Annotated in this window: 78 protein-coding genes and 1 pseudogene (1 of these 79 running past the window's edge); 30 read left to right on the forward strand and 49 right to left on the reverse strand. The window is 68.4% G+C overall.

Going from position 1 to position 83,941, the window contains the following annotated elements; all coding sequences use genetic code 11:
* Positions 1-456 carry the 5' portion of a DUF2889 domain-containing protein gene (locus QZH52_RS26140; RefSeq protein ID WP_286537929.1) on the reverse strand. 105 nt of this gene lie to the left of the window's left edge, so 456 of the gene's 561 nt are visible here — the first part of the coding sequence; it begins with the start codon at positions 454-456; its stop codon lies off the left edge, out of view.
* Positions 457-608: 152 nt separating this feature from the next.
* Here QZH52_RS26140 and QZH52_RS26145 point away from each other — a divergent pair, with 152 nt between their 5' ends.
* The 10 genes from QZH52_RS26145 to QZH52_RS26190 all read left to right on the forward strand — a co-directional run bounded on the left by QZH52_RS26145 (position 609) and on the right by QZH52_RS26190 (position 13,538).
* Positions 609-2,420 carry an acyclic terpene utilization AtuA family protein gene (locus tag QZH52_RS26145; protein WP_301813594.1) on the forward strand — a complete coding sequence of 604 codons (1,812 nt, stop codon included), beginning with the start codon at positions 609-611 and terminating at the stop codon, positions 2,418-2,420.
* Between the two features lie 119 nt (positions 2,421-2,539).
* Positions 2,540-4,702: a thiamine pyrophosphate-dependent enzyme gene (locus QZH52_RS26150; RefSeq protein ID WP_301813595.1), complete on the forward strand. Its 2,163-nt coding sequence runs from the start codon at positions 2,540-2,542 to the stop codon at positions 4,700-4,702.
* Complete coding sequence (locus tag QZH52_RS26155; protein WP_301813596.1) at positions 4,699-6,264, forward strand: indolepyruvate oxidoreductase subunit beta family protein; 1,566 nt, start codon at positions 4,699-4,701, stop codon at positions 6,262-6,264. The genes QZH52_RS26150 and QZH52_RS26155 overlap by 4 nt, the downstream gene beginning before the upstream one ends.
* Positions 6,265-6,306: 42 nt before the next feature.
* Positions 6,307-7,488 (forward strand): ABC transporter substrate-binding protein, encoded by a 1,182-nt coding sequence (locus QZH52_RS26160; RefSeq protein WP_301813597.1) that lies wholly within the window; start codon positions 6,307-6,309, stop codon positions 7,486-7,488.
* A gap of 31 nt (positions 7,489-7,519) precedes the next feature.
* Entirely contained in the window at positions 7,520-8,698 is a 1,179-nt protein-coding gene (locus tag QZH52_RS26165) for an alpha-hydroxy acid oxidase (RefSeq protein ID WP_301813598.1), read from the forward strand.
* On the forward strand, positions 8,691-9,563 hold the full coding sequence (locus QZH52_RS26170) for a branched-chain amino acid ABC transporter permease (RefSeq protein ID WP_301813600.1): 873 nt from the start codon (positions 8,691-8,693) through the stop codon (positions 9,561-9,563). The genes QZH52_RS26165 and QZH52_RS26170 overlap by 8 nt, the downstream gene beginning before the upstream one ends.
* On the forward strand, positions 9,560-10,492 hold the full coding sequence (locus QZH52_RS26175; protein WP_301813601.1) for a branched-chain amino acid ABC transporter permease: 933 nt from the start codon (positions 9,560-9,562) through the stop codon (positions 10,490-10,492). Before QZH52_RS26170 ends, QZH52_RS26175 begins: the two co-directional genes overlap by 4 nt.
* 311 nt (positions 10,493-10,803) lie before the next feature.
* Positions 10,804-11,574: an ABC transporter ATP-binding protein gene (locus QZH52_RS26180; protein ID WP_286537915.1), complete on the forward strand. Its 771-nt coding sequence runs from the start codon at positions 10,804-10,806 to the stop codon at positions 11,572-11,574.
* Complete coding sequence (locus QZH52_RS26185) at positions 11,571-12,290, forward strand: ABC transporter ATP-binding protein (protein ID WP_301813602.1); 720 nt, start codon at positions 11,571-11,573, stop codon at positions 12,288-12,290. The genes QZH52_RS26180 and QZH52_RS26185 overlap by 4 nt, the downstream gene beginning before the upstream one ends.
* 144 nt (positions 12,291-12,434) lie before the next feature.
* The gene (locus QZH52_RS26190) at positions 12,435-13,538 is read left to right on the forward strand and encodes an enolase C-terminal domain-like protein (protein ID WP_301813603.1); all 1,104 of its coding nucleotides are present in this window, start codon (positions 12,435-12,437) and stop codon (positions 13,536-13,538) included.
* On the opposite strand, the gene QZH52_RS26195 is transcribed toward QZH52_RS26190, so the two are convergent.
* From QZH52_RS26195 to iaaH, 6 genes are read right to left on the reverse strand one after another with little or no spacing between them, the layout of a single operon-like run.
* Positions 13,525-14,421: a LysR family transcriptional regulator gene (locus QZH52_RS26195; protein WP_301813605.1), complete on the reverse strand. Its 897-nt coding sequence runs from the start codon at positions 14,419-14,421 to the stop codon at positions 13,525-13,527. The two genes, QZH52_RS26190 and QZH52_RS26195, sit on opposite strands and share 14 nt — an antisense overlap.
* A gap of 37 nt (positions 14,422-14,458) precedes the next feature.
* Positions 14,459-15,151, reverse strand: coding sequence for an ABC transporter ATP-binding protein (locus QZH52_RS26200; protein ID WP_301813606.1), 693 nt, complete (start codon positions 15,149-15,151; stop codon positions 14,459-14,461).
* A complete protein-coding gene (locus QZH52_RS26205) occupies positions 15,148-16,947 on the reverse strand; it encodes a branched-chain amino acid ABC transporter ATP-binding protein/permease (RefSeq protein ID WP_301813607.1) in 1,800 nt (599 codons plus the stop codon). Before QZH52_RS26205 ends, QZH52_RS26200 begins: the two co-directional genes overlap by 4 nt.
* The gene (locus tag QZH52_RS26210; protein WP_301813609.1) at positions 16,925-17,779 is read right to left on the reverse strand and encodes a branched-chain amino acid ABC transporter permease; all 855 of its coding nucleotides are present in this window, start codon (positions 17,777-17,779) and stop codon (positions 16,925-16,927) included. The genes QZH52_RS26205 and QZH52_RS26210 overlap by 23 nt, the downstream gene beginning before the upstream one ends.
* Before the next feature lie 7 nt (positions 17,780-17,786).
* Positions 17,787-18,935 carry a substrate-binding domain-containing protein gene (locus QZH52_RS26215; RefSeq protein ID WP_301813610.1) on the reverse strand — a complete coding sequence of 383 codons (1,149 nt, stop codon included), beginning with the start codon at positions 18,933-18,935 and terminating at the stop codon, positions 17,787-17,789.
* A gap of 43 nt (positions 18,936-18,978) precedes the next feature.
* The gene (iaaH, locus tag QZH52_RS26220) at positions 18,979-20,385 is read right to left on the reverse strand and encodes an indoleacetamide hydrolase (RefSeq protein ID WP_301813612.1); all 1,407 of its coding nucleotides are present in this window, start codon (positions 20,383-20,385) and stop codon (positions 18,979-18,981) included.
* A 206-nt stretch (positions 20,386-20,591) separates the two neighbouring features.
* Between iaaH and QZH52_RS26225 the strand changes: the two genes are divergently transcribed.
* Positions 20,592-21,338 carry a helix-turn-helix transcriptional regulator gene (locus QZH52_RS26225; RefSeq protein WP_301813615.1) on the forward strand — a complete coding sequence of 249 codons (747 nt, stop codon included), beginning with the start codon at positions 20,592-20,594 and terminating at the stop codon, positions 21,336-21,338.
* Positions 21,339-21,355: 17 nt separating this feature from the next.
* On the opposite strand, the gene QZH52_RS26230 is transcribed toward QZH52_RS26225, so the two are convergent.
* On the reverse strand, positions 21,356-21,658 hold the full coding sequence (locus QZH52_RS26230) for a hypothetical protein (RefSeq protein ID WP_301813617.1): 303 nt from the start codon (positions 21,656-21,658) through the stop codon (positions 21,356-21,358).
* 222 nt (positions 21,659-21,880) lie between these two features.
* On the opposite strand from QZH52_RS26230, the gene QZH52_RS26235 reads away from it, so the two are divergent.
* Complete coding sequence (locus tag QZH52_RS26235) at positions 21,881-23,416, forward strand: alpha/beta hydrolase family protein (RefSeq protein ID WP_301813619.1); 1,536 nt, start codon at positions 21,881-21,883, stop codon at positions 23,414-23,416.
* 38 nt (positions 23,417-23,454) lie between these two features.
* On the opposite strand, the gene QZH52_RS26240 is transcribed toward QZH52_RS26235, so the two are convergent.
* Positions 23,455-24,339: a LysR family transcriptional regulator gene (locus QZH52_RS26240; protein WP_301813620.1), complete on the reverse strand. Its 885-nt coding sequence runs from the start codon at positions 24,337-24,339 to the stop codon at positions 23,455-23,457.
* A 143-nt stretch (positions 24,340-24,482) separates the two neighbouring features.
* Between QZH52_RS26240 and QZH52_RS26245 the strand changes: the two genes are divergently transcribed.
* The 4 genes from QZH52_RS26245 to QZH52_RS26260 all read left to right on the forward strand — a co-directional run bounded on the left by QZH52_RS26245 (position 24,483) and on the right by QZH52_RS26260 (position 29,551).
* Positions 24,483-25,460: a tripartite tricarboxylate transporter substrate binding protein gene (locus QZH52_RS26245; RefSeq protein ID WP_286527026.1), complete on the forward strand. Its 978-nt coding sequence runs from the start codon at positions 24,483-24,485 to the stop codon at positions 25,458-25,460.
* Positions 25,461-25,467: 7 nt separating this feature from the next.
* Positions 25,468-26,643, forward strand: coding sequence for a M20 aminoacylase family protein (locus tag QZH52_RS26250; RefSeq protein WP_301813622.1), 1,176 nt, complete (start codon positions 25,468-25,470; stop codon positions 26,641-26,643).
* 253 nt (positions 26,644-26,896) lie between these two features.
* Positions 26,897-27,766: a hypothetical protein gene (locus tag QZH52_RS26255; RefSeq protein WP_301813624.1), complete on the forward strand. Its 870-nt coding sequence runs from the start codon at positions 26,897-26,899 to the stop codon at positions 27,764-27,766.
* 108 nt (positions 27,767-27,874) lie between these two features.
* Positions 27,875-29,551 (forward strand): electron transfer flavoprotein-ubiquinone oxidoreductase, encoded by a 1,677-nt coding sequence (locus QZH52_RS26260; protein WP_301813625.1) that lies wholly within the window; start codon positions 27,875-27,877, stop codon positions 29,549-29,551.
* 147 nt (positions 29,552-29,698) lie between these two features.
* Here QZH52_RS26260 and QZH52_RS26265 read toward each other — a convergent pair whose 3' ends face one another.
* The 25 genes from QZH52_RS26265 to fliE form a co-directional block, all read right to left on the reverse strand.
* On the reverse strand, positions 29,699-30,802 hold the full coding sequence (locus tag QZH52_RS26265; protein ID WP_301813626.1) for a porin: 1,104 nt from the start codon (positions 30,800-30,802) through the stop codon (positions 29,699-29,701).
* An 80-nt stretch (positions 30,803-30,882) separates the two neighbouring features.
* Complete coding sequence (locus tag QZH52_RS26270; RefSeq protein WP_301813627.1) at positions 30,883-31,617, reverse strand: RNA polymerase sigma factor FliA; 735 nt, start codon at positions 31,615-31,617, stop codon at positions 30,883-30,885.
* Between the two features lie 41 nt (positions 31,618-31,658).
* Positions 31,659-32,540 (reverse strand): P-loop NTPase family protein, encoded by an 882-nt coding sequence (locus QZH52_RS26275; protein ID WP_301813628.1) that lies wholly within the window; start codon positions 32,538-32,540, stop codon positions 31,659-31,661.
* A 10-nt stretch (positions 32,541-32,550) separates the two neighbouring features.
* Entirely contained in the window at positions 32,551-35,061 is a 2,511-nt protein-coding gene (flhF, locus tag QZH52_RS26280; RefSeq protein WP_301813629.1) for a flagellar biosynthesis GTPase FlhF, read from the reverse strand.
* A gap of 2 nt (positions 35,062-35,063) precedes the next feature.
* Entirely contained in the window at positions 35,064-37,160 is a 2,097-nt protein-coding gene (gene flhA, locus QZH52_RS26285) for a flagellar biosynthesis protein FlhA (RefSeq protein WP_301813630.1), read from the reverse strand.
* The gene (gene flhB / locus QZH52_RS26290) at positions 37,157-38,296 is read right to left on the reverse strand and encodes a flagellar biosynthesis protein FlhB (RefSeq protein WP_301813631.1); all 1,140 of its coding nucleotides are present in this window, start codon (positions 38,294-38,296) and stop codon (positions 37,157-37,159) included. The genes flhA and flhB overlap by 4 nt, the downstream gene beginning before the upstream one ends.
* 119 nt (positions 38,297-38,415) lie before the next feature.
* Positions 38,416-39,057: a protein phosphatase CheZ gene (gene cheZ / locus QZH52_RS26295; RefSeq protein WP_301813632.1), complete on the reverse strand. Its 642-nt coding sequence runs from the start codon at positions 39,055-39,057 to the stop codon at positions 38,416-38,418.
* A gap of 4 nt (positions 39,058-39,061) precedes the next feature.
* The gene (cheY, locus tag QZH52_RS26300; protein ID WP_286371658.1) at positions 39,062-39,451 is read right to left on the reverse strand and encodes a chemotaxis response regulator CheY; all 390 of its coding nucleotides are present in this window, start codon (positions 39,449-39,451) and stop codon (positions 39,062-39,064) included.
* A 30-nt stretch (positions 39,452-39,481) separates the two neighbouring features.
* Positions 39,482-40,567, reverse strand: coding sequence for a protein-glutamate methylesterase/protein-glutamine glutaminase (locus QZH52_RS26305; protein WP_436411633.1), 1,086 nt, complete (start codon positions 40,565-40,567; stop codon positions 39,482-39,484).
* Positions 40,564-41,223 carry a chemoreceptor glutamine deamidase CheD gene (cheD, locus tag QZH52_RS26310; protein WP_301813634.1) on the reverse strand — a complete coding sequence of 220 codons (660 nt, stop codon included), beginning with the start codon at positions 41,221-41,223 and terminating at the stop codon, positions 40,564-40,566. The genes QZH52_RS26305 and cheD overlap by 4 nt, the downstream gene beginning before the upstream one ends.
* Positions 41,220-42,089 carry a CheR family methyltransferase gene (locus tag QZH52_RS26315; RefSeq protein ID WP_301813636.1) on the reverse strand — a complete coding sequence of 290 codons (870 nt, stop codon included), beginning with the start codon at positions 42,087-42,089 and terminating at the stop codon, positions 41,220-41,222. Before QZH52_RS26315 ends, cheD begins: the two co-directional genes overlap by 4 nt.
* A 62-nt stretch (positions 42,090-42,151) precedes the next feature.
* Positions 42,152-43,492, reverse strand: a complete 1,341-nt coding sequence (locus QZH52_RS26320; RefSeq protein WP_301813638.1) for an EAL and HDOD domain-containing protein — start codon at positions 43,490-43,492, stop codon at positions 42,152-42,154.
* Between the two features lie 75 nt (positions 43,493-43,567).
* A complete protein-coding gene (cheA, locus tag QZH52_RS26325) occupies positions 43,568-45,604 on the reverse strand; it encodes a chemotaxis protein CheA (protein ID WP_301813640.1) in 2,037 nt (678 codons plus the stop codon).
* 52 nt (positions 45,605-45,656) lie between these two features.
* Positions 45,657-46,601, reverse strand: coding sequence for a flagellar motor protein MotB (gene motB, locus QZH52_RS26330; protein WP_301813642.1), 945 nt, complete (start codon positions 46,599-46,601; stop codon positions 45,657-45,659).
* Positions 46,602-46,618: 17 nt separating this feature from the next.
* A complete protein-coding gene (gene motA / locus QZH52_RS26335; RefSeq protein ID WP_286503669.1) occupies positions 46,619-47,479 on the reverse strand; it encodes a flagellar motor stator protein MotA in 861 nt (286 codons plus the stop codon).
* Positions 47,480-47,545: 66 nt separating this feature from the next.
* Positions 47,546-48,154: a flagellar transcriptional regulator FlhC gene (flhC, locus tag QZH52_RS26340; RefSeq protein ID WP_301813643.1), complete on the reverse strand. Its 609-nt coding sequence runs from the start codon at positions 48,152-48,154 to the stop codon at positions 47,546-47,548.
* Positions 48,151-48,498, reverse strand: coding sequence for a flagellar transcriptional regulator FlhD (gene flhD / locus QZH52_RS26345; RefSeq protein ID WP_286504516.1), 348 nt, complete (start codon positions 48,496-48,498; stop codon positions 48,151-48,153). Before flhD ends, flhC begins: the two co-directional genes overlap by 4 nt.
* Positions 48,499-48,822: 324 nt before the next feature.
* Positions 48,823-49,116 carry an EscU/YscU/HrcU family type III secretion system export apparatus switch protein gene (locus tag QZH52_RS26350; protein WP_301813644.1) on the reverse strand — a complete coding sequence of 98 codons (294 nt, stop codon included), beginning with the start codon at positions 49,114-49,116 and terminating at the stop codon, positions 48,823-48,825.
* Positions 49,113-50,408, reverse strand: a complete 1,296-nt coding sequence (fliK, locus tag QZH52_RS26355) for a flagellar hook-length control protein FliK (RefSeq protein WP_301813645.1) — start codon at positions 50,406-50,408, stop codon at positions 49,113-49,115. The genes QZH52_RS26350 and fliK overlap by 4 nt, the downstream gene beginning before the upstream one ends.
* An 18-nt stretch (positions 50,409-50,426) precedes the next feature.
* Positions 50,427-50,759 (reverse strand): flagellar protein FliT, encoded by a 333-nt coding sequence (locus QZH52_RS26360; protein WP_301813646.1) that lies wholly within the window; start codon positions 50,757-50,759, stop codon positions 50,427-50,429.
* Positions 50,760-50,788: 29 nt separating this feature from the next.
* Positions 50,789-51,211 carry a flagellar export chaperone FliS gene (fliS, locus tag QZH52_RS26365; RefSeq protein ID WP_301813647.1) on the reverse strand — a complete coding sequence of 141 codons (423 nt, stop codon included), beginning with the start codon at positions 51,209-51,211 and terminating at the stop codon, positions 50,789-50,791.
* 23 nt (positions 51,212-51,234) lie between these two features.
* Positions 51,235-52,686 carry a flagellar filament capping protein FliD gene (fliD, locus tag QZH52_RS26370; protein WP_301813648.1) on the reverse strand — a complete coding sequence of 484 codons (1,452 nt, stop codon included), beginning with the start codon at positions 52,684-52,686 and terminating at the stop codon, positions 51,235-51,237.
* Between the two features lie 43 nt (positions 52,687-52,729).
* Positions 52,730-53,071, reverse strand: a complete 342-nt coding sequence (locus QZH52_RS26375; RefSeq protein WP_301813649.1) for a flagellar protein FlaG — start codon at positions 53,069-53,071, stop codon at positions 52,730-52,732.
* A gap of 150 nt (positions 53,072-53,221) precedes the next feature.
* A complete protein-coding gene (locus tag QZH52_RS26380; protein ID WP_301813650.1) occupies positions 53,222-54,874 on the reverse strand; it encodes a FliC/FljB family flagellin in 1,653 nt (550 codons plus the stop codon).
* Positions 54,875-55,156: 282 nt separating this feature from the next.
* Positions 55,157-55,474, reverse strand: a complete 318-nt coding sequence (gene fliE / locus QZH52_RS26385; RefSeq protein ID WP_286537857.1) for a flagellar hook-basal body complex protein FliE — start codon at positions 55,472-55,474, stop codon at positions 55,157-55,159.
* Here fliE and QZH52_RS26390 point away from each other — a divergent pair.
* From QZH52_RS26390 to fliR, 14 genes are all read left to right on the forward strand, one after another.
* Positions 55,458-55,757, forward strand: coding sequence for a hypothetical protein (locus tag QZH52_RS26390; RefSeq protein WP_301813651.1), 300 nt, complete (start codon positions 55,458-55,460; stop codon positions 55,755-55,757). The genes fliE and QZH52_RS26390 overlap by 17 nt on opposite strands.
* Positions 55,754-57,493, forward strand: a complete 1,740-nt coding sequence (gene fliF, locus QZH52_RS26395) for a flagellar basal-body MS-ring/collar protein FliF (protein ID WP_301813652.1) — start codon at positions 55,754-55,756, stop codon at positions 57,491-57,493. The genes QZH52_RS26390 and fliF overlap by 4 nt, the downstream gene beginning before the upstream one ends.
* Positions 57,483-58,481, forward strand: coding sequence for a flagellar motor switch protein FliG (fliG, locus tag QZH52_RS26400; protein WP_286526989.1), 999 nt, complete (start codon positions 57,483-57,485; stop codon positions 58,479-58,481). Before fliF ends, fliG begins: the two co-directional genes overlap by 11 nt.
* Positions 58,468-59,286: a flagellar assembly protein FliH gene (gene fliH / locus QZH52_RS26405; protein WP_301813653.1), complete on the forward strand. Its 819-nt coding sequence runs from the start codon at positions 58,468-58,470 to the stop codon at positions 59,284-59,286. Before fliG ends, fliH begins: the two co-directional genes overlap by 14 nt.
* 152 nt (positions 59,287-59,438) lie before the next feature.
* Positions 59,439-60,869, forward strand: coding sequence for a flagellar protein export ATPase FliI (fliI, locus tag QZH52_RS26410; RefSeq protein ID WP_286526987.1), 1,431 nt, complete (start codon positions 59,439-59,441; stop codon positions 60,867-60,869).
* Positions 60,870-60,881: 12 nt separating this feature from the next.
* Positions 60,882-61,337: a flagellar export protein FliJ gene (fliJ, locus tag QZH52_RS26415; protein ID WP_301813654.1), complete on the forward strand. Its 456-nt coding sequence runs from the start codon at positions 60,882-60,884 to the stop codon at positions 61,335-61,337.
* A gap of 20 nt (positions 61,338-61,357) precedes the next feature.
* Positions 61,358-62,725 (forward strand): flagellar hook-length control protein FliK, encoded by a 1,368-nt coding sequence (locus QZH52_RS26420; protein ID WP_301813655.1) that lies wholly within the window; start codon positions 61,358-61,360, stop codon positions 62,723-62,725.
* A gap of 225 nt (positions 62,726-62,950) precedes the next feature.
* Positions 62,951-63,433 (forward strand): flagellar basal body-associated FliL family protein, encoded by a 483-nt coding sequence (locus tag QZH52_RS26425; protein WP_301813656.1) that lies wholly within the window; start codon positions 62,951-62,953, stop codon positions 63,431-63,433.
* A gap of 21 nt (positions 63,434-63,454) precedes the next feature.
* A complete protein-coding gene (gene fliM / locus QZH52_RS26430; protein ID WP_301813657.1) occupies positions 63,455-64,456 on the forward strand; it encodes a flagellar motor switch protein FliM in 1,002 nt (333 codons plus the stop codon).
* Positions 64,449-64,883: a flagellar motor switch protein FliN gene (gene fliN / locus QZH52_RS26435; RefSeq protein WP_286537849.1), complete on the forward strand. Its 435-nt coding sequence runs from the start codon at positions 64,449-64,451 to the stop codon at positions 64,881-64,883. The genes fliM and fliN overlap by 8 nt, the downstream gene beginning before the upstream one ends.
* Complete coding sequence (gene fliO / locus QZH52_RS26440) at positions 64,880-65,293, forward strand: flagellar biosynthetic protein FliO (protein WP_301813658.1); 414 nt, start codon at positions 64,880-64,882, stop codon at positions 65,291-65,293. Before fliN ends, fliO begins: the two co-directional genes overlap by 4 nt.
* Positions 65,287-66,045 carry a flagellar type III secretion system pore protein FliP gene (gene fliP / locus QZH52_RS26445; RefSeq protein WP_495574035.1) on the forward strand — a complete coding sequence of 253 codons (759 nt, stop codon included), beginning with the start codon at positions 65,287-65,289 and terminating at the stop codon, positions 66,043-66,045. Before fliO ends, fliP begins: the two co-directional genes overlap by 7 nt.
* Positions 66,046-66,054: 9 nt before the next feature.
* On the forward strand, positions 66,055-66,324 hold the full coding sequence (gene fliQ, locus QZH52_RS26450) for a flagellar biosynthesis protein FliQ (RefSeq protein WP_301813659.1): 270 nt from the start codon (positions 66,055-66,057) through the stop codon (positions 66,322-66,324).
* Between the two features lie 67 nt (positions 66,325-66,391).
* Positions 66,392-67,186 carry a flagellar biosynthetic protein FliR gene (gene fliR / locus QZH52_RS26455; RefSeq protein WP_301813660.1) on the forward strand — a complete coding sequence of 265 codons (795 nt, stop codon included), beginning with the start codon at positions 66,392-66,394 and terminating at the stop codon, positions 67,184-67,186.
* 49 nt (positions 67,187-67,235) lie between these two features.
* Here fliR and QZH52_RS26460 read toward each other — a convergent pair whose 3' ends face one another.
* The 15 genes and pseudogenes from QZH52_RS26460 to QZH52_RS26530 form a co-directional block, all read right to left on the reverse strand.
* Complete coding sequence (locus QZH52_RS26460) at positions 67,236-68,018, reverse strand: FkbM family methyltransferase (protein WP_301813661.1); 783 nt, start codon at positions 68,016-68,018, stop codon at positions 67,236-67,238.
* Complete coding sequence (locus QZH52_RS26465) at positions 68,015-68,935, reverse strand: phytanoyl-CoA dioxygenase family protein (RefSeq protein ID WP_301813662.1); 921 nt, start codon at positions 68,933-68,935, stop codon at positions 68,015-68,017. Before QZH52_RS26465 ends, QZH52_RS26460 begins: the two co-directional genes overlap by 4 nt.
* The gene (locus QZH52_RS26470; RefSeq protein WP_301813663.1) at positions 68,932-69,684 is read right to left on the reverse strand and encodes a phytanoyl-CoA dioxygenase family protein; all 753 of its coding nucleotides are present in this window, start codon (positions 69,682-69,684) and stop codon (positions 68,932-68,934) included. The genes QZH52_RS26465 and QZH52_RS26470 overlap by 4 nt, the downstream gene beginning before the upstream one ends.
* Positions 69,685-69,696: 12 nt before the next feature.
* The gene (locus QZH52_RS26475; RefSeq protein WP_301813664.1) at positions 69,697-70,647 is read right to left on the reverse strand and encodes a glycoside hydrolase family protein; all 951 of its coding nucleotides are present in this window, start codon (positions 70,645-70,647) and stop codon (positions 69,697-69,699) included.
* A gap of 8 nt (positions 70,648-70,655) precedes the next feature.
* Positions 70,656-71,315, reverse strand: a complete 660-nt coding sequence (locus QZH52_RS26480; RefSeq protein WP_301813665.1) for an acetyltransferase — start codon at positions 71,313-71,315, stop codon at positions 70,656-70,658.
* Positions 71,300-71,947 carry a class I SAM-dependent methyltransferase gene (locus tag QZH52_RS26485; protein WP_301813666.1) on the reverse strand — a complete coding sequence of 216 codons (648 nt, stop codon included), beginning with the start codon at positions 71,945-71,947 and terminating at the stop codon, positions 71,300-71,302. The genes QZH52_RS26480 and QZH52_RS26485 overlap by 16 nt, the downstream gene beginning before the upstream one ends.
* Positions 71,944-72,627, reverse strand: a complete 684-nt coding sequence (locus QZH52_RS26490; RefSeq protein ID WP_301813667.1) for a WbqC family protein — start codon at positions 72,625-72,627, stop codon at positions 71,944-71,946. The genes QZH52_RS26485 and QZH52_RS26490 overlap by 4 nt, the downstream gene beginning before the upstream one ends.
* Before the next feature lie 61 nt (positions 72,628-72,688).
* Complete coding sequence (locus QZH52_RS26495; RefSeq protein ID WP_301813668.1) at positions 72,689-73,852, reverse strand: DegT/DnrJ/EryC1/StrS family aminotransferase; 1,164 nt, start codon at positions 73,850-73,852, stop codon at positions 72,689-72,691.
* Positions 73,849-76,332: a tetratricopeptide repeat protein gene (locus tag QZH52_RS26500; protein ID WP_301813669.1), complete on the reverse strand. Its 2,484-nt coding sequence runs from the start codon at positions 76,330-76,332 to the stop codon at positions 73,849-73,851. Before QZH52_RS26500 ends, QZH52_RS26495 begins: the two co-directional genes overlap by 4 nt.
* A 229-nt stretch (positions 76,333-76,561) precedes the next feature.
* Positions 76,562-77,632, reverse strand: a complete 1,071-nt coding sequence (locus QZH52_RS26505) for a TAXI family TRAP transporter solute-binding subunit (RefSeq protein WP_301813670.1) — start codon at positions 77,630-77,632, stop codon at positions 76,562-76,564.
* 64 nt (positions 77,633-77,696) lie between these two features.
* Entirely contained in the window at positions 77,697-78,551 is an 855-nt protein-coding gene (locus QZH52_RS26510; RefSeq protein WP_301813671.1) for a hypothetical protein, read from the reverse strand.
* 144 nt (positions 78,552-78,695) lie between these two features.
* Positions 78,696-79,907: a flagellar hook-associated protein FlgL gene (flgL, locus tag QZH52_RS26515; protein ID WP_301813672.1), complete on the reverse strand. Its 1,212-nt coding sequence runs from the start codon at positions 79,905-79,907 to the stop codon at positions 78,696-78,698.
* A 33-nt stretch (positions 79,908-79,940) separates the two neighbouring features.
* The gene (gene flgK, locus QZH52_RS26520; RefSeq protein WP_301813673.1) at positions 79,941-81,905 is read right to left on the reverse strand and encodes a flagellar hook-associated protein FlgK; all 1,965 of its coding nucleotides are present in this window, start codon (positions 81,903-81,905) and stop codon (positions 79,941-79,943) included.
* Positions 81,906-81,988: 83 nt separating this feature from the next.
* Positions 81,989-83,596 carry a methyl-accepting chemotaxis protein gene (locus tag QZH52_RS26525; RefSeq protein ID WP_301813674.1) on the reverse strand — a complete coding sequence of 536 codons (1,608 nt, stop codon included), beginning with the start codon at positions 83,594-83,596 and terminating at the stop codon, positions 81,989-81,991.
* 39 nt (positions 83,597-83,635) lie between these two features.
* Positions 83,636-83,941 (reverse strand): annotated as a pseudogene (locus QZH52_RS26530) (methyl-accepting chemotaxis protein); the annotation flags it as partial.

Consider the following 83,941-nt stretch of genomic DNA (forward strand, 5'->3'; position numbering starts at 1 on the left):
GGGCTTCTGGGTCTGCGAGACCGCGAGGTCGGCGCCCGCCAGCGTCTGCAGCACGCCGGTGGCCATGGTCCGCAGCAGCTCCGACATGTGGGTGCAGCCGCGCACGCCGCCGAACAGCCGCACGGCGGCGCGGTTGAAGCCAGGCCCCACACGCAATCCGACCAGCGCCGCATAGTCGGGCGCGATCCTGCCGCAGACCTCGTCGAACGGCGCCGCGTCGGTGGCGGCCACCGCATCGACGATCAACGCGGTGGCATCGACCGTGAGCCGCAACCACATCGAATGGATCGGCGCCCCGCCGCGCCGCTCGCCGCCCGGAAAGCGGAAGTCGTGGGCGCGCACGTCCTCGAGGTGGCCATCGACATCCCAGAGGCCATCGGCACGGCGATGGCCGCGGATGGTGATGGTGCGGGCGTGCACCTCGGTGCGTTCGGCGGAAGAAGGCGGCAATGGCATGGCAGGAGCGTCGATGATGCCATCGACGGGTAGCGCCCGTCTTGCGCCCAATGGCTGCGCCTCGTCAGCGAGTTGGCGCAAGCCTCGGGCGGAGCGGCTGGCTAAGCTCCTGCTCCAGCGACACCCCGTCGACACCGAGGAGCGAGACCACCATGACCACCCCCCCGACCCCGCAGAAAACCGTCCGCATCGGAGGCGCCTCCGGCTTCTGGGGCGACAGCATGGTGGCGGCGCCGCAGCTCGTGAAGCTCGGCCGGCTCGACTATCTGGTGTTCGACTTCCTGGCCGAGACCACGATGTCGATCCTGGCCTCGGCCCGGGCCAAGAAACCCGAACTCGGCTATGCCACCGACTTCGTCGACATCGCGATGAAATCCGTGTTGGCCGAGGTCAAGCGCCAGGGCATCAAGGTGGTGAGCAATGCCGGCGGCATCAACCCCCACGGCTGCGCCGCCGCGCTGCAGGCGCTGGCCGATGCCGAAGGCGTGGCGCTGCGCATCGCGGTGGTCGAGGGCGACGACGTCAGCACGCAGATGCCGCAGCTGCGCGAGGCCGGCACCCGCGACATGTTCACCGGCGAGGCACTGCCCGAGAAGGTGCTGAGCGCCAACGCCTACCTGGGCGCGCTGCCGATCGCGGCTGCGCTGGCGGCTGGCGCCGACGTCGTCATCACCGGGCGCTGCGTCGACAGCGCGGTCACGCTCGGGCCGCTGATGCATGAATTCGGCTGGCAGCCCGGCGACCACGACCTGCTGGCCTCGGGCAGCCTCGCGGGCCACATCATCGAGTGCGGCTGCCAGGCCACCGGCGGGCTGCACACCGACTGGGAAGACATCCCGGACTGGGCCCACATGGGCTACCCGATCGTCGAATGCCATGCCGACGGCAGTTTCGTCGTCACCAAGCCCGAGGGCACCGGCGGCAAGGTGATCCGCGCCAACGTGGCCGAGCAGCTGCTCTACGAGATCGGCGACCCCGGGGCCTACCTGCTGCCCGACGTCAGCTGCGATTTCCGCGAGGTCGTGATCGAACAGCTCGGCGCCGACCGCGTGCGGGTGGGCCCCGCACGCGGACGCGCGCCCTCCCCCAGCTACAAGGTCTCGGCCACGCAGCTCGACGGCTTCCGGTGCGCCGGCAGCATGGTCTTCGTCGGCATCGACGCCGAGAAGAAGGCGGTACGCACCGCCGAGGCGATCATCGAGCGCACCGGCGAGATCCTGCAGCAGATGGGCCTGCCACCCTTCACCTCGACCTACATCGAGGTGATCGGCTCCGAATGGCTGTACGGCCCGCACGCGCGCACGCGGCAAGTGCGCGAGGTCACGATGCGGGTGGTCGCCAATCATCCGCAGAAGGCGGCGCTGGCGATGTTCGCGCGCGAGATCGCGCCGTCGGGCACCTCGTGGGCGCCGGGCACCACCAGCCCCGGCGGCGGACGGCCGGCGGTGTCGCCGCTGATCAAGCCCTTCGCGTTCACGCTGGCCAAGGCCGCGGTGCCGGTGGCCTTCGTGCTCGGAGGCGAACGGCATGCGGTGGAGATTCCCGCCGATGTCGACGGCGCGGCGGCCTCGCCGGCCACCGAGCCGCCGCCCTTCGAGGAGGACGGCGGCGAGCAGGTCGAGGTTCGCCTCATCGAGCTCGCCTGGGCCCGCAGCGGCGACAAGGGCAACCTGTCGAACATCGGCCTGATCGCGCGCCGGCCGGAGTGGCTGCCGCTGCTGTGGTCGCGTGTCACGCCGCAGTTCGTCGGGGACTACTTCGCCCACTTGGTGCACGGCAAGGTCGAACGCTTCCATCTGCCCGGCATCGCATCGATGAACCTGCTGCTGCACGATGCGCTCGATGGCGGCGGCCCGTCGTCGATGCGCATGGACCCGCTGGGCAAGGGCATGGCGCAGATGCTTCTGGATGCGACGGTGCAGGTGCCGCGGCGCGTGGCGGAGGCGGCGCGCGCGGCGCGTTGAGCCCGGCGGCCCCATCGAATTCATCTATATGTAACGCAGGCTGCATCGATTGGATAACTAAGACTCCGCTTCTATTCTTCGTCCGCCAGCCAACAAGCCAGCCACGGAGACACGAAGAGATGGAGCGATCATTCGCCGAAGAAGTCAAACGCCTTTCGCTGGGCGCCGACGAGGTATTCCACGGCGAGGGCATCCTCGCCGTCACCAAGGCGCTGCTGCAGTCGGGCGTCAGCTACATCGGCGGGTACCAGGGCGCGCCGGTCTCGCACCTGATCGACGTGCTGGGCGATGCCCGCGGCCTGCTCGACGAGCTGGGCATCTACTTCGAGAACAGCGCCTCCGAGGCCGGCGCGGCCGCGATGCTTGGCGCCTCGATCAACTACCCGGTGCGCGGTGCCGTGACCTGGAAGTCCACCGTCGGCACCAACGTGGCCTCCGACGCGCTGTCGAACCTGGCCTCGGCCGGTGTCAAGGGCGGCGCGCTGGTGATCCTCGGCGAGGACTACGGCGAAGGCTCCAGCATCATCCAGGAGCGCACCCACGCCTTCGCGATGAAGTCGCAGATGTGGCTGATGGACCCACGGCCCAACCTGACCTCGATCGTCGACGCGGTGGAGCGCAGCTTCGAGCTGTCGGAGGCCAGCCAGACGCCCGTGATGCTGCAGTTGCGCATCCGTGCCTGCCACGTGCACGGCAGCTTCGTGTGCAAGGACAACCGCGCGCCTGCGGTGTCGACCCGCGACCTCATCGAGCGGCCCGTGTTCGACTTCGGCACCATCAACCTGCCCCCCTCGATCTACGCCCAGGAGCGCATGAAGATCGAATCGCGCTGGCCGGCGGCGCTGGACTTCATCCGCCGCGAGGGCCTCAACGAGCGCTTCGACGGCGACTGCAGCGACATCGGCCTGGTGCTGCCCGGCGGCCTCTACAACGGCACCTTGCGGGCGCTGCAGCAGCTGGGCCTGGCCGACGCCTTCGGCAACAGCCGCATCCCGCTGCAGGTCCTCAACGTGGTGTACCCGCTGGTGCCCGACGAGCTGGTGGATTTCTGCGCCGGCAAGCGCGCGGTGCTGCTGATCGAGGAAGGCCAGCCCAACTACATCGAGGATGCGCTGCACGCGATCCTGCGGCGCGCCGGCAGCGACACCACGCTGCACGGCAAGGACATCTTCCCGATGGCCGGCGAATACACCGGTGAAGTGCTGGTGCGCGCGCTGGCCGAGTTCGTGCGGCGCTCGGCGCCCGAGGCGCTCGCGGCCGAGGGCGTGGCGCGGGTCGGCGAGGCCGCGGCGCCGCTGGCGACACTCAAGCCGCAGGCGATCGAAGCCCTCGGCATGCCGGTCCCGAACCGGCCGCCGGGCTTCTGCATCGGCTGCCCCGAGCGGCCGGTGTTCGCGGCCATCAAGCTGATCCAGAAGGACCTGGGCGCGATCCACGTCAGCGCCGACATCGGCTGCCACACCTTCGGCACCTTGCCGCCCTTCAACGTGGGCAGCACGGTGCTCGGCTACGGCCTCGGGCTCGCGAGCTCCTCGGGGGTCGGGCCGCTGATGGGCAACCGGGTCGTCAGCATCATGGGCGACGGCGGCTTCTGGCACAACGGCTTCACCAGCGGCATCGTGAACGCGGTCTACAACGCGCAGGATTCGGTGCTGGTGATCCTCAAGAACGGCTACACCTCGGCCACCGGCACGCAGGCGATCCCGTCGTCGCCGACCCAGCCGGCGGCCAAGCCGCTGACGCTGGACATCGAGGCCGCGCTCAAGGGCGTCGGCGTGGGCTGGGTGCGCAAGGTGCCCAGCTACAACGTCGGCCGCATGCGCGAGACGCTCAACGAGGCCATGACGACCGCCGAGGGCGGGCTCAAGGTCATCATCGCCGACGGCGAATGCCAGCTCGAGCGCCAGCGCCGCATCAAGCCGGTCAATGCCGCGAAGCTCAAGCGCGGCGAGCGCGTGGTGCGCACCCGCTTCGGCATCGACGACGATGTCTGCACCGGCGACCACTCGTGCATCCGCTTGTCGGGCTGCCCGTCGCTGACAGTCAAGCCGAACCCGAGCCCGCTGCGCACCGACCCGGTGGCGACGGTCAACCAGGGCTGCGTCGGCTGCGGCCTGTGCGGCGAGAACGCCCATGCCGCGATCCTTTGCCCGTCCTTCTACAAGGCCGAGATCGTGCAGAACGCCGGCACCTGGGAGCGGCTGCTGCACCGGCTGCGCAATGGCGTGATCGGGATGATGGCCGGCAAGGCGCGCAACGACTTCGAGGCGGTGGCGGCATGAGCGATTCGACCTTCCCTGGCGCCGGCCAGGGCCCGCGCATCGTCACCGTGCTGGTGGCCGCGATGGGCGGCGAAGGCGGCGGGGTGCTGGCCGACTGGCTGATCTCGGCCGCGGCCGCGCAGGACTTCCCGGTGCAGAGCACCTCGGTGCCGGGCGTGGCGCAGCGCACCGGCGCGACCAACTACTACATCGAGATCTATCCGGTGGCGCGCGCGGAGCTCGGCGGCGCGCAGCCGGTGTTCTCGCTGACGCCGAACCCGGGCGACGTCGACATCGTCGCGGCCTCCGAACTGGTGGAAGCGGGGCGCGTGCTGCAAGGCGGCTTCGTGCATCCGCGCCGCACCACGCTGGTGGCCTCGCTGCACCGCGAGTACGCGGTGTCCGAGAAGACCGCGATGGGCGACGGCCGCTACGAAGGCCAGCGGGTGGTCGAGGCGGCGCAGCAACTCGCCCTGCGTGCCTTCCTGTTCGACATGCGCTCGCTGGCCTGGAAGCACGGCACGGTGATCAACACCGTGATGTTCGGCGCCATGGCCGCAAGCGGCGCGCTGCCCTTCTCGCGCGAAGCCTGCGAGCAGGCGATCCGCGCATCGGGCAAGGCGGTCGAGGCCAGCCTGAAGGGCTTCGCGGCCGGCTTCGAGCATGTGGCGGGCCGCGGTGCGGCCACCGCCGCTGCGCAGGACGCCGAAGCCAGGGCGTCGGCCGATGCCCGTGTGCGGGCGCTGCCCGAGCCGCTGCGCGCGATCGTCGGCAGCGGACTGCGGCAGGTGGCCGACTACCAGGACGCCCGCTACGCCGACCTCTACCTGTCGCGCGTCGAGGCGCTGCGCGACATCGAACGGGCCACCGGGGGCGACTTCCCGGTGACGCGCGAGACCGCGCGCTACCTCGCGCTCTGGATGAGCTACGAGGACGTGATCCGCGTCGCCGATCTGAAGACCCGCAGCGACCGCCTGCAGCGCGTGCGCCAGGAAGTCGGCGCCAAGGCCGGCGAGCCGCTGCGGCTGACCGAATACCTCAAGCCGGGGCTCGACGAGATCTGCTCGGTGCTGCCGACGCCGGCCGCGCACTGGCTGCGACGCCGTCTGGGCCACAAGGCGAACAAGCTCAATGTAGGCCTGCACATGCGCACCGACACCGTGCTCGGCTTCGCCATGCTGTGCGGGCTGCGCGCGCTGCGGCCGCTGCGCCGCCGCACCTCGCGCTACGCAGCCGAGCAGGCCATGATCGAGCGCTGGCTCGATGCCGTCCGCCGCGCACTCGCGATCAGCCCGCGCATGGGCTACGAGCTCGCGCTGTGCGGCAACCTCGTGAAGGGCTACGGCGAGACCAGCGAACGCGGCCACCGCAACCTGGCGGGCCTGCTCGACGACATCCAGCCGGCGCTCGCGCACGCGCCGCAGGACCCTTCGCTCGACGACGCGGCAGCGCGCGTGCGCTCGGCGCGCGCGGCAGCCCTGGACGACCCCGAAGGCCGCACGCTGGCACGCGCGCTGGGGCTCGCGCCGCCGGAGCCGAAGTCCCATCCGATCCGCATCGTCCGACGCAAGCCGGCCGGCTGAACGCCCCCCGTTTTCCCTCAAGCAAGAACCACAGGAGACAAGATGAAACTCGAAGCCCAACGCACCGCCCGTTTCCGCATCGGCCGCCGCGCCGCCACCGCTTGGCTGGCCGGCACCGCGCTGCTGTCCTTCGGGGGCGGCGCGCTGGCCGCCGACCCGATCAAGATCGGCGCGGTGGTCTCGGCCACCGGCCCGGCCTCGTTCCTGGGCGATCCGCAGCAGAAGACGCTCGAGATGTACGTGAAGAAGATCAACGACGGCGGCGGCGTGCTCGGCCGCAAGCTCGAACTGGTGCTCTACGACGATGCCAGCGACGCCAACAAGGCCAACGCCTTCACGCGCCGCCTGATCATGCAGGACGAGGTCGACGTCATCCTCGGCGCATCGACCACCGGCTCCACGATGGCGATGGCGCCGCAGGCCGAGGCGGCCAAGGTGCCGCTGGTCTCGCTGGCCGCCGCCTCGGTGATCGTCGAGCCGGTCAAACCCTACGTGTTCAAGATGCCGCACTCCGACCGCATGGCGGCGCAGAAGGTGCTCGCCGAGATGAAGACGCGCGGCTTCACGCAGTTCGCGCTGCTGTCGGACACCGGCGGCTTCGGCAAGTCGGGCCGCACCGAGACCCTCAAGCTGGCCGAGGCCATGGGCATGAAGGCGGTCGAGGACCAGACCTACGGCGAGAAAGACACCGACATCACGCCGCAGCTGACGAAGATCAAGTCCTCGCCGGCACAGGCGATCCTGGTCTTCGGCACCGGCCAGGCGCCGGCGATCGTGGCGCGCAACTACCAGCAGCTGGCGATGAAGCAGCCGCTCTACACCACCCACGGGCAGGCCTCGACCGAGTTCATCCGGATCGCCGGCAAGTCCTCGGAGGGCATCCGCATGCCTTCGCCCGCGCTGCTGATCGCGTCCGCGCTGCCGGCCGCCGATCCGCAGAAGAAGGTCAGCGTCGACTACGCCAAGGAGTTCGAGACCCAGGCCAAGATGGACGTGTCGACTTTCGGCGGCTATGCGCATGACGCGCTGTTCATGGTGGTGGACGCGGTCAAGCGCGCCGGCGGCACCGACAAGCAGAAGCTGCGCGACGCCATCGAGGCGACCAGCGGCTTCGTCGGTGTGAGCGGCATCTACAAGATGTCGCCGACCGACCACATGGGCCTGGACGTGTCGGCCTTCCGGATGGTGGAAGTCCAGGGAGGCGCGTTCAAGGAAGTTCGTTGAGCCGGCGGCCGCCCCGGCCCCGGAGCAACGCATGAACTTGAACACCCACGACCACCGGCGCCACGCCGCCCGGCGCCTGCCGCGCTTCGTCTTCGACTATGTCGATGGCGGCGCGGAAGACGAACGCTGCCTGCGCCGCAACGGCGACGACCTGGCCGCGCTGCACCTGCTGCCCCAGGTGCTGCGCGACACGCGCAACGCAGACACCTCGGTCAAGGCCTTCGGCCAGCGCTGGACCATGCCGGCGGGCATCGCGCCGATCGGCTTCTCCGGCCTGGTACGGCCGCACGGCGACCTGCTGCTGGCGCGTGCGGCGGCGGCCGAAGGCGTTCCCTTCGTGCTGTCGACCGCCTCCAACGACCGACTCGAAGCGGTGCGCGCGGCCGGGCTCGAACGCAACCCGCAGGCCCAGCAGTGGCTGCAGCTCTACGTGATGTCCGATCGCTCGATCGCCGAGCAGCTGGTGCGGCGCGCCCGCAGCGCCGGCTTCGGCGCGCTGGTGCTGACGGTCGACGTGGCGGTCAGCGGGATGCGCGAACGCGACGTGCGCAACGGCTTCAAGCTGCCGTTCCGGTTCACGCCTTCGACCCTGCTCGACCTGGCGCGCCATCCGGCCTGGTCGCTGTCGATGGCACGGCAGGGCCGCTCTCCCTCCTTCGTGAACCTGAGCGAATCGGAAGGCGGCGGCCAATCGGCGCAGCTGCAGGCCGCGCTGCTGTCGCGCGCGATGGACCGCACGCTGGCCTGGGAACAGCTGGACTGGCTGCGCCGTCTGTGGGACGGTCCACTGCTGCTCAAGGGCGTGCTCCATCCGGCCGATGCCGAGCGCGCGGCGCGCAGCGGCATCGACGGCATCGTGGTGTCGAACCACGGCGGCCGGCAGCTCGACGCGGGGCCCTCCACCATCTCGGTGCTGCCGCGCATCGTCGATGCCGTGGCAGGCCGCATGCCGGTGTTCGTCGACAGCGGCTTCCGCCGCGGCAGCGACGTCGTCAAGGCGCTGGCCTGCGGCGCCACCGCGGCCTTGGTCGGACGGGCCGCGGTCTGGGGCATGGCCAGCGGCGCCGAGGCCGGCTGCCGCAGCGTGCTCGCGACCCTGCGCGACGAGGTCGCGCGCACCCAGATCCTGATCGGCGCCGACAGCACCGCCGACGTCTGCGCCGACCACCTGGCGGCGCGTTCCATCCTTCCGGGAGGCAGCCTTGTCTGACTTCATGCAGTTCGTCTTCTCGGGGCTGACCACCGGCGCGATCTACGCGCTGGCGGCCCTGGGCTTCTCGCTGATCTACAACGCGAGCGGCGTGATCAACTTCGCCCAGGGCGACTTCCTGATGCTGGGCGGCATGGTCACGGCCGCACTGCTGGCCCACCAGATGCCGTACGGCCTGGCGATGGTCGGCGGCGTGGCCGCCACGGTCATCGTCGGCCTGCTGCTGTACCGGCTGGCGATCCGGCCGGCCGGCGAAGCCAGCGTGGTGTCGCTGATCATCATCACGATCGGCGCCTCGATCTTCATCCAGGGCGTGGTGCAGATCGTGCTCGGCAAGAACCAGCAGACGCTGCCGCCCTTCAGCGGCGACCGCGCGCTGCAGATCATGGGCGCCTACGTGCTGCCGCAGAGCCTGTGGGTGCTGGGCACGGCCGCCGTGCTGGTGGCGCTGTGCTTCGGCTTCTTCCGCTTCACGATGGTCGGCAAGGCGATGCTGGCGGTGGCGGCCAACGCGCTGGCGGCGCGCGCGGTCGGCATTCCGACGGCACGGGTTCTGCAGCTGTCCTTCGGCCTGTCGGCGCTGCTCGGCGCGGTGGCCGGCGTGGTGGCGGCACCGGTCACCACCACGGTCTACGACATCGGCCTGATGCTCGGCATGAAGGGCTTCGTCGCGGCCACGCTCGGCGGCCTCGGCAGCGGACTCGGCGCGGTGGTCGGCGGCCTGATCGTCGGCCTGCTAGAGGCGCTGGTGGCCGGCTACATCTCGTCGGCCTACAAGGACGCCGTGCCCTTCGTGATGATCGTCGTGATCCTGCTGGTCATGCCGCACGGGCTGTTCGGCGCCAAGACTTCGGACCGCGTATGAAGGCCCTGTTCCGCCCTTCCCTGCTGGCGCTGGCCCTGGTGCTGGCGCTGCTCCCTTTCGCCTTGCCGAACAACTACGTGGTCGACATCGCGGTGCGCATCGCGCTGGCCGCGATCGCGGCCATCGGGCTCAACCTGCTGATGGGCTTCGCCGGCCAGATCAGCATCGGCCACGCGGCCTTCGTCGCCATCGGCGCCTATGTCAGCGGCATCGTCACCGCGCGCTTCGGCTGGCCGCCGCTGGCCGCCATCGGTGGCGCCGCGGTCGGCGCCGCCGTGGTGGCCTGGCTGATCGCCAAGCCCATCCTGCGCCTGAAGGGTCACTCGCTGACCATGGCCACGCTGGGCCTGGGCGTGATCGTCAACATCGTGCTGATCAACGAGGTCGACTGGACCGGCGGGCCCGACGGCATGCCGGTGCCGCCGCTGGAGGTGGCCGGCTTCGCCTTCGCCAAGGTGCGGCACTGGTATGCGCTGGCGGCGGTGCTGCTGTGGCTGTCGGTGCTGCTGTCGCTCAACCTGTACCAATCGCCGGCCGGCCGCGCGCTGCGCGGGCTCAACGGCTCCGAGGTCGCGGCCCGCGTGATGGGTGTGGACGTGGCGCGCTTCAAGGTCCGGGCCTTCGTCGCCTCGGCCGTGTTCGCGGCGGCCTCGGGCAGCCTGACGGCGCACTACCTCGGCTTCATCAGTCCCTCGATCGCGGCCTTCACGCATTCGGTGGAACTGGCCACGATGGTGGTGCTCGGCGGCATGGCCTCGACCTTCGGCGCCGTGCTGGGCGCTGCGCTGATGACCGCGCTGCCCCAATTGCTGGGCGGTTTGCACGGTTATGAGATGGTGTTCTTCGGATTGGTGTTGATGCTGACGATGATCTTCCTGCCGAAGGGGCTGGTGCCTTCGATCGCGCTCAAGTTGAGAAGGAAGGGCTGAGATGAAGCTTCTTCGATGCGAGGTGGGGCGGGCTCACGCCGACGGCGTACTCTGCTCCGCGAATGTCCCCCGCCCTTCGGGCTCCTCCTTTATTTCACTGCGCAGAGCACACCATCGGCGTGAGCCGTCACGGCGGTGGTTCATCTCCGGCCAGCGCCACACGGCGTTTCCCGTGCCGAGGGCACCGGGTGGCCCCCGCAGCGAAGTAAAGGAGGAGGCGAAGCCGGGGGACATGAGCGGAGGGGGCCACCCGGTGCCCTCGGCACGCGCCCCGAACATGACCCCGCACCCGCACCCGAACAAGAGCTGACATGCTAGAAGTCAAGAACCTCTCCAAGTCCTTCGGCGGCGTGCACGCGATGCAGGACGTGAGCTTCACGGTGCGCGGCGGCTCGGTGCACTCCGTGATCGGCCCCAACGGCGCCGGCAAGACCACGCTGTTCAATCTGATCAGCGGCGTCTACGAACCCACGCGCGGCGAGATCCTGCTCGACGGCGAAAGCGTCGGCGGCCGTGCGCCCGACGCCTTGGCGCGCCGCGGCATGAGCCGGACCTTCCAGAACCTGCAGGTCTGCATGAACATGACGGCCTGCGAGAACGTCATGCTCGGCGCCCACCTGCACAGCCGCAGTTCGCTGCTGGGCGGCATGCTGGGCGCCACCCGCCGCGCCGACGCGGCGCTGCGCGAGGAGGCGCTGCGGCTGATCGACTATGTCGGCGTCGGACACCATGCGCATGCCCACGCGACCCAGCTCTCATTCGGGCTGCTCAAGCGGCTCGAGATCGCACGGGCGCTCGCCAGCAAGCCGCGCATCCTGCTGCTGGACGAGCCCGCGGCCGGTCTCAACGACACCGAGACCCACGAGATCACCGAGCTCATCCGCAGCATCGCGGCCTCGGGCATCACGGTGCTGCTGGTGGAACACGACATGAAGCTGGTGATGAACATCTCCGACCACATCCTGGTGCTCGACTACGGCCGCAAGCTGGCCGAGGGCAGCGCCGCCGAGGTGCGGGCCAATCCACAGGTGATCGCGGCCTACCTGGGCACCGAGGCGGTGGCCGAGGAGGCTTTGGCATGAGCAGCAGCGAAGGCGCCAACGTGCTGGAGGTGCGCGGCCTGGTTGCCGGCTACGGGCGCATCGAGGCCCTGCACGGCATCGACCTGGCCGTCGGCAAGGGCCAGCTGGTGGCGCTGGTCGGCGCCAACGGCGCCGGCAAGACCACGCTGCTGCGCGCGGTCTCGGGCCTCATCAAGGCCAGCGGCAGCGTCCGCCTGTTCGGCCGCGAGATCGTGCGCGACAGCGCGGACGCGCGCGTGCGGGCAGGGCTGTCGCAGGTGCTCGAGGGCCGGCAGGTCTTCGGCCCGATGTCGGTGCAGGACAACCTGCTGCTGGGCGGCTACACCCGCCCCGAGCGCCGCGACGAAAGCCTAGCCGCCATGTACGCGCTGTTCCCGGTGCTGAAGGAAAAGCGCCTGCTGGCCGCCGGTACGCTGTCGGGCGGCCAGCAGCAGATGCTGGCGATCGCCCGTGCGCTGATGAGCGAACCCAAGGTGCTGCTGCTCGACGAGCCGTCGATGGGCCTGGCGCCGCTGCTGGTGCGCGAGATCTTCGCGGTCATCGCGCGGCTCAAGGCCGAGGGCATCCCGATCCTGCTGGTGGAACAGAATGCGCATGCGGCGCTGTCGGTGGCCGACGTCGGCTACGTGCTGGAGACCGGCCGCATCGCGCTCGGCGGGCCGGCCGGCGAGCTGCTGCGGGACGAGCGGATCAAGGCCGCGTATCTGGGACTGTGAGGAGACATATGAAGACCTTGCGGGACAGACCAAGAAACTGCGCAGCAGTTTTTGCTCTGTCCTCGACTTCCTGAGACCTTGCGGGACAGACCAAGAAACTGCGCAGCAGTTTTTGCTCTGTCCTCAACTGACTAGAGGCATGCCATGAACCACCCGACAGACCCCTCGATCCTGATCGCCGCGGTCCACGCCCGCGCCGTCAACGTCCCCCTCGAATACCCGGTCCGCACCAGCGTCGGCGTGATCGCCACCGCGCCGCTGGTGCTGATCGACCTCCACGCCAGCGACGGCAGCATCGGCCGCGCCTACCTCTTCACCTACACGCCGCTGGCGCTCGAAGCCACGCGGCAGATGGTGACGGCGCTCGGCGAGGTCTTGAAGGGCCAGCCGCTAGCGCCCTTCGACCTCGACCGGCTGCTGGCCCAGCGCCTGCGGCTGCTCGGGCGCACCGGCCTCGCGGGAATGGCCTGTGCCGGCCTCGACATGGCCGCCTGGGACGCGCTGGCCGTGGCGCGCGGCCTGCCGCTGGTCGAACTGCTGGGCGGCCGACGCCGGCCGATCGCGGCCTACGACAGCCACAGCCTGGACGGTGTCGAACTGGGCGTGCAGCGCGCCGAGCGCGCCGTGGCGCAGGGCTTCGGCGCCATCAAGACCAAGGTTGGCTACGCCACGCTGGCCGAGGACCTGCGCGTGGTGCGCGCCCTGCGCCAGGCCATCGGCGACGACACCCAGCTGCTGGTCGACTACAACCAGGGCCTGGCCGGGCCCGAGGCGGTGCGCCGCATCCACGCGCTCGAAGGCGAAGGCATCGGCTGGGTCGAAGAACCGACCTTGCAGGAAGACTACGCGGGCCACGCACGCATCCGCGCGCAGGTGCGGCTGCCGATCCAGATGGGCGAGAACTGGTGCGGGCCCGACGAGATGGCCAAGGCGCTCGAGGCCGGCGCCTGCGACCTGGTGATGCCCGACGCGATGAAGATCGGCGGCGTGACCGGCTGGCTGCGCGCGGCGGCGCTGGCACAGGCCCGCGGCCTGCCGATGTCCAGCCACATCTTCCACGAGGTCAGCGTGCACCTGCTGGCGGTCACGCCGACCTGCCACCTGCTCGAACGCATGGACCTGGCGGGCCCGGTGCTGACCGAGCCGCTGGCCTTCGAGAACGGCAGCGCCATCGCGCCGCCCCAGCCGGGCACCGGCATCGCCTGGAACGAGGAGGCGGTGCGCCGCTTCGAGGTCAGAGCTTGCTGAGGGTCTGGACGGTCTCGTCGATCAGCCAGCGGTTCGCGGCGCCGTACTCGTGCCGCACATGCCAGTACGCCTGGACCTGGAAGTCCGGCAGTTCGACCGGCAGGGCCAGCGCCTTCAGGCCGCCCTGCGAGACATAGAGCTCGGCCACCCGCGAGGGCAGCAGCACCAGCAGGTCGCTCTGCGACAGCAGCGGCGGCAGCACCGTGAACTGCGGCACCCGGGCCACGATGTTGCGGTTGACGCCGCGCTGGGCCAGCGCCTCGTCGACCAGAAAGTGGCCGGTGCGCGGCGACGACACCATCACGTGCCGCGCCGCGGCGAACTCCTTCAGGCTCATCGTGTCGTCGATCGTGGGATGGGCGGAGGACATCAGGCACACGTAGTGCTCGCGAAAGAGCAGCGCGCTGCGGATCTGTGGCGACAGCGCGGGGATGTGGCCGATCGCGAGGTCGATTCGTCCGGCTGCGAGGTCTTCGCCGACGGCTTCGGCGATCTGCACGATGTCGATCTCGATGCGCGGCGCCGACTCCTGGAAGCGGCGCAACAGCGGCGGCACGAAGTACAGCACGCCGATGTCGGACATCGCGAGCCGGAAGCGCCGGGTCGACAGCGCCGGGTCGAACAGGCGCTGCTGCTCCAGCGTGCTCTCGACCGTGGCCAGCGCGTCGCGGAAGCGCTCAAACAACTGCTCGGCCAGGCCGGTCGGCACCAGCCCCGCTGCGCCGCGCGAGAACAACCGGTCGGCGTAGACCTCGCGCATCTTGGCCAGGCCGTAGCTGATGGTCGGCTGCGTGACGTCGAGCCGCTCGGCCGCCTGCGTGACGCTGCGGGTCTCGTAGATGGCGACGAAGACGCGAATGAGGTTGAGGTCCAGGTGGGTCATGACTTCTGTGTTCTTTTGCCTGGAACGGCGCGCGGCATCAGACCATCAGGTGGGCCTCCAGCGCCGCGCGACCGAATTCCGATGCCGCCCCTTTCAGCAGGCATTCGCCGTGGTCGATCGCCATCAGGTCGTCGGCCACCGCGAGCAGGAACTCCAGATTCTGCTCGACGATCACGAACCCGGCGCCTTCGGCCTTGCGGGCCCGCAACAGCGCGGCCATGCGCTCGATGTTCTCGGGCTGGACGCCTTCGGTCGGCTCGTCGAGGAGGCTGAGCGCGGCGCGCAGGCCCATGGTGCGCGTGAAGGACAGCAGCTTGCGCTCGCCGCCGCTCAGCGAGCCCGCTCGCTGAGCCATCCGCTCGCCCAGGCGCGGGAAGGCCTGCAGGCAGGCCGCGTAGCGCTGCGGGTCGCGGTCGTCGAGGTGCAGCCACAGGTTCTCCTGCACGCTGAGGTCGCCGAACACGACGTCCTCCTGCGGCGCGTAGGCCATGCCGCGCGCCAGCCGCTGGTGCGGCGCCACCTGCGAAAGGTCATGCCCGCCGAGCGTCAGCGTGCCTTCGCGCAGCGGCAGGAAGCCGGCCAGCGCGCGCATCAGCGTGGTCTTGCCGACGCCATTGCGGCCGAGCACGCCGAGCACCCGGCCGGGGCCCGCGCTGCCGCTCAGGCCCCGCAGCACCATGGTGTCGCCGTAGCCGCACACCAACGCATCGAACCTCAGGACGCCGTTCATTTCCGCGCCCCCGCATAAACCGCCCGCACCGCCGGATCGCCCTGGATCTCGGCCAGCGAGCCCTGGGCCAGCAGCCGGCCCTGGTGCAGCACGTAGACGTCGCCGCCGATCGCGGCCACGGCGCTGATGTCGTGCTCGATCACCAGCGCGGCCGCGCCCAGCCGGTCGATGACGGTCTTGATGGCATCGATCATGTGGTGGGTCTCGGCGGGGGACAGGCCGGCGCAGGGCTCGTCGAGCAGCACCAGGCGGGGTTGCGGCAGCACGGTCATCACGAACTCCAGCGCCTGGCGGTGGCCCTGCGAGAGGCTGCCCGCGCGGGTGGCGAGCTGCTCGCGCAGCGCCGGGAACAGGTCGAGCAGTTCGTCCCGCAGCGGACTGCGCCAGCCCAGCGGCGCCCGCGCCAGCGACATCGCCGGGCCGAGCCGCCCGGCCCACAGCGCCACGTCCAGGTTCTGGCTCACGCTGAGCTCGGAGAACACCGACGGAATCTGCAGCTTGCGCCCGACGTCGCGCCGCGCCACCCGCCAGGCGGCCGCGCCCGAGATGTCGGCGCCGTCGAGCAGGATTCGCCCAGAACGCAGCGGCAGCCGGCCGGTCATGACATTGAAGGCCGAGGTCTTGCCGGCGCCGTTCGGGCCGATCACGCAGCGCAGACCGGGGCCGTCGAGCGCCAGCGCCAGCCCATCGAGGATCCGCACGCCGCCCTGCGCGGCATGGACCTGCTCGAAGGCCAAGCCGATGCGCCCGTCCGGTGCGTGCCGCGCAGGCGCGTCGGTGGCCGGCACGCCAGGCGCCGCGGCGGGCCCGCGCCGCCACAACGGCCGGCCCAGCCCCGCCAGCCCTTCGGGCAGGAAGCGCACCACCCCGATGAAGATCGCACCCACCGCGACCTCCCAATAGGCGAAATGGTCGCGCAGCTCCGACGAGGCATAGCCGATGAACACGGCGCCGAGCAGCGCCCCGAGCGGGCTGGCCTTGCCGCCGACCGCGGCCCAGATCACGAACTCGGTCGACAGCACGAAGCCCATGGTGAGCGGCGTCACGATGCCCTGGTGCAGCGCGAACAGCGCGCCCGCGGCGGCGGCCAGCAGCGCCGAGAAGCCGAAGGCGAAGGCCTTGATGCGGTCGGTCGCATAGCCGAAGAGCTGCAGCCGGTCTTCGTTCTGCGCCACTGCGCTCCACAGCATGCCCAGCGGCCGCCGCAGCACCAGGCCCAGCAAGGCGGTGCTGCCGACCGCGCAGGCGGCGACCACCCAGTAGAAGCTGCTGTAGCGCTCGGTGCCCGGCAGCTCGGGGATGTCGGCCATGCCGTTGAAGCCGCCGGTGACCGCGCTCCATTGCTGCGCCGCCAGGAAGCCCAGCATCGTCATCGCCAGCGTGATGAGCGAGAAGAAGGGGCCGCTGCGGTGGCTGCGCGCGAACACCAGCCGGGCCGTGACATAGGCGACGGCCGCGGGCAGCAGCAGCGCCAGCGGCAGCGCCAAATACCAGAGCGGCTGCTGCTGCGCCGCCTTCAGCGTGCCGCCCGCCAGGTAGGCGCCGAGGCCGAAGAACAGCGCATGCCCGAGCGGCAGGAAGCCCAACCGGCCCCAGCACAGCGCCACGCCCTGGGTCGCGATGCCGTAGATCAGGAACAACGCGATCTGGTAGGCGACGAAGTCGTTGCTGGCGAAGGGCAGCACCACCAGGGCGGCGCCCAGCCACAGCGCTTCGCTGCCCGGCAGGCGCCAGCGTCGGGCCGGCCGGCACAGGGCGGCGCAAGAAGGGTGTTCAACGGCGTCCAAGGAGTCCATTCGGCTTCAGCCAGAGAAAGAGGATCGAAAGGATCAGCACCACCGCGTAGCCGCTGGTCTGGCCGGCAAGGCTGCTGACGACCGCCTGGCTGCCGCCGATCACGCCGACGCCGCCGGCGAAGCCGCCCAGCGTGCCGAGGCCGCCCACCACCAGCACGAAGAAGGCGTCGAGCAGGTAGTCGACTCCTATGCCGGGCTCGATGCGCACCAGCGGCGCCAGCAGCACGCCCGCTGCGCCCGCCAGCACCACGCCGATGACGAAGGTCTGCGAGGCCAGGCGGCGGGTGTCGATGCCCAGCGCCTGGGCCAGCATCGGGTTGCCGGTCATCGCCCGCACGCGCAGGCCCATGACGCTGCGCCGGTACCAGAAGGCCAGCCCGAGCATCAGCAGGACCGCGAAGGCGATCAGCGCCAGCCGGTAGCCGGGGTACTGCACGCCGGCCAGCGTGACCGGGGTCGCCAGGCTGCTCTCGACGTTGCGGTAGCCGCGGCCGTAGATCGCCTCGACCAGCTTGCGCAGCACCATCGCCAGGCCCCAGGTCGCCAGCAGGGTGTCGAAGGGCCGGGCATAGAGCGGGCGGATCAGCCAGCGCTCGACCACCCAGCCCAGCACGCCGCAGACGACGATCGCCAGCGGCATCGCGGTGGCGATCGGCCAGCCCCAGGCCTGCACCGTGACCACCGCGTAGGCGCCCAGCATCACGAACTCGCCGTGCGCCATGTTCATGACGCCGAGCAGGCCGAACACCACCGCCAGGCCCAGCGTCGTGAGCGCCAAGGTCGAGAGTTCGTAGGCCAGGTTCAGCGCATGGAGCAGCCAGCTGGTGTCCATCGCAGAGTCACACCTTGCAGGTCTGGCCCGACGCGATGCGCGGGAAGGTCTTCACGACCCGGAAGCCCTTGTCGTTGACGTCGGCCAGGTAGATGTCCTGCTCGACGTGCCGCGCATGCATCGTGACCGCGCCGCGCGGGCCGTTGTAGCTTGCGCCCTCGCTGGCCGGGTCCATCTTGGCGACCTCGAGCGACTTGGCCTTGGCGGCGATCGCGTTCAGCATCAGGAAGCCCTCGTACACCGATTCGGCCAGGCCGTTGAGGGCCGGCGCCTGGGCACCGAACTGCTTGAAGTAGGCGTCCGAGAAAGCCTTGGCCGCCGGGGTCTGGATGTTGGCGAAATAGCCCGCGCTCGAATAGAGGTTGCGCGCGTTCGCCACACCGATGCCGGCCAGCGTGTTCTCCTCGATCAGCGTGCCGAGGCGGATCGCCTTGTCCGCCAGGCCGAAGCTCGCGAAGGCCTTGTTGAAGCCGACCGAGGCGCCGCCCACCAGCGACACCAGCACCGCGTCGGCGCCGCTGTCGCGGATCCGGGCCAGGCTCGAATCGAAGTTGTCGACCGTGAACGGCAGGTATTCGTCGCCCACCACCTGGGCCCCGGTCTGGGTGATGTAGCCCTTGGCCGCGGCATTGGTGTTGCGGCCCCAGATGTAGTCGTTGCCGATCATGTACCACTTCTTCGGCTTGCGCTCCGAGGCCAGCCACGGGATCACGGGCGCCAGCTGCTGGGCCGGCGTCTCGCCGTTGACGTAGGTGCCCTTGGCGCATTCGCCGCCCTCGTAGACTGGTGTGTAGAAGTACGGCACCTGGCCCTTGAAGAGCCCCACCAGCGCGCCGCGCACCGCACTGTCGTGCATGCCGATCACCACCTGCGCGCCAGAGCCCTTCCAGAGCTTGAGCGCCGCCTGCGAGGCCTCGGCGGGCGGCAGCCCCGCATCGCCGACCAGCAGGTTGATGTTGCGGCCCAGCACCCCGCCCTTCGCATTCAGGGTCTGCACCGCGAGTTCGGCGCAGGCCTTGGCCGAAGGGCCGAACAGGCCCGCGGGTCCGCTCAGCGGCAGCATCACGGCCACGTTCAGTGCCGACTGCGCGCGCACGCCCGCGCTGCCCAGGGCCGCGGCAGCCGCGGCGCCATGAAGAAAGGTACGACGATCCATGAGAACTCCTCTGTTGTGATCGGGGGTGGTGCCTGCCGCGTCTTCAGCGCAGCCAGGGGGCGGAGGGCTCGGTGGGCAGGATGGCCTCGATCGCCGCGGCGACCGCCAGCAGCCGGCGGTCGCTGCCGGCCGGGCCGTCGAGCGCCAGCCCGACCGGCAGGCCCGCCGCCAGCCCCGCCGGCAGCGTGACGCCCGGGATGCCGGCGTTGCTGCCCGGGTCGGTGTTGCGGATGAAGGTCGGGAAGGTCGGGCAGCGCTGGCCGTTGAACAGCACCGTCTCGTCGTCGCCCACCGGCGCCGCGGTCAGGGGCGTGGTCGGCAGCAGCAGGGCCTGCACGCCCGAGGCGGTGAAGGCATCGGCATAGAGCGCCTGCAGTTTCACGCGCGCCAGCAGGGCTTCGCGGTAGGCCGCTTCGGGCACCGCGCCGCCGGCCAGCAGGGGCCGCGCGATGGCGGCGACGTCGGGGCTGCCGATACCGTCGACGAGCTGCTGGAGGTCGATGCCGCGGCCGGCCTCGTGCAAGTAGCGGCCCATGTCGCGCACGAATTCGAACAGCGCGATCGGGAATCCAGCCGCCCCGTTGAGTTCGGACAGCCCCGGCAGCGCCACCTCGACGCATTGCACGCCGGCCGCGCGCAGGCGCTCGACGGCGGCGTCCGCCACGGCCTGCACGCCAGGTTCGAGCGTCTCCCAGAACGGCGAACGCGGCAGGCCCAGCCGCAGCCCCGCGAGCGCCACCGGGCCCAGCGGCGCGCCGCCATCGGCCAGCACGCCGTCGAGCAGCGCGCAATCGGCGACGCTGCGGGCGATCGGGCCGGCGGTGTCGCGGGTGGCGGAGATCGGCGCGATCCCCTGCCCCGGCACCCGCCCCACCGTCGGCCGCAGGCCGACCACGCCGCACAGGGCGGCCGGCACCCGCACCGATCCGCCGGTGTCGGTGCCGATCGCGGCCGGCACCAGGCCGGCGGCCACCACCACGCCCGAGCCGCCGCTGCTGCCACCCGGAATCCGCGACGGGTCCCAGGGATTGCGCGCCGCACCCGTCACGCTGTTGTTGGTCGTGATGCCGAAGGCCAGCTCGTGCATGCTGGTCTTGCCGGCCACCAGCGCACCGGCAGCGCGCAGGCGGCGCACCACTTCGGCGTCGCGGGCCGGATGCAGGCCGTGCAGGGCGCCGGTGCCCGCGCCGCTGGGCAGCCCGACGGCGTCGATGTTGTCCTTGAGCGCCACCGGCACGCCGAGCAGCGGAAGGTCCTCGCCCGCCGCGATGCGGGCATCGGCGGCCCGGGCCTGGGCCCGCAGCGCCTCGGCGTCGAAGGCGACGTAGCCGTTGAGCGCGGCATGGGCTTCGGTGCGGGCGATCAGGGCGTCGGCGACCGCCACGCTGGTGACGGCGCCCGCCTGGAGTTGGCGCCGCAGTTCGGAGACACCGAGTTGTGTGAGCTTCATGGCCTGTTCCTTGGTCGAGTCAGCGAATGCTAGGAAGCGCAGGCGGCGCGCACACCTATCACGATTGATAGGGGCCCTACGGGTCGGCACCGATATACCGGCCGGCGCACGGCGGGCTAGCATCGCCCTCCGCCCCTTTGCACGGTCTTTGCTTTACCCACGCCATGTATCTCGCCACGGCACAGACCCGCGCGCTCGGAGACGTCATGCGTCTGCTGGCCGAGGCCACCGACCCCGACACCCTGCGCGGGGACCTCGCGCTGCCGATGCTCGACCTGCTGCGGGCCGACACCTACGTCTCGATGACCTGGGACAAGGCAGCCCGGCGCTTCGACCGTGCGAAGGCGCTCAACATGTCGCTGGAGAACCTGCGCAGCTGGGACGAGTACTACCGCTTCGTCGATCCGCTCACCTTCCCGATGATGGAGCGCCGCCATCCGACGCTCGCGACCCAGATCCTGTGCCAGAGCGACCTGGCGCGGACCGAGTTCTTCAACGACTTCCTGGCCCGCGACCACATGCACTGGGGCGTCAACGTCTATGTCTTCGCCCATGGCGAATGCACCGGCGACATGCGGATCTGGCGGCGGCGCGAGCGCGGCAACTTCGACAACAACGAGATCGAGGCGCTGCGCCTGGTCGAGCCCGCCTTCGCGGCCGCGCTGGCGCGCTTCCAGTGGGAGGCCGACCCGCTGCTGTCGCCGCAGGCCCGGGAGAGCGTCACCGAACTGCTGCAGCGGCGCTCGGCCCTGAGTCAGCGCGAAGCCGAAGCCGCCGCGCTGGTGCTCTCGGGCTGCCCGGATAAGCTGATCGCCAAGCGCATGGCGGTCGGGCTGCCGACCGTGCGCTTCCATCTGGCCAACGCCTTCCGCAAGCTGCGGGTCGAGAACCGGACCCAGCTCGCGGCCCGGGCCCAGGCGCTGGTCAACGACCCGTTCGTGGCATCGAACTGAGGCTGCAGGCGGGCCGGCTAGCGCTCGCTCTTGCCGGCCTTCGAGGCCCGTCCGTCCCAGGCAAACGAGACGCCGACCAGCAGCGCCACCCAGACCACACCCGAGAACAGCGCGCCGCCCCAGTGCGTGCCACTGCTGCAGTCGAGCTCGAAGTAGCGCCCCAGCGCGCTGTTGCCGTCGGGAATCAGCATCGCCAGCTTGGCGGGCAGGAAGAAGACGAACTGGAGCCAGGCCATCAAGGTCGACAGCACAGACCCGCCGGCCGACCCCATCTCCGTCGCCGCCTCCAGCCGCTTGCACTGGTCAATGAATATCGCCACCTGGAGCCTCTGCGCCGACCATGGCGCCGTCGGATTCTGACCCGGATGCGCCTGTCGCCAACGTGATAGCGGTCGCGGGTAACTCCGCAGGGCCGTGCCGGCGCGCGCCCCTACGCTCCGACCGCCGGTGATGTCGATCGGTCCAGGTCGAAGGCGCGCCGGCGTTTCGTGTCCCCCGTGTTTGCCAACAAATCAACCAAGAAATCCCGGAGACAAATCCCCATGCAACCCAGTCGTGTCCAGTTCCTGGCCTTGGCCACCACCTTGAGCCTCGCGGCTTGCGGCGGGGGCGGCAATTCCGTCCCGTTCATCGCCGCGGCGCCCGCGCCGGCCCCGGCCGCCGCGGCGGCGGCGCCTGCCGCTGCACCCGCGCCCGCGCCCGCGCCCGTGGCGGAAGAAAAGCGCGAGCAGGACAACCGCAACAGCTTCGTGCCCGCGGACCCGAGCGCGACCACCTTCGCTGCGATGGCGGCCGACCCGGCCGACACGGTCGACAACAGCACCACCAGCCGCTGGGCCGGCGTGCTGGGCGGTGCCGCGTACCGGGTCGAAGTGCCCGCCAACTGGAACGGCAAGCTCGTCATGTACGCCCACGGCTACGCCGGCACCGGCAACGCGCTGGGCGTCAACAATCCGTCGATCCGCCGCTACCTGATCCAGAACGGCTACGCCTGGGCCGCATCCAGCTACAGCAAGAACTACTACGACGTGCGGGTCGGCGTCGAGGACACCAACGCGCTGGCGCTCGAGTTCAACAAGATCGCCGCCGCCGCCGGCCGCACGTTGGCAGCGCCCAGCAAGATCTTCATCACGGGCCACTCGATGGGCGGCCACATCACGGCCGCGGCGATCGAGGACGAGGCCTACGCCACCGCCAACCACAAGGTCCGGTACAACGGCGCGGTGCCGATGTGCGGCGTGGTCGGCGACACCGAGCTGTTCGACTACTTCGCCGCGGCGCAGGTCACGGCGCAGGCACTGGCCGGGGTGCCGAAGTATCCGTTCATCAACTGGTCGGACATCTCGGCGCAGGTGACGGGCGCGCTGTTCACGAGCATGGCCACGCCGGTCGCCCTGACGCCGACCGGCGTCAAGTACGCCTCAGTGATCCAGAACCTCACCGGCGGCCCGCGGCCGATATTCAGCCTCGGCCTCGCCTACGGCGGCTCGTTCTCGGCGGTCTGGGGCGTATTCGGCGGCGACGGCACGATCACAGGCATCCTCAACAAGAGCGTGATCGACACCAACCGCTTCACCTACATCGTCGATGGCGACGCAACGACTTCGAGCCAGATCAACGCCTCGGTGCTCAAGCTCACGGCCGTGGCCGATGCCAACCGCCTGCGTACCGACGGCCTGCGCTGGATTCCCAAGGCCAACGGCGAGTTCAAGATCCCGGTCGTGACGCTGCACACGCTGGGCGACCTCTACGTGCCCTTCAGCATGGAGCAGATCTACCAGAAGCGCGTGGCCGCCAAGGGCAACAGCGGCTGGCTGGTGCAGCGCGCCATCCGCGGCGCCACTCACTGCGACTTCACGGTGGCCGAGCAGGTCGCCGCCTTCGACGCCATGATCAAGTGGGAAGGCGGCGGACCCAAGCCCGCAGGCGACGACGTGGTCACGCCGGCGACCGTGGCCGCGACGACCTATGGCTGTGCCTTCACGAACAACACGATCGGCATCGACGACACGACGGTCAGCACCGCCACCCTGCGCAACCTGATCGTCAACAGCCCCGGCGGCGCCTGCCCTCCCTGATCGGCCGAGGCGGCGCGGCGCCCCCGGGGCCGCGCCGTTCAGTCGTGCAGCAGCTCCTGCATGAGCGCGCGCACGATCGCCAGCCCCGGCGCCTCCGTGCGCCGGCGCAGCGTGACCAGGCCAAAGCGCGCGCTGCGCTCCATCGGCGGGTTCATCCTGAGTTCGACCAGGTCGGGCGCCGCCGCACGGATCGCCAGCAGCACCGCATCGGTCCGGCGCGCCACCTCGACCAGGCTGGCGACCTCCTCGCACTGCAAGGTCACGCACTGCGCCGGATGCGCCTCGGGCCCGTAGGTCTCGATCAGGCTGCGCGCCACCTCGTCGCTCAGCGGCGTCGAGGCGATCGGATAGCGCTGCACCGCCTCGAAATCCACGCCGTTGCGCCTGCACGCCAGCGGATGGCCGCGCCGGCACATGAAGACCCCGCGCATCTCGCGCAGCATGCTGATCTCGAGATCGGCACCAGGCGCCAGCGAGCGCGCATCGAGCACCAGCGCGTCGAGCGCGCGGGCGCGCAAGGCCTGCGCCAGCAGCTCGGTGCCGCCGCGCGCCACCACCACCCGCACCTTCGGATGGTGGGTCGCCATGTGCATCAGCAGCGGCGTCATCAGCATGGCGCCCGGCCCCGAGCCCATGCCGACGCGGATCGCGCCGCCCTGCCCTTCGCGCATCTGCCGGCCGCTGTCGCGCAGCTCGCCGGCCTCGGACACCAGCTGGCGGGCTCGCAGCACCACGTCGCGGCCGAAAGGGGTGAGCTCGCTGCGGCGGCCGATCCGGTCGAACAGCGGCATGCCGAGTTCGTCCTCGAGCGCGCGGATGCTGCGGCTGAAGGCCGGCTGCGTGATGCACATCGCCTGCGCCGACTTGCTGAACGAACCGCTCTCGGCCAGCGCGAGCAGGTGCCTGAGCTGGACCAATGTCATCGGGCGGCCCCGCGGGATGCATGCATTGAAGTAATCATTTGGCGGACAACAATGCATTGGATGTTCTCACGCGGCGATCCTACGATGCAAGCGCGTCCCCGCTCCGAGGGACGGCCCCACAGCCCATCGTCATCAGGAACCCCATGAAGACCTTCTTCCAACGTTCTATCGCCGGCCTGCTGCTGCTGGCCGCAGGCGCCGCGTTCTCCCAGAACTACCCGAGCAAGCCGATCAGCCTGATGGTGCCGTACCCCGCGGGCGGCCCTTCGGATGCCGCGGCCCGGATATTCACCGCGCCGCTGGGCAAGGAGCTGGGCCAGCAGGTGATCGTCGACAACCTCGGCGGCGTGTCCGGCGCGCTGGCGGCGCAGAAGGTGCTCGCGGCGCCCGCCGACGGCTACTACCTGTTCCAGGGCTCCCCCAACGAGGTCATCCTCGCACCGCTGGCCAACGCCGCGGTCAAGCTCAAGGCCGAGGACTTCCGCCTGGTCCATCCGGTGACCGACGCCGTGATGGTGGTGGTCGCGCGCAAGGACCTCCCGGCCAACAACATCGACGAGCTGATCGCGCTGGCGCGCAAGAACGCCGACAAGCCGCTGACCTACGGCAGCGTGGGCATCGGCTCGCTCTACCACCTGATCCTCGAGGACGTCCAGAAACGCACCGGCATCCAGCTGATCCATGCGCCGTACAAGGGCAACGCGCCGCTGCTGACCGACATCGGCGGCGGCCAGGTCGACTTCGCGGTGCTGGTCTACAGCGCCGGCATGGGCGCAATGGCCGACCAGGGCCGACTCAAGGTGATCGGCCAGCTCGGCGCCCAGCGCTCGGAGCTCTTGAAGAACGTGCCCACGGTCAGCGAAGGCAAGGAACTGAAGGATTTCGCGTTCCAGATCTGGAGCGGGTTCATGGTGCCGAAGAACACGCCCGAAGACGTGGTGCAGCGCCTGCACAAGGCCATCGGCGCCACCTTGAAGGACCCGGGCGTGCGCGCGCAGCTGGCGGCCCAGACCCAGTTGGCAGCGCCGCCGATGACGCTGGCCGAGGCGGCCAAGTTTTACGAAGCCGAGACCGCGCGCTATCGTGCGATCGCCAAGTCGATCAACCTGCAACCGCAATGAGGCCCCGATGAGCGCACTCCTCGATCACATGCACAGCCAGTCGGATGAATTCATCGGGCTGCGGCGCGACATCCACCACCACCCCGAGCTCGCCTTCGACGAGCACCGCACCTCGGCCCTGGTGGCCGAGAAGCTGCAGGCCTGGGGCTACGAGGTCGAGCGCGGGCTCGGCGGCACCGGCGTCGTCGGCCGGCTGGTGCGCGGTGACGGACGACGACGCCTCGGCCTGCGAGCCGACATGGACGCCCTGCCGATCGACGAGGCCACCGGGCTCGGCTATGCCAGCTGCAATGCCGGCGTGATGCATGCGTGCGGCCACGACGGCCACACCGCGATGCTGCTGGCCGCGGCGCGCCATCTCGCCGAGCGGGGCCGATTCTCGGGCACGCTGAACCTGATCTTCCAGCCGGCCGAGGAAGGCGGCGGCGGCGCGGTCAAGATGATGGAAGACGGCCTGTTCGACAAGTACCCGTGCGACGCCATCTTCGCGATGCACAACATGCCGGGCATGCCGCAGGGCCGTCTGGTGCTGCGCGAGGGCCCGACGATGGCTTCGTCGGACTACGCCACGGTCACCCTCACGGGCGTCGGCGGCCATGGCGCGATGCCGCACCGCGCGGCCGACCCCGTGGTCGCCGCGGCCAGCATCGTGATGGCGCTGCAGACCGTGGTCTCGCGCAACGTCGATCCGCTGCAGATGGCGGTGGTCACGGTCGGCGCGATCCATGCCGGCAAGGCCAACAACGTGATCCCGCAGCAGGCCACACTGGAGATCAGCATCCGCGCGCTCGACCGCGAGGTGCGCGCCACGCTCGAACGGCGCGTGAAGGCACTGATCGCCGCGCAGGCCGAGAGCTTCGGTGTCAGGGCGCAAGTCGATTGGCGGCCGGGCTATTCGGTGCTCGTCAACACGCCCGAAGAGACCGCGTTCGCGCGCGAGGTGGCGCTGGAGCTGGTGGGTGCCGACCAGGTCACGCTGCAGGGCCCGGCGCTGCCGGGCAGCGAGGACTTCGCCTTCATGCTCGAGAAGCTGCCGGGCAGCTACCTGTTCATCGGCAACGGCGATGGCGACAGTGCCGGCGCCTGCATGGTGCACAACCCGGGCTACGACTTCAACGACGACAACGTGGCGATCGGCTCGGCCTACTGGGCGCTGCTGGCCGAGCGCTTCCTGGCGGCCTGACGAAGGCGCCCCGGTACAATCGCGGGCCTTCCAGGTCCGTCCATGCCGAACATCCCGCACGCCCCCAGCCGCATCCATGCACCGCATGGCGCGGCGCTGCGCGCGTGCACGGCTTGCGGCTCGACCGCCCTGCTTTCCCACGCCGTGCGGGGAAAGCGGGAAGAAGCCGCTTCCTGATCTCCCTCGCACGGCTCTGCACTCCATTCGCCGCGAAGCGTTCCGCGGCGTTTCAACCTGCACGCCCGGGAGCACCATGGAACTCACAAAGAAATTCGTCAAGGCCAAGCGCCCCTGCGCTGACGGCTACCGCTGGTTCATCCGCCACGGACACGACAACCGCGACTACCAGCACCTGCTCGACGCGCTGGTCGCCGACGGCCGCGTCGACGACGCCTGCTGGCTGCTGACGCAGTTCGGGCCGACCGACGCGCTGCTCGTACTCGACGGGCTGGAGGCCGACGCGATCGTCTTCGCCGGCTCGCTGCGGGTGCGCGCCGGCATCGACATTGCGGGCGTGCTGCGCGCCGGGCGAATGATCCGCGCAGGTGGCGGCATCCGCGCCGGCGGCGCGATCGTCGCGGGCGAGGACGTCGAGTCGGGCGCCGGCATCTTCGGCGGTGCGACGCTCGATGCCGGGGGCCACGTCAAGGCCGCCTGGGGCGTCGAGGCCGAAGGCGCGATCCGCTGCGGCGGCAACCTGCGCGCGGGCTGGGACCTGCGCGGCGCCGACGCGATCGACGTCGCGGGCAATGCCCAGATCGGGCAGGACCTGATCGCGCAGGGGGCCGTGCGCTGTGGCAAGGGCATCCGCGCCGGCGGCGTCATCGACGCCCGCGACACGGTGCACGCCGGGCACGGCATCGAGGCCGGCGAATCGATCGACTGCGGCCGGCACCTGGAGGCCGGCTGGGGCATCCGCTCGCGCGGCGCGATCCTGGCCGAAGGCGCGATCAAGGCCGGCGAGAGCCTGCATGCGGAGGATGAGATTCGCGCCGGCGCCGGCTACGGGATCTTCGCCGGGCTGGACGTGCGGGTCGATGCGTGGGAGGCAAGCGCCAAGGTGTTCGCCGGGCGCCGGCCCGAGGGATTGATGAGCGGGTGGTGGGAGGGAGCGGCGGCGTAGTCGGCGCACCGCGCTACCGGACATTTCCCACAGCCCAAATCGATGTTCGCATGAACGCCATGGAAAAAGCGCAAGCGGGAGGTCAAGCCATCTCTCTAGACTGCTCCAATGAAAACACCCACGCAGCTGCTGGAATCACACGGGCCTCGCGATTCGATGGACTTCGAGGTCGTCATCGTCGGCGCCGGGCCAGCCGGCCTGGCGACCGCCATCCGTCTCAAGCAGATCGACAGCGACATCTCGGTGGTGGTGCTCGAGAAGGGCTCCGAGCCGGGCGCGCACATCCTCTCGGGTGCTGTCATGGACCCGCGCGCGATCCATGAACTCTGCCCCGACTGGCAGCAGCGCGGCGCGCCGTTGAGGCAGCCGGTCACGCGCGACCAGCTCCTGGTGCTGTCCCGAACCAGCTTCGTCAGTACGCCGCAATGGCTGATGCCACGCAATTTCCAGAATCAAGGCTGCTACGTCATCAGCCTGGGCAGCGTCGTGCGGTGGCTGGCACAGCAGGCCGAAGACCTCGGCGTCGAGGTCTTTTCGGGCTTCGCAGCCTCTGAGCTGCTCTGTGACGATCAGAACCGCGTCGTCGGCGTCGCGACCAACCACGTGGGCATCGGCAAGGACGGCCAGCCGACGGAACAGTTCCAGCTCGGCATGGAACTGCGCGGCAAATACACCGTGTTCGCCGAAGGCGCCCGCGGGCACCTGGGCAAGGAGTTGATCGAGAAGTACCGGCTCGCCGACGGCAAGGATTGCCAGAGCTTCGCCATCGGGCTCAAGGAGCTGTGGGAGGTGGACCCCGCCAAGGCCGAGCCAGGGCTCGTCGTCCATACGGCCGGCTGGCCCATGAATCCCGACACCTTCGGTGGCGGATTCCTCTACCACCTCGAAGACAACAAGCTCACACTGGGCATGGTGGTCGGGCTCGACTATCAGAACCCTTTCATGAGCCCGTTCGACGAGATGCAGCGATGGAAAACGCATCCGGCGATCCGCACGCATCTGCGGGGCGCCAAGCGCATCGGCTACGGCGCCCGCGCGATCAACAACGGCACGCCGCAGGCCCTGCCGAAGACCATCTTCCCCGGCGGCGCGCTGGTCGGCTGCGATGCGGGCTACTTGAACGCCGCCCGCATCAAGGGCAGCCATGCCGCGATCAAATCGGGGATGTTGTGCGCCGACGCGATCGCGGATGCCTTGTCGGCAGGACGCGCCCACGACGAACTCGCCGCTTATCCGGCCGCGTTCGAAGCCAGCTGGCTCGCGGCCGAGTTGAAGCAGGCCCGCAACTTCAAGCTCTGGCACAAGAAGGGCGACCTGGTCGGCAAGCTGATGACGGGCGTCGAGCAATGGTTGCTGCCGAAGATCGGCGTTTCGAGTCCGCCGTGGACGCTGCACAACCGCAGCCCCGATCACGCGAGCCTGCGGCCTGCCGACCAATGCGTCGTCATCGACTATCCCAAGCCAGATGGCGCGATCAGCTTCGACAAGCTGTCGTCGGTGTTCATCAGCAACACCAATCATGAAGAGAACCAGCCCGCGCATCTGCTGATCAAGAATGCGGCCATTCCGGTGTCGGTCAATCTGGCGAAGTTCACAGGCCCGGAGACCCGCTACTGCCCTGCAGGCGTCTACGAATTCACCCGCGACCCGCATGGCGCCGATCAATTCGTGATCAATGCGCAAAACTGCGTGCACTGCAAGACCTGCGACATCAAGGATCCGACCCAGAACATCATCTGGAGCAGCCCTGAGGGCGGCGGCGGCCCAAACTACACGGCAATGTAGCGCCCGATCTGCCCAAGACTTCGCGCGCTGCCGCGTGCTGATGCTCGGCGGCGCCCACAGCTATGCACGCGTTCCGCTCGGCTTCAGGCTGCAGGACCCGATGAATCCTGGCGGCGCATCGCCCTGCCCGGCCGACACCGGCGCCGATCAGAAGCTGTGGCGCAACCCCAGGTCGTACCCGTTCGAACTGCGATCCGGCGCCGTGATCGAGCCGTTGAGGCCGACCGCCGAGCCGCCGCTGTTGCTCAGGTGCGAGTAGGTCGCATAGGCCACCGAACGCTTCGAGAAACTGTAGACATAGCCCAGGGACAGCTTGCGCGCCGCCGGATCGCCGATGGCGTCGGTGCCGTAGCGCGACCAGGCGAACTTGATCTGGTCGATGCCGACCGGCACGATGAAGCCGACCGCATAGCCGGTCGCGGTGACGGGCTGGAAGCTCTCGACCTTGTCGCGGTAGTAGCCGGCCGAGACCTCGACGATCTGGAAGTCGTAGCTGGCGCCGACATTGGTCGATCGGATGTCGCCGTTGGTCGCGGTCTGCTGGTAGTCGGTGCGGGCCGTCGCGACCGCGATCCCGAAGGGGCCCGAGCGCCAGCCCACGCGGCCGCTGAGGCCGGTGCCGTCGTCGGCGGCCGGCGTGTGCTTCTGGTTCTCGCCCATGAAGTACTGCACTTCGCCGAAGAGGCCGCCCAGGCCCGGCGGCAGAAAGTAGCCAAGCATGTTCGAGGCCCGGGTCGAAGTCGGCCCGGCGATCGAGCCGGCCTGCGGCTGGATCGTGCCGACGCCGTTGTTGTCGAAGGGATCGACGTCGGTGCGGTTGCGGTAGTGGGCCGTGAAATCGCGGCCCAGCCGCAGCTCGCCCCAGAGATCGATCAGGCTGACCGTGGAGCGCCGGTTGAAGCTCAAGGCGTCGGCCGAGGTGGCACCGCTCGCCTGGTTGTTGGTGTTGCCCGCGACGCCGGTGCCGGTGTCCAGGCTGACGCCCGATTCGAGCCAGAAGCCCGCGCCCAGGCCGCCGCCCAGATCCTCGATGCCGCGAAAGCCGATGCGCGAGGCGGAGTTGCCGCTGCTGATCAGCTGGGTCTTGGTGGCGATGCTGCCGCTGCCGTAGGCCACCGCCGCGTCGGCCACGCCGAACAGCGTGACGCTGCTGCCCGTGACCGGGCCCTGCACCTGGCTGGCCTGGGCGAAGGCCGCTCCCGAGGCGCACAAGGCACTCCCCGCGATGGCCGCAAGACTGGCTCTCTTCATTGGGCTGCTCCTCTGCGCATTGCGCATCCGCTCCGCCGGCGATGATAGACGAGCGATGCGCACCGGAGGCGATTTCGAGCCTAGAGGATGTCCTTCAGCCGGGCCCGCAGCCGGCTGATCGCCTGGCTGTGCAGCTGGCAGACCCGGCTCTGGCTCACTTCGAGGATGGCGCCGATCTCGCGCAGGTTCAGCTCCTCCTCGTAATACAGGTTGAGCAGCAGCTGGTCGCGCTCGGGCAGCGCCGAGATGGCATCGATCAGCTGGTGGCGGAAGCCGCTCTCCATCAGCTGCTCGAGCGGGTCGTCGCTCGCGCCCTGGCCCTTGCGCGCCTGTTGCGCGTGCAGGTCGAGGAAGGGGTTCTCGGCCTCGCCCTTGGCGAAGTCCTCGACATAGACCAGCTGGCAGCCCTGGATCTCCTGCAGCAGCGACTGGTAGGCCGCGAGATCGATCTTCATCTCCTTCGCGATCTCCCCTTCGGTGGGCGCCCGGCCGAGCCGGTGCTCGAGCGCATGGACCGCCTTCTCGACCGCCCGCGCCGACTGGCGCAGCCCGCGCGAGCCCCAGTCGCTCGCGCGCAGCTCGTCGAGCATGGCGCCGCGGATGCGCTGGCTCACGAAGGTCTCGAACTGCGCGCCCTTGTTGTCCTGGTAGCGGCTCGATGCGTCCAGCAGACCCAGCATGCCGGCCTGGATCAGGTCGTCGAGCTCGACGCTCGCGGGCAGCTTGGCGATCATCTGCAGTGCGATGCGCCGGACCAGCGGCTGGTGCTGCTCCAGCAGGTGAGACTTCTCAATGGTGCCCTGTGCGGTGTACACGTGCGCTCCTTCGTTGCATGTCGGTTGTTCGGTTCGCCGGCTCAGGCGATGGCGGAGCGCGCCGCGGCCAGCGCACGGGCCCGCGCCAGCTCGACCCGCGGCCCGTGCGATGGCGGCGCCACGGCGCGGGCGGGACGGACCGCGGGCGCACGCGTGCGCCAGGGCCAGCCGCCCATGTCGACCGCGACACGGCGGAAGTCGACCGCCGCCGCGCTGGCCGGGAAGGCCTCGACCACGCTCTGGCGCAGCCGCCGGGCGTCCGCCAAGTGCGGGTCGGCGCGCACCCACCCGGCCGCTTCCAGCGACACCGCGAGGTAGCGGCTGCCGGTGCTCGCGAGGTTGGTGGTGATCTGCTGCGCCTCCTCGGGCCCGGCCACGCCGTCGACCAGGAAGCGCAGCTGCTTCAGTCCATGCGCATAGTGCAGGCGCTTGATGCCCGCGTACGCCGAAGTGATCGACGCGGCGTTCGGCTGCAGCACCAGCAGCAGCTCGTCGGCTGCCTGGGCCAGCGCCGACAGCCGGCCTTCGCCGTCGATCCGAGCGGCGATCAGCACCACGCCGCCGCGGCACAGCACGCGCGGATCGATCTCGGCATGCCGGTCGCCGAGCGGCGCCGGCAGCACGCCGACACCGCAGCCGGCCCGGGCGATCGCGCCCTCGCAGGTCAGCCGCCGGTCGGCCACGTCGGCCAGGTCGCCGAGCGGATCGATGGCCCAGGCGGCGCAGATCGCCGCTGCCGTCCCGCCGTGTTCGTCGAGCACCAGCACGTCCCTGCCCTGCTGGACAAGGGCCGCGCCGAGGTTCATGGCGGCCTCCGTGGCGCCGCCGCCCGGGCCCATGGCCGCGACCGCGACGACGCGCGTGGGCGTATGGGCCAGCAGGCGCCGCAATCCGTCGGCCTGATCTGCAACCAGCTTGGTCATGTGCGGCTCCTCAACCTTGCGGCGCCAGCGCCCGGGCCGGCTGCGTCGGCGCGGTGGACTCGGTGCCCAGGGCCTCGAGCAGCATGAGAAGCTTGCCCACGCCGACATACAGCGCGTTGCCGGTCAGCGGCCGGCTCGAGCGCGCCGGGCGGCCCGAGAGCTGGTTCAGCAGCACCCGCGTGCGGTCGGCCCACTCGCCCCTGGCCTGCAGCAGCCGCCACACGGTTGTCCCCACCTGGCCGGCGATCAGCAGCCGCTTCATCATGTCCGGATCGCCCAGTTCGCCCATGCCGCCGATCAGCTGCACGCCCTGGCGCAGCAGGCGGAAGCAGGGATCGGCCTCGGCCGCCCAGCCCTGCCATTGCGCGAGCTGCTGCGCGCTCACCTCGCTGCCGAGGTTCGACAGCAGGTAGCTCTGGGCCAGGATCTTCTGGCCGCGTGCATCGAGGATGCGGGTGACGACGCAGCGCAGCACCGGCAGCCCGCGCCGGTCGATCGTCGCCGAGGCGCCGAGGCGCAACAGCACCTCGGCCTGTGCTTCGCACTGCAGCGCCGGCTTGCCGCGGAAGCTCACGGGACGCGCCGGGCCGAATTCGAGGCCGAGCCGCGCCAGCTTGCCCGGCGCTTCGGTCACGGGGTCGATCACCGCGGTCGAGCCGGGCGCGCGCGCCAGCCAGCGCTGGCCCTGGGCCTGCCACTCGACCATCGACTCGGGCATCGGCAGGCGCGGCAGCACGTGCACCAGCGTGCGGCCGAGCGACTGCTGGCGCAGCCACTGGACCTGGCGCAGCCCCGGCTTGCGCCGCGTCTCCGCGCCCCCGGCCACCGCCGCCGTCGACAGCCACTGGTTGGGCGCCGCCAACGGCAGGCCGCTGCGGTCCGACAGCAGCAGGCTGCCCTGGCACTCGTAGGCGTCGCCGCCCTCGTCGGAGCGCAGGCCGACCTGGCCCGAAAGGGCCAGCACATGCGTCTCGCAGCCGGCCGCGACCTCGCTGCGCGCCTGCACCATCAGGTCCTCCAGCACGGACTTCTGGCCGACCGCCTCGTCACCCGCGTTGCGCCACAGCCGGCGTGCGCCCTCGAAGCCGATCTGGGCACCGGCCAGCGCGCCGGCCGCGGTCGCCAGTTCCTGGGCATCGTGCGCCATGGCGCGGATCAGGTTCTGGTATTGCAGCCGCAGCCGCTCGGCCTCGGCCTGGGCCTGCACGACCTGGGCCGACGGCGTCGCGCCCGCGGCCTCGTCCTGCATGTCGGCCTCGGCCGGCACGAACAGGGGGTTGTGGCGGCGCGGCTGGAACACGCTGTCGACCAGCTGCGCGCGATCCGCCAGCATGAGGTTCTCGGGCACCTTCTGGCCGCTGGAGATGTAGTGCACCGGCAGCCGGTGGCGGATGACGGTGTCGATCAGCGCGCCGGGATGGGTGGCCTCGTCGACCTTGGTGAAGATGCAGCCCGCCAGCTCGTTGCCGCCACCGCCGTTGCGATAGGCATGCACCACCTCGTTGAGGGTGTCGCCGTGGCTGGTGGCGTTGAGCAGCAGCAGCCGCTTGACCGGGCGGTGGCTGTTGCACAGCATCGCGATCTGGTCCGACACCGAGCGGTCGCGCTGGCTCATGCCGACCGTGTCGATCAGCACCATGTGCTTGTCGCGCAGGTCCTGCAGCACCAGGTGCAGATCGGCCGCATCCTTGACCGCGAACACCGGCACGTCGAGGATCTGGCCGTAGATGCGCAACTGCTCGTAGGCGCCGATGCGGTAGCTGTCGGTGGTCACCAGGGCCAGCTTGTCGGCGCCGAAGCGCATCACGCAGCGCGCCGCCAGCTTGGCGGTGGTGGTGGTCTTGCCGACCCCGGTCGGGCCCATGAGCGCATACACGCCGCCTTGCGCGAGCAGGGCGTCCTCGTCCTCGTGCACCGGCACCGCGCGAATCAGTTCGGCACGCGCGAAGGCCATGCCTTCGGCATAGCTCTGGCCGGTCGGGAGCTTCTCGAGCATGGCCTTCGACAGCTTGGCGCTGAAGCCGGCACCGAGCAAGGTGCGCAGCAGGCGGCCGCGCACCGGGTCCTGGCGCTGACGGTCGTTCCAGACCACGCTGGCGAGCTGCTCCTCGAGCATGCCGCGCATCGAATGGAGTTCGTTCATGACCATGTCGGCGGGCGCGGGCGGCGCGGCCGGTGCGGGCGCAGCGGCGAGCGCGCGGGCCACGGGGCCAGCGGACGCCGGCGCGACGGCCGGGGCGGCCACAGGCATTGCCATCGCCGGTACCGCCGGCATCACCGGGGCGACCGGGGCGACCGGCGCTGCCGACAGCGGCGCCCTGACAGGCACGACCGGCGCGGCACTTGCCACCGCCTGCGTCATCTCGCCCTCGACCATGGCGACGATCTCGACGCCCTCGGGTGTCGCGCGATGGTTCAGCACGATGGCTTCGGCACCGAGTGCCTCGCGGACCAGGCGCAGGGCTTCGCGGCTGGTCGCCGCGACGAATTTGCGGGCCGTGGTCCGCACGTCTGTAGACATGTTCAAACTCTTCCTCCGATGGTGGCGGTGATCTTGATGTTGCGAGAGTCAGGGATCTCCGCATGGGAGAGCACCTTGAGTTGCGGCAGGCTGCGGCGCAGGAAGCGCGACAGCAGCACGCGCAATGCGTGTTGGACGACCAGCACCGGCGCCAGGCCCATCTGCTCCTGGCGCACGATGGCGGCCTGCGCCTGGCGCAGCAGGTTGTCGGCCAGGCCGGGCTCGATGCCGCTGCTGCTGGTCATGGCCTGCTGCAGCACGCTGTCGAGCGAGCCGTCGAGCCCGATCACCTGCAGCTCGGCATCGCCCGGGAACAGCTGCTGCGTGATCGCGCGGCCCAGGGCCAGGCGGACCAGCGTCGTGAGTTCGGTCGCGTCCTTGACGGTCGGCGCATGCTCGGCCAGCACGTCGAGGATGGTGCGCATGTCGCGGATCGGCACCTCTTCCTCGAGCAGGTTCTGCAGCACCTTGTGCAGCGTACTCAGCGAGATCAGCTTCGGCACCAGGTCCTCGGTCAGCTTCGGCGCCGTCTTGGCGATCTGGTCGAGCAACTGCTGCACTTCCTGGCGGCCCAGCAGCTCGGCGGCATGGGTCTGGATCAGGTGGTTGAGGTGGGTCGCCATCACGGTGCAGGCATCGACCACCGTGTAGCCGTGGATCTGCGCCTGCTGGCGCAGGTTGCCGTCGATCCACACCGCCGGCAGGCCGAAGGCCGGGTCCTGGGTCGGCGTGCCGGGCAGGCTGCCCGTGACCTGGCCCGGGTTGATCGCCATCCACTGGTTCGGGAAGGCCTCGCCGCGCCCGATCTCCACGCCCTTCAGGCTGATGACATAGGTGTTCGGCTTGATCTCGAGGTTGTCGCGGATGTGGACCACCGGCACCAGGAAGCCGATCTCCTGCGCGATCTTCTTGCGGATGCTCTTGATGCGGCCGAGCAACTCGCCCTGCTGCGACTGGTCGACCAGCGGGATCAGCCGGTAGCCGACCTCCATGCCGAGCGGATCGACCAGCGCGATGTCGTCCCAGCTGGCTTCGGCCGCCTCGGGCGCTGCCGGCAGCGCGGCCTGGGCCACGGCGGCGGCTTTTTCGGCCGCCTGCTTCGGCTTGCGCTTGAGCAGGTTGTGGCCGAGCCAGGCGAGGCCGCCGGCGATCAGCAGGAAGGCCAGGTTCGGCATGCCCGGGATCAGGCCCATCAGGCCGATGATGCCGGCGGTCAGGAACAGCACCTGCGGGTTGGAGAACAGCTGGCCCGTGAGCTGGCTGCCGACGTCCTCGTCGGTGGTCACGCGCGAGACGATCACGCCGGCCGCGGTCGAGATCACCAGCGCCGGGATCTGCGCCACCAGGCCGTCGCCGATCGCCAGCAGCGTGTAGGTCTTGCCGGCGGTCGAGAAGTCGAGCCCGTGCTGCGCCACGCCGACCACCAGGCCGCCGATGATGTTGATGACCATGATCAGGAGGCCGGCCACCGCGTCGCCGCGCACGAACTTGCTGGCACCGTCCATCGAGCCGTAGAAGTCGGCCTCCTGCGCGACTTCGGTGCGGCGCTTGCGGGCGATGTCCTCGCCGATCAGCCCGGCGTTGAGGTCGGCGTCGATCGCCATCTGCTTGCCGGGCATGGCGTCGAGCATGAAGCGCGCGCCGACCTCGGCGATCCGGCCCGCACCCTTGGTGATCACCATGAAGTTGATCAGCACCAGGATGATGAAGACCATCACGCCGACCGCGAAGTTGCCGCCGACCAGGAAGTGGCCGAAGGCCTCGATCACCTTGCCGGCGGCATCGGGGCCGGTGTGGCCGTGCATCAGCACCACGCGGGTGGAGGCCACGTTGAGCGACAGCCGCAGCAGGGTCGAGAACAGCAGCACGGCGGGGAAGGCGGCGAAGTCGAGCGCCTTCATGGTGTACATGCTGACCAGCAGCACCATCACCGACAGCGCGATGTTGAAGGTGAACAGCAGGTCGAGCAGGAAGGCCGGCAGCGGCAGCACCATCATGCTCAGGATCATGATGATGAGAATCGGCCCGGCCAGTCCCTTGAACTGGTTGCCGGAGAAGAACTGCGTCGGCAGACGCATCAGGTTGGTCATCGCGTTCATACGGCCACGGTGTATTGAAGTTCGTCAGGAACGGCGACGTCGATCGGCGTGCGCGGCGCCTCGCCGCCTTCGGATTTCCAGCGCTTGAGCTGATAGACCCACGCCAGCACCTCGGCCACGGCGGTGTAGAGGCCCGAGGGAATCTCGTCGCCCAGGCGGGTGTGCTTGTAGAGCGCCCGCGTGAGCGGCGGCGCCTCGAGGATCGCGACCTTGTTGTCGGCCGCGATCTCGCGGATGCGCTGCGCCACCAGGTCGGTGCCCTTGGCCACCACGCGCGGGGCGCGCATGTCGCCGTCGATGTACTTCAGCGCGACCGCGAAATGGGTCGGGTTGGTGACCACGATGTCCGCCTTCGGCACCTCGGCCATCATCCGGCGCTTGGCGATCGCCTGCTGCTGGCGGCGGATCTGGGCCTTGATGTGCGGGTCGCCTTCGCTTTCCTTGTGCTCCTGGCGCACGTCCTCGCGCGACATGCGCAGCTTCTTGTAGTAGGTCCAGAGCTGCCAGGGCACGTCGACCAGCGCCACCAGCACCAGCGCCGCCGCGATCAGGGCGCAGCTGCGCCCGACCAGCATGATGGTGTGCGGCAGGGCGGTCGACTCGGGCTGGCCGAGCAGCGCCATGACATGCTCGAGGTCGTCCATGATGACCAGGTAGGCGACGCCGCCGATCAGCAGCGACTTGGCGAGGGCCTTGACCAGCTCGGCCAGCGACTGGGTCGAGAACATGCGCGCGATGCCGGCCAGCGGGTCGAGCTTGCCGAAGTTCGGCGAGACCGCCTTGCCCGACAGCAGCCAGCCGCCGAGCATCATCGGCGCCACCACCGCGGCCACCACCATCATCGCGAACAGGGGGGCCATCGCCAGCAGCGTCTGCATCACCATCCAGGCGGTGCGCGCCAGCATCTGCTGGGGCTCGTAGGCGATGCCGCGCTCGAACTGCAGGCCCCGGCGCAAGGCGGCGCTGAGGGTGCCGCCGAGCGACTCGGCGGTGAACCAGAGCCCGCCGATGGCCGTCGACAGCATCACCAGCGTGGTCAGCTCGCGGGAGCGGGCCACATTGCCTTCCTCGCGCGCCTTTTCGAGGCGCCGCTCGGAGGCGGGTTCCGTTTTTTCGAGATCGCTTTCCTCAGCCATTCATGCTCCTGGAGCAGCAGGCGAGGAACGCCTGCACATGACTGATTATTCGATTCGAAGGGCCGGAACAATCGCCCGATCAAGAGCGCAATCGCCCTCCTTCTCGCTCGATCGAGGCCTCAGAAGCCGAGGCTCTCCAGCAGATCGTCGACCTGCGACTGGTCGGCCACCGCATCGGGATTGCCGGGCACGATCTGGGGGCCGTTCTGCAGGCTGTTGGTGACGATCTCCTGCCGCTTCTCGGCCGGCGTGTTGTCGATCAGCACCTGCAGCAGCTGCGTCTCGACATCGTTGACCACTTCCATCATCTTCTTGATGACCTGGCCGGTCAGGTCCTGGAAGTCCTGCGCCATCAGGATCTCCATCAGCTGCGAGTTGATGGCATTGGCCTTCTGCGGCACGTCCTGCAGGAAGCCACGCGTGTCCATCACGAGCTCGCGCGCATGGTCGAGCTCGATCGGGTCGGCGAACCATTCGTCCCAGCGCTTGCTCAGGCCCTTGGCGTCGCTCGCCAGCCCTTCCTGCAGCGGCTGCGCGACATCGATGGCGTTGAGCGCGCGATGGGCCGCCCGCTCGGTGGTCGCGGCGACGTAGGCCAGCCGGTCGCGCGCATCGGGAATGGCCTGGGCCGCCTTGGCGACTTCCTTGTCGAGGCCCAGCTCGCGCAGTCCTTCGCGCAACTGACGCGTCAACTGCCCGATGCGGCCCAGCAACTCTTCAGCGGTGTTCCCTTGTTCGGCGTCGAACGCGTTCTTGCTCATGGCCTTACCCCTTCGCCAGTTTTTCGAAGATCTTGGTGATCTTCTCTTCGAGCGTGGCCGCCGTGAAAGGCTTGACCACATAGCCGTTCGCGCCGGCCTGGGCCGCCGCGACGATGTTTTCCTTCTTGGCTTCGGCCGTGACCATCAGCACCGGCAGCTTGCCCAGCTCGGGATCGGCGCGGATGTTCTGCAGCATGGTCAGTCCGTCCATGTTGGGCATGTTCCAGTCCGACACCACGAAGCCGAAGCTGCCGCCGCGCAGTTTCTCGAGACCGGCGGCGCCGTCCTCAGCCTCGTCGACGTTGAGGAACTCGAGCTCCTTCAACAGGTTGCGCACGATGCGGCGCATGGTCGGGAAGTCATCCACGACCAGGATCTTGATGCTCTTGTCAATCACGTTTCTCTCCACTCAAACAGTTCGTTGTCAAACCCGATTAGTGCGCGCACCGAAGGTGCGCAGGTGCGCCAGCACGCGGCGCGCCATCTCGCCCAGCGGCGCCACCTCGTCGGCCGCGCCGATCGCGATGGCTTCCTTCGGCATGCCGAAGACGACGCAGCTCGCCTCGTCCTGGGCAAAGGTGTGGGCGCCGGCGCGCTTCATGCGCAGCAGCCCCTCGGCGCCGTCCTTGCCCATGCCGGTGAGGATCATTCCGATCGCGTTCTTGCCGGCATGCCTGGCCGCCGAGTCGAACAGCACGTCGATCGAGGGGCGGTGCCGGTTCACCGGCGGCTCCTGGTCGAGGTGCGCCACGTAGTTGGCGCCGCTGCGGCCGAGCGACAGGTGGAAGCCACCCGGCGCGATGTAGGCATAGCCCGGCAGCACCCGCTCGCCGTGCTCGGCTTCCTTGACCGTGATCCGGCACAAGCCGTCGAGCCGCTGGGCGAATGACTTGGTGAAGCCCGAGGGCATGTGCTGCGCGATCAGGATGGCGGGACTGTCCGGCGGCAGCGGGGTCAGCACCTCGCGGATCGCCTCGGTGCCGCCGGTGGAGGCGCCGATGATGATCAGCTTCTCGGTGCTCAGCAACGGGCTGCGCAGCAGTGCCTCGGGCGCGTGCTCGCCCGCCGGCCGGGCCGACGCGGCATGCCGCGACGGCAGCAGCCGCGCACTGGCGGCGGCGCGGATCTTGGCGGCGATCAGCTCGGTGTAGTTGAGCAGGCCGTCGCGCACGCCCAGCCGCGGCTTGGTCACGAAGTCGATCGCGCCCAGTTCGAGCGCGCGCAACGCGATCTCCGAACCGCGCTCGGTCAGCGACGACACCATCACCACCGGCATCGGCCGCAGCCGCATCAGCTTCTCGAGGAATTCGAGGCCGTCCATGCGCGGCATCTCGACATCCAGCGTCAGCACGTCGGGGTTGGTGACCTTGATGAGGTCGCGCCCCACCAGCGGATCGGCGGCCGTTCCCACCACCGTCATGTCCGGCTGGCTGTTGATGATTTCGGTCATCACGCTGCGTATCAACGCCGAGTCGTCGACGCACAGCACCTTGATCTTGTTCGCGCTCACCAGCTTCCTTTGCTTCTGGCCCACGGCGGGCTCTCGCCGGCCGGGCCGTTGGTTTTGCGCAGGTCGAGCGCCGGTCGCGGCAGGGCCATGCGCAGCAGCTCGCCCTCCTCGCGCTGGATCGCCTGCACGTCGTTCTGCCCCCGCAGCTTGCGCACCACCGCCTTGCCGCTCGCCGGCATGAAGCAGACGCGGCGCGCATGCTGGCCGCGCAGGTCCTGGGCCGCGACGCTGATGCGTTCGGACTTCAGGTAGCGCAGCACGAAATCGGCATTGCGGTCGCCGATGTTGAGGGTCGTCATGTTGGCCAGCACCGCGGCGCCGCCGAACACCTTGGCCTGCAGCCGCTCGCGCCGGGCGCCGGAACGGATCAGCTCCCGGATCAGTACGTCCATCGCGTAGGCGCCGTAGCGCATCGACTCGGTGGCGTCGCGGGCGACCGAGTCGCCCTCCTCCGGCAGCATGAAATGGTTCATGCCGGCGACGCCGTTGTCGGTGTCGAGGATGCAGGCCGACACGCACGACCCCAGCACCGTGGTCAGCACCGTGTCGGTGGTGGTCACGAAATACTCGGAAGGCAGCAGCTTGACTGCCATGCTGCCGACGTCGCGGTCGAAATAGTGATGGTTGGCCAGCGACCCCGGCACGACGGCATTCATGGCACCCCAGCCTTGCCCTTCGCGCGCGCCAGTTCGTACACCGTCTGCCCGAGCGGCCTGAAGGTCTGGTTGACCAGCGAGGCGTTCTCCGAATGGCCCGCGAACAGCAGGCCGTTGGTCTTCAGCAGCGGCGCGAAGCGGTCGAGCACCTTCTTCTGCGTCGGCTTGTCGAAATAGATCATCACGTTGCGGCAGAAGATCGCATCCAGCGGCTCCTTGACCGACCAGGACGGGTCGAGCAGGTTGAGGCGCGAGAACTTCACCAGCTGCGCGACCTCGGGGCGGATGCGCACCTTGCCGGCATTCGACCCGGTGCCCTTGTTGAAGAAGCGGCGCAGCCGCTCGGGCGACAGCGCCTTGACCTGGTCTGCGGTGAAGACACCCGCCTGGGCCTTGGCCAGCACCGCGGTGTCGATGTCGGTCGAGATCACCCGGGCCGCGTTGGCCTTGTCGCCCAGCGCCTCGATCAGCGTGATCGCGATCGAATAGGGCTCCTCGCCGGTCGAGGCCGCCGAGCACCAGATCGTGACCGGCTCCCTGGCCTTGCGCACGTGCTCGGCCAGCACCGGAAAGTGGTGCGCCTCGCGGAAGAACGAAGTCAGGTTGGTGGTCAGCGAATTGATGAACGACTGCCACTCGTCGCCGTCCTGGCGCGACTCCAGCAACTCGAGGTAGGAGGAGAACTCCGGCATCCGCAGCTCGCGCAGCCGGCGCGACAGGCGGCTGTAGACCATCTGCCGCTTCTGCTCGCCCAGCGCGATCCCGGCCCGCCGATGGATCATCGCGCGGACCTTCGAGAAATCGCTGTCGGTGAAGAGAAATTCGGTGCTCACGGTGGACCTCGGTGCCTGGGTCTCAATGTACATAGCGAGCCTCTTTTCCAATGGTTCGATCAACGGGACAAATACCTTGCTGCTCGCGCTGCATCTCAGACTGCACCGTCGTGGGCGTCGGCTTCCTGCGACCAGACCATCGCCGCCAGGTGGGCTGCGTTGACCTGGCCCGATCCCACGAACAGGGCCTCCGACAGCCGGGCGGCCTGGGCGGCGTCGGTTTCGCAGGCTTCCGCCAGCGCGAGGAAGGGCGCGTAGACGCCTTCGCGCGCCAGGATCGCCTGCTGCACCGACCCCGCGAGCTGCACCTTGGCGAGAACCTCCGCCATCGGCACGCCGAGCAGCTGGTCAATCAGCGAGAACATGCCGACCACGAAGAGGTTGTCGGCCTCGCCGGGCGGCAGCATCCCCTGGCCCATCAGCTCGACGAAGCGGCCGCGCGTGATGGCCTTCTTGGTCATGAACGGCGCCGCGGCCCGGTTGCTGGTGGCCAGCAGCACGGACAGCCAGCGGAACAGCGGCGCGTAGCCCAGCATCGCCACCGCGTGGCGCAGGGAATGGATCTCGACACCCGCGCCGATGGCGGGCGAATTGATGTGGCGCAGCAGCCGGTAGGTCAGGGCCGCGTCGCGCTTGAGCGCCGATTCGATGCTGCGCACGTTCTCGTTGCGCTGGATCATGTGCATCAGCCGCACGATCATCACCGACTCGGGCTGCAGCGCATCGCCGCCCTCCTTCACCGGCGGGTGCGCGAGCGCGCCGTCGACGAAGATGTCGACCCGCAGGTCGGCGCAGGCCCCGGCCTGCGCCCAGGTGTCGATGCGCGAGGCGACCAGCTGCACTGGCGCCCGGCCCGGCTGCTCCTCGGCGCGCACCCGCGCCACCCGCTCGGGGTCGCCGTCGCCGACGTCGAGGTGCGTGATGATCTCGCGCAGCTCCGGATCGGCCGGCAGGCCGTCGGCATCCTTCAGCATGAAGCCGAAGCCCTGCTCGCGCAGGAAGAGCAGCATCGAGCGTGTGTCGACATCGCTCAGGTCGCCCAGGCCCATGCACAGCACCACGTTCTCCGGCGGCAGCGACTGCAGCTCGGCCAGGAACAGCCCGTCGACCGTGACGTCGAGGAACAGCACCAGCCGCCCGAGCCGCCAGCCCGTGCGCGGCGGATTCAGGTGCCGGGCGATGTTGTCGAGCAGCGCGATGAACTGGCTGGACGCATCGGGCACCGGCGCGGTGCCCGGCGTCGCGAGCCAGGCCATGCGATAGCCCTTGACCCGCTGCTGCGGGTCGAGCTGCAGCGCATGGCGCACGTAGCCGCTCGCCTCGCGCGGCCCGCCGAGCTCGTCCGACGGCTCCTCGCGGGTTTGCGCCGGCGCGCCGGGGACAGCCTTGTCCTTCGCGGCGCTTGCGCCCGTGGTTCGAAAGAAGTCAAAGCGCATGGCAGATGGCTCCGTCTGTGGGTCGGATCAAGCGATCAGCGCGACGCGATGTCCGCGGCATGGCGTATGCAGGGCTCAAGCGGCAACCGCCGCCGGCCTGGCAGCACCCGCCAGCGCCGCGGCGCTGGCCGCCTGTGCGCGCTGGATGCGCGGCATGGCGGCGACGTCGATGATGAAAGCCACGCTGCCGTCGCCCAGGATCGTCGCGGCCGAGATGCCCGGCACCTTGCGGTAGTTGGTCTCGAGGTTCTTCACCACCACCTGGTGCTGGCCCAGCAGTTCGTCGACCAGCAGCGCGAAGCGCGCATCGTCGGCCTGGACGATCACCAGGATGCCCTGGGTCGGGTCGACCTGCGCGCCCGCCACGTCGAAGACCCGGTGCAGCTCGATCAGCGGCAGGTACTCGCCGCGCACCTTGATCACGTGGCCGTCGCTGGTGATCGAATGCAGGTGCTCGGCGAGCGGCTGCAGCGACTCGATCACGTAGCTCAGCGGCAGGATGTAGGCCTCGCTGCCGACCTTGACCGACATGCCGTTCAAGATCGCCAGGGTCAGCGGCAGCACGATGCGGGTGGTGGTGCCGTGGCCGCCGCGCGACTGGATCTCGACGTGGCCGCCCATCTCCTGGATGTTGCGCTTGACCACGTCCATCCCGACGCCGCGGCCCGAGATGTCCGTGACCTGCTCCGCGGTCGAGAAGCCCGGCGCGAAGATGAGCTGCCAGACTTCCTCGTCGGGCATGGTCTCGCTCACCGCCAGGCCCTGCTGCATCGCCTTGGCCAGGATCTTCTCGCGGTTCAGGCCGGCGCCGTCGTCGCTGACCTCGATCACGATGTTGCCGCCATGGTGCTGCGCCGACAGCAGCAGCTGGCCGGTGGCTTCCTTGCCCTTGGCGAGCCGGATGTCGGGCGTCTCGATGCCGTGGTCGAGGCTGTTGCGCACCAGGTGCGTGAGCGGGTCGATGATCCGTTCGATCAGGCCCTTGTCGAGCTCGGTCTCCTTGCCGAAGGTATCGAGCCGAACCTGCTTGCCGAGCTTGGCGCTGACGTCGCGGATCACCCGCGGGAAGCGGCTGAACACATAGTCCATCGGCATCATGCGGATCGACATCACCGACTCCTGCATGTCGCGCGCGTTGCGCTCCAGGTGGCCGAGGCCGCTCAGGAAGCGCTCGTAGACGACCGGGTCGAGCATCGTGGCGGCCTGGGTCAGCATCGACTGCGTGATCACCAGTTCGCCCACCAGGTTGATGAGCTGGTCGACCTTCTCGACATCGACGCGGATCGAGCTCGACTCCTTGGCGGCGGCCGCGGGCGCTGCGGCCGGTGCCGCCGAGGCCGGCCCGGCGGCCTTGGCGGCCGGCTCGGCTGCGGGGGCTGCGGCCGGTGCGGCTGCCGGCGCGGCCGCGGCTTGCGCCTCGGGCATTTCGCGCGAAATGTCGATCTGCGACTCGTCGATCACGAAGCAGCAGACGGCGATGATGTCGTCCGGGTCGCAGGTGGTTTCCAGCATCACCGTGAACTGGTCGTTGCTGCGGGTGCGGGAGCTCAGCGTGCCGAGGTTGGCGAGTTCGCCGGCGAGCAGTTCGCATTCACTGTCCGACAGGCGGGCGAAGCGGATGCGCAGGGCGCCGGTCGATGGGGTCGCGGCGGCAGGCGCGGGCGCGGCGACGGCCACAGCGACCGGCGCCGCAGCGGGTGCGGATGCGGGCGCCGCGGCGCCCTCGCCGTTCTCCCGCGCGAGTTGCTGCAGCACGCCGCAGATGTGCGCGACACGTTCGGCTTCAGGCTCTTTGCCCGCCTGGTAGGCAGTGAGTTGTTCTTGCAAGGCGTCCTTCGTTTCCAAAAAGGCATCGATCATCGGACCGCTCAGGCGCAGCTGGCCATGGCGTGCCCGGTCCAAAAGGGTTTCCAGCACGTGCGTCGTCTCGGTCAGCGCGGTGAAGCCGAAAGTGGCCGCACCGCCCTTGATCGAATGGGCCGCACGAAAGATCGCGTTGAGCTGCTCGCTGTCCGGCGAGTCGACGTCGAGCTCGAGGAGCAGTTGCTCCATCTGCGCCAGAAGCTCGATCGCTTCGACAAAGAAGGCTTGGGAAAACTGGCTGAGGTCCATCTGTGTGTTCCGGTGCCGGCGCTGCAAACACTGGCGTTGGGTCTGTCGTTGGTTACTGCGTCGGGCTGGTGGGCTTGAGGGATGTCGGCTTCATCTCGCTGCTGGCGGCGGAAGTGCCGGCGGCGCCCGGGGCACCGGTCTTCAGCGCGCTGGCGCGCACCGCGGCACCGTCGCCGCTGTTCTCGCGCTCGATGCGTTCCTGGGTCTGGCGATTCAGCAGGATGATGCTGATGCGGCGATTGATCGGATTGCGCGGATCGGCGTTGTCCAGGTGCATGCTGTCGGACAGGCCGACCACGCGCAGCACCTTCGACTCCGACATGCCGCCGGTCACCAGTTCGCGCCGCGAGGCGTTGGCGCGGTCGGCCGACAGCTCCCAGTTGCCGTAGGCCTTGTCTCCATTGGTGTAGACGATGGCATCGGTGTGGCCCGACAAGGTCATCTTGTTCGGCAGTTCGTTGAGCTTCGGTCCGAGCTCGCGCAGGATGGCGCGCATGTGCGGCACCACGCGCGCGCTGGCGAGGTCGAACATCGGGCGGTTGTCGCTGTCGACCAGCTGCAGCCGCAGGCCTTCGGTGGTGATGTCGATCAGGATCTGCGAGCGGAACTGCTTGAAGACCGGGCTGTTCTCGATCAGCGTGTCGAGCTTCTGCTTCATGTCGGCCAGCCGCTGGGCGTCGAGCTCTTCCTCGCTCGGGTCGGCCTTCTTGACCTCGCCCTCGGTCGCCATGACGTCGGCGCCGCCGCCCGGGATCATGCTGCTGCTGAGGCTGCTTTTCTCGCCGCCCGTGAGTGCCACCTTGAGCGGCATGCGAAAGTGCTCGGCGATGCCGGCGCGCTGCTTCGGGGTCGAGATCGCCAGCAGCCACATGACCAGGAAGAAGGCCATCATGGCGGTCATGAAGTCGGCGTAGGCGATCTTCCAGGCGCCGCCGTGGTGGCCGCCCCCATGGGCGGCGACCCGCTTGATGACGACGCGGTGCTTTTCAGCGCTCATGGCTGCGGTCCCGGAACTCAGCGGGCCTTGACTTCCCGAACATGGTCATCCAGTTCGGTGAAGGAAGGACGTTCGGTCGAGAACAGCACCTTGCGGCCGAACTCGACGGCCAACTGGGGTGCATAGCCGTTCAGGCTGGCCAGCAGCGTGACCTTGGCGCACTGGTAGATCTTCATGGCTTCCTCGACCTTCTGGCCGATCAGCGAGGCCAGCGGCGCCACGAAGCCGTAGGCCAGCAGCACGCCCAGGAAGGTGCCAACCAGCGCGTGAGCGATCAGCGCGCCCATCTCGTCGGGCGGCAGGTTGGCCGAGGCCAGCGCATGGACCACGCCCATCACGGCGGCCACGATGCCCAGCGCGGGCAGCGCGTCGGCCACGCCGGCCAGGCTGTGCTGGGGCACCGCGGCCTCATGGCGGATGGTCTCGATTTCGTGGTCCATCAGGGCCTCGATCTCGAACGGGTCGGTGTTGCCGCTGATGACCAGGCGCAGGTAGTCGCAGAGAAACTCCATCAGCTCGTGGTCGGCCATGAGCGCCGGGTAGCGCCCGAAGATCTCGCTCTCGGCCGGATTCTCGACGTCGTTCTCGAGCTTCATCATGCCGTCCTTGCGGGCCTTGGCGAGCAGCTCGTACAGCAGGGCCAGCAGGTCCATGTAGAGCTGCCGGTTGTGCTTGGACGAACGCAGCAGCAGCGGCAGCTCCTTCATCGTCGCCTTGATCGTCTTGCCGTTGTTGCCAGCGATGAAGGCGCCGAGCGCGGAGCCGCCGATCATCAGCAACTCGACCGGCTGGAACAGGACGCCGAAATGCCCGCCCATGAGGGCGTAGCCGCCGAAAACGGCTCCTATGACTACCAGGTATCCAACCAGCACGAGCACGCGCGTCCCCTTTTGCCCGCAGGCATCAAATCAAGAAATTGCCGAATAAGCGAAAAATTGCCGCTTTCAATGAACTCCGTTGGCGCCCAACGCGGAATGCACTGCCAGAATCGGAGCCGCCGCAACTTGAGGCGCCTTGGTCGACTCGTCGACGCGTTTCGAACCGCGCACCTTGCCGGCGCGCGACGGCGGGCGGCACAGCACGCAGACATAGTCATGCTTGTGGTCATGCGCGTGCGCAACGAAATTCCCGCCGCAACGGGTGCAGGCGCTGAGTTGCAGCATGTCGCTGTCGAAAAATCGGACCATCGTGTAGGCACGTGTGAAATCCAGCACGATCTCGCCGCCATGGGCCTCGATCTGCTCCGAATAAAGGCGGTAGGCCTTGATCAGCGCCTGCAGCCGGGGCTCATTGGCTTCGTGCAGCATGAAGCGGTACATGTTGTAGAACATCGACGAATGGATGTTGGCCAGCCAGGTCATGTACCAGTCGGTCGAAAACGGCAGCAGCCCTTTGGGCGGCGAAACGCCCTTGAGTTCCTTGTACAGGCGAATTAGCCGTTCGCGGCTCAATTCGACTTCGGCTTCCAGGAATTGAAGGCGGGCACCGAGTTCGATCAATTCGACCGCCAGCCGGACCTGCCGGACTTCGCCGAGGACGCTTTTCGAGCTCATGCCAGGGCGTCCGTATCGCGCGGCTGGAGCTGCCGGGCGGCCATCAGGATCGACATGTGGGCCTGCTGGAGCGTGGTGTCCTTGCCTTCGCCGAACACCGCGAACATCGGGTGGTCGTCGAGCCTGAAGCTGCAGAGCAGGAAATTGGATGTCGCCAATTTGACAATCTGCGTCAAGGACATGTTGGCCAGCAAATCCGCCAATTCACGGCCGACGCCGAGGCGGTACATTGCCGCGGCGCGATCCTGCTTGGCCAGCTTTTGAGCGAGCAGCATATAGGCCAGGTTAATGTCGCCGATCTCTTTCGAGATGTCGCCATTATTTACGCCGCCATCGATATCCATTTCCACACTCCACTCCATTCAATCAAGTCTGCAGTCTATACACAATTTCTAACAACTTCACCACCCTAAGATCACTCATTCCGAAAAGTGAGACTTATCTGACGTACCGTCGGAATCGGCTTACATACGGTCGGTTTTCCCAATGGAAAGTAGTTCAAACTACTTACGGAAAAATGGGCCGCCGCGTGCAATTGGGTGATTAAAAAGTATTAAAAATTCAATTGAACTACAAAGTACTAATCATTAAAGTTCGCGAATATCCAATGAAGATTCATTGATGCTGAAACAAAACGTATCATTTAGAAAACATCGGCGATGCCATCGTCATGTCTGCGGGGCCCCGGCGATATCCGCCCGGGCTTCGAGTTCGTGGATCCAGGCCATGACTTCGGCCACGGCGCGGTAGAGCTGCGGCGGGATCTGCTGGTCGAGGTCGACCTGCATCAGCAGCTTGACCAAGCCCGCCGAGGCATGGACATAGAGGCCGTTCCGCCGGGCTTCGCGCATGATCGATTCGGCCACTACGCCATAGCCCTTGGCCACGACCACCGGAGCCCCGTTCTTGTCGGCATGCGACAGCGCCACCGCGCTGTGCCGGTCATCCATGGGCGTGCTCACGACGCACCTCCTGCCGGCGCCATCGGCGCCACCTGCAGATCCTGCAAGCGCAGGCCGGCGGCTTCCATCCGCTGCACCAGCGTGCCGCCGTCGGCGCGCAGGGTCGCCACCGTGCCGGCCTCGCTGGCGGCCAGCCGGGCCTGCACGCCAGGGCCCGCCAGGCTCAGCCGGAGGTCGACCTGGCCGAGTCGCGGCAGGCTCATGGCGACCGTGGTCGACCATCGCTGCGGCGGGTCCTCGCCCGATCCTTCGTCCGACGGGTCGGCGGCTTGCTTCTCGACCGTCCAGTTCATCGCCACGCCCGGCCAGGCTTCGCCGCTCCAGCGGAACACCGCCGTGGCGAGCAAGTCGAGTTGCTGATGCACCAGGTTCACGGCCTGGGGGTGAATCACTTCGGCCAGCGGCACCGCGGCCTTGGGAGCGAACGCGGCCGCGTGGTGAGAGGCACCGGCCTCCTCCACGCGCTCGGCCGCAGGTGCATGCGCTGCCGGCACCGAGGCTGCCGCCTCCCCGCGTCCATACGCCGCCTGAAGCCGGGCGGCGTCGGGCGTCGGCGCCGGGCCGGCGTCCGTCGCGGCGCTGTCGGCAGCAACTGCCGTGTCCACGAGTGCGGGGCCGGGCGCTGGCGCGGCGCCGTTGCCGGCAGCCGCGGCGACCACGGGCTGGGCGCTGCGCGGCAAGGCGCCGGCTTCATCCAGCGTCGACTCGGCGACGGCACGCACGACTTCTTCGGCGGTGGGCGCGCCCTCGCCGGACGCGGTGGCCGCGACGGCAGGCGCCGGCTCGGCGGCGCGCTGCGCCGCCAGCGGCGTCGCCCAGCGCGCCTGCGGCTCCTGCATCAGCTGGACCAGCGGACGCGCGCCGGCGGCGAACTCGAGCAGGTGGGATTCGTAGAACAAGCCGCTCTGGGCCACGGTCTGCGCCAGCGCGCCGGCCAGCGTCGGCGCCGAGGGTGCCTGCCGCGAGGGCCATGCGGGTGCGGCGCCACGCACCGGACCGGGATCCGATTCGAGGTCGGCCAGCACCGCACTGATGACGCGCGCCGCCACCGACAGCTCCGCCTCCGGCGCTGGCTGCGCCGAGGCGGCCGGCGGCAGGCTCGAAGGGCCGCCCGGGAGCACCCGGTCGAGCGCCGCCTTCGAAGGCAGGCGAACTTCGTTCTCGACCTTCAGCACCTCCGCCACCGCACCGGGCGCACCGATCCGGGTCTCGGCCTTGATTCCGAGCACGTCCAGACGCGGCGAAGCCTTGACGGCCAGCAGCGCATCGATGAGTCCGGTGAGTCCGCTCATGACCAGTTCCCTCGCGTCTCAGTGCGGCGGCCCGTAGGCCTTGCCCAGGTTGCGCTGCTGATGCAGGTAACCCATGCGGGAGAGCAGTTGTTCGATCTGCGGCTTGACCAGCCCACAGACCTCGTCCTGGTCGACGCGGATGCGCTCGATCAGGCGCAGCGCTTCCTCGAACTGGCTCGGGTCCAGCGTTTCGAGTGGCACCAGCACCTTGAGTCGCTCGACGATCGCGGCGCATTGCTCCTCGAGCGCCGGCAGCCGGCCCCACTCCTTGGAGCGGGCCAGTTCCGCCATGAGCGCAACGCCCGAGGCCAGTTGCCCGTAGCAATGCACGACTTCACTCCTGGTCGCCATGGTGTTCCCTTTTGTTCTTTTGTTGCCGGTCAGGCGTGCGCCGGGCCGGTGTCGATCTCGCGCCATGCCGATGCGATGCTTTCGAGCAGCGTGTCGGCTTCGTCGAGCGCCTGCGTGTCGTTGCGCAGGTTGGCTTGGAGCAGCCGCTGGATGATGTAGCCGTAGAGCGCCGACAGGTTGGCCACCAGGGCCTCGCCTTCGGGGCCCGCGGCCTTGGCGTCGAGTACCGCCCGGAGGCCGTTGTCGACGATGTCGACCGCCTTGGAGATCGCCTGGCCCTTGGGGCCGATGTCGCCGGTCGACATGTGGTGGCGGGCCATGCCGATGGTCGACCTGGCGCCGTCGAACAGCATGCAGATCAGCTGGTGCGGCGAGGCGCTCATGGCGCCGGTTTCGACGCCGACGCGCGCATACGCGCCGGCGCCGGTCCTGAAGGTGTGCGGTGTGTACATCGTCGGCTTTCCGTGAAGGGCGTCTACTTGCCGGTGCTGGCGGTCATCGCATCGAACTGCTGCTTCAGGTAGCTCAAGGTGCTGTTCATGCTGTTGACCAGCACGTCGAGCTGGTTGAATTGCTTGCGGTAGCGATCCACCGTGTCGTCGACCCGGGTCTGCATCGCGTCGTACTGCTTGTCGAGCTGCTTGATCGTTTGCGTGACGCCGTCCGAGGCCACCTTGAGCGAGCCGCCGGTGCTGTTGAGGTCGGTCACCAGGGCGTCGATCTGCTTGCCGTAGCCCGATGTGCTGCCGGTGGCGCTGGCGAAGAGCTTCGACACCCCTTCCAGGTTGCTGCCGAGCGCCTTGTCGAGCTTGGTCGAATCGACCGCCAGCGTGCCGTCCTTCTGGAAGCTGACGCCGATCTCGGTCAGCACCTTGAAGTCGTCGGTGCCGCCGGCCTGTGGCGTCGTGAGCGCCTGGCGGATGCGGGTCTGCAGGTTCCGCAGGGTCGAATCGCCCATCAACGCGGCACCGGTCTTGGTGTCGGCGTCATAGGCGGTCAAGGTGGTCGCCGTGCTCTGCAGGCTGTTGTAGGCCTTGACGAAATCGTTGATCGCGCCGGTCACCGAAGTGGTGTTGGCCTTCATCGACAGGCCGGTGGTGCCGGTGTTCACCAGCGTCAGCGTGCTGCCCTGGATCGCTTCCTTGACCGTGTTGCTGGCGCTGGTGATCGCGATCCCGTTGACCGTGAGCTTGGCGTTCTGCGCCGCCACGGTCTGCTTCAGGTTCTGGGTACCGGCCGGGTCGTTGCCCAGCAGGTTCTGCAAGGCCGCGTCGCCGTCCACCGAGATCCGCATGCTCGAAGCCTCGCCGGTTTGGGTCGACACCAGCACCAGTCGATTGGGCGTGCCGCTGCCGTCGTTGACGATGCTGGCCGTGACACCGGCATCGGCCCCGTTGATCGCGTCGCGGATGCCTGCCAGCGTGTTGTTGCTGGCGTCGATCGTGATCGGCTTGGCGACGCGCGTGGCGTCGGCGGCGAAGGTGGCGCCACTGTACTGGCCGGTCGCCGGGTCCAGCGTGCCGCCGGTGATGGTGCCGAAGTCCATCGTGATCTTGCCGTTGCCGATCGCGGTCGTGGTGCTCGCCTGCCCCGCCGCGATCGCCGACTGCGACTGCGCCAGCTGCGACACCGTGATGCTGTAGTTGCCGGCCGAGCTGGCATCGGTGGACGAGGCGGCCAGGATGCCGCTCACGGTCGGGGTGCCGGTGACCGTCTGGAACAGCGCCGGGTCCGACAGCTTCTTGGCCGCGGACTGCAGCACGCCGAGCGCGCTTTGCACCGTGCCGTAGGCCGACAGCTTGCTGGTGTAGCTCTTCGCCTTCGCCTCGAGGGCCACCAGCGGCTGGCTTTCCGCCGTCTGCAGCTGGGTGAGAAGGGTGGCCAAATCGAGGTTGGAGCCGACGCCCAGGCTGGTGATCGTTGCCATCTTGTTGCTTTCCTGAATTACGTTTGAAGAGAAAGGACCCGGCTCAGGCCTGCTGGCTCACCAGCATCCCGGGCGCCTTGCCCATGACCTTCGCGATGCGAACCACTTCTTCGGTCGGGATCTGGCGGATCACCACGCCGTTGGTCTGGTCGACCACCTTGACGATGACCTTGTCGGTGTCCTTGTCGATTTCGAACTGCAGGCTGACCGAACGCAATTCGAGCGAGGCGTTGACGGCCTGCACCGCGGTCTCGACCTGCGGCGGCGTCGCTTCCTCGACCGGCTCCGCCGCCTCGTCCGCGGCCGCAGCACCCGCGGCGCGGCCGACGAGCAGTTGCGTCCATGGGCTGTCCTTCGCGGGAATCGGGGCAAGCGGGTTCGACATCTTCTCCACCTTGGTTGCGGGGTTCGCTGTGCTCTGCGGCCTTGCCTTCGCGCATGGCCGCAGAGCACAGCGCAGGCCGCGAGGCCTGGCGCCGCCAAGACCTTCCCTTGCGGGAGGGACCTGGCATTCCTTTCGTTATCCGTCAGTTGATCAACGCAGGAGGGACAGCACGCCTTGCGTGGTCTGGTTGGCCTGCGACAGCACCGAGGTACCGGCTTGCTGCAGGATCTGGGCGCGCGTCATGTTCGACACTTCCACCGCGTAGTCCGCGTCTTCGATGCGCGAGCGCGACGACGACAGGTTGGTGATGGTGGTGCCGAGGTTGGCGATCGTCGAGTCGAAACGGTTCTGCACCGCACCCAGCGAGGAGCGCAGCTTGTCGACCTTCGACAGGGCGGCGTCGATGGCCTTGAGCGGATCGGCCGTCGACGTTGCGTTGCTGACGGCGTTGGTCGTCAGCTTGCCCGGCGAAGCGGAGTCGGCATACACGGTGTTCGCGTTCGCGTCCGTCACGATGCCATTGCTGTGCAGCGTGATGGTTTGCGAAGCGTTGGTCACCAGCGCGCCGCTGATGTCGACGAACTGCGCAGCGGCAGCTTGCGTCACCGCGCCCGTGGTCACGGCCACCGCATAGGCGCCCGTCGCGCCTGCGCCGTCGACGTCGATCGTGGATGCGACACCCGAATTGACCTTGGCGGCCACCGCAGCGGCCGAGATCGGCTCGCCGGCGACGCTGAGGGTATTGGCCGTCGCAGTCCCGGTGAAGGTTGCGCCCGTGGCACCGATCTTGATCGTGTCGCCGTTGCCCATGCCGGTGGCGGTCGTGGTCAACGAAGACACCGTGGCGGCAACAACCGCGCCCGCACCGGTCTTCGTCAGGTTCTTGCTGGCGTCCAGGTACAGCGCCGAACCGTCGGCCGCATCGGTGAGTGCACCGTTGCTGTCGATCTTGACATCCATCGACTTGCCGCCGAGCGTGACGGTGGCAGCAATGGATTGGCCGGCCGGAGGCGTGAGCGAACTGGTCAGGGCAGCGCCGCTGCGGGCGGTGTCGACGGTCGTGTAGCTCTTGCTAGCGGCGCTGTAGGTGTAGGTGGCGGTGCCGACCGCCACGGTGCCCCCGTCCTGCATCTTGCCCAGGACGTCGTTGGCCGTTGCAGCCTGGCTCGGCACCTTGGTGTAGGCGGTGTTGCCGTTGGTCGTGGCGCCCTTGGACCAGCCGGCGACCAGCAGGTCCGATTCGACGGCCGTCTTGTTGGCTGCACCCTTGCCGTTGACGTTGAAACCGTCGAGGCCGAGCGTCTTCGCGCTGATCTCTTGCAGGTCGATGTCGATGGTCTCGCCATCGTTCGCACCGACTTGCACGGTCAGCTTGCCAGCGTCGGCCGAGAGCACCTTCACGCCGTTGAACTGGGTCTGCTCCGAGACGCGGTTGATTTCGTCGAGGCGCTGCGTGATTTCACCCTGGATCGAGTCCAGGTCGCTCTGCGAGTTCGTGCCGGTGGCGGCTTGCACCGACAGTTCGCGAACGCGCTGCAGGTTGTTGTTCACTTCGGTCAGCGCGCCTTCGGTCGTTTGAGCGATCGAGATGCCGTCGTTGGCGTTGCGCGATGCTTGCGTCAGGCCCTTGATGTTGGCCGTGAAGCGGTTCGCGATGGCCTGGCCGGCGGCGTCGTCCTTCGCGCTGTTGATGCGCATGCCGGACGACAGACGCTCGATCGCGGTGTTCAGCGACGATTGCGACTTGTTGAGGTTGTTCTGCGTGAGCAGCGAGAGACTGTTGGTATTGATGACTTGCGCCATGCTCGACTCCTGTTTACAAAGGTTGTGGACTACTTCCGGCCTCTGGCCGTAACGTTGGACCTTCTCTCGCCGTGAGACTCAGGCCACCGTTGGTTCAGTTATCGGCACACCCTTTGAAACATTTAGGGTAGAACCTGAAAAACCCCCAGGTTGGCTCACTGCGTGTAGCCGCCCACCCCCTTTCAGGGGGCGCAGCCAGCGGCCCGGCAAAGCCGGTTCCGCGGCTGCCCACGAGGGGGCGTGCGCTGCGCGCCGCCGGAGAACAAGCGCGGCGAGCCACATTCACGCCGGCAGGTTCATGACCTCTTGATATGCGCTCACCAGACGGTTGCGTACCTGCAGCCCGGTCTGGAACGCGACGTTGGCCTTCTGCAGGTCGACCATGACGTCGTTCAGGGCGATGCCCGGCTTGCCCAGTTCGAAGGATTCGGCCTGGCCGTAGGCCTTGGTCTGCGCGCCGCTGATGTTGTCCAGCGAGCGCTTGAGTTCGGCCGCGAAGCCGCCCCCCTCGGTGGGCGCGGCGGCGGCGGGCGAGAACCCGGCCTGCACGGCGGTGGCCCGCATCTGCTGCAGGACGGATTCGATGGCGGTGATCGACATGGCTTTCCTTTGTTTACTTTGGTGTTGCTATAGAAGCGCCCAGGCGCTCCGTCGTCCTTTCAGCGTAGCAAGGGAAGACCCCGATAAAAGCTGCCAACAGACGGCTAAACCCACCGCTGTTCGGTCCATCGAATTTGTTACGGCTGCTCACAATCAACCGCGAAACGACAAGCCCGCTGACGACTTCACGGCCTACGGCATGACCTCTGAACAACAAATCTTCTCTCTCTGCATGACCAAGCACCGTCCCGGCGCACCGGCCATGGCGGGGATCCGACAATGAGTGCGACCGCTCCCGCGATCGCCGCGCCCGCAGCCTCCTCGCTGCCGCCGATGCTCGAGCGCCTGCGGGCCCAGCCCAAGCTGCCGATCGTCATCGGCGCCGCTGTGCTGGTGACCGCCGTGGCCGCGTTCACGCTGATGAACCGCGGCCCTGACTACAAGGTGCTCTACACCAACGTCTCGGACCGCGACGGCGGCGCGATCATCGCGTCGCTGCAGCAGATGAACGTGCCCTACAAGTTCGCCGAGGGCGGCGGCGCGATCCTGATCGCCGGCGACAAGGTGCCCGAGGTCCGGCTAAAGCTCGCGGCCCAGGGCCTGCCCAAGGCCGGCGGCGTCGGCTTCGAACTGATGGACAACCAGAAGTTCGGCACCAGCCAGTTCGCCGAGCAGGTCAACTACCAGCGCGCGCTCGAAGGCGAGCTCGCGCGCTCGATCGAATCGGTCGGCACGGTGGAGTCGGCGCGGGTCCACCTGGCGCTTCCCAAGCCCTCGCTGTTCGTGCGCGAGCAGAAGAAGCCCTCGGCCTCGGTGGTGCTGACCCTGCAGCGCGGCCGCAGCATCGACGAGGGCCAGGTCAGCGCCATCGTCCACATGATCTCCAGCAGCGTGCCGGAACTCGACCCCAAGAGCGTCACGGTGGTCGACCAGCGCGGCAACCTGCTGTCGGCGGCCAACAGCAGCGCCCGCGGCCTGGACGTGAGCCAGCTCAAGTACGTGCAGGAGATCGAGCAGGGCTACATCCGCCGCATCGAGGCCATCCTGCAGCCGATCGTCGGCGCCAACAACGTGCGCGCCCAGGTCGCGGCCGACATCGACTTCTCGGTGATGGAGCACACCGACGAGAAGTACAAGCCCAACCAGGAGCCCGGCAAGGCCGCGATGCGCAGCCAGCAGTCGAGCGAGTCGAACCAGCAGGGAGGCACGCCGCCCGGCGGCGTCCCCGGGGCGCTGTCGAACCAGCCGCCGGGCACCCCGAGCGCGCCGATCACCACCGCCCCCCGGCCCGGAACGCCCGGCGCCCCGGCGGCGGCGCCTGGCAGCGCGAACGCGGCGAGCACGACCACCTCGGTGGCCACCGGGCCGAGCAACACGCGCAAGGACGTCACCACCAACTACGAGCTCGACCGCTCGATCCGCCACGTGCAGCAGGGTGCCGGCGGCATCAAGCGTCTGTCGGTGGCGGTGGTGGTGAACTACAAGGACGCGACCGACGGCGCCGGCAAGAGCAGCCCGCGGGCGCTGACCCCGGTCGAGATCGAGCAGATCCGCAACCTGGCGCGCGAGGCGATGGGCTTCAGCCAGGACCGCGGCGATTCGCTCAACGTGGTGAACAGCGCCTTCGCGGACGACAACAAGGAACCGACCGCTGCCGCCGTGCCGTTCTGGCGCGACCGCGACAACCTCGATCTCGGCAAGACCCTCGGCCAGTACCTGCTGCTCGCCTTCCTGGCCCTGTTCGCCTGGTTCGCGGTGCTGCGGCCCCTGCTGCGCAAGCACCTCGCGCCGCCCCCCGCTCCGGCACCGGCCATGGTCGAACCCGGCGCCGACGGAGAAGCCGCCGGCGACCCGCCGGCCGAGTCCGACGAACCGGCGATCTCGGCCGAAGAGGCCCTGCGCCAGCGCGAGGCCCTGCGTCAGAAGGTCGACCTCGACTATGCCCATCAACTCGCCGAGCAGGATCCCAAGCTGGTCGCCACGCTGATCCAGCACTGGATGAACACCCATGATCAGTGAAACCGGAACCCGCAAGAGCGCCATCCTGTTGATGGCCCTCGGTGAAGACCGCGCCGCCGCGGCGCTGGCGCACCTCGCCACCAGCGAGGTGCAGACCCTCGGCCTCGCGATGGCGAAGCTCGCCTCGGTCTCCAAGAACGAGCTGAACACGGTGCTGTCCGAGTTCCGCCACGAGACCGAGCAGCTGTCGGCGCTGCACCTGGGCTCGAGCAGCTACATCCGCGCCGTGCTCAAGAAGGCGCTCGGCGACGACCGCGCCAGCAACCTGCTGGAAGACATCCTGCAGAACGACGAGCCGCACAGCGGTATCGAGCGGCTGAACCAGCTCGAGGCCAGCGAAGTGGCCGAGCTGATCCGCGACGAGCATCCGCAGATCCTGGCGACCGTACTGATCCACCTGGACCGCATGAAGGCCTCGGAGGTGCTCGAGAAGCTGCCGACGCGCCTGCGCCACGACGTCATCATGCGGGTGGCCACCTTCGGCGGCGTGCAGCCTTCGGCGCTCCACGAGCTGACCGACGTGCTGACCGAGATGCTCTCGGGCCAGGGCCTGAAGCGCAGCCGCCTGGGCGGGGTGCGGACCGCGGCCGAGATCGTCAACCTGATGAACAGCACCCAGGAAGAGGAAGCGATCGCCCATGTGCGCGAGCACGACGAGGCGCTGGCGCAGCGGATCATCGACGAGATGTTCGTGTTCGAGAACCTGCTGAGCCTGGAAGACCGCAGCATCCAGCGCCTGCTCAAGGATATCGAGTCCGACTCGCTCATCATCGCGCTCAAGGGCGCGCCGCAGGAGCTGCGCGACAAGTTCCTGGCCAACATGTCGCAGCGCGCCGCCGAGACGCTGCGCGAGGACATGGAGCTCAGCGGACCGGTGCGCGTCTCGCAGGTCGAGACCGAACAGAAGGCGATCCTGCAGGTCGCGCGCCGCCTCGCGGAAGCCGGCGAAATCGTGATTGCTGCGCCAGGCACCGATGACTTCGTCTAAGTACCCCTCCACCGCGGCCCTGTCGCCCTTCGGCACACGGGCACGCATGGCCACCGCCTACGCGCCGCCGGTGCGCAGCACCGCGAGCGCGAAGCCGGCCAAGCCGGTGCTGTCCGCCTGGCAGCGCTGGGAGATGGACACGCTGGACGACCCGGCCCCGCGCCCCGCCCCGGGCCCCGCCGGCCGCGGCACCGTCCCGCCGGCCGTCGAAGCGCCGCCGTCGGTAGCGCTGCTGCATGCCGCCGAGCTGGTGAGCCTGCGCCGCGAGGCGCGCAGCGCCGGCGACGCCGAAGGCCGGCGCGAAGGCCACGCCAAGGGCCATGCCGAAGGCTACGCGCAAGGCCGCACCGAAGGGCTGGCGGCCGGCCTGGCCGCGGCCAGCGCGCATGCCGAGCAATTGCGGGCGCTGGCTGCCAGCCTGCCCGCCGCGCTGCGGCGCGCCGACAGCGAGCTGGCCGACGCGGTGCTCACGCTGGCGCTCGACGTCGCGCGCCAGGTGGTGCATCGCACCCTGCGCGCCGAACCCGAATGGGTGCTGCCGATGGTGCAGGACCTGCTGCACGCCGAACCGGCGCTGCAGGGCGAGCCGCGCCTGCTGCTGCATCCGGACGACGTGGCGCTGGTGCGCAACAGCCTGGGCAACGAGCTGCAGGCCGCCGGCTGGCAGGTCCGGCCCGACGAGACGATGACCCGCGGCGGCTGCCGCGTGCAATCGGCCACCGGCGAGATGGACGCCAGCCTCGAAACCCGATGGAAAAGCGTCACCGCGGCCCTGCACCGCGACGTCGACGCCCAGGACGTCTGAAATGAAACACCCCCCGAAGCGCCTGCGGCGCCTCCCCCCTCAAGGGGGGCGATACCAGCGGCCCGGCAAAGCCGGTTCCGCGGTATCCCTGGCACTTGGCTGCGCCAGTTTCGTGGGTCGCGGGCCGCGCACTGCGCGATGGAGCACCTAGGATGTCACCCCTTCTGCAAGACGACGCACCCGCGGCCGCCAATCCCCACCTGAAGTCCTGGCTGAGCACGCTCGCGCAGGCCCGCAGCGACGTCAGCCAGTGCGCGATGACGGCCCATTCGGGCCGCCTGACGCGCGCCGTCGGCCTGGTGCTGGAGGCCGTCGGCCTGCAGCTGCCGGTTGGCAGCGACTGCCTGATCGAACTGCCGCCCGGCCATCCGCAACGCCATGCCGAAGCCGAAGTGGTCGGCTTCGCGGGCGACCGGCTGTTCCTGATGCCGCAGACCGAAGTGGCCGGGCTGGTGCCCGGGGCCAAGGTGTTTCCGCGCAGCGGCGCGCCCGGCTCGGGCCTGGCCGGCGAGGCCCACACCAAGCGGCTGCCGGTCGGCGAGGGCATGCTCGGCCGCGTGGTCGATGCCGTGGGCCGGCCGCTCGACGGCCTGGGTCCGCTCGACATCAGCCGCAAGGTGCCGCTGTCGTCGCCGCCGATCAATCCGCTCACTCGGGCGCCGATCGACTCGGTGCTGGACGTCGGCGTGCGCGCCATCAACTCGATGCTCACGGTCGGCCGCGGCCAGCGCATGGGCCTGTTCGCCGGCTCGGGCGTCGGCAAGAGCGTGCTGCTGGGCATGATGGCCCGCTACACCAGCGCCGAGGTGATCGTGGTCGGCCTGATCGGCGAGCGCGGCCGCGAAGTCAAGGACTTCATCGAGAACACGCTCGGCGAGGAAGGCCTGGCGCGGGCGGTGGTGGTCGCCGCGCCGGCCGACAACTCGCCGCTGCTGCGGCTGCAGGGTGCCGCCTACGCGACCTGCCTGGCCGAGTACTTCCGCGACCTCGGCAAGGACGTGCTGCTGATCATGGACTCGCTCACGCGCTATGCGATGGCGCAGCGCGAGATCGCGCTGGCGGTCGGGGAGCCGCCGGCCACCAAGGGCTATCCGCCCTCGGTGTTCGCGAAGCTGCCGGCGCTGGTCGAGCGCGCCGGCAACGGTGCCCGGGATGCCGACGGGCGCGGCGGCTCGATCACCGCCTTCTACACGGTGCTCTCGGAAGGCGACGACCAGCAGGACCCGATCGCCGACTCGGCCCGCGCCATCCTCGACGGCCACGTGGTGCTGTCGCGCACGCTGGCCGAAGCCGGGCACTACCCGGCGATCGACATCGAGGCCTCGATCAGCCGCGCGATGACGGCGCTGATCCCGCCCTCGCAGTTCGACACAGTGCGCCGCTTCAAGCAGATGCTGTCGCGCTACCAGCGCAACCGCGACCTGATCAGCGTCGGCGCCTACGCGCCCGGACACGACCTGCAGCTGGACCAGGCGATCGCGATGTACCCGCGCATCGAGGCCTTCCTGCAGCAGTCGATGGAAGAGCCCACCGACTATCCGGCGTCGATCGCGCGCATGACGAAGCTGTTCGAACCCACCTGAGGAAGGACACCGATGGCCCAGAAACTCCCGCTCGACACGCTGACCGATCTCGCACGGACCCAGACCGACGACGCCGCGCGCCGCCTCGGCGCCTTGCAGGGCGCCCGGCTCGGGGCCGGCCAGAAGCTCGAACTGCTGCTGCAGTACCGCCAGGACTACTACGACCAGCTGCACCAGCTCATGAACAAGGGCCTGCCGACCGCGCAGTGGCGCAACTTCCAGGCCTTCCTCGGCACCCTCGACGGCGCCATCGAGCAGCAGCGCGCGATCGTGGCCCAGGCCGAGAGCCGGCTGGACCATGGCCGCAGCGACTGGCAGCACCACAAGCGCCGCCTCAACTCCTTCGACACCCTGGCGGAGCGCGTGCGGCGCCAGGAAATGCTGGCGCAGGCCAAGCGCGAGCAGCGCGACAGCGACGAACGCGCGGCCCGGAAGTTCTTCGACCGCGCCGCCCATCCGACCCTTTGAAATCCCGACCGGATTCGCCCATGCCCACACTCATTTCGCCCTCCGTCAAATTCGCCAGCCCCCAAGCCTCGCAGGCCGGGTCCCGTGGCCGCGGTGCCGAGGAACCCGACGGCCGCAGCTTCGGCGCCATGCTGGACCGCTCGCGCGCCGCCGGCGGCACCCGGTCGGCGGCCGATGCCGATGCCACACCCGAGGCCACCGCGACGCGGCGGCCGGGCCGCGACGGCGAGCGCAAGAGCGAACTCAGCGCCGCCGACGTGCTGGCCATGCTGGCACCGCTGGCCGCGCCGATCGCGGCACCGATCGTCGGCACCCCGGCCGATGGCCGCCCGGTCGCCGGCAATGCGACGTCCGCCGCCACCGACACCGCCCTCGCCGGCGTTCTGCCGGACTGCGCCGCAACGGACGCGTCGGCCGCCTCATTGACCGCCGCCGACGCCGCCGCCACGGCCTCGCAGGCCGCAGGCGCGGAAGAGGCGGCGCTGGCCCCGGCCGCCGCCGACCCGGAGGCGAAGGCCGATGCCCCGGCCACCGGCCGTGCGGCCAGAACCGCCGGCACGATCGATCCGGCCACCCGGACCGCCCTGTCGCCGCCTGCCGCCGAGGCAGCGGAGGCTGCCGCGCCGCCGGCCACCACCCCGGTGACCTCCTCGTTCGTGCCGCCGGTGGCTGGCGCCAAGGCCGCGACGCCGGGCGCCGGCGAGGCCGCGACGGCAGCCGCCGCGGCGCCCACCGACACGCCCAGGACCGCCGCGGGCCAGGCCACCGCCGGCGCCGCGACTTCGATCGCCGCCGCGGCCGAGCCCAAGGCCGCCGAACCGCTCGATGCCGACGCTGCATCGAGCGCGCCGACGCTGCAACCGGTCGCCTCGGCGCTGCCGGCCGCGGCCGACCGTGCCGCTGCCACCTCGAAGGCCACGCCAGTGCTGTCGGTCGCCCCGCCCGTGGGCAGCCACGAATGGGGTCCCGCGATCGGCCAGCAGATGATCCGGATGAGCGCCAGCGGCCACCAGGTGGCCGAGCTCAACCTCAACCCGGCCGGTCTCGGCCCGCTCAAGGTCACGCTGACGATGGGCGACAACCAGGCCCAGGCGATGTTCGTCTCGGCGCACGAAGGCGTGCGCAAGGCGGTCGAGGCCGCCCTGCCCCAGCTGCGCACCACCCTGGCCGACCAGGGCATCAGCCTGGGCCACACCTCGGTCGGCGCCGAGAGCCGCCAGCCCTCGCCGCAAGGCGGGTTCGCCCAGCAGAACCCGGGACGGTCGTCCGGCCAGCCGGCCTACCCCGGTGCCGGACAGGGCGTCGACGCCGCCTCGGCCGCGCCGCAGCCCGTGGCCCTGGCCCGCGCCTCGCGGACAGCGAACGCCGGCCTGGACACGTTTGCCTGAGACCTTGCGGGACAGACCAACAAACTGCGAAGCAGTTTTTGCTCTGTCCTCGACTTCCTGAGACCTTGCGGGACAGACCAACAAACTGCGAAGCAGTTTGTTGCTCTGTCCTCAACTGATCAGAAGGCAATGAACGGATCTGACGCGCTTTTCCATCCCTGATCGACCGTTCGCCAAGCCTTCAATTCGCAAAGAATAGACCGAACAAGTCAATCGAACCTCACCATGGCCACCTCACCCAACGCTCCCACCGCCGCCGCGCCTCGCTCCTCGAAGCTGCTGATCGGCCTCCTGATCGGGGTCAGCCTGCTGGCCGCCGGCGCGGTCGCCTACGTCCTGCTCGGCCCCAAGGCCGCGGCGCACCAGGCCGAAGCCGCCAAGCCGGCGCCCGAGAAGCCGATCTTCGTGGCACTGGAACCGTTCACCGTCAACGTGCAGGGTGAGGGCCGCGCCAAGTTCCTGCACGTCGGCATGGCGCTCAAGGTGCGCGGCGAACCGTCGAAGGCGCAGATCACCGAGTTCATGCCCGAGCTGCGCAGCCGGGCCTTGATGCTGCTGTCGAACCGGACCGCCGACTCGCTGGTCTCGCCCGACGACAAGGCCAAGCTGGCCGAAGAGATCCGCACCGAGCTGAACCGGCCGCTCAACGCCGATCTGCCCGAGCAGGGCATCACCAGCGTCGCCTTCAACACCTTCGTGGTGCAGTGACCCCCAGCAGGCGAGTCACCCATGGCCTATGAACAAGTCCTCTCGCAGGACGAGGTCGATGCCCTGCTGCAAGGCGTCACCGGCGGCAGCGTCGACCAGACCTCCAAGCCGGCCAAGCCGTCGGACGGCCTGCCGGCCTACGACCTCGGCGCGCCCGACCGGGTCGTGCGCAGCCGCATGCACACGCTGGAAGTCATCAACGAACGCTTCGCGCGCGGCCTGCGCAGCGCGCTGCTGAACTTCATGCGCCGCAGCCCCGACATCTCGGTCGGGCCGGTGCAGATCCAGCAGTACGCCGAGTTCGTGCGCCACCTGCCGGTGCCGGCCAACATCAACATGATGCACATGAAGCCGCTGCGGGGCACCGCGCTCTTCGTGTTCGATCCGAAGCTGGTCTTCCTGGTGGTCGACAACCTCTTCGGCAGCGACGGCCGCTACCACGTGCGGGTCGAGGGGCGCGACTTCACGCGCACCGAGCAGCGCATCATCAAGCGCCTGCTCGACCTCTCGCTGCAGTGCTACGGCGAGGCCTGGCAGCCGGTCTACCCGCTCGATTTCGACTACGTGCGCGCCGAGATGCACGGCAAGCTGGCCAACATCGTGGCGCCCAACGAGGTGGTGGTCAACACCACGCTGCAGATCGAGTTCGGCCCCATCGGCGGCTTCCTGCACGTGTGCATCCCCTACTCGATGATCGAGCCGATCCGCGACCTGCTGTCGAATCCGATCCAGGACGAGGTCGAGATCGACAAGCGCTGGGTCAAGCAGATGTCCCGGCAGATGCAGGCCGCCGACGTCGAGCTGACCGCGGACTTCGTGAAGATGTCCTCGACCATCGGCGAGGTGCTCAAGCTCCAGGTCGGCGACGTGCTGCCGATCGAGCTGCCGTCCTCCGTCATCGCCCGGGTCGACGGCGTGCCGGTGATGGAGTGCGGCTTCGGCACCTCGAACGACCGCTACGCCCTGCGCGTGCAAAACATGATCTCCCACCAAGACAGCGATGTGAAGAACGACCATGACTGACAACATTTCCTCCGCCAGCGACGCGGACGACTGGGCCAGCGCGCTGGCCGAGCAGACCGCCGCCACGCCCGCCCCACCGGCAGCCGAACCCGTGCCGGCGCCCGCCGCGGCACAGGTCTTCCAGCAGATCCAGGAGCCGGCCGCCGCCGCCAGCGTCTCCGCCGTGGACATCGCGCGCGTGATGGACGTGCCGGTGCAGCTGACCGCCGAGATCGGCCGCACGCGCATCACCATCAAGAGCCTGCTGCAGCTGTCGCAGGGCTCGGTGGTCGAGCTCGACGGCCTGGCCGGCCAGCCGCTCGACGTGCTGATCAACGGCTACCTGATCGCCCAGGGCGAAGTGGTGGTCGTCAACGACAAATACGGCATCCGGCTGACCGACATCATCACGCCGTCGGAGCGGATGCAGAAGCTGGCGCGCTCATGACGCTTCCAACGGTGCCTTCGCACGCGGTCGAGATGGCGCCGGCAGTCGGCGCCCCCGGCCTGCTGCAGGCCGGCCTCGGCATGCTGGTGGTGCTCGGCCTGATCTTCGGGTGCGCCTGGCTGGCGCGCCGCTTCGGGCTGCAGCGCTTCGGCGGCGGCGGCCAGGTGGTCAAGGTCGTGTCCAGCGCCAGCGTCGGCCAGCGCGAACGCGTGGTGGTGGTCGAGGTCGCGGGCACCTGGCTGGTGCTGGGCGTCACGGCGAGCCAGGTCAACACCCTGCATTCGCTGCCCGCGCAGGCGGTGGCCAGCGTCGCCGCCGAACCGGTTTCGATGGCCCGCAACCCGGTCGACCTGTTCGCGCAGAAGCTGCGTGAATCGCTGACCGGCAAGGCCCGTCCCGCGTCATGGTGAGCAAGCCTCTTCGCCGCGGCCTGCAGGCCGGCCTGGTGCTGCTCGCGGCTGCGCTGCCGATGGCCGCCTGGACCCAGGGCCTGCCGGGGCTGATCAGCACGCCCGGCCCCGGCGGAAGCCAGACCTGGTCGCTCAGCGTCCAGACGCTGGTGCTGCTGACCTCGCTGTCCTTCCTGCCGGCCCTGCTGCTGTGCATGACCAGCTTCACGCGGATCCTGATCGTGCTGGGCCTGCTGCGCACCGCGATCGGCACCCAGTCGTCGCCGCCGAACCAGATCCTGGTCGGGCTGTCGCTGTTCCTGACCTTCTTCGTCATGTCGCCGGTCTTCGACAAGGTCTACACCGAGGCCTACAAGCCCTTTTCCGAGAACAAGATCAGCACCGACAAGGCCCTGGAACGCGGCATCGAGCCCTTCAAGGCCTTCATGCTTCGCCAGACCCGCGAGAACGACCTGGCGCTGTTCGCGAAGCTGGCCAAGGTGCCAGACATGCAGGGCCCCGAGGAAGTGCCGCTGCGCATCCTGCTGCCCTCCTTCGTGATCAGCGAACTGAAGACCGCCTTCCAGATCGGCTTCACCATCTTCATTCCGTTCCTGATCATCGACCTGGTGGTGGCGAGCGTGCTGATGTCGATGGGCATGATGATGGTGCCGCCGGCCAGCATCGCCCTGCCCTTCAAGCTGATGCTTTTCGTGCTGGCCGATGGCTGGCAACTTCTGATCGGCGCGCTGGCGCAGAGCTTCTACACCTGAAGGACCGTCATGACCCCCGAAACCATCATGTCGATGGGCAACCAGGCGATCATGGTGTCGCTCGCGCTCGGCGCACCGCTGCTGCTGGTGGCGCTGGTCGTCGGCCTCGTCATCAGCATCTTCCAGGCGGCGACCCAGATCAACGAAGCCACGCTGTCCTTCATCCCGAAGCTGCTGGCAGTGTTCGCGACCATGGTCATCGCCGGCCCCTGGATGCTCGGCCAGATGCTGGACTACATCCGCGCCTTGTTCATGAGCATCCCCCAACTGATCGGCTGAACGTGGCCCCCACGCTCCTCACTTCGTGTGTCGCCGCCCCCCGAGGGGGCGGCCCGGCGGCAGCCTGATGCCACCCGTCTTCGAAGTCACGTCGGCGCAGCTCACCGCCTGGCTGGTGGGTTTCCTGTGGCCGTTCGTGCGGATGCTGGCGCTGGTCAGCACGGCGCCGATCTTCGGCGAAACGTGGGTGGCGCGCCGGGTCAAGGCGGCGATCGCGGCGATGCTCGCGCTGGTGCTGGCGCCGACTCTGGGCCCGATGCCCGACGTGCCGGTGGTCTCCGCCGGCGGCGTCTGGATCATCCTCCAGCAGGTGCTGGTCGGCGTCGCCATGGGCTTCACGATGCGCATGGTGTTCACCGCCGTGCTGGCCGCGGGCGAGTACATCGGCCTGCAGATGGGCCTGTCATTCGCCTCCTTCTTCGATCCCATGAACGGCGGCGCCACGATGGTGGTGGCGCGGCTGCTGAACATGCTGGCGATGCTGATCTTCATCGCGGTCGACGGCCACCTGCTGATCATCGCCGCGCTGGCCGAGAGCTTCCAGGCCCTGCCGATCACCGATGCGCCGCTGGCCGCGCAGGGCTGGATGTTCCTGGTCTCGGGCGCGAGCCAGATCTTCGCCAGCGGCATGATGCTCTCGCTGCCGCTGGTGACCGCCCTGCTGATCCTGAACCTGGCGATGGGCATCCTGAACCGCGCATCGCCCCAGTTCAGCATCTTTGCCGTCGGCTTCCCGCTGACGCTGCTGGCCGGGATCGGGATGCTGCAGCTTCTTACGCCGCACCTCGCGGTGTTCCTGGAGCCCCGATTCGCGCAAGGGCTGGAAGCGATGGTCCGGGTGGCCCGGATGCTGCATCCCTGAAGCCCTCGGCCCCCGGTGACGGCCGAGGCGGACTTTCCGCCGCGACGACTCAGCGGGCGAAGATGCAGTTCCAGAGTCCCTCGTACTTCTGGACCTGGTGCTTCTCGATCATGGCGAAGCCGAGTTGACGCAACGTGCCGGCAATCTCGTCGAGCTTCGCATCGTCGATCTCGATGAAGACCTCCTTGCAGCCGCGCAGCGATTCCATGGCGCCCCTGATCGCGGCCATCTCGTGCCCGTCGACGTCGATCTTGACGTACTCGGGCCTCGGCAGACCCATCTGCTCGATCCACCTGTCGAAATGCACGAGCTGGATCGCGTGGACGTGCTGCGGCGCGAAGGTGTCACCGAATACCGCAACGGGCGCGCCGACGATCTTCTCGTGACTCCCGAGGTCCATCTTGTGAATGTAGAGCTTGTCGGCCGAGAACCGATCCGACACCGCGACGTTGAATGCCGAAATGTCGACCTCGACGCCCCGATTGAGAAAGGCGTTCCACGACAGCAGGAAGTAGTTGGACGGATCCGGCTCGATGGCGACCACCCTGAGCTTGCGTTTCGCCGCATAGAGCGCGAAGACGCCATTGCTGGCGCCGAAATCGTAGTAGACCGACGACGCGGGAATCCGGTCGATCCAGTCCAGCAGTTCGGGCTCGATGTACTCGATCCCGGCCGCCATCCATAGCAGTCGCTTGCTGAGCGCAAGCCAGCGAAGTCTCAGGCCGCGCACTTCGGATTCGTAGCAGTAGTCGTCTGGATCGAAAGCCTCGGCACGCGCGAGGACATCCTGGGCGACGAGACTTTCGAGAGGAACTGGTTTCCAGGTTTTCATGGGTTGAGGCATCGGGAGGGTGATTCTTGGTGTTGCCGGACGACCGAGGTGCGGGGGCCGCGCATGTCCGAAGGCAAGTCGATTTCGACAGCCCTGCTGCGATACGCCGCGACAGTGGGTTCGAGCTGGTCATGTCCGGTTTTCATGTCGCTGCGCTCCAGCTCGTCGCGGGGCGGCAGCGAGCAGTAGCCGAGAACGGCCTTCTCGTCGTCGGTCAGCACTTCGTAGATGGGTTCCGGCAAAGTCCCCGTGATGTCGAAGTTCTGCTTCATCCACCAGCGGACGAAGGTCGCGATCAGGGACCAGCGACTCGCGCCCGTCGAGTTTCCCAGCGCACCGTCCCAGATGCGACTGTCCCAGATCACGATGTCTCCGGCCCGCGTCTCCACCGGTATCGCGTCGGACATCGCGGACTGGTCCGCGTAGCGGTCGGACAGGTGCGACCCGGGCACGAGCACCGTGCAGCCGCGCTGCTGCGTCTGGTCTTCGAGGACGATCGCCACCTGGCAGGCGATGCAGTGCTTGCCGCTGCTCGGAACGAACGAATCGATATGCAGCGGCATCGGCTTCGCGCCGCTGCTGCGGCCGGCAAGCGCGCGCAGGATGAAGTTCGGCTGATCCGCCGGAATCTGCCTGTACCAGGCATCGTTGAGCAGGCCGCTGAGGATTCGCATCAGCAGCGGCTTGCCGGTGAACGCGCGGAAGAACCCGACATCCTCGCGCTGCAGGTTGTAGAGCGTGTCGTGGCCCCGGTTCAGGAACGGTTGATCGTCATCGCCGGCCTGGGGGCGGTTGGCATTCAGATCCCGCATGCTGGCCAGCAGCATGTCGACTTCCCCGGGCGGGATGCCGCCGCGGATCACGCTGTAGCCTTCGTTGGCGAGCGCTTCGAGATGCGCTTGTGCGACCTGGTTCATGTGAGAGCGGTTTCGTTGCATGGGGGTTGTGGGGGAACGGCAATTTCGAGGCCCGTCAGATAGATGTCGCGGTCGACGGCGGTCCGGTAGGCGCTGACGAAATTCCGCCGGTCCCATTGCGGGCATTCGATGTCGTCGAAACGGCATGAAAGTGACAGTTTCCAGTCCGTCGAGGTCGACGTCCGGGTCTTGTGGACCAGAAATGGTGACATCAAGAGAATGTGGCCAGCCTCGATCTGCACATCCAGGCAGCCGGCGATTTCCTGTTCATGCAACACGTATCCCGCGGCGGTCTGCGCTCCGGGCCACAGACCGCGCTGGTGACTGCCGGGCACGATGCGCAGTCCCGGCCCGTCCTCGCCGATATCGGTGATCGAGGTCCAGGCAATCACGCCGTTCGAGGACGTGCCCATGCTTGGCCAATCCTGGTGATAGGGAAGTCCGTAGCCATTGCCGGTCGCATTGCTTGCCGTGTAGTGCGTGACGATCGGCCCGGTCTGGACCGGCTCGGCCAGGCCCACGCCGAGCTTCAAGGCTCCGACCATGGCCGGCGAGCAAAAGAAACGCTTGATTTCGAGGTCTTCGGCAAGCAGCTTGATGATGTTCCGGTTGCGAACGGGATCTTCGGTGAAGCGGGTCGCCGCTCGCCTTTCGAATCGGGCCCGCAGCGTGTCCATCCATTCGCGTGAACCCGGTGTCGAGACGATCGCAAAGCCGAGCCTGCGAAAGTCTCCGGCGATGATTTCCATGGCGCACTCCATCTATTCTTCTCGAAAGCCTTCGGCGTACCCGAAGCCGCTGGCGCCGAATCCGTTGCCGTTGTAGAACATCAACAACCGGTTCCCGACGGTCACCACCTCCGGGTACGCGACCATGAACGAATCCCAGCCTTCCGCGGCAACGTCGATCCCCGCCTCGCTGTCCATCCTGGACCACGCGATGCCGTCCGACGACTCGGCGTACCCGATCCGATAGCTGGCTGCGGCATCTTCCCGATACCCGCCCTGCTTTCGATACGAGTACCACATCCGCCATCTGTCGCCGTCCTTCCACACCGACGCCCGGACGATGCCGCCTTCGGCCCGGTCCGCGTAGTCGATGGCGATCCGGCCTCGGCGCTCCCAGTGGATGCCATCGCGCGACTCCGCATACTTGAGGTGATAGCGCGGCTCGGCGACGCCGTTGACCAGATCCCAGCCGGTGCACGACAGATACCAGTTGCGCCAGATGCCGTTCTCGATGCGCACGCAGGTCGTTGCGCAAAAGTACGGCTCTTCGGCGCTGCGGTCCATGACCGGGCCTTCGAACAGCCGCCGGTAGCGGGTGCCGCCGTCCTCGCTGACGGCAAGTCCGACCGAGTTGTGATACGGCACCGTGTTGCGCACGTTCCAGCCGATGTAGTAAAGATAGTGGACGCCATCGTGCTCTACGACCGACGACGGCATCATTCCGCAATCATCGAATGTGCCGGTGGCGCCGAACTGGAGCACCGGTTGCGATTCGACCCGCAGGATGTGCGACGGGTCTTGGCTGCACACGTCGAGTCGGGCGATCCAACTGCGATTGTGCGCATCACGGCTGCTGAACATGATCCCCAGCGCATTGTCCTTCACGCCCGCGACCGTCGGGATCTGCGCATGCGACTTCGCCCACGGCAGGCGGTCGTCGACCGCATAGACGAGCCCACGCTTCTCCCATCGAATGGCTGCCATCGTGCTTCCTAGAACTTCAGCCTGGTGCTGGGCATCTCGAGCTTCGTGGCCGGATTGCCTTTGTAGACCGACCATGGCTCGGTGTTCTTCATCACTGCGGCGGCCATCGCGACGAATGTTCCCTCGCCGATGCAGATGCCATCCCGCAAGGTCGCATTGACGCCGAGGAAGCTGTAGGCGCCGATGTCGCAATGGCCGGACATGACGACGTGCGAAGTGATCGTCACGTGATCCTGAATCCGCCCATGGTGTCCGATGTGGTTGCCGCTCCACAGGACGACGTTGTTCCCGATCCGCGTGAACGGCTGCAGCGTGTTGTCTTCGAGAATGAAGCAGTTCTCTCCAATCTCGTTGTTGAACGACGTCGCCCTGGAGCTGAGGTAGCTGACCATGCGGTAGCCCTTCGTCTTGATGTCGACGAAGACGCGCTCGCGATCGCGATTCATGTGCTTCGGCGACATCGGCGCAAAGAAGCTGAAGTCCGCCGGCGGATGCGTGTGCTCGACGTCCTCGAAAGCGACCACCGGCACGCCTTTGAACCACCCTCCCTCCGGCAAGTAGGCGCGGTTCACGCAAAAGGCAGCAACCCGATGTTCGGAATCGTTCTCGAGATAGAAGTGTGCAAGCTCGGCATAGTCCTGCATGCCGAAAATTACGACGTTGGCCATCCGTTGTGCTCCTTGTAGACATACACGGTGTACTCGTACAACCCATAGTCGTTTCGGACGATGTAGTGCCGCGAGAGCTTCTTCGCGATGAAATCGGTGAGCTGGTCGAGCGACACATGGAACAGGTCATCGCGTTCCCAGTCGACCTGCTTGGACATCACGTTGAACGCCATCCCGCAGCGCGTCTTCTCGAACACCACCGCAAGCATGCGCTGCAGATAGTCGAACATGTCGCTGAAAGACATCTCACGCTTTTCGGTGAATACGCCGTTCATGACGACGTAGTCGAATTCGCGCAGTCGAGTTGGGTCCGCGAGCACGTCCAGGCATAGATACTCGTTCTGGGGATACTTCTTCCGGGACAGTGCGCAGAATGCGGACGATGCATCCAGTCCTGCATACCGCAAGCCCTCCACATCGTGATCGAGCATGTACGCATAGAGGTGCGACGCGCCGCAGCCCAGATCGAGCAGCGTCTTCTCGGTGGTCGATGGCCTGATCAGGTCGAGCATGACCCGGTAGCGCTTCGCCGCATCCGCTGCGTTCGGCCAGTCGACCCCGCGGTGGGAGTCGCCGAACTGCGCCAGGCAGTCTTCATAGTGGCGGATGATCGCCTGGTATTGACCACTCACGACAGAACTCCGCCCTGAAGCTGCGCGTCGATGGAAGCCGCGTCGTTGTGCATCAGCACGTCGACCATCGACAGTCCTGGCATGAACCCCGCACCTCCGTGTGCGTGAGGTTGCAGCGATGGCGTCAGGAACTCCAGCCTCAACCCGTTCTCTTCGAAGCGTGCGCGGTCGTAGAGTTCGATGCCGCCGATCGAGTTGACGTACAGGTCGGCTTTTTCACGCAGACAGATGTCGATGATCCTGGCCTGTGCTCTCAGATCGGCGTTTCCATACTGCCGCGACGTCGCGATGATTTCTGTTTTCAGCCCGAGGTGATCGCGCAGGCAGTTCAGGCTGTGCAGCAGGTAGTCGGCAAGGTTTTCCGCCGGGTGCTGAACGACGCGTTCAATGAGCGGAAAGACCCGCTCGAATTGCGATGCGCGGGCATACGCCTGCCGGATCGACTTGACGATCCGGCCGCGCCAGGCCGTGTCGTTGCCGAGGGCGATGTCGCAGATACGCCGGTTCTGGCTGGCCTGGCGCAGCGGCACGGTCAACATGTGCGCCGCGCCGTCGATGTCGATCCGGTTCCGGTTGATCCAGCCGCGATTGATGAAGTTGACATCGTCGTAAAGGACGAACGCGTCGACTTTGGACATCAGCTGGAAGTAACCGAGATACGGAAGGAAATAGGGTTGCATGACCGCCAACCGGCGTTCGGCTGGCATGTGGCGTGAGGCCCGCGCTTGCATGCTGGCCGGTTCAGGCGAAGGCCTCTGCCATCGCCTTCGCGCTCGCCCGCGTCGCGGCCCAGGCCCCGATCAGCCCGGCGATCTCTTCCACCTGCGCATCCTGCAAGGCGGGATAGATCGGCAGGCAGAGCACCTGCTGGGCGGCGGCGGACGCGACCGGCAGGTTGTCGCGATGCGCCGAGGGCAGGTTCCTGTACATCGGGAAGTCCGAGATCAGCGGGTAGAAATACCGGCGGGCGTGTATGTGGTGGTCGCGCAGCTTCTGGTAGAGGGCATCGCGGCTCAGCGGGTACTCGGGGCCGACCAGGATCGGAAAGTAGGCGTGATTGGCCACCCGTTCGCCGCCATCCTCCGGGCAGCGGATTCCTCGCGTGCCCTTGAGCAGTTCGCGATAGCGCGCATCGATCTCTTCGCGGCGCGCAAGCGCCTGGTCGACGTGCTTGAGCTGCAGCAGCCCGAACGCGGCATTGACCTCGCTCATCTTGCCGTTGATCCCGGACGCGACCACCGTGACCTCTCCCACATGGCCGAAGTTCTTCAACTGGTCGATGCGCAGCTTGGTCTTGGCGTCGGGGCAGACGATCGCGCCGCCTTCGAAAGTGTTGAAGACCTTGGTCGCATGAAAGCTCAGCACCGAGAGATCACCGTGCCTGAGGATGCTGCCGCCCGCGTCCTCGACGCCGAAGGCATGTGCCGCGTCGTAGATGACCTTGAGGTTGTAGTTGTCGGCGATGGTCTGGATGGCCTCGACGTCGCAGGGATGTCCGTACACGTGCACCGGCATGATCGCGGTCGTCTGCGGGGTGATGGCCGCTTCGATCCTGGCCGGATCGAGGTTGAGCGTCAGCGGGTCGACGTCCGCGAATACCGGCTTGATGCCGTTCCAGAGCAGCGAGTGCGACGTCGCCACGAACGAGTACGGCGTGGTGATGACCTCGCCCGTGATGCGCAGGGCCTGCAACGCCGTGACCAGCGCGATGGTGCCGTTGGTGAACAGGGCCAGATGCTTGACCCCCAGGTAGTCGCAAAGGGCCTGCTCGAGCTGTTGATGGAATGGACCGCCGTTGGTCAGCGTCTTGCTGGCCCAGATCTCTTCCAGATAGGGGATGAATTCGTCCAGCGGCGGCAGGTAGGGCTGCGTCACGTAGATCGGATCCGTGCGCGATGCGGTCATGCGCAACCTCCCGGGTCGCGACTGGCGTCGAAGGACGCAGCAGGCAGGCCCGCGCACCAGCGCCGCCACATCGTGCGCAGGGCACGTTCCAGTGCGGCTGCGATCAGCGGCGGCTGGCCGATGGCCGAGCCTGCAAGGCGACCGCGCAGGCTGGCGCGCAGTTGCGCCAGCTCGGGCAGGCGCTGCGCCAACGACGCGCCCTGCGCCTCGAATGCCGAGGCATCCTGCACCACGAATTCATCCAGACCGACATGCCCGAGCACGCTGACGCCGGCGCGGCCGGCCATCGTGGTGCCGGCGAGCGTCAGCGTGGGCACGCCCATCCACAACGCATGCAAGGAAGTGGTCGCCCCGTTGTAGGGGAAGGTGTCCAGGCAGACATCGACCCGGTGGTGCAGCCCCAGGTAGTGCGGCATGGCGCCGCGCTGATGAAAGTCCAGTCGACTGCGCTCGATGCCTTCGCCGTCGAACCAGCCGATCAGCGCCTCGTACTCCCCATGGCGCGGCAAGCCGGCCAGCAGCATGCGCGAGGTGGGCACGGCGCGCAGCAGTCGCGACCACAGGGCGACGACTTCCCGGCTGATCTTGTGCAGCCGGTTGAAGCTGCCGAAGGTCAGGTGCCCCGCGCGGAGTGCCGGCAGATCGTTGACCGGCGGCGCCTCGGCCGACGGCCGGAAGGGGGCGTTCGCCGGCAGGTACGCGAGCTTCTCCGTGAACTGGCCATCGAAGCGTCCGGGCGGCAGTATGAAGCGATCGGCCAGGTAGTAGTCCATGCTTTCGAGGCCGGTCGTCCCGGGGTAGCCCATCCAGGTGACCTGCACCGGCGCCGGCCGGCGCGCGAAGACCGGCAGGCGGTTGTCGGCGGTGTGGCCCGAGAGGTCGATCAGGATGTCGATGCCGTCGGCGCGGATCTTCTCCGCCAGTTCGACATCGCCCACCCCGCCGACCGTGTGCCAGTGCTTCAGCTGGCCGCGCAGGCGTTGGCTGACGTGGTCTTCCGCGGCGCGCCGGGTCGAATAGGCGTGCAGCACCAGGGCGGGTGCGGCCGCCAGATGCTCGAGCACCGGCTCGAGAAATGAAGCGACGGCATGGTTGTACAGGTCGCCTGAGACGAAACCGATCTGCAGCGCCCGCTCGGGTTCGCGCGACCTGTCATGCGGCCTCCACGAGGCCCGCAGCGGCGTTTCGAAGCGCTCGCCGAACCGGCGGTGCTCGGCGAACACGGTGTCTGCGTCCAGCGCCTGTCCATGGGTCAGACTGAACAGCAGGGCGCTGTGCGAATTGGCTTCGTCCGGCTGGATTTGCAGGGCGCGGCGGAAACAGGCTTCGGCCTCGGATTGCCGGCCTTGGGCACTGAGCGAGGTGCCGAGGTTGGCAAAAAGGTAGCCCAACGCCGGGTTCGCCGCCACGCCGCGCCGGAACGCGGCTTCAGCCTCTGCCGACCGGTCCTGCTCCAGCAGCAGCAGGCCAAGCTGGTTGTGCCCGACCGTGTTGGCCGGACGGATGTCGAGTGCCGTGCGGTATTGCGCCTCGGCCTCCGCCAGCCTCCGCATGTTCTTGAGTACGCCGCCCAACTCGAGGTGGGCCTCGACATAGGAGGGGTCGATCTCCAAGGCGCGCCGGCAATGCAGCTCGGCCTCGAACAACCGGGCCTGCCCCTGCAGCATCCAACCCAGGGTGCAGTGCGCCTTGACGTGCATCGGATCGATCTCCAGCACCCGGCGGAGGGTCGCCTCGGCCTCGTCCTGGCGTCCGACGGTGGCCAGGGTCAGGCCCAGATTGAATTGCGCCTCGGCATCCTGTGGCAGCAGCCTTGCCGCCGTCTCGAACGGCTGCAACGCGCCGCGAGGGTCTCCTTCGGCGCAGATCGCCACGCCCAACACCTTCCAGGCTGCCGGGTGCCTTGGGAAGCGCCGGGTCAGCGAGCGAGCCAGTGCCTTGACCTTCTCATAGCGCTTCTGGGCGAAGCAGGTCGTCAGCTGGCCGAGTTCCCGAGCACTCGGCTGCGCCGTGCGGCTGAAATCGCTCGGCGCGGCCTGGACCCGCGGCGCCGGCGGCACCCCGGCGGGCGCCTGGGTATCGCGAATCGAGCGGGCGATTCGCGTTCGGACTTCCAGCTGCCTGGCCAGTGCCTGTGCGAGTTCGCCCTGCAAGCCGTCCTGCAGGGCGGACTCCAGCAGGTCTCGTGCGGCGTCGAGTTGATCGGCCTGCATCAGGGCATCGATGCAGCCAAGCTGGTAGTTCGGGTTGTCCGGTTGCGCCCTCAGCGCCGCCACGAAATGCGGCAGTGCCTCGCTCGCCCGCCCTGCGCGCACCGCCAACCGGCCCAGGCCGTAGTTCGCCTGGGCATGTTGCGGCTGGGCGTCCAGAATGCCGCGGTAGAGCGTCTCGGCGTGCTCCAGCTGGCCGCTCCGGTGGAAGTTCGTGGCCATTCGCAGCGATTCGTCCAGCGCGTGAACCAAGGCGTCGACCACGGGCATGTCGCTGTCGCTCGGACCGGCAAGTTGCTGAGATGAAGGAGATGCGTTCATCGATGAGAAAGGAGTTTTCGAGAACGCCGTGGGAGGCGCCCGCTTGCCTGGATTGTTGGCGGTAGCGCCAGGAAGCAAAGCGCAGATCAGAAGGGAAACAACCCCTCTGATCCGGCAACTGGCAGGAAGACGGCGGCGGGCCTGCAGCGTCGGCTGAGGCCCCGAGCGCGGGCCGGGCTCAGCGCCTGCAGATCCCCAGCACCAGCTCCTGCTCGGTGCAGTTGCGCGGCAGCGGCGGCGGCGCCGCCGCTGCAGCACCGACGGCGGTCCGGCGGGCGATGCAGTTGCGCATGCGCTTTTCCATCGGCCCGTAGTAGCGCCATCCCTGGCTCAGGGGCGGCAGTTCCAGGCGCACCTGCTTCCACTTGGGGTGGCCGTTGGCCTGCAGCTTGTCGAAGTTGGCGCAGAGGGAATCGGCGAAGCGGCTCAGCGCGCCGACCGTCGACTGCAGGCCGTAGTCGTAAGTGACCAGATAGGCCTTCACGGTCAGGGTGGGCACGTCGGCCTTGAGCCATGTCGAGTAGCTGGAGGCGCGGATCACCGCCGGGAAGTAGGTCTTCTTCGCCTGCGCCGTCTCCGGCACCGCCTCGTCGAGCTTCAGGATCTTGATGTAGTTGCGCGCCTCGGCCTTCATGTCCGTGAACAGCTTGGCCGGCTGCCCGGCGACGATGATCGCGACATCGATCGACTTGTCGACCGTGAGCCTGGCCAGCGCCTCTTCATTGGTCAGGTACTGCGCGTTGGCAGGCGGCAACGGCTCGCCGAACATCAGCTGGTAGAGCGTTCGAGAAGTGAGCGCGGTGCCGCTGCCCAGCGGGCCGACCCCGATCTTCTGGTTTTTGATCTCGTGGATGCTGTTGAGCGGCGAGTCGGCGCGGACGACGAAGTAGATCTCCTCGTCGTAGAGCGGCATGATCAGGCGCAGCGGCCGGATGATGTTGCCGGCGTCGGCGTTGCCGGCCTTCGCCTCGTCCAGGAAGGCCTGATAGACGTCGGACTGCACCAGCGCCAGCTTGACGCCCGGCTCGAAGCGCATGCGCTGGACGTTTTCGGCCGACCCCTTCGACTCGAGGACTTCGAGATCGATGTCGGCCGGATCCGCGACCCAGGTCGCGAGGTCCCGGCCGATCTGGATGTAGGTGCCGGTTTTCGATGCGGTCACGATCTTGTACTCTGCCCGGGGCGCCGCGGCCGCGCAAGCGAGGAAGGCCATCCACAACAGCCCGATAGACAGGGATCTTATTGGCATGCTGGCTCCGTCGAAGGTTGCTGACACTGCCAGGAGATGCCTGGCTCATTCTTGCGCGCACTCTCTATTTCTTCGAGCACAGGGCCAGCGCCGCCAGCGCCTCGCTGCACTCCTTGTCCTGTGGTCCGGCCGCACCGGCGGTCGGCGCGGGCGGGGACGCAAGCGGCGCCTCCGGCCGCGCCGGGGCCGGGGCCGGCGGCGCAGCGGCCTGTTCCAGCCGGATCGCCCTGGACGGCTTCAGCGAAACGTCAGGAAGGGGCTCCCCGCCGGCGGCCTGCGCCTGCGCTCGCTTGTCGAAGGCCTGCCACAGCGCCTGCACCGCCGGATCGTCCGAATGGTCGGCGTCCAGGCCCTCGAGCACCTGCTCGGCAGTGCCCAGGTCGCCGCGCTTCAGGGCGCCCTGGACCCGCTCGACGTCGTCCCTGAACGCGCGCTCCCTGGTGGCCTCGTTCTCACCGCCAACATAGACGCGCTCGAGCCCCACGACGGCGACCCCGGCCACGACCAGTGCAAGCGCAATGCCCGCCACCATGCGCTGGGGGGTCGCGAAGCGAGTCAGCCAGTTCGACTTGCCGCCGCCGCCGAGCACTTCCGTCTGCCAGAACGCGCCCGGCCGGACCATGCCGATCTCGGCGTCGGCCTCCTGTCCGGCCGTGCCCGTGGGGCCGGGAATGTGGATGACTTCGTCCGCTTCCGGCTGCACCGTGTCCCTGAAGTCGATGACCATCGGGGCCGGCACCTCCTTGGCCACGGAGAGCCCGCGCCCGGACACGGCCGGCGGTTCGCCATCGCCGGTATCGGCGGGCGCCAGCTGATCCTCGAAACAAAAGGGACAAAAGCGGTTCCCCTTCTGCAGCATGGCAGCACAACGCCTGCAGGGCACCGAGAACGATGGATCCAGATCGGCCAGGTTCGCCATGGTTCAGGACAAGTTTCATGCTCGCGCCAGAATTGAGCGATGTAATGATTTTGTACCTACTTTAACGCCGAACCAAGCCGGTTGGAGCGGGACGCCCCCGAAGGAACGAGGCCCGGGCGCGTCCGCCGCCCAGGCCGTCGTCCATCAAAGGTAGTTGAAGAGCGAGATCGACGCCAGCTTGGCGAAGGTCATCTGGGTCGCCTGCAGCGAGGTCTGCCGCTGGTAGAACTCCGAGATCGCGCTGGCCGGGTCCAGGTCCTCGATCGAGGACATGTAGCTCTTGTCCATCAGCACGCGCGAAGCGCCGCCGTCGTCGAGGGCGTCGACCTCGTTCATGCGCGAGCCCACCGACGACAGGACGGTGAGCACGTTGTCGTGCGCGTTCGTGACCTTGACATTGGCGGTGCTCAGCGCATTCTGCAGCTTCGCCTGCGCTGCGGCGCCGCCGCCGGTCAGCGGGGTGCGCAACGCCGTGACCAGTTCGCCGATGGTCGCGAAGACGTCGGTGCCGGCGTTCTTGGCGGTCGTGACGTTGAAGGTGTCGCCGTTCGCCGGCGTGCCCGTCATGCTGATCTGCAGCCCGCCGAAGGCGATCGGCGAGCCGGCCGTGAAGGCGCCGCTGGCGGCGACCACCGGGGGCGTGTCGTTGGTCGACACGGTGTAGTTGCCGGCCGCGAAGCTGATCGTGAAGTCCTTGCTGTAGTTGGCCGCGGTGGCATCGACCACGCTGACCGCGCCGAAGACGGCGGTGCCGGTGTTGGCCGCGGCGCCCGAGGTGACGTAGCCCGCGCCGCCCTGTACCGACTGGAACACGGTGCGGCCGTCGTCGGAGGTCGACAGCTGGCGCGCCACGTCGACCTGCATCAGGCGCTGCCCCTGGTCGCCGACGTACTGCACGCCGCCGCCGGCCTGGGCCGCGAAGGGCGGGCTGGCGCTCTTGTAGCCGGCGAACAGGAACTGGCCGTTGCCGTCGTCGGAGTTCGCGACGCCCACCAGCTGGTCCAGATTGCTCTGGATCGCGGTCGCCAGCGAAACGCGGTCGGCATCCGACAAGGTGCCGTTGCCGGCCTGCACGGTCAGGGTCTTGATGTTCTGCAGGATGACGGTGGTGCTGTCGAGCGCGGTTTCCTCGCGCTTGAGGGACAGGGTCGCGCGTTCGCGGCTGGTGGCGTACTGGGCCGACTCGGCCAGCGTCTGGGCGACGCCGAGTACCCGCGCCGCGCCCACCGGGTCGTCGCCGGCGGTCAGGAACTTGGTGCCCGCCGACAGGCGCTGCTGGACGTTGAAGAGATTCTGCTGCTGCAGGCCCATCGCGAGGGTGTTCTGCTCGTAGAACGAACTGGTGCTGATACGCATCACGGCTCCTTGGATTGGGTGGGGTCGGCGCGATCAGCTGCGGATGCCGAGGATCGCGTCGAAGATGGTCGAGGCGGTCTGGATGACCTTCGCGTTGGCCTGGTACATCTGCTGGAACATCAGCAGGTTGGCGGTTTCCTCGTCCTGGTTGACGCCCGAGATCGACTGCTGGCTGGCCTTGATCTGGCTGGTCACGCTCTCCTGCGTCTTGGTCGCGACCTTGATCTCCATCGCCTTGTTGCCGACCTCGCTGACCAGCTGCGAGTAGGCGCCATTGAAGGTGGTGGTGCCGTTGCCCATCGTGCTCTGGCGCTGCAGGGCGCCCAGCAGCAGCGCGTTGCTGCCGTCCGACACGCCGCCCGAGTTCTTGCCGATGGTGAAAGTGTCGCCGTTGGCCGGCATGCCGGTCATCGCCATGCTGAGGCCGTCGAAGCTGATCTGGGCGCCCGCCGTGTAGGGCACCGGGGCGCCTGCTGCGTAGGTGGTCGCGGTGCCGTTGGCCAGCGTCACGGTGACGGCGGAGGTTGCGGGGAAGCCCGACAGCGTACCGGTCGCCGAGTCGTAGCTCAGCGTCAGGTTGGCGGCCAGCGGGGTCGCCGGGTAGGTCGGGTCGACGGTCGCCTTGCCCAGCTTGCCGCTGCCCTGGTTGCCGGCGCCGTTGCCGGTCACGATCGGCGAGGCCGCCGCCACCTTGGCCGGGTCGAGCACCAGCACGTCCATGTCGCGCGCACCGGTGCGGGTGGGCTGCACCAGGAAGGAGTCGCCGGCCTGGGCCGTGCCGCTCGCCTGTGTCAGGCTCACGCCGTCGAAGCTGATCGGGAAGCTCGTGAAAGTGCCCATCGACTGCTTGTCCGACAGCCGGGTCACCGAGTAGTTCAGCGTGCCCGCCACGTTGCTGACCTGCACCGAATAGTCGCTGGTGCTGAGCTTGTTGGTGTCGGTCACGACACCCGACAGCACCATGTTGCCGGTGTTCTTAGCGTTCGAGAACACGGCGGGCGTGGCGGTGGTGAAGAAGTCGGTGCCCAGCGCGCCGTTGAGGTCGACGCCGAGGCCGTGCTGCTCGTTGAAGGCGCCCGAGACCGCCATCGCCAGGCGGCCGATGGCGTTCTGGGCCGGGATCAGGGTCTGGGTGCGGAAGTTCATCAGGCCGCCCAGCGAGCCGCCGGTGATGACGTCGCTGCCGAGTTCCGACACGTTGCCGGCCAGGCCGACCAGCGCCACCGTGGTGCGGGTCGGGTCGGCGGCCGAGGGCACCGCCTTCATGGTCGCGGCCTGGTCGCCGGTCACCAGCGACTGGCCATTGCCCATGAACACGTTGTACTTGCCGTTGTCCTGCTCGAGCACCTTGACGTCGACGATCTGGCTCAGGTCGCTGACCAGCTGGTCGCGCTGGTCCAGCAAGTCGTTCGGCGGCTGGCCGCCGGCGACGGCGGTCATCATGCTGATCTGCTGGTTGAGGCTGGCGATCTTGCTCGAATAGGTATTGATCTGCGAGACGCTGCCCGAGATCTGGTCGTTGACCGATCCGTTCAGGTCGCTCAGGTACTGGTCGGTCGCGCGGAACTTGTTCGACAGCGACTGCGCCGAGCTGATGAGCTGCTGCCGCGCGGCCGAGTCGGCCGGGGTGTTGGCGACGCCCTGCACCGCGGTGAAGAAGGTCTGCATCAGCACGCTGATGCCGGAGGTCTTGTCGGCCAGCAGCGAGTCGATACGGTTGATCTCGGTGCCGTAGGAATTCAAGGCCGCCGAGGAGGATTGGGCCGTGGCCAGCTGCGCGGTCAGGTAACGGTCGTAGCTGCGGCTGATCGTGGTGACACCGGCGCCGGTGCCGACATAGCCCGAGCCGGTGGCGACCGCCGCGTTGGTGGCGACTTCCGCGACCTGCCGGCTGTAGCCGGTGGTGTAGACGTTGGCCGTGTTGTGGGCCGTCGTCATCAGCGAGGTTCGCGCGACATTGAGGCCGCTCAGACCCGTGAAGAACAAGTTTCCTGACATGGGATCGATTACCTGGTTGGGTGTGGGTGGGTGTTGCTTGCGGCATCGCCGCTGCAATGCCTTCAGGGTCTATATCGGCCGCTTCAGCCGAAAGTTGAAGGCTGAACGGCGCCTGACTCCCGAAGCTTGAACACCCCCACCACCTGTGACAGGCCGCCGGCCTGGCCCTGCAGCGACTGCGCCGCAGCCGCGGCCTCTTCCACCAGCGCCGCGTTCTGCTGCGTCACCTGGTCCATCTGCGTGATCGCCTGGTTGATCTGCTCGATGCCCGAGGTCTGCTCCTGGCTCGCCGCCGTGATCTCGCCCATGATGTCGGTCACCCGCTTCACGCTGCCCACGATTTCTTCCATCGTGCGGCCCGCCTCGGCCACCAGTGCGCTGCCCGCGCCCACCTTGCCCACCGAGTCGTCGATCAGGCCCTTGATCTCCTTGGCCGCCGCCGCCGAGCGCTGCGCCAGGCTGCGCACTTCCGACGCCACCACCGCGAAGCCGCGGCCCTGCTCGCCGGCGCGTGCGGCTTCCACCGCCGCGTTCAACGCCAGGATGTTGGTCTGGAACGCGATGCCGTCGATCACGCCGATGATGTCCACGATCTTCTTCGACGAGGCGTTGATCGACGCCATCGTGTCCACCACCTGGCTCACGACTTCGCCGCCCTTCACCGCCACTTCGGAGGCCGAAGCCGCGAGTTGATTGGCCTGGCGCGCGTTGTCGGCGTTTTGCTTGACGGTGCTGGTGAGTTCCTCCATCGAGGCGGCCGTTTCCTCCAGCGAGCTCGCCTGTTCTTCGGTGCGCGACGACAGGTCCTGGTTGCCCGCCGCGATCTGGTTTGAGGCAGTCGCGATCGTGTCGCTGGAGGCCTTGATCTTGCCGACCACCTCGGTCAGCTCGATCTGCATCAGCCGGATCGAATGCAGCAGGCTGCCGGGCCGGGCCGAGCCGGTGTCCACCTCGACCGCCAGGTCGCCGGCCGCGATGCGGCCGACCACCTCGGCCGCGTAGGCCGGCTCTCCGCCCAGCTGGCGCCCGAGCGAGCGGGCCACCCCGGCGCCCAAGCCCAGGCTGGCCAGCAGACCGACGACCGCGATCACCAGCATGAGCCAGCGCGAGCCCTGGTAGGTCTCTGCGGCCCGCTCCGCGCTGGCCTTGGCGAGCGTGTTGGCGTGGGCCACCATGGCCTCCAGGACCTCCTCGAGCGCGCGCGAGTCCTTCAGCAGCTGCGCGCTGTCGTCACCAACCCGGCCGTCGAATTGCGAACTGTCGAGCGATTGCTTGCCCAGCAGCGTGACGAAATCGGCCATGCGCAGCTTCAACGGCGCCATCAAGGCCTCGTACTGCCGGTACAGCTTGGTGCCGGCCTCGCTGTCCAGGAACAACGGCTTGGCCTCGGCGGTGCGCGCCTCGAGGGCCTCGAGCGATTGGCGGATCGCGTTGGATCCCGTGTTGCGCTCACCGCGGGTGGCCGCCGACAGCAGCGTCATCTGCGAGCGGCTGGCATAGAGCAGCGCGATATTGGCCTGCTGCACGGCCTGCAGAGCGCTCAGCTCGTGGGTGTAGAGCCTCTCGGTCGACGCGCTGATGCGCCCCATGTGGAAGATGCCGAGCGCGCTGACGAGCGCGCCAAGGGCCGCGACCACGAGGAAACTCAAGACCAGCTTGACGGTGACGCGAAGATTTTGAAACCACTGCATTGCTGCTCCTAGGATGGCGGCCGTACGCCGCACGGGCTGTTAGAACTCGGTCCAGTCGCCGGACGAGGCCAGCTTCGGCTCGCTGCGAGCCGCCGACTCCGCCGGGCGCTTCGCCGTCGGCGCCGAAGCGCCCGGCCTGCGGGCGACCTGCTGCGCCTTCGCTTTCGACTTCGCCTGCGCGATCACCCGCGCGGCCTCGCCGTCGCTGGCCATCTTGAACACGCTGACCGCCTGCACCAGGCTCGACGCCTGCTCCTGCAGCGACCCGGCAGCGGCCGCAGCCTCTTCCACCAGCGCCGCGTTCTGCTGCGTCACCTGGTCCATCTGCGTGATCGCCTGGTTGAT

This window comes from Variovorax ginsengisoli (genome assembly GCF_030486595.1).
GTDB classification, from domain to species: Bacteria; Pseudomonadota; Gammaproteobacteria; order Burkholderiales; family Burkholderiaceae_C; genus Variovorax; species Variovorax ginsengisoli_B.

Coding starts and splice junctions, on each gene's coding strand:
- QZH52_RS26145 (WP_301813594.1), top strand. CDS start 609: ATGACCACCCCCCCGACCCCGCAGAAAACCGTCCGCATCGGAGGCGCC.
- QZH52_RS26150 (WP_301813595.1), top strand. CDS start 2,540: ATGGAGCGATCATTCGCCGAAGAAGTCAAACGCCTTTCGCTGGGCGCC.
- QZH52_RS26155 (WP_301813596.1), top strand. CDS start 4,699: ATGAGCGATTCGACCTTCCCTGGCGCCGGCCAGGGCCCGCGCATCGTC.
- QZH52_RS26160 (WP_301813597.1), top strand. CDS start 6,307: ATGAAACTCGAAGCCCAACGCACCGCCCGTTTCCGCATCGGCCGCCGC.
- QZH52_RS26165 (WP_301813598.1), top strand. CDS start 7,520: ATGAACTTGAACACCCACGACCACCGGCGCCACGCCGCCCGGCGCCTG.
- QZH52_RS26175 (WP_301813601.1), top strand. CDS start 9,560: ATGAAGGCCCTGTTCCGCCCTTCCCTGCTGGCGCTGGCCCTGGTGCTG.
- QZH52_RS26180 (WP_286537915.1), top strand. CDS start 10,804: ATGCTAGAAGTCAAGAACCTCTCCAAGTCCTTCGGCGGCGTGCACGCG.
- QZH52_RS26185 (WP_301813602.1), top strand. CDS start 11,571: ATGAGCAGCAGCGAAGGCGCCAACGTGCTGGAGGTGCGCGGCCTGGTT.
- QZH52_RS26190 (WP_301813603.1), top strand. CDS start 12,435: ATGAACCACCCGACAGACCCCTCGATCCTGATCGCCGCGGTCCACGCC.
- QZH52_RS26195 (WP_301813605.1), bottom strand. CDS start 14,421: ATGACCCACCTGGACCTCAACCTCATTCGCGTCTTCGTCGCCATCTAC.
- QZH52_RS26200 (WP_301813606.1), bottom strand. CDS start 15,151: ATGAACGGCGTCCTGAGGTTCGATGCGTTGGTGTGCGGCTACGGCGAC.
- QZH52_RS26205 (WP_301813607.1), bottom strand. CDS start 16,947: ATGGACTCCTTGGACGCCGTTGAACACCCTTCTTGCGCCGCCCTGTGC.
- QZH52_RS26210 (WP_301813609.1), bottom strand. CDS start 17,779: ATGGACACCAGCTGGCTGCTCCATGCGCTGAACCTGGCCTACGAACTC.
- QZH52_RS26215 (WP_301813610.1), bottom strand. CDS start 18,935: ATGGATCGTCGTACCTTTCTTCATGGCGCCGCGGCTGCCGCGGCCCTG.
- iaaH (WP_301813612.1), bottom strand. CDS start 20,385: ATGAAGCTCACACAACTCGGTGTCTCCGAACTGCGGCGCCAACTCCAG.
- QZH52_RS26225 (WP_301813615.1), top strand. CDS start 20,592: ATGCGTCTGCTGGCCGAGGCCACCGACCCCGACACCCTGCGCGGGGAC.
- QZH52_RS26235 (WP_301813619.1), top strand. CDS start 21,881: ATGCAACCCAGTCGTGTCCAGTTCCTGGCCTTGGCCACCACCTTGAGC.
- QZH52_RS26240 (WP_301813620.1), bottom strand. CDS start 24,339: ATGACATTGGTCCAGCTCAGGCACCTGCTCGCGCTGGCCGAGAGCGGT.
- QZH52_RS26245 (WP_286527026.1), top strand. CDS start 24,483: ATGAAGACCTTCTTCCAACGTTCTATCGCCGGCCTGCTGCTGCTGGCC.
- QZH52_RS26250 (WP_301813622.1), top strand. CDS start 25,468: ATGAGCGCACTCCTCGATCACATGCACAGCCAGTCGGATGAATTCATC.
- QZH52_RS26255 (WP_301813624.1), top strand. CDS start 26,897: ATGGAACTCACAAAGAAATTCGTCAAGGCCAAGCGCCCCTGCGCTGAC.
- QZH52_RS26260 (WP_301813625.1), top strand. CDS start 27,875: ATGAAAACACCCACGCAGCTGCTGGAATCACACGGGCCTCGCGATTCG.
- QZH52_RS26265 (WP_301813626.1), bottom strand. CDS start 30,802: ATGAAGAGAGCCAGTCTTGCGGCCATCGCGGGGAGTGCCTTGTGCGCC.
- QZH52_RS26275 (WP_301813628.1), bottom strand. CDS start 32,540: ATGACCAAGCTGGTTGCAGATCAGGCCGACGGATTGCGGCGCCTGCTG.
- flhF (WP_301813629.1), bottom strand. CDS start 35,061: ATGTCTACAGACGTGCGGACCACGGCCCGCAAATTCGTCGCGGCGACC.
- flhA (WP_301813630.1), bottom strand. CDS start 37,160: ATGAACGCGATGACCAACCTGATGCGTCTGCCGACGCAGTTCTTCTCC.
- flhB (WP_301813631.1), bottom strand. CDS start 38,296: ATGGCTGAGGAAAGCGATCTCGAAAAAACGGAACCCGCCTCCGAGCGG.
- cheZ (WP_301813632.1), bottom strand. CDS start 39,057: ATGAGCAAGAACGCGTTCGACGCCGAACAAGGGAACACCGCTGAAGAG.
- cheD (WP_301813634.1), bottom strand. CDS start 41,223: ATGAATGCCGTCGTGCCGGGGTCGCTGGCCAACCATCACTATTTCGAC.
- QZH52_RS26315 (WP_301813636.1), bottom strand. CDS start 42,089: ATGTACATTGAGACCCAGGCACCGAGGTCCACCGTGAGCACCGAATTT.
- QZH52_RS26320 (WP_301813638.1), bottom strand. CDS start 43,492: ATGCGCTTTGACTTCTTTCGAACCACGGGCGCAAGCGCCGCGAAGGAC.
- cheA (WP_301813640.1), bottom strand. CDS start 45,604: ATGGACCTCAGCCAGTTTTCCCAAGCCTTCTTTGTCGAAGCGATCGAG.
- motB (WP_301813642.1), bottom strand. CDS start 46,601: ATGAGCGCTGAAAAGCACCGCGTCGTCATCAAGCGGGTCGCCGCCCAT.
- flhC (WP_301813643.1), bottom strand. CDS start 48,154: ATGAGCTCGAAAAGCGTCCTCGGCGAAGTCCGGCAGGTCCGGCTGGCG.
- flhD (WP_286504516.1), bottom strand. CDS start 48,498: ATGGATATCGATGGCGGCGTAAATAATGGCGACATCTCGAAAGAGATC.
- fliK (WP_301813645.1), bottom strand. CDS start 50,408: ATGAGCGGACTCACCGGACTCATCGATGCGCTGCTGGCCGTCAAGGCT.
- QZH52_RS26360 (WP_301813646.1), bottom strand. CDS start 50,759: ATGGCGACCAGGAGTGAAGTCGTGCATTGCTACGGGCAACTGGCCTCG.
- fliS (WP_301813647.1), bottom strand. CDS start 51,211: ATGTACACACCGCACACCTTCAGGACCGGCGCCGGCGCGTATGCGCGC.
- fliD (WP_301813648.1), bottom strand. CDS start 52,686: ATGGCAACGATCACCAGCCTGGGCGTCGGCTCCAACCTCGATTTGGCC.
- QZH52_RS26375 (WP_301813649.1), bottom strand. CDS start 53,071: ATGTCGAACCCGCTTGCCCCGATTCCCGCGAAGGACAGCCCATGGACG.
- QZH52_RS26380 (WP_301813650.1), bottom strand. CDS start 54,874: ATGGCGCAAGTCATCAATACCAACAGTCTCTCGCTGCTCACGCAGAAC.
- QZH52_RS26390 (WP_301813651.1), top strand. CDS start 55,458: ATGGCGGTGATCGACATGGCTTTCCTTTGTTTACTTTGGTGTTGCTAT.
- fliE (WP_286537857.1), bottom strand. CDS start 55,474: ATGTCGATCACCGCCATCGAATCCGTCCTGCAGCAGATGCGGGCCACC.
- fliF (WP_301813652.1), top strand. CDS start 55,754: ATGAGTGCGACCGCTCCCGCGATCGCCGCGCCCGCAGCCTCCTCGCTG.
- fliG (WP_286526989.1), top strand. CDS start 57,483: ATGATCAGTGAAACCGGAACCCGCAAGAGCGCCATCCTGTTGATGGCC.
- fliH (WP_301813653.1), top strand. CDS start 58,468: ATGACTTCGTCTAAGTACCCCTCCACCGCGGCCCTGTCGCCCTTCGGC.
- fliI (WP_286526987.1), top strand. CDS start 59,439: ATGTCACCCCTTCTGCAAGACGACGCACCCGCGGCCGCCAATCCCCAC.
- fliJ (WP_301813654.1), top strand. CDS start 60,882: ATGGCCCAGAAACTCCCGCTCGACACGCTGACCGATCTCGCACGGACC.
- QZH52_RS26420 (WP_301813655.1), top strand. CDS start 61,358: ATGCCCACACTCATTTCGCCCTCCGTCAAATTCGCCAGCCCCCAAGCC.
- QZH52_RS26425 (WP_301813656.1), top strand. CDS start 62,951: ATGGCCACCTCACCCAACGCTCCCACCGCCGCCGCGCCTCGCTCCTCG.
- fliM (WP_301813657.1), top strand. CDS start 63,455: ATGGCCTATGAACAAGTCCTCTCGCAGGACGAGGTCGATGCCCTGCTG.
- fliN (WP_286537849.1), top strand. CDS start 64,449: ATGACTGACAACATTTCCTCCGCCAGCGACGCGGACGACTGGGCCAGC.
- fliO (WP_301813658.1), top strand. CDS start 64,880: ATGACGCTTCCAACGGTGCCTTCGCACGCGGTCGAGATGGCGCCGGCA.
- fliP (WP_495574035.1), top strand. CDS start 65,287: ATGGTGAGCAAGCCTCTTCGCCGCGGCCTGCAGGCCGGCCTGGTGCTG.
- fliQ (WP_301813659.1), top strand. CDS start 66,055: ATGACCCCCGAAACCATCATGTCGATGGGCAACCAGGCGATCATGGTG.
- fliR (WP_301813660.1), top strand. CDS start 66,392: ATGCCACCCGTCTTCGAAGTCACGTCGGCGCAGCTCACCGCCTGGCTG.
- QZH52_RS26460 (WP_301813661.1), bottom strand. CDS start 68,018: ATGAAAACCTGGAAACCAGTTCCTCTCGAAAGTCTCGTCGCCCAGGAT.
- QZH52_RS26465 (WP_301813662.1), bottom strand. CDS start 68,935: ATGAACCAGGTCGCACAAGCGCATCTCGAAGCGCTCGCCAACGAAGGC.
- QZH52_RS26470 (WP_301813663.1), bottom strand. CDS start 69,684: ATGGAAATCATCGCCGGAGACTTTCGCAGGCTCGGCTTTGCGATCGTC.
- QZH52_RS26475 (WP_301813664.1), bottom strand. CDS start 70,647: ATGGCAGCCATTCGATGGGAGAAGCGTGGGCTCGTCTATGCGGTCGAC.
- QZH52_RS26480 (WP_301813665.1), bottom strand. CDS start 71,315: ATGGCCAACGTCGTAATTTTCGGCATGCAGGACTATGCCGAGCTTGCA.
- QZH52_RS26490 (WP_301813667.1), bottom strand. CDS start 72,627: ATGCAACCCTATTTCCTTCCGTATCTCGGTTACTTCCAGCTGATGTCC.
- QZH52_RS26495 (WP_301813668.1), bottom strand. CDS start 73,852: ATGACCGCATCGCGCACGGATCCGATCTACGTGACGCAGCCCTACCTG.
- QZH52_RS26500 (WP_301813669.1), bottom strand. CDS start 76,332: ATGCCCGTGGTCGACGCCTTGGTTCACGCGCTGGACGAATCGCTGCGA.
- QZH52_RS26505 (WP_301813670.1), bottom strand. CDS start 77,632: ATGCCAATAAGATCCCTGTCTATCGGGCTGTTGTGGATGGCCTTCCTC.
- QZH52_RS26510 (WP_301813671.1), bottom strand. CDS start 78,551: ATGGCGAACCTGGCCGATCTGGATCCATCGTTCTCGGTGCCCTGCAGG.
- flgL (WP_301813672.1), bottom strand. CDS start 79,907: ATGCGTATCAGCACCAGTTCGTTCTACGAGCAGAACACCCTCGCGATG.
- flgK (WP_301813673.1), bottom strand. CDS start 81,905: ATGTCAGGAAACTTGTTCTTCACGGGTCTGAGCGGCCTCAATGTCGCG.
- QZH52_RS26525 (WP_301813674.1), bottom strand. CDS start 83,596: ATGCAGTGGTTTCAAAATCTTCGCGTCACCGTCAAGCTGGTCTTGAGT.